Here is a 111,834-nt window from a genome sequence, read left to right as displayed (position 1 = left end):
CGCAACTCGCGTACGAAGCTGGCCGCTCGGCGGGGGTTGTCCCTGGCGATGTAATCACCGATGGCCTCCAAGTCTTCAACCCAGATTGTCCATTAGGACGTGGGATGATGGCGAGGCGGCTGGCGCGGCAGTTTGGTCGCTGGTGAGAAGTCCATGGCAGGTGCCATGGACGCCGAAGCAGCGGCCAAAATGACCGTCAGCCGTCCGCCAGCGCCCGCGTAGGTGCGCAGCACCGCCTAATGGACAATCTGGGTTCAATGGCCCGGGGCAAAAATTCCAGCCGCATCAGACTGCTTTCTCAGCCATCGCGAGATACTTCGCTTCGAGGCGATCAAACACCTCCTCTTCCGAAAGACAAGGCCCGCTCGTCAACCCCACCGCGACGGCCTCGCGCAAGGCCTGCAGCTTGGCGACCTGTTCGGCCTCGCGTTCCTCGAGCAGGCGCAGCCCGGCACGCACCACCTCGCTGACGTTGTTGAAGCGGCCTGATTCGACCTGCTGCCGGACAAAGGCTTCGAAATGGGGGCTGAGCGCCACACTGGTAGGCATCGCTGTTTCTCCTGCAAGTTAATAACCAATATTAAAAACAGTCCCCTGGCCACTTGTCAAGCTGCCGCGCTTCGCCTCGCGTTCGCAGCATCCGCGCTCTGCCACCCTGCGCTGCGCCGTCGTGCCCTCGCCGTGCCCTACAGTGCGCCCCATGCCCGACAAGTCCAAGCCCATTTCCGCGACCACAGGCCAAGTCCCCGCCATGCTGCTCGCCGCTGGCCGCGGTGAGCGCATGCGCCCTCTGACCGACCACACGCCCAAGCCCCTGCTGCGCGTGCAGGGGCGCCCGCTGCTCGAATGGCACCTGCGCGCGCTCGCCGCGGCAGGCGTCACCCAGGCCGTCATCAACACCGCCTGGCTGGAGGAACAGGTCAGTGCACATTTTTCAGATCATTTTGCCATCCAAGGCAATGCTGGCGAGCACAAGCAGCTATCGATTTCATACTCGCACGAGGGCCGCGACTTCGGCGCCGCGCTCGAGACTGCGGGTGCCATCGCGCGCGCGCTGCCGCTTTTGGGGCCGGTGTTCTGGCTCGCAGCGGGCGACGTGTTCGCGCCCGACTTCGCCTTTGCCGCCGCCGAGGTGCAGCGCTTTGCCGCGAGCGGCCACCTGGCGCACCTGTGGCTGGTGCCCAACCCTGCGCACCATCCGCGCGGCGACTTCGGCCTCTCGCCTGCGGGCCTCGCGCTCAACCTGCCGCCGCAAGACCCCGCGCCGCGCTACACCTACAGCACCATCGCGCTGCTGCGCGCCGAGCTTTTCACGCCGCCCTGGTGCGACATCCCGCCCGGCAACCCCGCCGGCGTGGCCGCGCCCCTGGCCCCCCTGCTGCGCCGCGCCATGGACCAGCACCGCGTGAGCGCCGCGCTCTACACCGGCCGCTGGACCGACGTGGGCACGCCCGAGCGGCTCGCGGCGTTGAATGAGCTGGCCGACAGCGGCACCAAAACAGCGGCCCCATAGGCCAGCCCAAAAAATTCACTCCTCGATAGCCCGAGCCCCTCCGCACTTGGTCTGCGCATAACGGCTGCAACCCCAAAACGGTTTGCCTGCATTGGCGCCCCGTTGGGCCAAGCGCCGCACCATGGGACTGCCACACAGCGGGCAAACCGGCGCTGCCGCTGCCGCTGGCGCAGCAGCCACAGCCATAGCCACAGCCGGTGCGCTTGCCGTTTTTTCCTTGTTTGCGACTGCGGGCCGCACGGCATCGATCATCTTCTGCAGCGCAGGGCCGTCGATGAGCTCGATGTTCCGCCCTTGCGCAAAATTGCGCGCCGGTTCTGTGAAAGTGCCGGAAGTGACCACAAAGCCACCGGCTGCCCCCTGCGCCGCCATCACGCCATACAACTCACGCACGACCTCGACGGACACCTGGTATGCCTTCCAGCGCTTGCATTGGACGAGGAAAGTTTCGCCGCCCCTGGTCAATTTCAGGTCCACACCGCCGTCGGCACCATTTCCGCCCAGCTCGGTCACGGCGTAGCCGCGCAGGCGGAAAGCCTCGCCCACGAGAAGCTCGAAGTCGCGCCAGCTCATGGTGCGCAGCGCCGCACCCGTGGCATCGTTCCCCGCCTTGGCAATCAACCCCTGTCGCTTGCGCCGGCCAAGGGCAGAGGCAGCTGCAGCCGCCAACAGGATGAGGGGAACCAGATATTGCCCGCCCGAGGCCAGCCCTTTGATCACCACTGCGGACAGCATGTCTCCGCCCTTCTGCCCTGCCGAAAGCGTGGTTGGAACCTCCATCACCGCATACCGGTGCAACACCGCGTAGGCGATGACGGCCAACACCACGCCCACCCACCATGGCAAGGCTGCCGTCAAGTCGAACAAAGCCTCGGCCAAACCACTGTTCTTTCTTCTCGCCATGTACCTCTCCTTGCTGATCGTTTGATTTTTCCACCTGTCGATAGGGCCGTCCGCCGGCAAACCAGTGCATTTCCGCTGCGTGGGAATGCAGAAGAATCTCCGGGGCCTTCTTGCGTCCCGATATGCTCTCCGGCCACCGATTACATTGTGCTGCCGCAAAGCAAACCACCCCACCATGAACTTCGCCACCCGCCTCCAGCAGCTCCCCTCCATCGCCCACCTCGCCGCCCTGCAGCTGCTGGACGCGCAAGGCCAGGTTGTGGCCACGATAGAAAACAAACCCGGCCAGGCCGGCTCGCTGGCCGTGTACCACGCGCTGGCGCAAAAACACGGCGGCGCCATCACGCCCGCTGCGGCGGCCGAGGGCTTGCAGTGGTACGGCGAGCACCTGGCCGACGCCCAGGCCCACCCCGGCAAGCACCCCAACATAGACCGCCTACTCGCCTGGGCCGCAGGCGGCGCGAGCTATGGGGTGCGGCTGGTGGCAGCCTGAGCGCCTCCAACCGCACCTTGCCAGCCCCCCCCACACACACACACCACGCCACACCACGCCACGCCACGCCACGCCACGCCACGCCACGCCCCCGCCAACCCGCCCCGCCCCGCCCCATGAGCCAGCTCCTCATCCACGACTACCTTGCGCAGCTCGACCTCATCAAGAAAGTCAGCGGCAGCCAGCGCGAAACCATCGTGCGCGAGGCGTTCAAAGACCTGCTCAAGAACTGGGGCCGCCAGCTCGGGCTGGTGTTTCTGGCCGAATACCCGCTCAAGACAGCCACCAAGGCGCACATCAGCGTCGATGGCGCGCTGCTGCACGAGCTGCGCATGCCGCTGGGCTACTGGGAAGCCAAGGACGCGCAGGACGACCTCGACGCCGAAATCGCCAAGAAGTTCAAAAAGGGCTATCCGCAGGACAACATCGTCTTCAGCGACGACGCCACCGTCGTGCTGTGGCAGCACCGGCAGGAGGTGCTGCGCTGCGCCGTCGAAGACACCGCCGCGCTGGAAAAACTGCTCAAGCTCTTTTTTGGCTACGAGCGGCCCGAGATCGCCGACTTTCGCGCCGCCGTCGAGCAGTTCAAGGCCGACCTGCCCGCCGTGCTCGCCGCGCTGCGCAGCATGATCGAGACACAGGAAGCCACCAACCCCGCGTTTGCCGCCGCCGCCGCGCGCTTTCTGGCGCACGCGCAGGAGGCCATCAACCCCGCGCTCGGCCCGGCGGACGTGCGCGAAATGCTCATCCAGCACATCCTGACCGAAGAAATCTTCGCCAAGGTGTTCGACGACAGCGACTTTCACCGCCACAACAACGTCGCACGCGAGCTGTACGCGCTCGAAGGCGTGTTCTTCACCGGCGCGCTCAAAAGGCAAACCCTCAAGGGGCTGGAGCCCTACTACGCCGCCATCCGCGCCGCCGCCGCGCAGATCGGCAGCCACGGCGAAAAGCAGGCCTTCCTCAAGGTCATCTACGAAAACTTCTACAAGGTTTACAACACCAAGGCCGCCGACCGCCTGGGCGTGGTCTATACGCCCAATGAAATCGTGCGCTTCATGATCGACGGCGCCGACTGGCTGTGCGAGCAGCACTTCGGCAAAAACCTCATCGACCGCGAGGTGGACATCCTCGACCCCGCCACCGGCACCGGCACCTACATCTGCGAGCTGCTCGAACACTTTCGCGGCCAGCCCAAGAAGCTCGCGCACAAATACCGCGAAGAGCTGCACGCCAACGAAGTCGCCATCCTGCCCTACTACGTGGCCAACCTGAACATCGAGGCGACGTATGCCGCCATCACCGGCGAATACGCCGAATTTCCCAACCTGTGCTTCGTGGACACGCTGGACAACGTGGGCCTGCACACCGCCGCGCGCGGCACCACGGCCGAGCTGTTCGGCAGCGTGAGCGAAGAAAACGTCGCCCGCATCCGGCGCCAGAACGCGCGGCGCATCAGCGTCGTCATCGGCAACCCGCCCTACAACGCGAACCAGCAAAACGAGAACGACAACAACAAAAACCGCACCTACCCGCAGATCGACGCGCGCATCAAGCAGACTTACATCGCCGCCAGCACCGCACAAAAGACCAAGCTCTACGACATGTACGCGCGCTTTTTCCGCTGGGCCAGCGACCGCCTGGCCGACAACGGCGTGCTCAGCTTCGTGAGCAACCGCAGCTTTCTGGACGCGCGCACCTTCGACGGCTTTCGCAAGATCGTGGTGCAGGAGTTTGCGGAGGTTTGGGTGGTGGACCTGGGCGGCGACGTGCGCGCCAACCCCAGGCTCAGCGGCACGCGGCACAATGTGTTCGGCATCCAGACCGGCGTGGCCATCAGCTTCATGGTCAAGCGCGCCAGCAGCACCAAGGACAAGCGCCCCGCGCGCGTGTTCTACGTCCGCCGCCCCGAGATGGAAACCGCCGAAGAAAAGCTCAGCTTCCTGGCCACGCACCCCATGCGCCGCCTGCAGTTCGACGAAGTGCAGCCCGACCAGGCCGGCCACTGGCTGAACCTGACGCACAACGACTTCGACACCCTGATCCCGCTGGCCAGCAAGGAAACCAAGGCGGCCAAGACTGCGGCGAAGGAGCGGGCGATTTTCAAGCTGTTTTCGCTGGGTGTGGTGACCAACCGCGACGACTGGGTTTACGACTTCGATCCAGACACGCTCGCAACCAAGGTGCGGTTTCTGATCGACACCTACAACACACATGTGGACTGCGCGGACAGCACCAACACCGACACGACGATCAAGTGGACGCGCTCCCTGAAAGCGGCGTTTGACCAAAACCGACAATTGGAATTTTCGCCTGACTGCATCCGCGAAAGCCTGTATCGGCCTTTTTCCAAGAGGCATCTGTACTTCAGTAAGCAACTGAACGAAATGCAATACCTCCAACCGCAGATTTTCCCTGTGGGCACCAAGAACGCGGCAATCATGATTAGCGGTACGCCAGCATCTAAGCCGTTCCAAGCCCTGGCGGTTGGCATACTTCCAACCTTAGACCTGCTAGAGAAAACCCAGACGCTCGCGCTATATCGCTTCGACGCGCAAGGCAACCGCTCCGACAACATCACCGACTGGGCGCTCCAGCAATTTCGCAAGCACTATGCGGCCGAAGCCGGCAAGGGAAAAGCGCAACCAGCTATCGATAAAGAAGCAATCTTTCACTACTGCTACGCCGTGCTGCACGACCCGGTGTACCGCGAAAAATACGCACAAAACCTCAAGCGCGAGTTCCCGCGCATCCCCTTTCATGCCGACTTCTGGCGCTGGGCCGAATGGGGGCGCGAGCTCATGGCGCTGCATATCGGCTATGAGACGGTGGCGCCCTACGCCCTGACGCGCCACGACACGCCCGACACGGCCGCGCGCGCGGCCGGGCTGGCGCCCAAGGTGCTGCTCAAGTCCGACCCGGCGGCTGGCTGCATCGTGCTCGACAGCGAAACCACGCTGCGCGGCGTGCCGCCCGAGGCCTGGGCCTACCGGCTCGGCAACCGCTGCGCGATCGACTGGGTGCTGGACCAGCACAAGGAAAAAAAGCCCAAAGACCCGACCATCCGCGCGCGCTTCGACCATTACCGCTTTGCCGACCACAAAGAGCGCGTGATCGACCTGCTCGCGCGCGTCGCCACGGTGAGCGTGGAGACCGTGCGCATCACCACCGCCATGCAGGCGCTGGCGCGCAAGGATTCATGAAACAATAGCTGCTTGTGCATGTCAGATAAGCGCTAGAGGCACTTTTTGCCATTATTTTTAGGCCACAGGCTAAGGCTCAACGCGCGGCGACGCCTTCTGCCAGCAGCGACACCACCAGGGTGTTCATGCTCACGCCTTCCTGCTCGGCGCGTGCGGCAAGGCGCGTGTGCAGGCTCTTGGGCACCCGGGCCACGAATTTGCCCGACTCGCCGCCCGCGCCAGGTTGCGGGATGGGGTCGCCGTGCTGGGCTGCCACTTCGAGCCACGCTTGCGCAGCGGCATAGCCGTCGGTAATCGCGGCTGCGGGCGTGTCGCCGTCGCCCATGCAGCCGGGCAGATCAGGAAAAGTGGCAAGCCAGCCGCCGCCGTCTTCCTGCGCGAGCGGACGCAGTTCGATGGGGTATTTTTGGGGGTCGATCATTCGTCATCTCCTTTGCCTTCGCGGATCAGGCGCAGCAGCGCTTTGACATAGACAGGCTTGATGGGCCGGTGCGCCGGCACGCTGATCTTCTTGCCCGCCGCGTTGCGCAAGATGTGGTGACTGCCTCCGGGGCAGCTGACCGTCAAGTCGGCATAGCGCGCGACGGTAAGCACTTGGTCGATGCTCCAGTCGCGCGGGTTGCGCGCCATTTGCTCGATCAGCTTTTGTGCTTTGCCCATGTGCAAAATGATACTACATCGAGTATCAATTAGAGGCAAAGACGTTCGCCCGATAACCCTGGCCCACTGCGCCTGGCAAATGCTTCGATACTCGACGCTTTCGCGATCATGGTCGGCAATCGACCTTTATCGATTCAACCCAGATTGTCCATTAGGCGGCCCTTCGGGCCTACGCGGGCGCTGGCGGACGGCTGACGGTCATTTTGGCCGCTGCTTCGGCGTCCATGGCACCGGCCATGGACTCCTCACCCGCGACCAAACTGCCGCGCCAGCCGCCTCGCCATCATCCCGCGTCCTGATGAACAATCTGGGTTCAACTTTGCACTTTTACCATGGCCCCTTCTTCGCTTTACGCCGACCGCCGCGCCCGTCTGGCTGCCCAGCTGGGCGCGGGCGGCATTGCCATCATTCCCACGGCGCCCGAGCGCCCGCGCAACCGCGACAACCAGTACCTGTACCGCCACGACAGCTATTTTTATTACCTGACAGGCTTTGGCGAGCCCAATGCCTGCCTGGTGCTCACGGGCGACGGACACAGCACGCTGTTTTGCCAGCCCAAGGACCAGGAGCGCGAAATCTGGGACGGCTACCGCCTGGGCCCGCAGGCCGCGCCGGCGGCGCTGGGCGTGGATGCGGCGTATTCGTTTGCCGAGCTGGACGTGCGCCTGCCGCGCCTGCTCGAAAACCGTGCTTGCGTCTGGTACCCGTTTGCCACGCACGCGGGCCTGGCGGCGCGCGTGGAAGGCTGGCTCGCTGCGGTGCGCGCGCGTGCACGCTACGGCGCGCTGTGCCCGGCGGCGCAGAACGACCTGTGCACGCTGCTCGATGAAATGCGCCTCGTCAAAGACGCGCACGAGCAGGCCACCATGCGCCGCGCGGCGCAGATCAGCGCGCGCGGCCATGTGCGCGCGATGCAGCGCGCGGCGCGCATGCTGCGTGCGGGCGAGGACGCGCGCGAGTACCACCTCGAGGCCGAGCTGCTGCATGAATTCCGTCAGCAGGGCGCGCAGTACCCGGCCTACGACGCCATCGTCGCCGCCGGCGCGAATGCCTGCGTGCTGCACTATCGCGCGAGCGACGCACCGCTGCGCGCGGGCGAGCTGGTGCTGATTGACGCGGGTTGCGAGCTGGACGGCTACGCGAGCGACATCACGCGCACCTTTCCGGCCGATGGCAAATTCACCGGCCCGCAGCGCGCGCTGTATGACCTGGTGCTGGCGAGTCAGGAAGCCGCCGTGGCCGCCACACGCCCTGGCGCGCGCTTCGACGCGCCGCACGAGGCCACCGTGGCCGTGCTCGCGCAAGGGCTGCTCGACCTCGGCCTGCTCGACAAAAACAAGGTGGGCACGGCGCAGGACGTGATCGCGAGCCGCGCCTACTTTGCGTTTTACATGCACCGCACCAGCCACTGGCTGGGCATGGACGTGCACGACTGCGGCAGCTACGTGGAGCCCGGCGAAGTCGGCCAGACCAGCGTGCGCCAGGACCCGCTGTCGGGCGAGACCATCACCGAACGCCCGAGCCGCATCCTGCGCCCCGGCATGGTGCTGACCATAGAGCCGGGCCTGTACGTGCGCCCCGCGCCCGGCGTGCCCGAGGCCTTCCACCACATCGGCATCCGCATCGAGGACGACGCCCTGGTGACTGCGCAGGGCTGCGAGCTGCTCACGCGCGAGGTGCCCGTGGCGCCGGAGGAGATCGAGGCGCTGATGCAAGGCGCCTGACACGCACGGTTTGCTGCGCACCGCCTGATGTGCGGCATCTGGCGCACGGCATCGCGTGTGCGTTGCCTGACGCACCTTGCCTGCCGCCTGCGCGGGCCGCCGGCGCGTGTGGAACAATGCCCGCATCGCCACTTCGCACTGTCCCTGCCATGCCCGCACTGCGCGCCACCAAGATCGTTGCCACCCTCGGCCCCGCGTCGAACACGCCGCAATTGCTCGAAGCCATGATCCGCGCCGGCGTCAACGTGGTGCGGCTCAATTTCAGCCACGGACAGGCGCAGGACCACATCGAGCGCGCGGCCATGGTGCGCGCCGCGGCCCAGCGCGCGGGCATGGAGGTGGCCATCATGGCCGACCTGCAGGGCCCCAAGATCCGCGTGGGCAAGTTTGCCAATGGTCGCGTGCAGCTGCAGCCGGGCGCGCGCTTCGTGCTCGACGCCGCGCGCACCGAGCCGGGTGACGAGCATGGCGTGGGCCTGGACTACAAAGAGCTGCCGCACGACGTGAAGCCCGGCGACATGCTGCTGCTCAACGACGGGCTGATCGTGCTGCAGGTCGATGGCGTGCACGGCGACGCGGTCGAAACCACGGTGAAAGTGGGCGGCGAGCTCTCGAACAACAAGGGCATCAACAAGCAGGGCGGCGGCCTCACCGCGCCCGCGCTGACCGCCAAGGACATGGAAGACATACGCACCGCGATGGGCTTTCAGGCCGATTACGTGGCGGTGAGCTTTCCCAAGACCGCCACCGACATGGAGATGGCGCGCCAGCTGTGCAACGTGGCCGGGGCCGAGTTCCGCCACAAGCCGAGCCTGATCGCAAAGATCGAGCGCGCCGAGGCGATTCCGCACCTCGAAGAAATCTTGCGCGCGAGCGACGGCATCATGGTGGCGCGCGGCGACCTGGCAGTGGAGGTGGGCAATGCCGCCGTGCCCGCGCTGCAAAAGAAGATGATCCGCATGGCGCGCGCCTTTGACAAAGTGGCGATCACCGCGACGCAGATGATGGAGAGCATGATCCACAACCCCGTGCCCACGCGCGCCGAGGTCAGCGACGTGGCCAACGCCGTGCTCGACGGCACCGACGCCGTGATGCTCAGCGCCGAGACGGCGGCGGGCAAGTACCCGCTCGAAACCGTGCAGGAAATGGCGACCATCTGCGCCGCCGCCGAAGCCTCGGAAGACCCGCTGCAGGACGCCGACTTCAGCGGCCACCGCTTCACACGCATAGACCAGTCGATCGCCATGGGCGCGCTCTTTACCGCGCACCACCTGGGCGCCAAGGCCATCGTGGCGCTGACCGACAGCGGCGCCACGGCGCTATGGATGAGCCGCCACCGCATCCACATCCCGATCTACGCGCTGACCTCCAAGGTGGCCACGCAGCGGCGCCTGGCCATGTACCGCAACGTGCGTCCGCTGCTGCTCGCCGACACCAGCGCCGACCGCGACACCGCGCTCGCGCAGGCCGAGGCGCACCTGAAGGCGCGCGGCATCGTGCAAAGCGGCGACATCTACGCCATCACCTGCGGCGAGCCCATGGGCGCGCCGGGCGGCACCAACATGCTGAAAATCTGCCGCGCGCGGTAGGCGCCTGTCAGACTTTGGGCATGCCGCGCCGCAGCGCGCTGGCGCCCGTCGGCTACGCACCCTCGAAGTGGAACACCGCCGTGCCCGCACGCGCATTGGGCAGAAAGCGCACGATGCGCCCGTCCTGCAGGCCGAAGGCGTCGATGATGCGCAGGCGGTTCTTGCGCGCGAGCACCTCGAAGTCGGCGTAGGTGCCCACGCGAATGTTGGGCGTGTCGTACCACTGGTAGGGCAGGTGGCGCGTCACGGGCATGCGCCCGCGCAGCACCGACAGGCGGTTGGGCCAGTGCGCAAAGTTGGGGAAGGCGACGATGCCCGTGCGCCCCACGCGCGCGGTTTCGCGCAGCATGACCTCGGCGTTGCGCAGGTGCTGCAAGGTGTCGATCTGCAGCACCACGTCGAAAGAGCGGTCGCCGAACATCGACAGCCCTTCGTCGAGGTTGAGCTGGATCACATCGACGCCGCGCTGCACGCAGGCGAGCACGTTGGCGTCGGCGATCTCTACGCCGTAGCCGCTGCAGCCGCGCTCACGCTGCAGGTACGACAGCAACGCGCCGCCGCCGCAGCCCAGGTCGAGCACGCGCGCGCCCTGTGGCACCAGGCGGGCGATCGCTTCCATGGTGGCTTGCGCGCTCATGCGAGCTCCTTCGCGATACTCTCGAAATAAGAGCGCATCACGCTCATGTAGCGGGCGTCATCGAGCAAAAAGGCATCATGTCCGTGGGGCGCGTCGATCTCGGCATAGCTCAGGCTGCGCTTGTTGTCGAGCAGAGCCTTGACGATCTCGCGGCTGCGCGCAGGGGCAAAGCGCCAGTCGGTCTTGAAGCTCACGAGCAAAAACCTGGCCGTCGCGGGCGCGAGCGCCAGGCTCAGGTTGCCGCCGTGGCGGCGCGCCGGGTCGAAGTAGTCGAGCGCGCGCGTGATCAGCAAATAGGTGTTGGCGTCGAAGTATTCGCTGAACTTGTCGGCCTGGTGGCGCAGGTAGCTCTCGATTTGAAACTCTATGTCCTGCGTGCTGTATTTGGGCTCGAGCCGGTCGCGCAGCTGGCGCCCGAACTTGGCGTTCATCACGTCGTCCGAGAGGTAGGTGATGTGGCCGATCATGCGCGCGATGCGCAGGCCGCGCTTGGGCACCACGCCGTATTGGTAAAAGTGGCCTCCGTGAAAGTCCGGGTCGGTGACGATGGCGCGGCGCGCGACCTCGTTGAAAGCGATGTTTTCTGCGGTGAGATTGGGCGCGCTCGCCACCACCACGGCGTGACGCACGCGCTCGGGGTATTGCAGCGACCACGACAGCGCCTGCATGCCGCCCAGACTGCCGCCGAGCACGGCCGCGAGCCGTTCAATGCCCAAACGATCGAGCAGCCGCGCCTGCGCGTTCACCCAGTCCTCCACGGTGACCACGGGAAAGTCCGCGCCGTAGATGCGGCCCGTGTCGGGGTTGCGGTGCATGGGGCCGGTGGAGCCGAAGCACGAGCCCAGGTTGTTCACGCCGATCACGAAAAAGCGGTTCGTATCGACGGGCTTGCCCGGCCCGACCATGTTGTCCCACCAGCCTTCGCTGTGCGGCTGCCCCTCGTACACGCCCGCGACGTGGTGCGAGGCGTTGAGCGCGTGGCACACCAGCACGGCGTTGGAGCGCGCGGCATCAAGCGTGCCGTAGGTCTCGTAGGCGAGGTGGTAGTCGCGGATGGACGCGCCGCTTTGCAAGGGCAGCGCCTCCGGGAAATGCATGGTCTGGGGCGTGGCGATGAACGGCATAAAAAACCCGGCTGCGCTAAAAACAGGGCCGGGTCGGGAAGGTCGGACGAGTCTTTAGCAGCATTTGTAGAGCGCTCGCAAGCTGGGGCAAATCAGCGCTGGCGGCAAATATACCAAAAGCCCTGCGGCACCATGCCTTGCGCGCACCGGCGCGCGGGCCCGGGCGCGGCGGGCATAAAAAAGGGGTTTGGCGCTGCGTGCAGCACCAAAACCACGATTTCGCGGCCTGCAGCGATGATTTTTCTTGCGTTTTCGTCCGACTTGTCAGTCATAATGACGCCGCGAGGTTTTCTTGCATTTGTGTTTGCGATGATCCGTGAGTTGGCGCACAGGTATTTCGTCGGAATAGGCGGCTTGCGTTTCGGGGCTCTATCGCGTTTTTTCAGGTATTTTTGAGGAGTCCTTCGATGGGCAACAAACTTTATGTCGGCAATCTGCCGTATTCCGTGCGCGACAGCGATCTGGAGCAATCCTTCGGTCAGTTCGGCACCGTCACCAGCGCCAAGGTCATGATGGAGCGCGACACTGGTCGCTCCAAGGGCTTTGGCTTCGTCGAAATGGGCAGCGATGCCGAGGCGCAGGCCGCCATCGAAGGCATGCACGGCCAGCCCATGGCCGGGCGCAGCCTGGTGGTCAATGAGGCCCGTCCCATGGAGCCGCGCCCGCCGCGTTCCGGCGGTGGCGGCTACGGCGGTGGTGGTGGCGGCGGCTACGGTGGTGGTGGCGGCGGTGGTGGCTATGGCCGCAGCGGCGGCGGGCGTAGCGAAGGCGGCTTCCGCAGCCCTTACGGCTCGGGCCCGCGCAGTGGCGGTGGCGGCGGCCGCAGTGGCGGCGGCTACGGCGGCGACAGCTACTGATAGCGCACGCTAGCGCACCCATGAAAAAAGCCCCCGCGGGGGCTTTTTTCATGGGCTCACCAAACGCCACTGGGTAAAAAGGGGCTGCAGCCCGGTCTGCGACGGCAGCCCCATCCCCCTCACCGGTTGTAGGCCGTTTCGCCGTGGTACGAAATGTCCAGACCTTCGCGCTCTTCTTCTTCCGACACGCGCAGGCCTATGGTCAGGTCCACGATCTTGTAGGCGATGAAGGACACCACGCCAGACCACACGATGGTCAGCAGCACGGCCTTGGCTTGCGTCCACACTTGTGCGGCAATCGAGTAATCCGCCGCCGTCACAACGCTGGCTGTCACCCAGTCGGCCACGTAGCCGGGGCCGCCCAGGCCGGGTGCATTGAACACGCCCGTGAGCAGCGCGCCCACGATGCCGCCCACGCCATGCACGCCGAATACGTCGAGCGAATCGTCCGCCCCCAGCAGGCGCTTGAGGCCGTTCACGCCCCACAGGCAGGCAAAGCCGCCGACCAGGCCCACCACCAGCGCGCCGCCTATGCCCACGTTGCCCGCAGCCGGGGTGATGGCCACGAGTCCGGCGACGGCGCCCGAGGCCGCACCCAGCATCGAAGCCTTGCCGCGCATCAGCGCCTCACCGACAGACCAGGCCAGCACCGCAGCGGCTGTGGCCACAAGGGTGTTGATGAACGCCAGAGCGGCGAAGCCATTGGCTTCGAGCGCGGAGCCGGCGTTGAAGCCGAACCAGCCCACCCACAGCAACGAGGCGCCCACCATGGTCAGCGTGAGGCTGTGCGGGGCCATGGATTCCTTGCCGAAGCCGATGCGCTTGCCGACCATGAACGCGCCCACCAGGCCCGCCACGGCGGCGTTGATGTGCACCACGGTGCCGCCGGCAAAGTCGAGCGCGCCCCACTGCCAGATCTGGCCGGCCTTGGCCGTCATGGCGTCCGCAACTTCTTTGGTGGCATAGGCGTCGGGGCCCATCCAGAACCACACCATGTGCGCGATGGGCAGGTAGCTGAAGGTGAACCACAGCACCATGAACAGCAGGACCGCGCTGAACTTGATGCGCTCGGCAAACGCCCCCACGATCAGGCAGCAGGTGATGCCGGCAAACGTGGCCTGGAACGCAGCGAAGACGATCTCGGGAATCACCACGCCCTTGCTGAAGGTGGCGGCATTGGCAAAGGTGCCGGCGGCGTTGTCCCAGATGCCCTTCATGAAGAGCCGATCAAAGCCGCCGAAGAACGCGCCACCCTCGGTGAACGCGATGCTGTAGCCATAGATGAACCACAGCACCGTGATCAGCGAGAAGGTGACCATGACCTGCATGAGCACCGACAGCATGTTCTTGCTGCGCACCAGGCCGCCGTAGAACAGCGCCAGGCCGGGCAACACCATCAGGATGACCAGCAGGGTCGAAACCATCATCCAGCTCGTATCGCCCTTGTTGGGCGTGGGAGCAGGTGCGGCGGGTGCTGCGGCGGCGGGTGCGGCGGCCTCTGCAGGTGCGGCGGTGGGCGCGGGCGTGGCAGCAGGTTCCGCGGCTGCAGCCGCCGCCGGTGCACTGGCGGCGGGTTCCGGGGTTTGCGCGCCGGCGGCCGTCATGCCGGCCCACAGGCTCAGGCCCAGCGCCAGGGAAGCGAGTAGTTTTTTCATGGCTTTTCCTCTCTCTGATGCGATGCGCCGCTCACAGGGCCTCTTTGCCGGTTTCGCCGGTACGAATGCGCACCACCTGCTCGAGGTGGCTCACGAAAATTTTGCCGTCGCCGATCTTGCCGGTGCGCGCAGCGGCTTCGATCGACTCGATGACGCGCTCGACGAGCTCGTCCGCGACGGCGGCCTCGATCTTGACCTTGGGCAAGAAATCGACCACGTATTCGGCCCCGCGGTAGAGCTCGGTATGGCCTTTCTGGCGCCCGAAACCCTTGACCTCGGTCACCGTGATGCCCTGCACCCCGATCTCGGAGAGGGCTTCGCGCACCTCGTCGAGCTTGAAGGGCTTGATGATGGCTGTCACCATTTTCATTTGCGACTCCTCGAAAAGCGGGTGCCTACCGACACCCTGGATGGATTACATGGTTTTGGTCAGAGTGACGATCAGGCGCGCCTTGTTGACGTCGCCGTAAAAGTCCTTCTTGTTGGCCCCGGCCACGGCCGCCCCCAGGCTCAGGCCGCTACCGAAGTCGTAGCTGCCACCGACGCTGTAATCGACGTAGTGCGGCACGCCCAGGTCGCGGATGTCGCCCGCAAAATGGGTGTAGCCGACGGACGCCTTGAGCGTGACCTTGGGCATCACCTCTTGCGCAAAGGCCAGGTTCAGGTAGCCCGTGTTGCGGCCCGAGCGGTCGGAGTTCTTGGCGCCAGCGTAGTTGAAATAGTCCTCGGAGACGGTGTGCGAATATTTGGCCGTGAAGGGGCCATAGGTGGCCGCGCCGTAGAGCTCGACGGTGTTGCCCGCGCTGTTGCTCGCATAAAGGTAGGCAATCATGCCCACGTCCAGGTCGAATTCGCCGGCCTTGAATTTGTAGCCGCCATACAGGTCGCTTTCGATCGAGTTGTTCGGCAGCCAGTCCACGCTGGAGTTCCAGTTGCCCAGGTAAAACCCGGTGTCGGCAAAGCTGTAGTCGAAGCCGCCCTGTATGGCCGGCTTGAAGGCTTTCATCTTGCTGATGTCCTGGTCCTGCCCGCGGAACTTGTAATTGCTCGTCAGGCTGACGTTCCCGGTGAGCTGGGCGTGGGCGAGCAGGGGCAGGGCGGCAGCCAGTGCGAGGCCCAGCGATTTGACGGACTTGGGGATCATTCTTCCTCCGATGCGTTGAAAAGTTGCGACGCAAGCCTCAAAGCATGGAACGTGCCATGCGTGGCCCGCCGGCGCCAACCCTTGCGCAAACGCGCGAACCGTTACATTTCCAGCATGTCTTGCGCGTGCCTGCCGCCGCGCTCTGAAAAACAGCGCCGCAAAGTCCCCGCAGCGCACCCTTTGAGGGAGCACTTCGTTCATGAGTCTTGCTTTGGTGCAAAGCCGCGCCCTTTTGGGGCTGCAGGCGCCATCCGTCACCGTGGAGGTGCATCTGGCCAATGGTCTGCCTAGCTTCACGCTGGTCGGACTCGCCGACGTCGAGGTCAAGGAAGCGCGCGAGCGCGTGCGCTCCGCGCTGCTCAACGCCGGGCTGGAGTTTCCGCACAACAAGCGCATCACGGTCAACCTCGCGCCGGCCGACCTGCCCAAGGATTCAGGGCGCTTCGATTTGCCGATCGCGCTGGGCATCCTCGCGGCCAGCGGGCAGATCGACGGCGCGCGCCTTGCGGGGCACGAGTTTGCGGGTGAGCTGTCCCTCTCGGGCGCCTTGCGTCCGGTGCGCGGCGCGCTCGCCACCAGCCTGGCGCTGCAGACGCAGAAGGTCGAAGCCACGCTGGTGCTGCCGCCCGGCAGCGCCGAAGAGGCCGCGCTCGTGCCCGGCGCCCAGGTGGTGCGCGCGCGCCACTTGCTCGACGTGGTGCGTGCCTTCATGCCCACGGACGCCGGCGCACTGGCCGACGGCACGGACGAAGCGGACGAGGACGGCTGGTGCCGCCTGCAGCCCACGCCCATGGCGCAGGGCAGCGACAGCGTCGACATGGCCGACGTGAAGGGCCAGGCCGCGGCCAAGCGTGCACTGGAGATCGCCGCTGCCGGTGGCCACAGCGCCTTGCTGGTGGGGCCGCCGGGCTCGGGCAAGTCCATGCTCGCGCGGCGCTTTGCCGGGCTGCTGCCGGCCATGACGCTGGACGAAGCGCTGCAAAGCGCGGCCATCGCGAGCCTCGCGGGCCACTTCAGCCCCGCGCAATGGGGCCTGCGCCCCACGCGCCAGCCACACCACACGGCGAGCGCCGTGGCGCTCGTGGGTGGCGGCACGCCGCCGCGGCCCGGCGAAATCTCGCTTGCGCACCATGGGGTGCTGTTTCTCGACGAGCTGCCGGAGTTTCCGCGCGCCGCGCTCGAGGCGCTGCGCGAGCCGCTCGAGACCGGGCAGATCACGATCGCACGCGCCGCCATGCGGGCCGAGTACCCGGCGCAGTTCCAGCTCGTCGCGGCCATGAACCCCTGCCCCTGCGGCTACCTGGGCGCTATGCAGCGCGTGTGCCGCTGCACGCCCGACCAGGTGGCGCGCTACCAGGGCAAGCTCAGCGGCCCGCTGCTGGACCGCATAGACCTGCATGTCGAAGTGCCCGCGCTGCCGCCCGAACAGCTGCTGCAGACACCGCCCGGCGAGAGCAGCGCGAGCCTGCGCACGCGCGTGGAGCAGGCGCGCGCACGCATGCTCGCGCGCCAGGGCAAGACCAACCAGGCGCTGCAGGGGCAGGAGCTCGACGCATACCTGCTGCTGGACGCGGCGGCGGCGCCCTTTTTGCAGCAGGCTGCCGCGCGCCTGGGCTGGTCGGCGCGCAGCACACACCGCGTGCTCAAGCTCGCGCGCACCATCGCCGACCTGGCCGGCGCGCGCAGCACGCAGCTCACGCATGTCGCCGAGGCCATGCAGTACCGACGGGCGCTGCGCGGCGTGCATTGATGCGCGGATGAACCGCCCGCTTGGACGCGGCGCGCAACCATAGGCTTGCGCGCCATGAACGCGAGCGTCACATCCTGCCGGCACAATGGCTGCGGACCTGCGGCGTGGGGCTGTGGGTGCAGTAACAGCAAGGAGCACAGCATGTTGAGAGACAAAGTGGCTTTGGTGACGGGCGCGTCCTCTGGCATTGGACGGGCCATCGCGCTCGCCTGGGCGCGCGAAGGCGCGCATGTGGTGGTGTCGGACCTGAACGCCGCGGGGGGCGAAGAAACGGCTGCGCTGGTGCGCGCCTGCGGCCGCGAAGCGCTGTACATCGCGGCCGACGTCTATAAACCCGCGGACTGCCGTTCGCTGGTCGAGCAGACCATGACGTATTTCGACCGCCTCGACGTGGCCTGCAACAACGCCGGCGTGAGCGGCGTCAGCATGCCGCTGGCCGACTACCCGCTGGACGACTGGGTGCGCGTGCTGGGCATCAACCTCTCGGGCGTGTTCTACGGCATGAAGTACCAGATACCCGCGATGCTGCAAAGCGGCGGTGGCTCCATCATCAACATGGCCTCTATCCTGGGCGCGGTGGGCTTTGCGGGCTCTGCGGCCTACACCGCGGCCAAGCACGGCGTGGTGGGGCTCACGCAGACGGCGGCGCTCGAATACGGCGCACAGGGCGTGCGCGTGAACGCCGTCGGGCCGGGCTTCATCCACACGCCCATGATCGGCCGCTTCGAGGAGGACCCGGCCACGAACGCCATGCTCGTCGCGGCGCATCCCATAGGGCGCTTGGGGCGCCCCGAAGAGGTGGCCGAGCTCGTGACCTGGCTCGCGAGCGAGCGCGCCTCGTTCGTCACCGGGGCTTACTACCCCATAGACGGCGGTTATCTGGCGCGCTGAGCGCGGGCCGACCAGGCGGCGCGGTGCGCGATCAGCCGATGCTCAGCGGGCGCTCAGGCGGCGCTGGCGCCCGCACGCAGCGCCCCACCTGCCGCGCTCAGGCGGCGCCTTGTGAGGCTGTGGCCGCGCCGTTCATCTCGTCGCGCACCTGCGCCGCGATGTCGAGCGAGCGCAGGCGCAGCGCCGGGTCGTAGATGTCGCAGGTGAGGATGAACTCGTCGGCCTGCGTGCTTTGCACGAGCTGCGCGAAGCCGCGGCGTACGGTGTCGGGGCTGCCGATCACGGCCGCGGCGAGGAAATCCTGGATCGCCGCGCGCTCCTGCGGGTGCAGACGGGCCGTGAAGTTTTCCTGCGGCGGCTGCAGGCGCAGGCGCTCGCCGCGCAGGATGCCGAGTACGCGCTGGTACATGCTGCTCGCAAGGTACTCGGCCTCGGCGTCGGTGGGCGCGGCGATCAGCGGCACGCCTATCATCACGTAGGGCTTGGCGAGCACGTCCGAGGGGCGGAACTGCTGCCGGTACAAGGCTATGGCCTGGTGCAGCAGGCGCGGCGCGAAGTGCGAGGCGAACGCGTAGGGCAGGCCGCGCTCGGCCGCGAGCTGCGCCGAAAACAGGCTGGAGCCGAGCAGCCAGATAGGCACCTGGGTGCCCGCGCCCGGCGTGGCGACGATGCGCTGGCCCGGTGTGGGCGGCGCGAGCAGGCGCTGCAGCTCGGCCACGTCGCGCGGGAAGTCTTCCACGGTTTCGACGCGGTCGCGGCGCAGTGCGCGCATGGTGGCCGGGTCGGTGCCGGGCGCGCGGCCCAGGCCCAGGTCTATGCGGCCGGGGTAGAGCTCGGCCAGCGTGCCGAAAGCCTCGGCCACGACCAGCGGCGCGTGGTTGGGCAGCATGATGCCGCCCGAGCCCACGCGAATGCGCTCGGTGCCGCCCGCGATGTAGCCCACGAGCACGGCCGTGGCCGAACTGGCGATGCCGTCGATGTTGTGGTGCTCGGCAACCCAGTAACGCAAAAAACCCAGGCGCTCCGTATGCCGCGCCGTCTGCAACGCAACGCGCAGGGCGTCGGCCACAGTGGCATCAGCGCGCACGGGCACCAGGTCGAGCATGGAAAGCGGGGGGCAGTGCAGTGCAGTCATGCGGTGATTGTGCGCGATGCGCCGATTTTTTGCGCATGCAAACGCGCCGCTGGCCAAACCGCCGCAGGCAGGAGTCAATAACTGCGCCCGCCCTTGAACATCGCGTGCTGGCGGCGTTGCAGGGGGGCGGCGCTGCCCAGGCGCGCCATGGCGGCGCCGGCGTGCGCGTGCGTGATCGCGAGGCCCAGCGCGTCGGCGGCGTCGGGGCCGGGCAGGCCGGGCAGTTGCAGCAGGCGGCGCACCATCTCCTGCACCTGGCTCTTGGCGGCGCGGCCGTGGCCGACCACGGCTTTTTTCATCTGCAGCGCGGTGTATTCGGCCACGGGCAAGTCGCGCGCGACGAGCGCGGTGATGCAGGCGCCGCGCGCCTGGCCCAGCAGCAGCGTGGATTGCGGGTTCACGTTGACGAAGATGATTTCCACCGCCGCGGCCTCGGGCTGGTAGCGCTGCGCGACTTCGGCGATGCCGTCGAACAGCAGCTTGAGCCGCCCCGGCAGGTCGCCCAGCGCGAGCGCCGTGGTGCGTATGGTGCCGCTGGCCACGTAGCGCAGCGCCTGGCCTTGCGCCTCGATCACGCCAAAGCCCGTGGTCTGCAGGCCGGGGTCTATGCCGAGGATGCGCATGCGCTACTCGTGTGATAGCTGCTTATGCAGTATGGATAAGTGATAGAGGCCATTTTCATTCATAAAACAGAGGCGTACTCATGGCAATTCTGCACTGCCCATGCGCGCGAGGATGGTGCGCGTGCGGCCTGCGAGGTAGGCCGAGCCGGGGGTTTTCTCGAAGCGCTTGGGCGCTGGCAGCATCACGGCCAGGCGTGCGGCCTCGGCGGGGGCCAGGCGCGCGGCGCTCTTGCGGTAGTAGTGCTGCGCCGCGGCTTCGGCGCCGAACACGCCCTCGCCCCATTCGACGTTGTTGAGGTAGATCTCGAGGATGCGCTGCTTGCTCAGGAACAGCTCCAGCGCCATGGTGAGGATGAATTCCTGCCCCTTGCGCAGCAGCGTGCGCTCGCCCGAGAGCAGCAGGTTTTTCGCGAGCTGCTGCGTGATGGTCGAGCCGCCGCGGATTTTGGGCGGCCGCGCGGGGCGGGCTGCAGGCGCCGCTTTGGCGGCCTTGCCCGCGCGCGCCTGCGCCTGCGCTTCGGCGCGGGCGTTGCGCTCCCAGGCTTTTTCGATGGCGTTCCAATCGACCCCTTCGTGTGCCACGAAGCCGTCGTCCTCGGACGCGATCACGGCGCGCTTGAGATGGTCGGAAATTTGCGCATAAGGCACCCATTGCTGCTGCCAGCGCACGCTGCCGCGGCTGTGCAGCTGCGCCCAGATTTCGGAGCGCTGAAAGCTCGTGGACTGCGGATCGACCACGGCCATGAGCGCGATGCGCAGCACGAAAAACAGCTCCAGCGCCACAGCGGCGAGCAGCACCAGAGTGAGCCAGCGCAGCAGCGGTTTCATCGCGGGGGATCAGGCTTTGGCCCCGGCGCCGGGCGCTTGCGCCGGGGCCTGGGCTTGTGCCTCGGCCGGGGACGCGGTGCGCGATGCGGCTCGTGCCTCGGCCTGCAGCTGCGCCTGCAACTCGGCCAGCACCTGCGCCGCGGGTGGGCGCACGCCGCGCCAGAGCGCAAACGATTCAGCCGCCTGCTCCACGAGCATGCCCAGGCCGTCGCGCGGGCGCGCGCCGTGCTGCTGCGCCCAATGCAAAAAGCCGTGCGCGGCGGGGCCGTACATCATGTCGTAGGCCAGGCTGCCGGGGCGCAGCACGCGCGCGGGCACTGGCACCGCGGCGCCGGCGAGGCTGCTCGCGGTGGCGTTGATGATCACATCGAAATCGGACTCCAGCGCTTGTGGAGTCTGCGCAAGCAGCTCCACCTTCAGGAGTTTTGCGAGGTCGGCATGCGCCTGCACCAGGGCTTGCGCCTTGGTCAGCGTGCGGTTGGCCACGGTGAGGCGGCGCACGCCGGCTTGGAGCAGCGGCCCGAGCACGCCTGCGGCCGCGCCGCCCGCGCCCACGAGCAGCACGTCGCGCCCGGCCAGCGCCACGCCGGCGTTGCGCGTGATGTCGGCCACCAGGCCCAGGCCGTCGGTGTTGTCGGCGTAAATGCCGCCGCCTGCCATGAACATGAGTGTGTTCGCGGCGCCGGCCAGCGCCACGCGCGCGCTGCGCTGCGTGGCGATCTGCGCAGCCTCGTGCTTGAAGGGCACGGTGACGTTGCAGCCGCGCCCGCCGCGTGCGATGAAGTCGCGCACGCCCTGCGCAAAGCCGTCGAGCGGCAGCAGGCAGGCGTCATAGGCAATGTGCTGGCCCGTGAGTTCGGCAAAACGCCGGTGGATCGCGGGCGAGCGGCTGTGCGCCACGGGGTGGCCCATGACGGCATAGAGGTCGGGTGCGGCGGCCGGGGGCGCTGGGGTTTGGGTCGCGGCAGGGGTCATGGCGCGGAACGCAGGTTGGTTTCGAGGGTTTGCTCGCGCGTGAACTTGAAGCGCGCCACCATGGCGATCTGGTCGGCCTGGCGCCGCATTTCGGCGGTGAAGGGGCCGAAGGGCCCGGCGGCGCGTGCGATGGCTTCGGCGCGCCGATCGAGCAGCGCGTTGCCCGAGCTTTGCACGACCTCGGTGGCGAGCACGCGCCCGTCGTGGTTCACGGTGAGGATCATGGTCAGCTCGCCGTAGAGCTTTTGGCCGTGGGATTCAGGGAAGTTTTCCGTGCCCTTGTCTTCGACGCGGCGGCGCAGCGCGTCGTAGTAGATCGCGTAGGCGGCTTCGCGCGTGCTGGGGCTGATGTAGCGCTTGCGCGGGCGGGCGTTTTGCTCGTTGATGCGCTTTTCGATTTCGGCGAGCAGCTTGAGCAGCTGGCGGCGCTTGTCTTCCTGGGCCGTAGCGCCGGGGTTGTCGCTGCTCTGGCGCGGGTCGGGCGGCGGCAGGTTGGCGAGCTGGCGGCGCAGCTGCGCGAGCAGCTGGGTTTGCTGTGCGAGCAGGGCGTCAGCCTGGCGCTGCGCGTCTTCGACGTCGTCGCCTACGGCGGTGAGCGCGGAGTACGGCAGCGGGCTCGTGGCGCGCCCGCGCTCGGCCTCACCCCCGCCGGCGAGCTGCGTCTGCGCGATGGCCTGCGCCTTGTCGGGCCGGTCCTCGGAGCGCGCGTTGACGAGGATGACTTCGAGCGGCGTGTCCTGGAACACGCGCTGCACCGCCACGGGGTTCACGAAGCGCACCGTGAGCACCGCCGCGTGCACGGCCACGGAAAACAGCAGCGCACGCTGGAACAGGTCGAGAGAGCGAAGCGACGCGAGCGGTTTCACAGTGCGGCCTCTATTCGGTGGCTGCGTGAACAGGCGTGATGGGGGCAGTTGCGGCCTGGGTGGGATCGGCCTCGGCGCGCGGCGCGGCCTCCTGCGCTGCGTCAGCCGCATTGGTCACATCAGCCGCATCGCCTGTGTCGTCTGCCACATCGACGGCGATGGTGATCGGGCCCGCGGCTGCCTCCTGGCCTTCTTCGCCGCCCTCGTCGAGGTCGAGCTGCGCGTCGGCGGCAGGCGGCGTGCCGGTGTCCAGGCGTTCGAGCACAGTGCCGCGCACATCGAGCGTGAATTCGTCGATCGCGCCGAGCTGTACGCGCACCTGCGCGCCGCGCGGCAGCCCTTGCGCGCCGAGCACGCCAAAGACCAGCGGCAGGCTGTCGGCGCGCACCAGCGCGTCGCCCTGCGGCCCTTCTTTGAGCACCGTGGCGGTGAGCTCGGTGATGCCGTTTTGCTGCAGATAACGCAGCGTCCAGTAGCGCTCCATGCTGGCCTGGTAGGCGTTGTAGCTACCGTAAGCGGCGTCAAAGCTGCTGAGGATGGCAAACAGCTCGGCGTCCTTGGGCTTGAAGGGTGCGGCGAGCGCGGCGGTGCGGCCGTGGCGCGCGCAAGCGATGATCTGCCACTGGTTCACGAGGTCGGTGTAGCGGCGCAGCGGCGAGGTGCTCCAGGCGTAGCACGGCACGCCAATACCCGCGTGCGGCAGCGCCTTGGTGCCCATGCGCACCTTCACGCCCGGCGCCATGCTGGCCTGGCTGCGGTAGATGCCGGGCACGCCCAGCTCGGCCAGCCACGCGCCCCAGCGGCTGTTGGCGACGATGGCGGCCTCGGCCACGATCAAGTCCAGCGGCGCGCCGCGCCGGCGCACGCTGATCTGCACCTGTTCGCTGCCCGTGGGCTCGGCGCCGTCGTTGCCCACGAGGCGAAAGCTGTAGTCGGGCCGCGTGAAGTTCTCGGGCTTGCCACGCACCACCTCGCGCCGCGCTTTGAGGGCGAGCGCGAGGCGGTATAAAAAGGTGAGCTGCTCGCGCAGTTCTATCAAGGGTTCAGGCGTGTTTTCGTATTGAACTGTGGGGTCACTGAGCCAGGCTTCGGTGACGATGTGGTCGAGCTGGTCGTGGCGCAGGTTGTGCGCCACGGGCACGCGCTCCAGGCGCGTTTCGCTCGCGCGGATTTCGAGCGTGGCTTCGTCGATGGTCACGTACAGCGACACCGCAGGGTTTGCGCGCCCGGCTTCGAGCGTGTACGCCTGCACCACGTCTTCGGGCAGCATGGTGATCTTGTAGCCCGGCATATACACGGTGGACAGGCGCCGGCGCCCCACCTGGTCGAGCGCGCTGCCCGGTGCCAGGCCCAGCCCCGGCGCCGCGATGTGGATGCCCAGCACCACGGTGCCCGTGCCCAGGCCCTGCAGCGAGAGCGCGTCGTCGATCTCGGTGGTGTGCGAGTCGTCGATCGAATACGCCTGCACGGGCGCGAGCGGCAAGTCCTCGGGCGGCGGCGGCACGGGCAGCGGCGGGAAGGCCGTGCCCTGCGGGAAGTCCTCGAACAAAAAGCGCTGCCAGTGGAACTGGTAGGCCGAGTCGATCGCGCCGGCCTTTTGCAGCAGCGCGAGCGCCGCGGTGTGCGTGGCGCGGCTGGCTTCGACCACGGCCTTGTATTCGGGTGCGTTCTTGTCGGGCTTGAACAGGATTTTGTAGAGCTGCGCGCGGATGGGCGCGGGGCAGCGGCCCGCAGCGAGCTCCTGCGCCCAGTCGGCGATTTGCTGCTGCTGCTGCTTTTTCTTCTCGAGCGCGGCGAGCGCCTGCTGCAGTACCTCGGGCGGCGCCTTTTTGAAGCGGCCCTTGCCCGCGCGCCGGAAGTAATGCGGCGCCTCGTGCAGACGCAAGAGCATGCCGACTTGCTCGGCCAGCGGCGCGTTCGCCGAGAAATACTCGCGCGCCAGCTCGGCAAAGCCGAATTCGCCCTCGGGCGCGAACTCCCAGGCCAGGTCCAGCTCTATGCCCTGCGCCACGTCTTGCGCCTGCGCGAGCAGTTGTGCGGGCTCGGGCTGGGCAAAGCGCAGCAGCAGGTTCGCCGCCTTGACCTTCACGCGCTTGCCCGATTCGAGCTCGACCTGCGCGGAGTTTTCGGCTTCGGAAAGGATGCGGCCGGTGAGGAATTTGCCGGCCTCTTCAAACAATGCGTACATCCTGCGGATTGTCCCATGCGCCTATGATCGGCGGCTCACGCTCCATGCGTCTTCCATAGCGCACTTGCCCCCGCCATGCCCCTTGATGCCATCGCCGCGCCGCTCGCCCTGCTCGCCGTGGCCTGGCCTTTCGTGTTTTCGTACACGGCGCCGCCGCTGAGCAACTTCTGGCCGGTGCTGGGCGCGTGGGCCTGCATGTTGTTGCTTGCGGCGCTCGCGGGCGCGCGCGCAGCGGCGCGGCGGCGCGCGGGCCCCGGCATCGGACGCGACGGGACGGAATTTTTTGCCACGCAATTCGCGCTGGGGCTGGTGTTTGCGGCCATCTTGGCCGGCGGCGTCGGGCTGGTGCAGTATTTCTGGGGCGATGTGGGCCTCGCGCCCTGGGTACAGCCTTCCACGCCCGGCCAGGCCATAGGCAACCTGCGCCAACGCAACCAGCAGGCCACGCTGCTCGCGCTGGGCGCGTGGGCGCTGCTGTGGCTCGTCGCGCAGGCGCAGGCGCAGCTGAGGCCAGGCCCTGCGTCGCTGGGAACGCGAAATTGGCTTTTGCCATTCGCTGGCGTGCTGCTCGCGTGGTCGCTTGCCTGGATTGCGCTGGCCAGCGCAGCAACCACTTCGCGCACCGGCGCGCTGCAGTGGCTCGTGATCGTGGCGCTGCTCGTGCTGTGGCGGCGCAGCATGGGGCGGCTGGCGCTCGCTCTGGCGGTGGCGGGGCTGATTTTGTATCTGGCGTGGGCCTGGCTGCTGCCGGGCTTGCTGCTGCAGTGGACGGGTTTTCAGGCCGAAGACCTGTTTTTGCGCTTTGGCGGCGAGGGGCGGGCGTGCGTGAGCCGGCGCGTGCTCTGGTCCAACGTGCTGTACCTGATCGCGCAAAAACCTTGGACGGGCTGGGGCTGGGGCGAGCTCGACTACGCGCACTACATGACGCTGTTCCCCGGCACGCGCTTTTGCCTGCTGCTCGACAACGCGCACGACCTGCCGCTGCACCTTGCCGTGGAGCTGGGTGTGCCCGTGGCGCTGCTGGTCTGCGTGGCCGTGCTGGCCTGGGTCTGGCGCGCGCGCCCCTGGCGCGAGACCACTCCCGCGCGCCAGCTCGCCTGGGGCGTGCTTGCGCTCGTGGGGCTGCACAGCCTGGTGGAGTTTCCGCTGTGGTACGGGCCGTTTCAGCTCGCGACGCTTTTTGCCGTGGCGCTGCTGTGGCGCGGTTTGCCTCTGTTTTGGGAGCGCTTTACGCTCGTGCGATATGGCGTTGCACTGGTTTTGGCGGGTATTTTGGGGCTGGGCGCCTACGTGGGCTGGGACTACTGGCGCGTGAGCCAGATCTACCGCCCCGTGTCCGAGCGCACGCCCGCGCTGCGCGACAACACCATCGCCAAAGTCTCTGACACCCTGTTTTTTGCCGACTCGGTCGATTTCGCGCTGCTCACGAGCATGCCGCTCACGGCGATCACGCCTGCGAACGCGGCGCAGGTGTTCGCGCTCGCGCAAAGCCTGCTGCACTTTTCACCCGAGCCGCGCGTGATCGAGCCCCTGATCGTGAGCGCACGCGTACTCGGACGCAGCGACGTGGCGGCGGCGCAGGAGCTGCGCTACCGCATTGCCTACCCGGCAGACTACGCACGCTGGCAGCGCAGCGAGAACCCCGCGCAGAGCACCGCGCGCTGAGCCGCATGGCATCCGCCGCCATCAGCGCGCGCCGCCTGCGAGGCCCAGAAACTCCAGCACCGCGGGCAAATGCTCGGCAAAGTCGCTGAGCCCGTGGTCGCTGTCTTCGAGCAGCAGCAGCTTGGCCTGTGGATAACGGCCCACCATCTCGCGCCAGTCGAGCAGCTCGTCGCCTTTGGCGATGATGGCGAGCTCGGGCCCCGCGGGCGGCAGGCCGCGCGTGTCGAGCGCGCGCAGCTCCTCGACGTATTCGGGGCGGAAATAAAAATGCTGGCTCGGGTCGTGCCAGGCGCTTTGTTCACCGATGTAGCGGACCAGGTCGCGCGCCGGATCGACGGCCGGGTTCAGCAGCACGCTCGCGCAGCGCGATTGCTGCGCCACCCAGCTTGCGTAGTAACCGCCGAGCGAGGAGCCCACCACGGCCATGCGGGCCTGCGGCCAGTCGGCGATGCCCTGGCGTACCAACTCCATCGCAGCGCGCGGCGAGGGCGGCAGCTGCGGGCACCACCAATGCACCTCGGGGTGGTGGCGCGCAAGGTATGTGGCCAGCAAACTGGCCTTGGCCGATTGCGGCGAGGAGCGAAAGCCGTGCAGGTAGAGCAGGTGCGTGGTTGGCATGGTGTGGGCCCCGAAGTAAAAGCGACAAGGCTTACGCAAATCGGGACGAGGCAAGGCATTCGCCCCATGGCAAAACACCTCGCTGCATCCTTGTTTGCGTAAGTCCAGAGCGAATGCAATGGTCTCAAGCGCCGCGCGGCATCAACGCCGGCTTGGGCACTTATTGTGGGCCGCCGCGGATAATCGCGCCATGGCTGCCGTGATCGACAAACCCTCCCTGGCGCAGCGCGCGCTGATGCTGCTGCGCGGCTTCGACCTGCCCATGCTCTTGCTGGTGGCCGTGCTCGCGGGCCTGGGGTTGCTGGCGATGTATTCCTCGGGTTACGACCATGGCACGCGCTTCATTGACCATGGGCGCAACATGCTGCTCGCGGCGCTGATTTTGTTCGTCGTGGCGCAGGTGCCGCCGCAAAAAATCATGGCGCTGGCGGTGCCGCTGTACGCAATCGGGGTGGCGCTGCTCGTGGCCGTGGCCCTGTTCGGTCTGACCAAGAAAGGGGCGCAGCGCTGGCTGGACCTCGGCGTGGTCGTGATCCAGCCGAGCGAGCTGCTCAAGATCGCCATGCCCATGATGCTCGCCTGGTGGTTCCAAAAGCGCGAGGGCCAGTTGCGCGCGCTCGACTTCGGCGTGGCCGCGCTGCTGCTGGCCGTGCCCGTGGGCCTGATCATGAAGCAGCCCGACCTGGGCACGGCGCTGCTGGTGCTGGCCGCGGGGCTGTCGGTGATTTTCTTTGCCGGCCTGCCTTGGAAGCTGGTGCTGCCGCCGGTGCTGCTGGGCGCCATGGCCGTGGTGCTGATCGTCTGGTACCAGCCCACACTGTGCGCCGAGGGCGTGCGCTGGCCGCTGCTGCACGACTACCAGCAGCAGCGCATCTGCACGCTGCTGGACCCCACGCGCGACCCGCTGGGCAAGGGCTTTCACATCATCCAGGGCATGATCGCCATAGGCTCGGGTGGTTTTTGGGGCAAGGGCTTCATGGCGGGCACGCAGACGCACCTCGAATTCATCCCCGAGCGCACCACGGACTTCATCTTTGCCGCGTTTTCCGAGGAGTTCGGCCTCGCGGGCAACCTGGTGCTGATCACCTGCTTCGTGCTGCTGGTGTGGCGCGGCCTGGCGATCGCGCTGCGCGCCAACACCTTGTTCGGGCGCCTGATGGCCTGCGCCGTGGCGATGATTTTCTTCGCCTACGCCTTCGTCAACACGGGCATGGTCAGCGGCATCCTGCCCGTGGTGGGCGTGCCGCTGCCTTTCATCAGCTACGGCGGCACGGCCATGGTCACGCTGGGGCTGGCGCTGGGCATTCTGATGTCGGTGGCGCGCGCGCAGCAGCAAGCGCCTACGCTCTCTAAAATCAGCGCATGACGTCCCACACTACCTCTGCCGCGCCACGGCGCGCCTCGACCGCCGAACGCCTGGACATCGCGCGCGCCCTGCTGCTCGCGCCTTTCGGCCTCGACGAAAGCCACCTCAGCCACGCGCTGGCCGAAATCCGCGCGCACCGCGTGGACGACGCCGACCTGTATTTCCAATACACGCGCAGCGAGGGCTGGAGCCTCGAAGAAGGCATCGTCAAAACCGGCTCCTTCAGCATAGACCAGGGCGTGGGTGTGCGCGCCGTGAGCGGCGAGAAAACCGCCTTCGCCTACTCCGACGACATCTCCGCGGCGGCGCTGCTCGACGCCGCACACACCGTGCGCACGATTTCGGCCTCTGGCAAGGCAGGGCGTGCGCGCGTAGCTACGCAAAAGATAGCATCCAGCCGCAACCTCTACGCCGCCACCGACCCCATCGCCACGCTGGACAGCACGGCCAAGGTGGCGCTGCTCGAAACCGTGGAGCAGCGCGCACGCGCCAAGGACCCGCGCATCGTGCAGGTCATGGCGGGCCTGGCGAGCGAGTACGACGTGGTGCTGGTGGCGCGCGCCGACGGCACGCTCGCGGCCGACGTGCGCCCGCTCGTGCGCCTGTCGCTCACGGTGATCGCCGAGCAAAAAGGCCGGCGCGAAATGGGCTCGGCCGGCGGCGGCGGGCGCTTCGGGCTCGCGTACTTCGACGATGCCTTGATCTCCGAATACGTCGATCAGGCCGTGCACGGCGCGCTCGTGAACCTGGACGCGCGTCCGGCGCCCGCGGGCGAGATGAGCGTGGTGCTGGGCCCCGGCTGGCCCGGCATCCTGCTGCACGAGGCCGTGGGCCACGGGCTCGAGGGCGACTTCAACCGCAAAGGCGCGAGCGCCTTCAGCGGCCGCATCGGCGAGCGCGTGGCGGCGCCGGGCGTCACCGTGCTCGACGACGGCACCATCGCGGCGCGGCGCGGCTCGCTCAACATCGACGACGAGGGCCACGTGAGCCAGCGCAATGTGCTGATCGAGGACGGCATCCTGCGCGGCTACCTGCAGGACGCGCTCAACGCGCGCCTCATGGGCGTGCCCGCCACGGGCAACGGCCGGCGCGAGAGCTACGCGCACATCCCCATGCCACGCATGACCAACACCTACATGCTCGCCGGCGACAAGGAGCCGGCCGAAATCGTCGCGAGCCTGGAGCGCGGCCTGTACGCGACCAACTTCGGCGGCGGGCAGGTGGACATCACCTCGGGCAAATTCGTGTTCTCGGCCAGCGAAGCCTACTGGGTCGAAAAAGGCAAGGTGCTCTACCCCGTCAAGGGCGCAACCATCATAGGCAGCGGCCCCGAATGCCTGCAGCGCGTGCGCCTGATCGGTAACGACCTGCGCCTGGACACGGGTGTGGGCACCTGCGGCAAAGAGGGCCAGAGCGTGCCTGTGGGCGTGGGCCAGCCCACGCTGCGCATAGATGGGCTGACCGTTGGCGGGACGGTGTGAGGCGGGCGGTAAAAATACTGTGCGTGGCAACGGATGATGTTCCCAACAGCCAATGAGGTTTTCATGGACAGCCATGAACCTTCATCCATCGCCGCACGCTTCGACCCTGGAGCGCGCGCCGTCATTTTCGAAGGGGCATGCGAGCAATTCCTCAGCACCATTCCCAACGAGTCCATGCAGCTCGTCGTCACCTCGCCGCCTTACAACCTTGGCAAGGCCTATGAAAGACAAGTGCATCTGGATCGCTATCTGGAATGGCAAGCGCTCGTCATTGCCGAGTGTGCCCGCGTCCTGGCGCCTGGCGGCAGCATTTGCTGGCAGGTCGGAAATTTTGTTGCGCATGGCGAGGTCGTCCCGCTGGATATCGTGATGTATCCACTTTTTACGCAACATGGTCTTAAATTGCGTAATCGCATCATTTGGCATTTCGAGCATGGGCTGCACTGCAGCAAGCGCCTTTCAGGCCGCCATGAAACCATTCTATGGTTCACCAAAGGCGACAATTACAAATTCAATCTCGACGCCATTCGCGTGCCGCAAAAATACCCTGGGAAAAAGCACTTCAAGGGCCCAAAGGCAGGACAGCTTTCGGGGAATCCCCTCGGAAAAAATCCCGGTGACGTGTGGATTATTCCGAATGTAAAAAATAACCACGTGGAAAAAACCATTCACCCCTGCCAGTTTCCCGTGGAACTCGTCGACCGATTGGTACTTTCTTTGACAGACAAGGGGGACTGGGTGCTGGATCCCTTTCTTGGGGTCGGCACGACGATGGTTTCAGCCATATTGCGAGGTCGCAAGGGTTGTGGGGCCGAGAAAATGCCAGAATACGCCAGTATCGCTCGCACCCGCGTTCTGCAAGCCATGCACGGCACGCTTCCCGTGCGGCCCATGCACACCCCCATCTACGACCCAGCCGACGCCGGCAAAGCGCTCACCACGAATTTCTGGCAGGCGGCCGCGCCAGAAAATTCGCAACAACAATCCCTTCTCGAAGAACCGAGCAAGCGCTTCGAGGAGACCTCATGAAAATTGTGCAAACCTACTCGCACCTCAATGGCCTCGAATATCTGCTCGTCCATAAAGCACATCTTTGGCAGGAAATCAAAGAGGTCATAGAAGACATCGAGGCAGACCTTTGCAAAACCAAAGTAAGCAAAGAGTCACGTATGAAGGGGCAAACGAAATACAGCCCCATCGACATGAACAAAGCGTTTCATGAAAAACTTGGCAGCAAGGAGTGGCAAGAGAGTCGCGTCACTTACTGGGTTACCGATGATGAGAGATTGATCCGGCAGACGCTGACCTTGCCGCCGGAAGAGCAAAAGGCGATTATTGCCAGAACGGGTAAAACGCCCATCATGAGTTACAATCAGACCGACTTCGTCAAGAGTCGTGTTGCCATCGAGGTGCAGTTCGGCAAATATGCCTTCGTCGCCTATGATCTTTTTGTCAAGCACCTGGCTTTTTATGTGCGCGACCAGATTGACGTGGGCATAGAGATTCTTCCGATGAAATCTCTGCAAGCACAAATGTCCTCAGGCCCAGGATATTTCGAGGGGGAGTTATACAACGTCATCCGCAATGGACGCGGCGTGCCTTCTGTGCCTTTGGTCATTGTGGGTATCGCCGCGTAAACAAACCTCTGGCAATACTCATTCAGTCCCCATTCAGCCCCAATTGTCGATGAGGCCCACGGGGCGATATGCCCTCACCCCCGCCACGAAATACTGCTCCACGGCCCGGTCATCCCCCGGCACGATCAACGCGAACAGCAGTTCGTCCAGACTGCCGGCCTGCGCCGTCTTGCGCGTGAGCATGGGCTTGGCGGCGGGGTTGAGTACCAGGAAGTCGGCCTCGCAGCCCGGCTGCAGATTGCCGGCCGTGCCGCTCGCGGCTTAGCAGCCTGTCGGGCTTGTTTGCACCTTCTCAGGCCGCCACTTGCCTGCGCACCACGGGGCGTGGGCGGCCTGCGTCGTCTATGGCCACGTAGGTGAGCCGCGCCTGCGTGACCTTCACATAATTGCCCTGCCTGGCGAGCTGCTCGGCATAGACCTCGACTTCCACGGTGATCGAGGTATGGCCCACGTGCGCGATGCCCGCAAAAAACGAGAGCACGTCGCCCACGCGAACCGGCTGCTTGAAGATGAATTCATTCACCGCCACGGTCGCCATGCGGCCCTGCGCGTAGCGCGCGGGCAGCACCGAGCCGGCCAAGTCCACCTGCGACATCACCCAGCCGCCGAAGATGTCGCCATTGGCGTTGCAGTCGGCCGGCATGGGGATGACCTTGAGCACGAGCTCCTTGTCGGTGGGCAGCGTGACGGGTGGGGGTGTGGTGGCGTCGGTGGTGGTGGACATGGGCACAATCTCCGGTTTTGTCTTTGATTGTCGCCCATGCGCCGCCACGGTGAACCTGTCCCTTCTCTTCCCGCGCCAGCCTCGGCCCACTCCGACTGGGCCACGCTGCGGCGGCTGCTACCGTATCTGTGGCAATACAAGTGGCGCGTGCTCGCGGCTATCGCCTTCATGGTCGGCGCCAAGCTCGCCAACGTGGGCGTGCCGGTGCTGCTCAAGACGCTCGTGGATGCGCTCAACGTGCGCCCTGGCGACCCGGCGGCGCTGCTCGTCGTGCCCGTGGGCCTGCTGCTGGCCTATGGCGGCCTCAGGCTGTGCACCTCGCTCTTCACCGAGCTGCGCGAGCTGGTGTTTGCCAAGGCCACGCAAGGCGCGGCGCGCAGCATCGCGCTGCAGACCTTCCGCCACCTGCACGCGCTGAGCCTGCGCTTTCACCTCGAACGCCAGACGGGCGGCATGTCGCGCGACATCGAGCGCGGCGTGCGTGCGATCGAGTCGCTGGTCTCGTTCACGCTGTTCAATATCTTCGCCACGCTCATCGAGGTGCTGCTCGTGCTCGGCGTGCTGGCCGTGAAGTTCGATGCGGGCTTTGCCTGGATCACGCTCGCGGCGCTGCTGCTCTACATCGTCTTTACGGTGCGCGTGACCGAGTGGCGCACGCAGTTTCGCCGCCAGGCCAATGAGTCCGACTCCGCCGCGCACACCAAGGCCGTCGATGCGCTGCTGAACTACGAGACCGTCAAATATTTCAACAACGAGGAGTTCGAGGCGCGCCGCTACGACGAGAGCCTGGAGCGCCTGCGCCGCGCGCGCCTCAAGAGCCAGAGCACGCTGTCGCTGCTCAACACGGGCCAGCAGCTCATCATCGCCACGGCGCTCGTGGTGATGCTCTGGCGCGCCACCCAGGGCGTGGTCGCGGGGCGCATGACGCTGGGCGACCTGGTGATGGTCAACGGCTTCATGATTCAGCTATACATCCCGTTGAACTTCCTCGGCGTGATCTACCGCGAGATCAAGCAGGGCCTGACCGACGTGGACCGCATGTTCGCGCTCATGGACCGGCCGCAGGAAGTGGCCGACGCGCCCGGCGCGCCGCCGCTGACGGGACTCGAGCACCCGACGGTGCGCTTCGAGGGCGTGCACTTTGCCTACGAACCCGAGCGGCCCATTTTGCGCGGCCTGAGCTTCGAGATCCCGGCGGGCAAGACGGTGGCCGTGGTCGGCCCCTCGGGCGCGGGCAAATCGACGCTCGCGCGGCTGCTGTTTCGCTTTTACGACGTGCAGCAGGGGCGCGTCACCATCGCCGGGCAGGACATCCGCAGCGTCACGCAGGAGAGCCTGCGCCGCGCGCTGGGCATCGTGCCGCAGGACACGGTGCTGTTCAACGACACCATCGCCTACAACATCGCCTACGGCCGCCCGGGCGCGAGCCAGGCCGAGGTCGAGGCGGCCGCGCGCGCCGCGCACATCCACGACTTCATCGCTTCCACGCCCAAGGGCTACGCCACGCTGGTGGGCGAGCGCGGGCTCAAGCTCTCGGGCGGCGAAAAGCAGCGCGTGGCGATCGCGCGCACGCTGCTCAAGAACCCGCCCATTTTGATCTTCGACGAGGCCACCTCGGCGCTCGACTCGGCCAACGAGCGCGCGATCCAGGCCGAGCTGCGCAGCGCCGCGCAGGGCAAGACCACGCTGCTGATCGCGCACCGCCTCTCCACGGTGGTCGATGCGCACGAAATCCTCGTGCTCGAAGCCGGCCGCATCGTCGAGCGCGGCACGCACGCCGCCTTGCTCGCGCACGGCGGCACCTACGCGCGCATGTGGGCGCTGCAGCAAAGCGGCGATGCGGCGCGCGGGGCGTGATGCGCATCCGCCTTGCGATCTAGGAGCCTGTCGGACTTTGGAATCGTCGGCTGCGAATGCGCCGCAGCGGCCCATTTTTTACCGGCTTCTTGCCCCATAGTCCCGCTATGGGGCGGCGAATCCGGCAAGAACTGGTCTCGCTGGGGCACATTCTCGCTTTCGACGCCCAAAGTCCGACAGGCTCCTAGCGCGCGATCCTCTAGACTTGTGCATAAGCAGCACAAGTCAAGGAGCCGTCGCAATGCGGGTGGTGAATTTCTCCGAGGCGCGCAACGGCCTCAAAAACGTGATCGATCAAGTCATAGACGATGCCGACTACACGGTCATCGTGCGCCGCGATGCGCCCGATGCGGTGCTGATGTCGCTCGACACCTTCAATAGCCTCATGGAAACGGTGCACCTGCTGAAGTCGCCGGCCAACGCCGCGCATCTGGCGCGCTCGATCGAGCAGTACCGCCAGGGTCGGGTCACGCAGCGGGACTTGGCTGATGCCGATTGAGCAAACGCTCAGCAAACTGACCTGGACGCTCGCCGCTTGGGAGGGTTACGAATATTGGCAGCTCCAGGATCGCAAAACCTTGAGGCGCATCAACGCCTTGATCAAGGACTGCTTGCGCCATCCCTTCGCAGGCATAGGCAAGCCCGAACCGCTCAAAGAAAACCTCGCAGGCTTTTGGTCGCGCCGCATCGATGACACCCACAGGTTGGTGTATTGCGTGGATGCGCGGCCGCTGGTCGTGATCGCCTGCCACTACCACTAACCACCACCACTATCGATGGATTGTCAATGGCGATGAGTTGGGACGGTGGCCTCGAGCGCTGGGGGCGAGCGCTGTTTCACATGAAAGCCATGAGCATGCCATCGAAGAGCGCAGGAGTGTCGCCACTGCCAACCAATTGTGCAGCCATGGCCGTACCCATTGCTGTCGAATCCGCTATTTGCTGATCGGTAAAAAGGGGTACTGCGGCCGGGTCCCTAAAAACCGAAACCATCAAGGCAATGTATTGGTCGAGCACAGTCTGGTTGCCCGCTTCCAGAGCCGCCGCATTGGCCTGGATGAAATTGCCGATTTGCATCGCTTCATCCATATCAATTGCTTTAAGAGCCTTGATGGCGGTGCCGTAGTAAATAGACTCAAGGTTTTCCGTGGTGGCGACAAAATTTTGAATGTTGGCGCTAGGTGCGCCGATTTCCTCGGCAGCAAAAATCCCATCTTCGTGGCCCCAATAATTAGATGGATTGAAGAGCTCGTAATAATATGCATCATTTGCCAAGTCTTTCAAGGTGGCCTCGCGCAGCGATTCCGTGGATAATATGCCGCCGTTGGTGTTCATGGTGACTAGGCTGGTCAGTTCCTCCATGTCACTGGCCAGAAGTTCACTGCTACCGGAGGAACCGCCAGTATTGCCATCCTGGCTGCCACTACCCAGAATTATTTCGTACAAATCGGTTTTGAAGATATTCAGCTCGCTCAGGATGGCTGCTGACAATTGCATGTCACTGGATCCAGAAGGTATGGTTCCATTGGGAAACAGGTTGAGTGTGGCGCCAGACTTGTCGTAAATGCCCTTGATTGCCGTGGCTACCGATTCAGTCAAATCGTTCACGGACTCAGTCCACTCCTTGAGTAAGCTGGGGTCGAGGCTGATGTTGTTGGTCTGCTGGATCGACACCACGTACTGGCTGAATGCAAGCTTGTTGATGATGTTGTCTTTGCCCAGCGTACCATCTGGTGTGCCGAGGGCGGCCTGCACCATCGTGGATAAAAGGTCTCCTTTGGAGACGCCATTATTGAGCTGACCGGCCCAGTAGCCGTTGTCATCTGGAGTCTTTCCAAATAGGGTGGCATACAAATTGGTCACGTAACCATCTGCGGACTGGGTGAGGGGGTAACCAGCTTCTTGCACTACCGGCAGTTGCAAAAATGTGTTCACCAAGTCGGAAAGAGACCAGCCGTGTTGGGCAGCTTCACTCTTCCAGTAGTCGAACCCTTCCTTTTCTGGCGCTCTGCCGAACATGGTGTAGTAGGCTTTGATGATGTCCAAGTCTTGCAACATTTACTCCTCCCGCAGTGGTGTGCCAAACAATAAAAAAGATGTAACGCCATGATAGCAAAATTCGATTACATCATCGCTAGACTTGTTGCTGGGTGGGCAATTCGGCGCTGGTCGTGATCGCCTGCCGCTACCACTATCAGCAGTGCTGACGGCGCGGCCGCGCTGCTCGCGATAATGCCCCGATGGAAACCAAGTGGCTCGAAGACTTCGTCAGCCTGGCCGAAACGCGCAGCTTCAGCCGCTCGGCGCAGCTGCGGCATGTGACGCAGCCGGCGTTTTCGCGCCGCATCCAGGCGCTCGAGGCCTGGGCCGGTACTGACCTCGTCGATCGCAGCGCGTACCCGCTGCGCCTGACGCCCGCGGGCCAGACGCTGTACGCGCAGGCGCTCGAATGGCTGCAGGCGCTGCAGGGCACGCGCGCCATGCTGCGTGCGCAGGCTGCGGCGGGGCAGGACGTGGTCGCGTTCGCGGTGCCGCACACGCTGGCTTTCACGTTTTTCCCGGCCTGGGTGTCGCGCCTGCATGCCGAATTCGGCCCGTTCAAGAGCCGCCTGGCGGCGCTCAACGTGCACGACGCGGTGTTGCGCCTCGTCGAAGGTGGCTGCGACCTGCTGATCGCCTACCACCATCCGGCGCTGCCCTTTCAGCTCGACACCGAGCGCTACGAAATGGTGCAGCTCGGCGAGGAGCTTCTGGCGCCCTACAGCAAGCCCGACGCCCAAGGACGGCCGCTGTTTCGCTTGCCTGCGCGCGCGCGCCAGGCGGGCCAGTCGTCGCGGCTGCTGCCTTTTCTCGGCTATGCGCCTGGCGCTTACCTCGGGCATTTGGCCGAGCTGCTGCTCAAGCAGGCGGGCATCGCGGGTCAGCTCGAGCGCGTCTATGAAACCGACATGGCCGAGGGCCTCAAGGCCATGGCGCTCGAAGGGCACGGGCTGGCCTTTTTGCCCCACAGTGCGGTGCGCGAAGCATTGCGCGCCCAGCAGCTCGTGAGCGCGCTGCCCGCCGATGCGCAGGCGTGCGAGGCGCTGCAATTGCACCTTTCCGTGCGCGCCTACCGCGCCAGGCCCGCGGGCAAGGACGCCGAGCGAAGCCGCGCGCAGGCGTTGTGGAGCCATTTGCAGGCGCAGCAGGTGAGTGGGCCGGTGTGAAAGCCTGGGAGGCACCGCGAAAACCCGGAGGCGGGAAACGGCCGCACGGCACCGCCACCGCCTTCGTGTGTTCTGCAGGCGTCAGTGGCGCATGAAGCCGCATCGCGGGTGGGTGCTTGTTCAGCGGTACGACCGGTAGATCGTGCTTGTGCCGTCCAGCCCGATCAACAGCACCTCGTAGGCGTCCTTGCGTCCGCCATAGGCCGGGCCATCCATGCCGGGCGAGCCGACCGGCATGCCCGGCGCCGCGAGGCCGATGGCCCGGGGGGCTGCGCGCAGCAGGCGCTGAATGTCCGTGGCGGGCACATGGCCTTCGATGGCGTAGCCACCGATCAGTGCCGTGTGGCACGAGCCATACTTCTGCGGGATGCCCAGCCGTGCGCGCGCTGCCGCGTTGCCGGTGTCTGAGGCCTGCACTTCGAAGCCGGCTGCTTGCAGGTGCGCAATCCAGTCCTTGCAGCATCCGCAGGTCGGATCCTTCCACACCTGGGCCAGTTGCCGGCTCCGCGCGATGCCCGGTGCCGCCAGCGCCAGCGTGAGCGCAGCCGCGAGCAGGGTGCGGCGCCGCGGCAGGTTCGTTTGTTTGTTGTCGTCAGTTTGGTGCATGGCTTGCCTGCCTTTCCATAGCTAAAACCAGAATCGAACACCGGCCAGCCAGCGCGTTTGCTGTGCGCGCGCACCTTCGGTGCGCAGGTAGTCGGCTGTGCGGCCGAAGCTGCCGGCGCGTTCCAATCCGAGGTACGGGGCGAGTTGGCGGCTGAATTCGTAGCGCAGGCGCAGGCCGAGGGTGGCGTGGGACAGGCCGCTGCCGATGGTGCGCGCCGGATCGTTCTTGCCGTAGAACTGCGCCTCGCCGCGCGGCTGCAGGATGAGCTTTTGCGTCAGCAGCAGGTCGTAGCTTGCCGCAAGCCGCAGCGCGCTGCGCCCGCCGTCACCAAGGTAGGCGGTCGCCTCGACTTCGAACCAGTACGGCGCCAGTCCCTGGACGCCAAAGGCCAGCCAGCCGCGGTCGGGGCCGGTGCCTGCGTCGTAGCGCACACCCAGCTGGGCGTCCCAGTACGGCGTGATGGCGTGGCCCCAGAGCAGCTCGGTGCGCGCCTCGTGCAGTGTGCCGCCGGCGGCCTCGCCCTCGGCCTTGAGCACGGCTTTGTCGAAGTCGCGCCCGAACCACGCCTGCAGGTCGTAGGCGGTGGCATTGTCGCCGCCGCGCGTGTGGGCGCGCTCCAGGCGGTCGAGCACCAGCGCACCGAAGCGGTGCTCGTCGGCCAGGCGCAGCGGGGAAACGCCGGGGATTGCATGGATGCCCGCGCCCCGCACCAGCCCATCGGAGTAGGCGTTGGGGTCGCGGACATCGCGCGGGGTCGTGCCGTCTTGACCGCCGGCATCGCCATGCTCCATGGGAGCCATGCCTCCGGGAACTGGCTGGGTGGGGGTGGTGAGGGGGGCGTCATGCCCCGTGTGCAGAGGGGTGTCGGCGGCCGCTGGCGTGGCGGCGGGTGCTTGCGGGGGCGGCGCGGCGTTGTCGTCGCTGCCATGATGGTGCGCCGCATGGTCTTGCGCCTGAGCGCTGAGCGACTGGGCTTGCGCGGGGAGCGCCGCCCAGGCCGCCAGTGCCAGGGTGAGTAGGGGAAGGGGGGTGGTTTTCATGGTCGATGCGCTGTGGGTCGGGCCGTGCTCAGGACACCACGACCTCGCGGAACATGCCCGCGTCCATGTGGAACATCAGGTGGCAGTGCCAGACCCAGCGCCCCAGCGCATCGGCTGTGACGAGCAGGCTGACGCGCTGGGCCGGCTGCACCGGCAGCGTGTGGCGGCGTGCCAGAAAGCGCCCGTCGGGGCTTTCCAGCTCGCTCCACATGCCGTGCAGGTGCATGGGGTGCGTCATCATCGTGTCGTTGTGCAGGATCACGCGCAGGCGCTCGCCATGCCGGAAGTGCACGGGCCGGGAGTCGCCGAAACTGAGCCCGTCGATCGACCAGGTGTAGCGCTCCATGTTGCCGGTCAGGTGCAATTCGATTTCGCGCCCGGGGCCGCGCGGGTCCAACGGGCCGCCCAGAGTGTGCAGGTCGGCCAGTGTGAGCACGCGCCTGCCGTTGTTGCGCAGCCCGACGCCGGGGTCGTCGAGCGCGGTGCGCGGCATGTCCACGCGCATGTCGGTGCTCGGGCCATATTCGGTGCGGGCATGGCGTACCGTGGTGCTGGGCACAGCGAGGGGGGCGGCAGCCGCCGTGCCCGGCATCGCATGATCGTGCTTCGCATGTTGGCCATGCTCCATTCCATGCGTGTGCTGTATGGCGGGCGTAGCGCCGTGGCCCGGCGCACCTGCGGAGCCGTGCTCCATCCCCATCATGTCGGCCATCGACAGCCACTGGGGTTCGTCCAGCGGCGGCACGGGGGCGCTCAGGCCGGCGCACACGGCCAGCGTACCGCGGGCATAGCCCGTGCGGTCCATGGACTGCGCGAACACGGTGTAGGCGTCATCGCGCGGCGCGACCAGCACGTCGCAGGTCTCGCCGGGGCCGAAGCGAAATTCATCCACCGTGACCGGCTCCACATCGACCCCGTCCACCTGCACGACCTTGAGTTTGAGGCCCGGGATGCGCACGTCGTAAAAGGTGTGGCCGGCACCGTTGATGAAGCGCAGCCGCACGCGCTCGCCGGGGCGAAACAGGCCGGTCCAGTTGCCCGCGGGGGTGCTGCCGTTGCACAGGTAGGTCAAGGTTTGCGCAGACAGGTCGGCCAGGTCGGAGGGGCTCATGCGCATCTGGTTCCACATGCGGCGCTTGTCGAGTGCTGCCGAGAAGCCCTCACGCGAGACATCGCGAACAAAGTCCGCCGCGGTGGGCCGGTGGACGTTGTAGTAGTCGCTCTCGGTTTTGAGCTTCATGAAGACGCGCATCGGGTCTTCGTCCGTCCAGTCCGACAGCAGCACCACATGGTCGCGGTCTGCGCGCAGGGTCTGTGGCCCGGCGGGGTCGATGATGATGGCCCCATAAAGCCCCGTCAGTTCCTGGAAGCCGGAATGCGAGTGGTACCAGTAGGTGCCGCTTTGCTGCACCTTGAAGCGGTAGGTAAAGGTCTCGCCCGGAGCTATTCCCCCAAAGCTCACGCCCGGCACGCCGTCCATCTGGTAGGGCAGGATGATGCCGTGCCAGTGGATGGAGCTCGTCTCGCGCAGCTGGTTGGTCACCCGGATGGTGACCGTCTCGCCCTCGCGCCAGCGCAGTGTGGGCCCGGGCAGCATGCCATTGACGGTGGTCGCCACGCCGGGCTTGCCGGTGAAGTTCACGGGCGATTCGGCAATCACCAGGTGGAACTCGTTGCCCTGCAGCACCGCGGCGCTTGCACCCGCTGCGGGGAATGGCTGGGCCGATGCCCGCGTCGCTGGGAGCGCGAAGCCTGCCAGCACCCCGCCCGCGGCCAGCCCCTGGACGAACCGCCGCCGCGATGGGTTTGGCAAGGCAAAGAGAAACGGCGAAGGGCGCGGCATGGCGGTGAAATCTTTCGTGGGGGCGATGCAAAAATGACCCGATGGGCCAGGGGCGGTGCTGCACATCTGTGCGGGCTGGCCCATCGCGGGCAGTGATTTTGGCCGCTGCTTCACCGCCCATGACAGTGCAATGGACTTTCCGGCAGTCACCGAACTCCCTCGCCGTCATCCCGCGTACGCACCATGCATGGGCGCGCGTGCGCCAAAAACGGTGCGAAAATTGCTTGAGTGCTGTTCTGTTACCGTGTTGCTCGGCTGTACCGCCCGGGTATAGCCGCCGAAGGAAATTTCTCACAAGGAGATTGCGATGCAAAAACGTTCTTTTGCCAAAGCTGCCCTCGCGGCGCTGGCGTTTGCAGCCCTGGGTAGCCAGGGCGCCTTGGCGCAGGCCAACGACACGCTGGCCAAGATCAAGGCCACGGGCAGCGTGACCCTGGGCGTGCGCGAGTCCTCGGGCCTTTCGTACACGCTGGGTAACGGCAAGTATGTGGGCTTTCACACCGAGATGGGCGAGCGCATCCTTGCCGACATCCGCAAACAGCTCGGCTTGCAGAAGCTCGAGATCAAATACCAGCCCGTGACCTCGCAAAACCGCATCCCGCTCGTGACCAACGGTACGGTCGATCTGGAGTGCGGCTCGACCACGAACAACCGTGCGCGCCAAAAAGACGTGGCCTTTGCCGTGACCACCTACGTCGAAGAGGTGCGCATGGCCGTCAAGGCGAATTCGGGCATCCAGTCGATCAAGGACTTGAACGGCAAGACCGTGGCCACGACCACGGGCACCACCTCGGTGCAGACGCTGCGCAAGCACGAGCGCGCCGGCGGCATCGACTTCAAGGAGGTCTATGGCAAAGACCACGCCGACAGCTTTTTGCTGCTCGAATCTGGCCGCGCCGACGCCTTCGTGATGGACGGCTCCATCCTCGCGGCCAACATCGCCAAAGCCAAGAACCCGCAGGACTTCAAGATCGTGGGCGAGGTGCTCTCGGTCGAGCCCATCGCGTGCATGATGCGCAAGGACGACCCGGCCTTCAAAAAGGCGGTCGATGACAGCATCAAGCGCCAGATCGCCGACGGCTCGCTCGCCAAGCTCTACGACAAGTGGTTCATGCAACCCATCCCGCCGACCAACACCGTGATCGGCCTGCCTTTGTCCGAAACCACCAAAGAAGCCTGGGCGCATCCGAACGACAAGCCCATGGAAGACTACGCGCTCAAGAAATAAGCGCGTCACCTGCAGCTGCCCCTTGCATGGTGGTGCATGCGAGGGGCTTTTTTGTGCGGCCTGCGTCGCACCCTGCCCGTGAGGAGGGCTTATGCATTGGGAATGGCAGGTGTTTTGCCAGGACACGCTGGATCAGGAGCCTGTGTCCGGCTGCTTCGGCCACGGCGGCAGCGTGACCTATCTGGACTGGATGTTGTCGGCCTGGGGCTGGACGGTGACGGTATCGCTGCTGGCCTTGCTGATCGCGCTGGTGCTGGGCACCGTGATCGGCACGCTGCGCACGCTGCAGGGGCACCCGCTCGTGGTGCGCCTGGGCAACGCCTGGGTCGAGCTGTTTCGCAACATTCCGTTGCTCGTGCAGATTTTCGTCTGGTACCACGTGGTGCCCGCGCTCGTGCCGGCGCTCAAGGGCGTGCCGGGCTTCGTGCTCGTGGTGCTGGGCCTGGGCTTTTTCACCTCGGCACGCGTGGCCGAGCAGGTGCGCGCGGGCATAGAGGCGCTGCCGCGCGGGCAGCGCTACGCGGCGCAGGCGCTGGGCCTGACGCCCTGGCAGGCCTATCGCTACGTGCTGCTGCCGCAGGCGTTTCGCATCGTCATCCCGCCGCTCACGAGCGAGGCGATGAACGTGTTCAAGAACTCGTCGGTGGCCTTTGCCGTGTCGGTGGCCGAGCTCACCATGTTTGCCATGCAGGCGCAGGAGGAAACCTCGCGCGGCGTCGAGATTTATCTGGCCGTGACCGCGCTGTACGTGGTGTCGGCCTTTGCCATCAACCGCGTCATGGCGCTCATCGAAAAGCGCCTGCGCGTGCCCGGCCTCGTGGTGCCTGGTGCCGTGGGTGGCAGTGTGGGTGGCGGCGTGGGCGGGGGGCATTGAGCATGCAGCTCGACTTTTCTTTCTTCAGCTGGGAGCTGGTCTCCAACTTTGTGCTCAAGGGGCTGTATTTCAGCCTGCTGCTCACGCTGGTGGCCACCGTGGGCGGCGTGGTGCTGGGCACCTTGCTCGCGCTCATGCGCCTGTCGGGCCTGCGCTGGCTGGCCTGGCCCGCGACGATCTACGTCAACGGCATGCGCAGCATTCCGCTCGTGATGGTGATTTTGTGGTTCTTCCTGCTCGTGCCCGCGCTCATCGGGCGGCCCATAGGCGCCGAGTGGTCGGCGGTGATCACCTTCGTCGCGTTCGAGGCCGCGTACTTCAGCGAGATCATGCGCGCCGGCATCCAGTCGGTGCCACGCGGCCAGGTGCTCGCGGGGCAGGCGCTGGGCATGCGCTACGCGCAGGTCATGCAGCTCGTGGTGCTGCCGCAGGCTTTTCGCAACATGCTGCCGCTGCTGCTCACGCAGACCATCATCCTGTTTCAGGACACCTCGCTGGTCTATGCGATCGGCGCCTACGACCTGCTCAAGGGCTTCGAGATCGCGGGCAAGAATTTCGGCCGCCCGATCGAGAGCTACCTCGCCGCGGCCGTGGTCTATTTCGTGCTGTGCTATGCGCTGTCGGCGCTGGTCAAGCGCGCGCAGCGAAAAATCGCCATCGTGCGCTGATGAGAAAGAACCCCATGCAAGCCATGATCGAACTCAAAAACGTCTCCAAGTGGTATGGCCCCGTGCAGGTGCTGACCGATTGCTCCACCACCATCCACAAGGGCGAGGTGGTGGTGGTGTGCGGCCCCTCGGGCTCGGGCAAATCGACGCTCATCAAGACCATCAACGCGCTCGAACCCTTCCAGCAGGGCGAAATCTACGTCGATGGCGTGCCCGTACACGGCCCCAAGACCGACCTGCCACGCCTGCGCAGCCGCGTGGGCATGGTGTTCCAGCATTTCGAGCTGTTTCCGCACCTCTCGGTGACGGACAACCTCACGCTCGCGCAGGTCAAGGTGCTCGGGCGCAGTCCTGACGAGGCCCTGAAACGTGGCCTGCAGATGCTCGAGCGTGTGGGCCTGGGCGCGCACAAGGATAAGTTCCCCGGCCAGCTCTCGGGCGGCCAGCAGCAGCGCGTGGCGATTGCGCGCGCGCTCAGCATGGACCCGATCGTCATGCTGTTCGACGAGCCCACTTCGGCGCTGGACCCCGAAATGGTCGGCGAGGTGCTCGACGTGATGGTGGGCCTGGCGCGCGAAGGCATGACCATGATGGTCGTGACGCACGAAATGGGCTTTGCGCGCAAGGTCAGCAGCCGCGTGATCTTCATGGACGTGGGCGGCCGCATTCTGGAGGATTGCAGCAGGGACGAATTTTTCGACCACCCCGAGGCCCGCCAGCCGCGCACCAAGGAATTTCTGGACAAGATCCTGCAGCACTGAGAAGCTGTGAACGAACCCGCCATGCCCGCTCATACCGCCAAAACACGTCCGCCTTTTTTCAAGCAGAATTGCCTATTTGTGCTTATGTGGTCTGCGTAAGTAGCTGCATAAAAAAGAGCAAACCAGCTTCGTTTTAGTCGATCACGTCGGCAAACAGCTGCTCTGGCGGCAGCTCCAGCCCCACGCTCGCGAGCAACACGGTTTCGTCGCGCGCAAACGGGTGCAGCACCCACAGGCCCTCGGCGCTTTTGCGAAAGCAGTCGGTGCTGCGCGTGTCCAGGTCAATGAGCGCGTATTCCTGCAGGCTCTCGAGGCGCCGGTAGTGGCTGAACTTGAGGCCGCGGTCGTACGCGGCGGTGCTCGGCGAGAGCACTTCGACGATCAGCTTGGGCTCGGTCTTGACGAGCGGGCTCGCCAAGTCGCGCGCACTGCAAGTCACCATCACGTCGGGGTAGAAGTAGCAGTTGGCCGCGGCCACGTGCAGGCGCATTTCGCTCATGTAGGTGCGGCAGGGGCTGCCGCGCAGGTGCTGGCGCAGCGCCATGTAGAGGTTGCCCGACACCGTCACGTGCCGATCCTCGGCGCCGGCCATGGCGAACACTTCACCATTGAGGTATTCGTGGCGCTCGGGCTGTTCGGCCTCCCAGGCGAGGTAGTCCTGCGGCGTGAAAACGGGTTTTTCTGCGGCTTGGCCCATGACAAAGTCCTTTGCCGGTGGATGAGAAGATGAGGTGGCTCAATCGATCACGTCGGCAAACAGCTGCTCTGGCGGCAACTCCAGTCCCACGCTCGCGAGCAGCACGGTTTCGTCGCGCGCAAACGGGTGCAGCACCCACAGGCCCTCGGCGCTTTTGCGAAAGCAGTCGGTGCTGCGCGTGTCCAGGTCAATGAGCGCGTATTCCGCGAGGCTCTCGAGGCGCCGGTAGTGGCTGAACTTGAGGCCGCGGTCGTACGCGGCGGTGCTCGGCGAGAGCACTTCGACGATCAGCTTGGGCTCGGTTTTGACGAGCGGGCTCGCGAGGTCGCGCGCGCTGCAGCTCACCATCACGTCGGGGTAAAAGTAGCAGTTGGCCGCGGCCACGTGCAGGCGCATTTCGCTCATGTAGGTGCGGCAGGGGCTGCCGCGCAGGTGCTCGCGCAGCGCAAAAGCGAGGTTCATGCTGACCGTCACGTGCCGGTCTTCGGCGCCGGCCATGGCAAACACTTCACCATTGAGGTATTCGTGGCGCTCGGGCTGTTCGGCCTCCCAGGCGAGGTAGTCCTGCGGCGTGAAAACGATTTTTTCTGCGGCCTGGCCCATGGCGAAGTCCTCGGTTGGCAAGGGGGCATATTACCGGCAAGCGCCAACGCGGGTGCGACGCTGTCCAATGATTTCAAGCGTTTTTGGCCTTTTGATTAGATACATCAAGCGCTAAAAGCTATGAATAGAGAAGCGTCCACGCCGGTGGGACAATCGCCGCCATGAACACCGCAGCCACGACCCTGACCCTGACCCGCCCCGACGACTGGCACCTGCATGTGCGCGATGGCGCGGCGCTGCACACCGTCGTGCCGCACACGGCGGCGCAGTTCGGGCGCGCGATCATCATGCCCAACCTGCGCCCGCCCGTGACCACGACGGCGCAGGCGCTCGCCTACCGGCAGCGCATCCTCGCCGCCGTGCCAGCGGGCCAGCACTTCGAGCCTCTCATGACGCTGTACCTCACCGACCAGCTCGCGCCCGCGGAGGTCGAGCGTGCGCACGCGGCTGGCGTGGTCGCGGTCAAGCTCTACCCGGCCGGCGCCACGACCAACAGTGATGCGGGCGTGACCGATTTGCGCAAGACCTACCCCACGCTCGAAGCCATGCAGCGCCTGGGCATGCCGCTGCTGGTGCACGGCGAGGTCACCGACCCCGCGGTCGATGTGTTCGACCGCGAGGCCGTGTTCATCGACACGCGCCTGATCCCGCTGCGGCGCGACTTCCCGGCGCTCAAGATCGTCTTCGAGCACATCACCACGCGCGAGGCCGCGCAATACGTGGCCGGCAGCGACGCCTATACGGCCGCCACGATCACCGCGCACCACCTGCTGTTCAACCGCAACGCGATCTTTCAGGGCGGCATTCGCCCGCATTACTACTGCCTGCCCGTGCTCAAGCGTGAGGTGCACCGCCAGGCGCTCGTGCAGGCGGCCACGAGCGGCAGCCCCAAGTTCTTCCTGGGCACCGACAGCGCCCCGCACCCCGCGCACCTCAAGGAGCACGCCACGGGCTGCGCGGGCTGCTACACCGCGCACGCCGCGCTCGAGATGTACGCCGAAGCCTTCGACGCGGCCGGCGCGCTCGACCAACTCGAAGCCTTCGCGAGCTTCCATGGCCCGGCCTTTTACGGCCTGCCGCGCAACCAGGGCCAGGTGACGCTGCGCCGCGAAAGCTGGACGCCGCCCGAGCGCTTTGCCTTCGGTGAGGGCGAACTCAAGCCGCTGCGCGCAGGCGAGGCGCTGCCCTGGCGCTTGGTGGGGCAGGGCGGTTGTTGCGCGTAGCCAGCCGAGGCTCCACATTTCGGCCCCGGCATGTGGGCTTTTTATCCGTAGGGAAATTTTGCTTTTTCCCTTTCTTCTTATCATGCGCCGCTGGCTGCGGCACGTCCTAAAAAGAAAAAAGCACAACATCGCGTGGCTGGGCTGCTTATTGAACCGCCATGCGTCGCCCCTATGTGCGGCGCAGTCGCCCTCATACATTGACGAGGAAAATCCATGAAACGCATCTTTCTGTTCCTGCTGACCAACCTCGCCGTGGTGGTCGTGCTGGGCATCGTTGCCAGCTTGCTGGGCGTGAACCGCTACCTCACGGCCCAGGGAATGAACTTTGGCGCCCTGCTGGGCTACGCCTTCGTGATCGGCTTTGGCGGCGCGATCATCTCGCTGCTCATGAGCAAACCCATGGCCAAGTGGAGCGCGGGCGTGCAGGTGATCACGCAGCCGGGCAACGCCGCCGAAGCCTGGTTGCTCGAGACCGTGCGCCAGCTGGCCGACAAGGCCGGCATCGCGATGCCCGAGGTCGGCATCTTCGAGGGTGACCCGAACGCCTTCGCCACGGGCGCGTTCAAGAATTCCGCGCTCGTGGCGGTCTCCACGGGCCTGCTCGAAAACATGACGCACGAGGAGATCGAGGCCGTGCTGGGCCACGAGATCGCGCACATCGCGAATGGCGACATGGTCACCATGACGCTGATCCAGGGCGTGATGAACACCTTCGTGGTGTTTCTCTCGCGCGCCATCGGCTACGTGGTGGACAGCTTTCTGCGCCGCAATGACGAGCGCGACAGCGGCCCGGGCATAGGCTACATGGTTACCACCATCGTGCTCGATATCGTGCTGGGCTTTCTGGCCGCGATCATCGTCGCCTGGTTCAGCCGCCAGCGCGAGTTCCGTGCCGATGCCGGCTCGGTGCAGCTCTTGGGCCGTCGCCAGCCCATGATCAACGCGCTCGCACGCCTGGGGGGCCTGCACCCGGCCGAGCTGCCCAAGAACATGGCGGCGTTCGGGATCGCGGGCGGCATAGGGCAGCTTTTCAGCACGCACCCGCCGATCGAGGAGCGTATCGCGGCGCTGCAGTCGACGGGGGGCTGAAAAGCGCACTGGCGGCTGAGCCTGCGCTGGCTTGGGCGCAGCCTCAGCCTCAGCCTCAGCCGTAGGCCATGTCCAGCCGGTGGGCGCGCTCGGGCGCAGGCGCGGGCACGCCGAACAGGTGGCAGCCCAGCGCTTCGGCCACGCGGATGCCGTCGACGCCGGCAGACAAAATGCCACCTGCGTACCCGGCACCTTCGCCGGCGGGGTACAGGCCGCGCACATTCAGGCTCTGGTAGTCGGCGCCGCGCGTGATGCGCAGCGGCGCCGAGGTGCGCGTTTCCACCCCGGTCATGAGCGCGTCGCTGCGGTCGTAGCCGCGGATTTGCTGCCCCATGGCGGGCAGGGCCTCGCGCAGGGCCTCCACGGCGTAGCGGGGCAGCATCGTGGACAGGTCGCTCAGGGTCACGCCGGGCTGGTACGAGGGTTGTACCGCGCCCAAGGCGGTCGATGGTCGTGCCGCGAGAAAATCGCCCACGAGCTGGGCCGGCGCCAGATAACCTCCGCCCCCGGCGCGGTAGGCGGCGCTTTCCAGCTGGCGCTGCAGTACCACGCCGGCCAGGGGGTGCACGGCGGCTTGGTCCGCCAGCGCTGCGGCCTCGCGGGCGTAGTGTGCGCCGGCCTCTTCGCCGAAGGCCGCGGCCCATGCTGCCGGGTCTGCGCCTGGAAAATCCTCCGGCCCTATGCCCACCACCAGCCCTGCGTTGGCATTGCGTTCGGCGCGCGAATACTGGCTCATGCCGTTCGTCACGACGCGTTCGGGCTCGCTGGTGGCTGCCACCACCGTGCCGCCCGGACACATGCAAAAGCTGTAAACCGCGCGGCCATTGCGTGCGTGGTGTACCAGTTTGTAGGCCGCCGCGCCCAGCAGCGGGTTGCCCGCATGGCGCCCCCAGCGCGCGCGGTCGATCAGGCTTTGCGGGTGTTCGATGCGCACGCCGATGGAAAACGGCTTGGGCTCCAGAAACACGCCGCGCTGGTGCAACTGCGCAAAAGTGTCGCGCGCGCTGTGGCCCAGCGCAAACACTACCCGGCTGGCGTGCAGCACGTAGTCTTGTCCGCGCTCCAGGTCGTGCACTTGCAGGCCGCGCAGCTGGCGCGGGCCGTGCGCGGACGGCTCGATCAGCACATCCGCCACGCGCTGCGCGAAGCGCACTTCGCCGCCCAGCGCCGTGATGCGCGCGCGCAGCGCCTGCACCACCTTGACGAGTTTGAAGGTGCCGATGTGCGGGTGCGCTGCGTAAAGGATTTCGGGCGGCGCACCGGCCTCGACGAAGGCCTGCATGACGCGGCGGCCGAGGTGGCGCGGGTCCTTGATCTGGCTGTAGAGCTTGCCGTCCGAGAACAGGCCGGCGCCGCCCTCGCCGAACTGCACGTTGGATTCGGCCTTGAGCACGCCGCGCCGCCACAGGCCCCAGGTGTCCTGGGTGCGCTCGCGCACCGGGCACCCACGCTCGAGCACCAGCGGGCGCAGGCCCATCTCGGCAAGCGTCAGCGCGGCAAAGATGCCGCAGGGCCCGAAGCCCACGACCACAGGCCGATCGCCATCGGCCGGGGCCCAGTCCAACGGCGCGGTCGCGGGCGCACGCCACACCATGTCCGGCGTGGGCTGCACGTGCGGGTTTGCCGCGTGCCGTGCGAGCACGGCGGCTTCCTGCGCGGGCTCGGTGAGCGCGACATCGACGATATACACCGCACGCAGCGCAGCACCGCGCGCGTCGAAGCTGCGTTTGTGCACGCGCAACTCGGCAAGCGCGGCGTCGGGCAGGCCCAGGGCTTGGCACACGAGGCCGCGCAGCGCGGCAATGGGGTGTGGCGGCGGCGCACGGTCGGCGGCAGTCTCGGCTGGCGCGTCGGTGGCACGGCGCGCCGCGGTGCGCGCCTCTATGGGCAGGGCTTCCAGCGGGAGTTTGAGCTCGGAGATGCGGATCATGCGACAAGGCCCGTGGCAATCGGGCAAGAATGGAACCCAGATTGTCCATGAGGCGGTGCTTCGCACCTATGCGGGCGCTGGCGGACGTCTGACGGCCATTTTGGCCGCTGCTTCGTCGTCCATGGCACCGGCCATGCACTCCTCAGCAGCGGCCAAACAGCCTCGCCAGCCGCCTCGCCATCATCCCGCATCCTCATGGACAATCTGGGTTGAACCCGGATTGTCCATGAGGCGCCGCTGCGCACCTGCGCGGGTGCTGGTGGACGGCTGGCAGCGGGCGGCCATTTTGGCCGCTGCGCGAGCCGGGCATCATCCGGGCAAAAATCCTTCGACCGACAGATAGCGCTCGCCCGTGTCGTAGCAAAAGCCCAGCACCTTGGCGCCTGCGGGCAACTCGGGAAGTTTTTGCGCGATGGCTGCGAGCGTGGCGCCCGAGGAGATGCCCACGAGCATGCCCTCTTCGCGCGCGGCGCGGCGGGCGTATTCGCGTGCGGGCTCGGCGTCGATCTGGATCACGCCGTCGAGCAAGGATGTGTCGAGGTTCCTGGGCACGAAGCCAGCGCCTATGCCCTGGATGGGATGCGGCGCCGGTGCGCCGCCCGAGATCACAGGCGAAGCCGAGGGCTCGACGGCGAACACCTTGAGGTTTGGGAACTGGGCCTTGAGCACGCGCGCCACGCCCGTGAGGTGCCCGCCCGTGCCTACGCCGGTGATGAAGGCGTCCAGCCCGTCGGGAAAGTCGGCCAGAATCTCCTGCGCCGTGGTTTGCATGTGGACGGCCACGTTGGCCGGGTTCTCGAACTGTTGCGGCATCCAGGCGCCGGGGGTGCTGGCGACCAGTTCCTGGGCGCGCTCGATCGCGCCCTTCATGCCTTTTTCGCGCGGCGTGAGGTCGAAGCGCGCGCCGTAGGCCAGCATCAGGCGGCGCCGCTCTATGCTCATGCTCTCGGGCATCACGAGGATGAGCTGGTAGCCCTTGACCGCGGCCACGAGCGCGAGGCCTATGCCGGTGTTGCCCGAGGTCGGCTCGATGATGGTGCCGCCGGGGCGCAGCTGGCCCGTGCGCTCGGCCTCTTCGACCATGGCGAGCGCGATGCGGTCCTTGATCGAGCCGCCGGGGTTGCTGCGCTCGGACTTGATCCACACCTGCGCGCTGGGGCCGAACAGCCGCTGGATGCGCACGTGGGGCGTGTTGCCTATGGTTTGCAGGATGTTTTCGACTTTCATGGCGTCTCCGGGAAAAGCGGGAAGTGAAGAGGGCCATTGTGAAGCAGCCGATGCGCGGTTGGTGCGATATGGATATGCGCTGCGAAGATAAGCGGCGCTTGATGTGCATCAAGCCGTCATGGCGCCAGCGTGCAACGATCGCGCTGACAATCTGCGTTTCACACTCCACAGGCCAGAACCATGAATTTGCTGCACCACAACATCATTTTGCTGACCATAGGCTGCGGGTTGCTGTTGATTGGCTTTTCGGGCCGCAGATACCGCTGGGGGCCAGGGGTGATGCTCGTGGGCATCATTGGCTTGCTGTTCATGATTGCTTACAACATTTATGGGCTGCTTTATCAGCCCTGATTTGGGATAATCCACCCTGTGAAGCACGCCAGACCGCCGCTGGTGCAAGCTGGGAAACCAGGCACTGGAGGAAGGTCCGGACTGCACAGGACGGCGTAGCAGCTAACGGCTGTCCACCGTGAGGTGAGGATCAGAGCAACAGAGACGAGTCTGGGTGCGCAGCACCCGGGGTGAAACGGGCAATCTCTACGCGCAGCAATACCAAGTAGGCCAGTCTGAAGCCCTCGCGGCTTCGCCCTGTGGTTCCGCAGGGAGCGCTGGCGGGTAGGTAGCACCGAGCCGTGGTGGCGACACCCGGCCCAGATGAATGGCGGTCAGCTTCGGGCGACCGAAGCCACAGAATCCGGCCTATCGGCGTGCTTCACTTTTTCTTTTTCGCCAGATCAGTCATTCCCCGGCTGCATGGCCTCGATGCGCTCCACGTGCGCGAGCAGCGAGCGCTGCGCCATGGGCCAGAGCTGCTCGGGCACGTCGTCGTAGGCGCTGCGCACCCAGTCTTCGAGGCTGCCGTCGGGGTGTGCCTGCATTGCGGCGAGCACTTTGGCCTCGCGCGCGAGGCGGTGCGCCTTGAGGTGCGCGATCGCCTGGCGCGCAAAGCCGAGCACGTGGCCGTGTGCGGGCAGGATGAACTCCACGCCGTGCTGCGCGCACAGCGCGTCGAGCTTGTCGAGCGAATCCAGGTAGTCCGTCATGTGCCCGTCGGGCGGGTTGACGATGGTGGTGCTGCCATTGAGGATGTGGTCGCCGCTGAATAGCAAGGCGTCTTCGCGCAGCAGCAGGCACAGATGGTTGGCCGCATGGCCGGGCGTGTGGATGACCTGCAAAGTATGCGTGATTTTGCCGTCTGGTCCTTGTCCTTCAAGCGTAAGCAGCTCATTGTCTTGTAGTGCCCGGTCGGGCGTGAAGGCCCAGGCCGCCTGCGCCGTGGGGGCCGAGGGCAGGCCCAGCACGGGCGGCCGGGGGCGGCCGTATTGCGCGACCAGCGCGGCGAGCGGTGCGGCGCCCGGCGAATGGTCGGGGTGCGAATGCGTGCACACGATCATGCGGATGTCGCCACCCGCGGCGCGCCAGAGTCTTTCGAGGTGCTCGTGGTCGGCCGGACCGGGGTCGATGGCGATGTAGCCCGTAGCCGGGTCGCCCACGAGGTAGCTGTTGGTGCCGGGGCCGGTCATCACGCCGGGGTTGGGCGCCGTGAGGCGCTGCAGGTTCTTCAAAAGCGGCACGGGCTGCTCGCTTTGCCAGTCCAGCGTGTGGTGCAGCTGTCCGTCGGGGCAGACCAGGGCCAGTTCGCCGTAGGGCATTTCGTCTTCCATGTAGTGCGCGGGCCTGCCCGCGAGCAGGCCGCCGCGCGGGCAGCTGGTCCACAGCGGCTGCTCGCTCGCGCAGGCGCGCAGCACGGCTTCGACGCTGTCGAAGCGCGCGAGGCGCTGCAGCGTGCGTATGGTCGGGAAGATCATGAAAAACTGCCCGGCCTCGTGGCGCGCGAGCGCATCGACGGGGCGCACCCAGACGGGCTCGAACTGCTCGGCCTCGTCGGCCACGGGCGTTTGCCCGGGCGGCATGCGCGCGATGAGAAAGGCCACGTCGAAGCGCTTGGGCATGTCGCGGTCGGTGATCCAGCGCGCGAGCGTATAGACGCCCTCGGCCGCCAGGCGCAGGCCGCGCGCCTGGCACTGCGCGAAGAACGGCGCATGCCGATCCAGCGCTGCAAGGTCGGATTCGTCGGCCATGCGGCCGTCGGCGTGGCGCGCGAGCAGCACGCCCAGCTCTTCGTAGCTCTCGCGGATCGCGGCGATGGCCTGCGTGAGCTGCGCGTCGTCTTGCGTCGGTCGGCGGTCGGCGAGCGCATGTGCCTGTGCGTCTTCGGCGTCTATGCTGCCGCCGGGAAAGACGTAGGCGCCGGGCACGAAGCTGGCCTTGGCCGAGCGGCGCGTCATCAGCACTTCGAACTGGTTTTTGCCGTCGGGGTTGGGCGCGTCGCGCAGCAGCAGGACGGTGGCGGCGGGGCGCGGCGTGACGAGCGCGCGCTGGGGGTGCAGGTATTGGCTGGGGCGTGGCATGTGCCGCATTATGGAGACTGTCGCGGCGCTTGTCTAACGATCGTTTGGTTTGATCTGTGCGCGCAAAGAGGGCGCCAAAAAAGGCCAAGGGCGGCGGGCGAGCCGCGATAATCCGCGCCATGCTGATCCGCTTTACCAAGATGCAGGGTGCGGGCAACGATTTCATCGTGCTCGACGAGACGCAGGGGCGCCTGAACCTCTCGCCCGCGCACTACCGTTTGCTGGCCGATCGCCACTTTGGCGTGGGCGCCGACCAAATTTTGAGCGTGCGGCCCGCGCCCACGCCCGAGGTCGATTTCGAATACGTGATCCACAACGCCGACGGCGGCGAGGTGCAGCAATGCGGCAATGGCGCGCGCTGCTTCGCGCGCTACGTGCGCGAGCGCGGCCTCACGCACAAAGACCGCATCCGCGTGCAAACCCGCGCCGGTGTGATCACGCTGCAGCTCACGCCCGATGGCGAGGTGACCGTGAACATGGGCTGCCCGGTGTTCGAGCCGGCGCGCGTGCCCTTCGATACCCACGACCTGCAGCCCGTGCCCCAGGGTTCAGGGCAAAAATGGCCGCTAACGCTTGATGGACAAGCGCAAGCTGCTCCTGTTTTCGTTAGCGTCGTGTCCATGGGCAACCCGCATGCGGTGCTGCTCGTCGAAGACGTGGATGCGGCTCCGGTTGCGCAGCTCGGGCCCTGGATCGAGCGCCACCCGCGCTTTCCCGAGCGCGTGAACGTGGGTTTCCTGCAGGTCGTGGCGCGCGACCACGTGCGCCTGCGCGTGTACGAGCGCGGCGTGGGCGAGACGCTCGCCTGCGGCACGGGCGCGTGCGCCGCCGTGGCCGTGGGCGTGCGCCTGGGCCTGCTCGACCACGCGGTACAGGTGGACACGCGCGGCGGGCGCCTGCGCATCGCCTGGGGCGGGCGCGACACCGACCCCGTTTTCATGACCGGCCCGGCCACCACCGTGTTCGAGGGCCGGATTCAAATTCCCGACACCCCATGACCACTCCTACGCCACCAACCACCCCGCCTATCGCCCCGATCACCGAGGACGACATCGCCGAGTTTCTCATCCAGACGCCGGGCTTTTTCGAGCGCCATGCCGAGGTGCTCGCGAGCGTGCAGCTCACCAGCCCGCACGGCGGCCGCGCCGTGAGCCTGCAAGAGCGCCAGGCCGAGCTGCTGCGTGAAAAAATCAAGGGCCTGGAGCTGCGCATCATGGACATGGTGCGCCACAGCAGCGAAAACGCCGCCATCGCGCACAAGGTGCACCAGTGGGGCCTGGCGCTGCTGCAGACGGCCGACGCGCACGATCTGCCCCAGGCCGTGGTCGATGGCCTGTGCACCTTGTTCGACGTGCCGCAGGTGGCGCTGCGCGTGTGGGACGTGGCCGAGTCTTACGCGCAAGCGCCGTTCGCGCAGGGCGCGAGCGCCGATGTGCAGGCCTTTGCAAGCTCGCTGACCATGCCGTTTTGCGGCCCCAACCTGGGCTTCGAGGCCACGGCCTGGTTGCCCGACGCGGCGCAGGTGGCGTCGGTCGCGCTGCTGCCGCTGCGCGCTGGCGCCCTCGAAAGCGCCACGCCGGCGCTGGGCCTGCTGGTGCTGGGCTCGCCCGACGCGCAGCGTTTTCAGGCCACCATGGGTACGGAATTCCTCACGCGCATCGCCGAGCTCGCGAGCGCGGCGCTCTTGCGCCTGCGCTGAACGCTACGGAGCGCCGCGCCGCGCCGGGCCGCAACCGCTTTCCTTCGCCACCACCGTGTCCGAACCCGCTTCGACCGCGCCTGTCGCAACTGTGACCACGCCTGCGGCCCCGTCCCCGGCTGAATCTGGCGTACCCGACGCGCGCGTAGCGCCCGCGGAGCCCGCCGTGCAGCGCTACCTCGACTACGTGCGCTACGAAAAGCGCCTGGCCGAGCGCACCTGCACGCTGTACGCGCTGGACCTCGAAAAGCTCGCGCGCTGTGCGGCCGAGGCGGGCATGCCGCTGCTGCAGCTGCAAAGCGCGCACATCCGCCGCAGCGTCGCGCAGATGCACGCCGCGGGGCGCAGCGGGCGCGGCATCGCGCTGATCCTGTCGGGCTGGCGCAGCTTTTTTCGCTGGGCCGTGCGCCAGGGGCTGGTGGCGCACAACCCCGTGCAGGGCGTGCGCGCGCCGCGAGCGCCGCGCCCGCTGCCCAAGGCGCTGGGCGTGGACGAGGCCGTGCTGCTGGCCGATTTCGCCCAGCCAGCGGCCGACCCCTGGCTCGAAGCACGCGACGCGGCAATGGTCGAGCTGCTTTACGGCAGCGGCCTGCGCGTGGGCGAGCTCGCGGGGCTCGACGTGGCGGCCAGCCCCGAGGCCGAGCGGCAGGGGCGCGGCTGGATCGACCTACAAGCTGGCGAAGTGCAGGTGTGGGGCAAGGGCGGCAAGCGCCGCAGCGTGCCCATGGGCGCCGCGGCGCAGCAGGCGCTGCAGGCCTGGCTTGCGCTGCGCACCGCGCCATTTGCGCACGGCGCAGTGGACGCCGCGCTCTTCCTCGGGCGGCGCGGCAAGCGCCTCACCACGCAATCGATCTGGGCGCGCGTGCGCCAGCGCAGCCAGCAGGCAGGCCTGCCAAGCGCCGTGCACCCGCACATGCTGCGCCACTCGTTTGCCAGCCACGTCCTGCAGTCCAGCGGCGACCTGCGCGCCGTGCAGGAGCTGCTGGGCCACGCGAGCATCGCGAGCACGCAGGTCTATACGCGGCTCGACTTTCAGCACCTCGCCAAGGTCTATGACGCCGCACACCCGCGCGCGCGGCGCAAGCCCTAGGAGCCTGTCGGGCTTTGGGCGTCGAAAGCGAGAATGCGCCCCGGCGAGGCCAGTTTTTGCCGGATGCGCAGCCCCATAGTGGTGCTATGGGGCAAGAAGTCGGTAAAAAATGGGCCGCTGCGGTGCATTCGCCGCCGACGATTCCAAAGCCCGACAGGCTCCTAGCTCCACACAGTTCTGATTGGGCGCAGCACGCGCCAGCCTCACCATGAAAACCATCCGCCTGCACCCCGGCAAAGAGCGCTCGCTGCTGCGCCGCCACCCCTGGATCTTCGAGTCGGCCATCGCGCGCGGCGGTGGCGACAGCGGCGAGACGGTGCGCGTGGTTGCGCACGAGGGGCAGTTTCTCGCCTGGGCGGCGTTCAGCCCGCACTCGCGCATCCGCGCCCGCGTCTGGAGCTTCGACGAGACGCAGCGCATAGATGCTTCCTTTTTAGAAGCTGCTTGCGCCCGTTCCATAAGCGCTAGAGCCCGATTTGGCATTCAAAGCGAAGGCCTGCGCCTGGTGCATGGCGAATCCGACGGGCTGCCCGGCATGGTCGTCGATCGCTACGCGGACACGCTGGTCGCGCAGTTCACGAGCGCCGGCGCCGAGCGCCACAAGCAGACGCTGGCCGACGCGCTGCTGCGCGCCACGGGCTTGCGCAAACTCTACGAGCGCTCGGACGCGAGCGCGCGCAAGCTCGAAGGGCTGCCGCCCGCGACGGGCTGGCTGCGCGGCGGCCCGGCCAGTGCCGAGGCGCCTGCGCCGCCGCTCGAGCTGCGCATCCGCGAGCACGCCTGGCAGTTCTCGGTGCACATCGCCGAAGGGCACAAGACGGGGTTTTACCTCGACCAGCGCGACAATCGCCGGCGCTTTGCCGACTACGCCGAGCGCCTGCGCTTTGCGCGCGTGCTCAACTGCTACTGCTACACCGGCGGCTTCACCGTGGCCGCGCTCGCGGGCCTGCGCGCGGCAGGCGTGCAGGGGGCGCAGGTCTGGTCCATCGATTCTTCGGCCCCGGCGCTGACGCGGGCGCGCGCGCACGTGGAGCTCAACGGTTTGGACGCGGCCCAGGCGCATTTCCTCGACGCCGACGTGAACGCCGCGCTGCGCGAGTTCCTGCAACGGGGCGAGCGCTTCGACGCCATCGTGCTCGACCCGCCCAAGCTCGCGCCCACCGTTGCCCACGCCGAGCGCGCCGCGCGCGCCTACAAGGACATCAACCGCCTCGCGCTGCAGCTGCTTGCGCCGGGCGGGGTGCTGTTCACCTTTTCGTGCTCGGGCGGCATCAGCGCCGACTTGTTCCACAAGATCGTTGCCTCGGCCGGCGCCGACGCGGGTGTCGATGCCTACATCCTCGAGCGCCTGGGCGGCGCGCCCGACCACCCGATGACGCTGGCCTTCCCCGAGGGCGAGTACCTCAAGGGGCTGGTGGTGATGCGCAAGGCTTGAGCGCACGCAGAGGATTGCGGGACTACACTTGCCCGTTTCGGGCGCAGGCACGGTGGCGCGTGCCGCACCCTGGTTTTTAGAGAAAGCACGCTTTTGGAGAAAGCAAGCCCATGTCCCTCATTCCCGCGACCATCCTGACCGGCTTTCTGGGGTCGGGCAAAACCACCTTGCTCAAGCGCTTGCTCACGGAGGCCCATGGCCAGAAAATCGCCGTGATCGAAAACGAGTTCGGCGAGGAAAACATCGACAACGACATCCTCGTGACCCAGTCCGAGGAGCAGATCGTGCAGATGAGCAACGGCTGCATCTGCTGCACCATCCGGGAAGACCTGCGTGCCTCGTTGCAGCTGCTGGCCGCCAAGAAGCGCAAGGGCCTGCTCGACTTCGACCGCGTCGTGATCGAGACCACGGGCCTGGCCGACCCCGGCCCCGTGGCGCAGACCTTTTTCATGGACGACGAGGTCGCCCAGAGCTACTTGCTCGACTCGATCATCACGCTGGTCGATGCCAAGCACGCCCAGCAGCAGCTCGACGACCGCCAGGAGGCGCGGCGCCAGGTGGGCTTTGCCGATCAGATCTTCCTCTCCAAGACCGACCTCGTGAGCGCCGAGGACACCGAGGCGCTGATCCACCGGCTCAAACACATGAACCCGCGCGCGCCGATCAAGGCGGTGCACTTCGGGCAGGTGCCGATCGACGAGGTGCTGGACCTGCGCGGCTTCAACCTCAGCGCCAAGCTCGACATAGACCCCGACTTCCTCAAGGAAGAGGGCGACGCGCACGCGCACCACGAGCACGAGCACGAGCACGAGCACGGTGCGCATTGCGACCATCCCTCGCACGGGCATGGCGGGCGCCACCACCACCATGACGACGACGTCAAGAGCTTCGTTTACCGTGCCGAGCGGCCGTTCGATCCGGCCAAGCTGGAGGACTTCCTCGGTGCCGTGGTCAACATCTACGGCCCGCGCATGCTGCGCTACAAAGGGGTGCTGCACATGCTGGGGACCGATCGCAAGGTGATATTCCAGGGCGTGCACCAGCTCATGGGCAGCGACTTGGGGCCGCAGTGGGCGCCGGGCGAGCCGCGCACGAGCAAGATGGTGTTCATAGGCATAGACTTGCCGCAGGACATCTTGCGCCAGGGGCTGGAGCAAAGCCTGGCGTGAAATGCGGGTGTTGCGTGGGGGTGTTTCATTCTTGCCAAGGGCATGCCCACAATGCGCGCGCCTCTATACAATCGCGCCCCGTTGAATGCAAGCCCGCATGCAATCTGACTGTCTGGCAGCCCCATGGGTCGGCCCGGCTCGCTCCACCCCACCGACAGCAAGGAGACAGGAGTCCATTTCCTAAGTCCTAAGCGCTGACCTGCCCAAAGTCCGGCAGTATCCTGGGGGGGCATGGCACTTGCCTTGCGCCCCTGCGCCACCCAGCAGAATGACCTCTTAGCCCGCTCCGCCGCCGTCTTTGCCAGTTTTACGACCATGTCCAGTACCGCATCCGTGCAGCCCAAACCCGTTCTCGTGAAGAAAAACCCCAAGCTCGCCGACCATTGGAAAACCAAGTCGGCCGAGGAGTTGAGCGACGCCGAAGTGCTCGCCATGCCCGACAGCGAATACATGAACGAAAAGCAGCGGGCATTCTTCCGCCACAAGCTTTTGCAGCTCAAGCAGGAAATCCTGCAAAGCGCGGGTGAGACCACCGAGCACCTGCGTGAAGACACGGTGGTGGTGCCCGATCCGGCAGACCGCGCCACCATCGAAGAAGAGCACGCGCTCGAGTTGCGCACGCGCGACCGCGAGCGCAAGCTGCTCAAGAAGATCGACCAGTCGCTCGCACGCATCGATTCGGGCGACTACGGTTACTGCGATGAAACCGGCGAACCCATAGGCGTGGCCCGTTTGCTCGCGCGCCCCACGGCCACCTTGTCGCTCGAGGCGCAGCAGCGCCGCGAACTCAAGCAAAAGCTGTTCGGCGACTGAGGGCCAGAGGCGACGAAGCGCACCGCCACGGGCTAGCCAGAATCATGAGCAAGGAAGAATCCTCTCGCGGGGGCCTGCTGTCCAAGGTGGTGCGCTTCGTGCGCAACCCGACCGTAGATTGGTCTGCGCTCGACACCCTGGCAGTTGAACGTGAGAGTCAGTTCAGCAAGGAGGCGCTCAAGGAGCTGATGGAGCGCAAACGGCGCAATGATTTCGTGCGGCGCCGCGAGTTCGCGCAGCTGCGCCAGCTGCGCCAGCGCGGTATGCAGCAGCCGCAGCGCAATGAAGAGCACGCTGCAGACCCCTCCTGTCTGAGCGAGCTGAACTCGCCGGGCGAACGCGCCGCCACGCTGCAAAAGATCGATGAAATCGAAGCGCAGATGTCGCAGCAGTGGTGGAAGGGGTCAGCCCGCGCGGCGCGGCCTGTCCGACCGATGGAGGCCGCCGACTGGAAGACATCGCAGCCGCCCGGCGACACGACGGTGCGTGCCTTTGCGCCCACCGAGGCTGTCAGCCTGCCGCCAGTGCCTGTGGAATCTTCCGGGGTTTCTGGGTCGCCCGTTGTAGCGCTGCAGCCACCTGAGATGCCCGGCGCGCCGGCGGCGCTGGCGCCCGCTGCGCTGGAGGCGGCGCAAGCCGCGTTCGATGGCACCATCCCACACCCACCTGCGGTGCCAGAGCCACGGCCTGCCGAGGTGGAACCGGAGAAATTCGTGCATGCCCCTGAATTGGAAGAGGCGGCGATCCGCTTCGCCCAAGCGGATTTTGCCGGCGCAGAAAAAGCGCTGCAGGAGGCGTTGGCGCTGAGCCAGCAGGCCGAGCCTGCAGTGCAGGAGGAGTTCTGGCTGGCCTTGTTCGACCTGTACCGTGCGACCGGGCAGGCGGAACGCTTCGACGCGCTGGCGATCGACTTCGCGGCCCGCTTCGGGCGCTCCGCGCCGCTGTGGGTCTCCTTGCCTGAGCAGCTGGGCCAGCCCGGCATCGCGGGTGCCGCCGATGGTATCGGTGCGGCCGCGCACCGCAGCTTTGGCTGGAACGCCCCGCCCACGTTCACGGCGGCGTCGCTGGTGGCGCTGCGTGCGGCGCTCGAACGCGCGGCACCACCCTGGACGCTGAATTGGGCGCGCCTGGCCGCGATCGAACCCGAGGCTGTGCCGCAGCTGACGGCGCTGTTCAGCCGCTGGGCCGAAGACCGCACCGTGCAGCTGGTGTTTGCGCACGCGCAGGTGTTGCATGCGCTGCTGGCCGACAAAACGCCTTCGGGCGAGCGCAGCACACCCGCGGACTGGTGGTTGCTGCGCATGGCCTGCCTGCGGCTCATGGGGCGCGTGGACGAGTTCGAGCTCGCGGCGCTCGACTATTGCGTCACCTACGAAGTCTCCCCGCCCGCATGGGAGCCCCCGCACTGCAGCTGTATCGATGGCGAAGAGCCGCACGCAGCAGACGCTGCGGCCCAGCAGCATGAGGCCTTGCTCCCACAGGGCATGCTCGCGGGCGGCGCCGCCACCTTGTCGCCCTCGGCGTCGATGGAGGCGGATACCGTGCCCACGCTCAGTGGCCAGATCGAGGGCGACTGCAGTGCTCTGCTGCCACCACTGGAGGCGCACCTGCGCCCCGGCGAGCCCTTGGTGATCGATTGCGAGCACCTGATCCGCACGGACTTTGCGGCCGCCGGCACGCTGCTCAACTGGGCCGCCGAGCAACAGGCCAGGGGCCAGCAGCTGCAGTTCGACAAGCTGCACCGGCTGGTGGCCATTTTGTTCAACGTGCTCGGCATCAATGAACATGCCTGGGTGGTGGTGCGCAAAAAGTGAGCCATGGGGCGGGGGGGCTGCGATGGCTCCCCGAGGCTTGCATACGGGCGCCACGGCCCCATCTGACGCAGCTATGCAAGCACCGACCGAATTTCCCACCTTTCACGGCACCACCATCTTGTGCGTGCGCCGCCAAACCGCCGATGGCGTGCAGGTTGCCCTGGGCGGCGACGGCCAGGTCACGCTGGGCAACATCGTCGTCAAAGGCACGGCGCGCAAGGTGCGCAAGCTGCACCACGGCAAGGTGCTCGCGGGCTTTGCCGGGGCCACGGCCGATGCCTTTACGCTGTTCGAGCGCTTCGAGGCCAAGCTCGAAAAACACCAGGGCCACCTGGTGCGCGCCGCGATCGAGCTCACCAAAGACTGGCGCACCGACCGCGTGCTGCGCCGCCTCGAAGCCATGCTGGCCGTGGCCGACCGCGAGGCCTCGCTGATCATCACGGGCAACGGCGACGTGCTCGAGCCCGAGCATGGCATCGTCGCGATAGGCTCGGGTGGTGCCTACGCGCAGTCGGCGGCCAAGGCCTTGCTCGACCACACCGAGCTGCCCGCGCACGAGGTCGTAAAAAAATCGCTGGAGATCGCCGGGGAGCTGTGCATCTACACCAACATGCACCACACGATAGAGACGCTGTGAGTCTGTCGGCTTCCTGCAAGCTTTGAATTTGATAGCTGCTAGCGCTTGATACATAAGCACTTGTGGCGCTTTTGATGCAAATACCATGTCGTCCATGACCCCCCAGGAAATCGTCTCCGAGCTTGACCGCCACATCGTCGGCCAGGCGGCGGCCAAGCGCGCCGTGGCGATCGCGCTGCGTAACCGCTGGCGCCGCCAGCAGGTCGATGCGGGCCTGCGCCAGGAGATCACGCCCAAGAACATCCTCATGATCGGCCCCACGGGCGTGGGCAAGACCGAGATCGCGCGGCGCCTCGCGCGCCTGGCCGACGCGCCGTTCATCAAGGTCGAGGCGACCAAGTTCACTGAAGTCGGCTATGTGGGCAAGGACGTGGACAGCATCGTGCGCGACCTCGCCGAGGTCGCCGTCAAGCAGATGCGCGAAGCCGAAATGCGCAAGGTGCGCACGCTGGCCGAAGACGCCGCCGAGGAACGCATACTCGACGTGCTGATTCCGCCCGCGCGCACCGGCGCCGAGCCCGCCGACAGCACCGCGCGCCAGGTGTTTCGCAAGAAGCTGCGCGAGGGCCTGCTCGACGACAAGGACATCGACATCGAGCTGGCCGAGAGCCGGCCCACGCTCGAAATCATGGGCCCGGCCGGCATGGAGGAAATGGCCGAGCAACTGCGCGGCATGTTCAGCCAGCTCGGCCAGGACAAGCGCCGCTCGCGCCGCCTCAAGATCGCCGAAGCGCGCAAGCTGCTGACCGAGGAGGAGGCGGCCAAGCGCGTCAACGAGGAGGAAATCCGCACGCGCGCGCTCGCCAATGCCGAGCAAAACGGCATCGTCTTCATCGACGAGATCGACAAGGTTGCCGCGCGCCAGGAAACGAGCGGCGCCGACGTCTCTCGCCAGGGCGTGCAGCGCGACTTGCTGCCGCTCGTCGAGGGCACTGCGGTGTCCACCAAGTACGGCATGGTCAAGACCGACCACATCCTGTTCATCGCCTCGGGCGCGTTCCACCTGGCCAAGCCGAGCGACTTGATTCCTGAGCTGCAGGGGCGCTTTCCGATCCGCGTCGAGCTCGAATCGCTCTCGGTGCAGGACTTCGAGGCCATCCTCACGCAGACGCATGCCAGTCTGGTCAAGCAGTATCAGGCGCTGCTCGCCACCGAGGGCGTGCGGCTGGAGTTCTTGTCCGAAGGCATCACGCGCCTCGCGCATATCGCCTTCGAGGTCAACGAGCGCACCGAAAACATCGGCGCGCGCCGCCTGGCCACGGTGCTCGAGCGGCTGCTCGACGAAATCAGCTTCGAGGCCACGCGCCTCGCAGGTCAGACCGTGACCATAGACGCCGCCTACGTCGATGCGCGGCTGCAAAGCCTGAGCCAGAACGAAGACCTGTCGCGCTACATCCTCTGAGCAAGCCAACCGCGTGCGCGGCCCAGATGTCCCTGGGCTTGCGCGCCGAGCACGGCGCCGCGGTGCGCTGCCCACCATGCCTGCTAGGAGCCTGTCGGATTTTGGAATCGTCGGCTGCGAATGCGCCGCAGCGGCCCATTTTTTGCCGGCTTCTTGCCCCATAGCACCACTATGGGGCGGCGAATCCGACAAAAACTGGCCTCGCTGGGGCGCATTCTCGCTTTCGACGCCCAAAGCCCGACAGGCTCCTAGCTGGGTCGGCCTCGAGGCCGTTCCCTTCTCTGCATGTGCCACGTTCAAAGCCTGCGCTAAGTGCTTATACAGCAATGGTTTTCCTTTTTCCGTCGTTTGCGTTTGGCGGATAAGTCCTTGATTTCATTACAAAAAAATCCCGCAAGAGCCCTTGCGCGGTTGGCTTTTCCTGCTACAGTGCAAAAAAGTGCAATGAAGTGGTGAAAAGTGCCATAAAACTCCGATTTCCGGGGTGCGGTGGCTTCAACCAAGCTGGGGAATCTTCGTCGTGTTCCAGGGTGCCTCGTCGCTGAGCCTCGATGCCAAGGGGCGGCTGTCCGTGCCGACCCGGCACCGCGACGTCCTGCTCGCGACGGCGGCTGGTCAGCTCACGATCACCAAGCACCCGCATGGCTGCCTGATGGTGTTCCCGCGGCCCGAGTGGGAAAAATTCCGCGAGCGCATCGCCCAGCTGCCCATGTCGGCGCAGTGGTGGAAGCGCATCTTCCTGGGCAACGCGATGGACGTGGAAATGGACGCCACGGGCCGCGTGCTGATTTCGCCCGAGCTGCGTGCGGCGGCCGGCATCAGCAAGGAGTCCATCCTGCTCGGCATGGGCAGCTACTTCGAGCTCTGGGACAAGGCCAGCTACGACGCGCAGGAAGCGCAGGCCATGCAGGGCGAAATGCCCGACGTCTTCAAAGATTTTTCTTTCTGAGAACCTGTTCACGCTCTTTTCATGGGGTACGCATGGCAGCAAACGGTCACGATCTAGGCGCCCGGCGCCGCCCATGCTGGCGGCCTGGGCAAGGCGGGCAACGACGAGCGTGGCCGTTTGCTGTCATGCCCTTCGGGTTGTCCCGCAAAGGCAGCGTCTGCAGCGTTGCCCATCCTCGCCGCACATCAGTGCGGCTTGCGGTGGGCGCCTTGCATCCACTGCCTTTGCGGGACAACGTACCCCATGAAAAGAGCGTGAACAGGTTCTGAGGAACGCGGTGAACCAGCAGCTGCAGCACACCACGGTCCTTCTCGAAGAGGCCGTGCAAGCCCTGTTGGGCGGCGCGGGCCCCGCGCCTGCGGGCCTGTGGGTCGATGCGACCTTCGGCCGCGGCGGGCACGCGCGGCGCATCTTGCAGCGCCTGGGGCCGCAGGCGCGCCTCTTGGCGTTCGACAAAGACCCCGAGGCCGTCGCCGCCGCGGCGCAGATCGACGACGCGCGCTTTGCCATTCGCCACGAGGGTTTTGCGCACCTGGCCGATCTGCCTGCGGGCAGCGTCCGCGGCGTGCTGATGGACCTGGGCGTGAGCTCGCCGCAGCTCGATGCGGCCGAGCGCGGCTTCAGTTTTCGTTTCGATGGGCCGCTGGACATGCGCATGGACCCCACGCGCGGCCAGAGCGTGGCGCAGTGGCTGGCCGAGGCCGACGAGGGGCAGATTGCGGAGGTGGTACGTGATTACGGCGAAGAACGGTTTGCTGGCGCCATTGCAAAGGCGATTGTTGCTCGGCGCGCGCAGCAGGGAGCGCTCACGCGCACCGGCGAGCTCGCCGAACTCGTGGCTGGCGCGGTCAAGACCCGCGAGCCTGGGCAGCACCCTGCCACGCGCACCTTTCAGGCTTTTCGGATTTTCATCAACGCCGAACTGCAGGAGCTGCAACAAGCGCTAGAGGCGAGCCTCAGGGTGCTCGCGCCGGGCGGGCGGCTCGTGGTGATCAGCTTTCACTCGCTCGAAGACCGCATCGTCAAGCAGTTCATCGCGCACCACTCCAAGGAGGCGTTCGACCGGCGCACACCGTTTGCCGCGCCCGCGCCGCTGCGCCTCAAGGCATTGGGGCGCATACGCCCCGGCGCGGATGAGCTGGCCGCGAACCCGCGCGCGCGCAGCGCCATCCTGCGCGTGGCCGAGCGCACGGAGGTGCCCGCATGACGCGCCTGAACCTCGTGCTGCTGCTCGCGGTGTTGGCGAGCGCGTTTTACGTGGTCAACCTGCAGTACGAATCGCGGCGCCTGTTCACCGAGCTCGACCGCGCCAAGGCCGAGGCGCGTCGCCTCGAAACCGAACACCAGCGCCTGCAGGTGGAAAAGCGCGCGCAGGCCACGCCGCTGCGCGTGGAAAAAATCGCGCGCACGCAGCTGCAGATGCGCACCGCCACGCCGGCGATCACGCAGTACGTGACCGATCCGGCGGCGGAGTCTGCGGCTGAATCGGCGCAAGCGGGCCAAGGAGCCCGGCCATGAGACGCAGCGTGCGCTATGCCTCGAGCCCCTTGCTCACCAGCCGCACGCCGCTGTGGCGCAGCAAGCTCATCGTCGCGCTGCTCGCGCTGGGCTTCGTCGGCCTGGCGGCGCGCGCGGCTTACGTGCAGGTGCTCGCAAACGACTTTTTTCTGCGCCAGGGCGAGGTGCGTTTTGCGCGCACGCTCGAACTGCCCGCGCACCGCGGCCGCATCCTGGACCGCAACGGCCTGCTGCTGGCTTCGAGCGTGCCCGCGGCGAGCATCTGGGCCATCCCCGAGGACGTGGAGCAGGACGACCCCGAGGTGCGCGCCAAACTGCCAAAGCTGGCGCAGCTGCTGGGCATGTCGCTCTCGGATTTGCAGCGCAAGCTGGCCGACGAAGACAAGACCTTCGTCTGGATCAAGCGCCAGCTCGACTGGGACGTGGGCCAGCAGATCGTCGCGCTCGACATCAAGGGCATCTACCTGCGCAAGGAATACAAGCGCCAGTACCCCGAGGGCGAGGCGGCCGCGCACATCGTGGGCTTTACCAACGTCGAAGACCGGGGCCAGGAGGGCATGGAGCTGATCTTCAACCAAGACCTCGCGGGCAAGCCCGGCTCGCGCCGCGTGATCAAGGACCGCATGGGACGCATCGTCGAAGGCGTGGGCGAGGACATGCCGCCGGTCGATGGGCGCGACATCCAGCTGTCCATTGACAGCAAGGTGCAGTTCTTTGCCTACCAGAAGCTGCGCGACCAGGTGCAGGAGCACAAGGCCAAGGCCGGCAGCGTGGTGGTGCTGGACGCGCACACGGGCGAGGTGCTGGCGCTTGCCAATTACCCAAGCTACGTGCCCGATGACCGCCGCAACCTCACGGGCGAGCAGCTGCGCAACCGCGCGCTCACGGACGTGTTCGAGCCCGGCTCGACCATGAAGCCCTTCACCATCGGTCTGGCGCTCGAAACCGGGCGCGTGCGCCCCGACACCATCATCGACACCAATCCGGGGCGCATCACCATCACGGGCTCGACGATTTCGGACACGCACAACTACGGCGTGCTCACCGTGCAAGGGGTGATCCAGAAGTCGAGCAACGTGGGCACAACCAAGATCGCGATGCAGATGTCGCCGCGCGAAATGTGGGAAACCTTCTCCGCCGCGGGCTTCGGGCAAAAGCCGCAGCTCGCATTCCCCGGCGTGGTCAGCGGCCGGCTGCGCCCGTACAAGACCTGGCGCCCGATCGAGCAGGCCACCATGTCCTATGGCTACGGCCTCTCGGCCAGCTTGTTCCAGATGGCGCGCTCGTACACCGTGTTTGCCAATGGCGGGCGGGTGATTCCGGCCACCATGCTCAAGAGCAGTACGCCCGCGGTCGGCGTGCCGGTGTTTTCCGAGCGCACGGCCGACGAGGTTCGCAAAATGCTGCAGATGGCCGCTGGCCCGGGTGGCACGGGGCAGAAGGCGCAGACCGTGGGCTACTCGGTGGGCGGCAAGTCCGGCACGGCGCGCAAGCAGCAGGGCAAGGGCTACGCCTCGGGCAAGTACCGCTCGTGGTTCACCGGCATGGCGCCGATCGACAAGCCGCGCATCATCGTCGCGGTGATGATCGACGAGCCGAGCAACGGCCAGGTCTATGGCGGCCTGGTCGCCGCGCCGGTGTTCAGCGTGGTGGTGCAGCAGACGCTGCGCCTCATGGGCGTACCGCCCGACATGGATGTGAAGCCGCAGATCGTCGCCGACGTGGAGGAGCCGCTGTGATGCACCTCTTGCGCGACGCCGCCGAAGCCGTGCAATGGCTGCGCACGCAGCTTGCCGGGCGCGGCACGCTGCAGACCGACAGCCGCCTGATTGCGCCCGGCGACGCCTTCATCGCCTGGCCCGGCGCCGCAACGGACGGGCGCGCGCATGTGGCCGACGCCCTCGCGCGCGGCGCTGCGGCCTGCCTGGTCGAGCAAGATGGTGTGGAAGCGTTTGCGCTCGCTGCGCGCCACCCCGATGCCGCTATCGCGGCGCTGCCCGGGCTCAAGGCCGCGACTGGCGAGATCGCCGCGCAGTGGTTCGGCCACCCCTCGGCGCAGCTCGACGTGCTCGCCATTACGGGTACCAACGGCAAGACCAGCACCGCCTGGTGGCTCGCGCATGCGCTCTCTAAAATAGAGCTGCATGGACATGCTGGATGCGGTCTCATAGGCACTTTGGGCATGGGAACGCCAGGCCGGCTCGAAGGCTCTGGCATGACCACGCCCGACCCCGTGCGGCTGCAGCGCGCGCTGCGCCAGATGGCCGATGAGGGGCTTGCGGCCTGCGCCATCGAGGCGTCCTCGATCGGCCTGGCCGAGCAGCGCCTGGCGGGCACGCGCATTCGCGTCGCGGTGTTCACCAACTTCACGCAAGACCACCTCGACTACCACGGCGACATGGACGCCTACTGGTGCGCCAAGCGCACGCTGTTCGACTGGCCGGGGCTGCAGGCCGCGGTGATCCACCTCGACGACGCCCAAGGTGCGCGCCTGCACGCCGAGCTTGAAGGCGAAGTGCGTGGCTGCGCACTCGACCTCTGGGGCGTATCCGTGCCCGTGGCGCAGCAGCCGCCTGCCGCAGGCGCGCGCCTGTGGGCGCAGGACCTGCACTTCGACGCGCAGGGCATCGCCTGCACGGTGTGCGAAGGCGCGGCGCGTCACCCTTGGCAGCCGCGTGTGATGGGGCGCTACAACCTGCAGAACCTGCTGGGCGTGCTCGCGGTGCTGCGCAGCCTGGGTGTGGCGCTGCCCGAGGCGCTGCGCGCGTGCGAGGCGCTGCCGCCCGTGCCGGGGCGCATGCAGCAGGTGCCGGCCGAGCACGGGCAGCCGCTCGTGGTGGTCGATTACGCGCACACGCCGGACGCGCTCGAACAGGTCTTGCTCGCGCTGCGCCCCATGGCGCAGGCGCGCGGCGGGCAGCTGTGGTGCGTGTTCGGCTGCGGCGGCGAGCGCGACGCGGGCAAGCGCCCGCAGATGGGCGCCGTGGCGCAGCACCGCGCCGATTGGGTGGTGGTAACGAGCGACAACCCGCGCCGCGAAGACCCGGCGGCCATCATCCACCAGATTCTGCTCGGCACGATCGCGGGCGAGACCGTGCGCGCCGAGCCCGACCGCGCCGCCGCGATCGCGCTCGCGCTGGCCGAGGCCGACGCTGCCGACGTGGTGCTGATCGCGGGCAAGGGCCACGAGGACTACCAGGAGATCGCGGGCCGGCGTGTGCCGTTTTCCGACCTGGCGCAGGCGCAGGCCGCGCTCGCTGCGCGTGGGGGTTCGGCATGATGCGGCTGCAGCAGGCTTTCGACTTCATCCGCGCGCGCATGCCCACGGCGCGGCTCGTGGGCGTGGATGCGGCGGGCGCGGCAGCCATCGTGCTGCAGCGCGTACACACCGACACGCGCACGCTGCAGCCGGGCGACCTGTTCGTGGCGCTGCGCGGCGCGCGTTTCGACGCGCACGACTTTGTGCCCCAGGCGCGCGCGCGAGGCGCCGTGGCCGTGGTGGCCGAGCGCGGGCTCGAAGCCGCGGGCCTGCCCGGCATCGAAGTGCCCGACAGCACGGCCGCGCTGGGCGCGCTCGCCGCGGGCTGGCGCGCGCAGTTCACGCTGCCGCTGATCGCCGTCACGGGAAGCAACGGCAAGACCACGGTGACGCAGATGATCGCGTGCATCCTTGCCGCCTACGCGGGTGAGGCGGCCTTTGCCACGCGCGGCAACCTCAACAACGCCATCGGCGTGCCGCAAACCCTGCTGCGCCTCACGGCCGCGCACCGCGTGGGCGTGGTCGAGCTGGGCATGAACCACCCGGGCGAAATCGCCTACCTGGCCGAGCTGGTGCGCCCCACGGTGGCGCTGGTCAACAACGCGCAGCGCGAGCACCTCGAATTCATGCACACCGTGGAGGCCGTGGCGTGCGAAAACGGCGCCGTGCTGGCCGCGCTGCCCGAGAGTGGCGTGGCCGTGTTCCCGGCGCAGGACGCCTACACGCCGCTGTGGCGCAGTCTGGCCGCGGGGCGGCGCTGCCTGAGCTTCGGTGGCGCCGGGGCCGACTTCGAATGCACGCGCGCCGTCTGGGAGCAGGAAGAAACGCAAGGGCAGCCGGGCGCGCGGCAAGCCGCCTGGAGCGTGCAAATGCGCACGCCCGCGGGGCCGCTCGCCTGCCGGCTGCATATCGCGGGGCGCCACAACGTGATGAACGCGCTCGCCGCTGCGGCCTGCGCGTTCGCCGCGGGGGTGCCGCCGGACGCCATCGCGCAGGGGCTCGCGGCCTTTCGGCCCGTGGCGGGGCGTTCGCGTGCGTTCGGCCTGCAGTTTGGCGGGCGCGAGATCACGGTGGTCGATGACAGCTACAACGCCAACCCCGACTCTGTGCGCGCGGCCATCGCCGTGCTTGCCGAGTTGCCCGCGCCACAGCTGCTCGTGCTCGGCGACATGGGCGAAGTGGGCACGCAAGGCCCGCAGTTCCACGCCGAGGCCGGCGCCCAGGCGCGCGCCGCGGGCATCAGCGGGATTTATGCGCTGGGCGAGCTCGCCGCGCACGCGGTGCGCGCCTTCGACCCGGAAGGCTGCGGCGCGGGCCGGCATTTCGACAGCATGGCGGCATTGCAGGGCGCCGTGCGCGCCGCTTTGCCAAACCTTGGCAGTGTGCTCGTGAAAGGATCGCGCTTCATGAAAATGGAACAGGTGGTGCAGGCCCTCGCGGCCAGCGTCGAGGCCGCCGCGCCCACGCCGGTCAGCGCGGCTGCAGTGGCCGCTGCCACTTCATCCCCTTCATCCCCAGCCGGGGCCGCAGGTGCCGCATGCTGATCTGGCTCGCGCAATGGCTGCAGGGCTGGTCGCCCGAGTTCGGGTTCCTGCGCGTGTTCCAGTACCTGAGCTTTCGCGCCGTGATGGCCGCGCTCACGGCGCTGCTCATCGGGCTGGCCGCGGGGCCCAAGGTGATCCGGCTCCTCACTGCGCTCAAGATCGGCCAGCCCGTGCGCGAATACGCGATGCAGTCGCACCTCGTGAAAAGCGGCACGCCCACCATGGGCGGCGTGCTGATCTTGCTCGCACTCACGGCGTCCACGCTGCTGTGGGCCGATCTGTCGAACCGCTTCGTCTGGATCGTGCTCGTGGTTACGCTGGGCTTTGGCGCGATCGGCTGGGTGGACGACTGGCGCAAGGTGGTGCGCAAAGACCCCGAGGGCATGCGCTCGCGCGAGAAGTATTTCTGGCAGTCGCTGATCGGCCTGCTCGCGGCGCTGTACCTGGTGTTCGCGATTTCCGGCAATTCCAACGTGCGCGTGCTGGAGCTGTTCATCACCTGGGTGCAATCGGGCTTTGCGCTCGACCTGCCGCCCAAGGCGGGGCTGCTGCTGCCGTTCTTCAAGGAAGTCAGCTACCCGCTGGGCGTGTGGGGCTTCGTCGTGCTGACCTATCTGGTCATCGTCGGCGCGAGCAACGCCGTGAACCTCACCGACGGGCTCGACGGCCTGGCCATCATGCCGGTGGTCTTGGTGGGCTCGGCGCTCGGGGTGTTTGCCTACGTCGTGGGCAATGCGGTGTATTCCAAATACCTGTTCTTTCCGCACATCCCCGGCGCGGGCGAGCTGCTGGTGTTTTGCTCGGCCACCGCGGGCGCGGGGCTGGCCTTTTTGTGGTTCAACGCCTACCCGGCCAAGGTGTTCATGGGCGACGTGGGCGCGCTCTCGCTCGGCGCGGCGCTGGGCACGGTGGCCGTGATCGTGCGCCAGGAGATCGTGCTTGCCGTGATGGGCGGCATCTTCGTCGTCGAGGCGCTCTCGGTGATGCTGCAGGTGGGCTGGTTCAAGTTCACCAAAAAGCGCTACGGCGCGGGCCGGCGCCTGTTCCAGATGGCGCCGCTGCACCACCACTTCGAGAAAAAAGGCTGGCAGGAAACGCAGGTCGTGGTGCGCTTTTGGATCATCACCATGCTGCTGTGTCTGGTGGGGCTTTCGACCCTGAAACTGCGATGAACAACCCCGCCACCACTTCCTTTGCCAAGTTTGCCCCGGCGCTCGCGCGCTGGCAGGGCGCGCGCGTGCTCGTGCTGGGCCTGGGCGCGTCGGGCCTGGCGATGGCGCGCTGGTGCGCGCGCTTGGGCGCGCAGGTCACGGTGGCCGACACGCGCGCGGCACCGCCGCAGCGCACCACGCTGCGCGCCGAGCTGCCGCAGGTCGCGTTCGTGAGCGGCGCGCTGGACGCGGCGCTGCTGCGCGCTCAGAACTACGCCGCCGTGCTGCGCTCGCCGGGGCTGAGTCCGGCGTCGATAGCTCCTCTATTAGAAGCTGCCAGCGCAGAATCCATCTGCGTTTTGGGCGAATTGGACTTGTTTTCTGAAGGCTTGCAGGCGCTGCGTGCGCAGACCGGCTATGCGCCTGCCGTGCTGGCCATCACGGGCACCAACGGCAAGACCACGGTGACCTCGCTGACCGGCCAGCTCGTCGTGCGCGCGGGCAAAAGCGTGGCCGTCGCGGGCAACATCGGGCCGACGCTGCTCGACACCTTGAGCGCACACATGGATGCGGGCAGCTTGCCCGAAGTCTGGGTGCTCGAACTCTCGAGCTTCCAGCTCGACGGCGTACAGGGCTTCGAGCCCACGGCGGCCGCGGTGCTCAACATCACGCAAGACCATCTTGACTGGCACGGCAGCCTGCAAAGCTACGCGGCGGCCAAGGCGCGCATCTTCGGCCGGCACGCGCTCATGGTGCTGAACCGCGAAGACCCGCTGGTGATGCAGATGCTGCCCGTCGTGGCGCCGGCTGCATCCAACGCTGCCGTGGGCAAGGCGCGGGCGCAAGCGGCGCCGCAGCGCGCCTACCTGACCTTCGGCGGCGACCTGCCGCGCCGCGCGGGCGACTTCGGCATCGAGGTGGTACACGGCATGGCCTGGCTCGTGCGCGCGCAGCCGCAGGAAAACACCGAAAACGCTGCGCCGCGCCGCCGTGCGCGGGCGGGCAGCGACGCCGACGCACAGACGCCGCTGCAGCTGCAGCGCCTCATGCCCGCCGACGCGCTGCGCATCCGTGGGCGCCACAACGCCGTGAACGCGCTCGCCGCGCTCGCGCTTGCTACTGCTGCGGGCTGCGGCCTCGCGCCCATGCTCTATGGCCTGCGCGAGTACCGCGGCGAGCCGCACCGCGTGGAGCCCGTGGCCATCGTCGCCGGGGTCGAGTATTTCGACGACAGCAAGGGCACCAACGTGGGCGCGACCGTGGCCGCGCTCAGTGGCCTAGGAGCCTGTCGGGCTTTGGGCGTCGAAAGCGAGAATGCGCCCCAGCGAGGCCAGTTTTTGCCGGATTCGCAGCCCCATAGTGGTGCTATGGGGCAAGAAGACGGTAAAAAATGGGCCGCTGCGGCGCATTCGCAGCCGACGATTCCAAAGTCCGACAGGCTCCTAGGGGCCGAGCGCCGCATCGTGCTGATTTTGGGCGGCGAAGGCAAGGGGCAAGACTTCACGCCGCTCGCCCAGCCCGTGGCGCGGCACGCGCGCGCCGTGTTTCTGATCGGCCGCGATGCGCCGCGCATCCGCGCCGCGCTGCAGGGCACGGGCGTGCCGCTGCGCGACGCTGCGAGCCTGCCCGAGGCCGTGCAGCAGGCCGCGCAGCACGCGCAAGCGGGCGACGCCGTGCTGCTCTCGCCGGCCTGCGCGAGTCTGGACATGTTCCGCGACTACGCGCACCGCGCCGAGGTGTTCCGCGCGGCGGTGCGCGCGCTCGCACTGGACGCGGGGCAGGATATGGAGGGCATGGCATGAGCCGCGTGCTCGAATCCATGAGCCTCTGGCAGCGTTTTGCCGCCTGGGCTGGCGCGCGCTTCGGCGGTATGCCGGCGCAGGCCGCGGACCGCCTGCCCGTGCGCGTAGGTGGCACCGAGTACCGCCAGACCAGCGCCACACCCGCGCGCGTGCTGGGGTTTGATCAGACCTTGCTGTGGGTGGTGGTGGCGTTGCTCGCCTGGGGACTGGTGATGGTGTATTCGGCCTCGATCGCGCTGCCCGACAACCCGCGCTTCGGCAAGATCGCGCACACGCATTTCGTCATGCGCCACGCGATTGCGCTGGGCCTGGGCTTTGTTGCGGCGCTGCTGGCGTTTCAGGTGTCCATGAACACCTGGGAGCGCGTCGCGCCCTGGCTGTTCATCGCCGCGCTGATGCTGCTCATCCTGGTGCTGATCCCGCACGTGGGCACGGTGGTCAACGGCGCGCGCCGTTGGCTGCCGCTGGGCATCATGAATTTCCAGCCGTCCGAGCTCGCCAAGCTCGCCGTGGTGATCTACGCGAGCGACTACATGGTGCGCAAGATGGAGGTCAAGGAGCGCTTTTTTCGCGCCGTGCTACCCATGGGCGCGGCCGTGGCCGTGGTGGGCATGCTGTTGCTGGCCGAGCCCGACATGGGCGCGTTTTTGGTGATCGCCGTGATCGCCATGGGCATTTTGTTCCTCGGCGGGGTGAATGCGCGCATGTTCTTCGTGATCGCGCTGATCCTCGTCGTCGCCTTCGGGCTCATGATCGGCCTGTCGCCCTGGCGGCGCGAGCGCATCTTCGCCTACCTTGACCCCTGGAGCATGGAGCACGCGCTGGGCAAGGGCTACCAGCTCTCGCACGCGCTGATCGCCATCGGCCGCGGGCGCATTTTTGGCGTGGGCCTGGGCAACAGCGTGGAAAAGCTGAACTGGCTGCCCGAGGCGCACACCGACTTCCTGCTCTCGGTGATCGGGGAAGAGTTTGGCCTCGTCGGCGTGCTGACGCTGATCGTGCTCTTTTTCTGGCTGACGCGCCGCATCATGCACATAGGCCGCCAGGCGATCGCGCTGGACCGCGTGTTCGCGGGGCTGGTCGCGCAGGGCGTAGCGATCTGGATCGGCTTTCAGAGCTTCATCAACATGGGCGTGAACCTCGGCGCCCTGCCCACCAAGGGCCTGACGCTGCCGCTGATGAGCTTCGGCGGCTCGGCCATCCTCATGAACCTCGTCGCGCTCGCGGTGGTTTTGAGGGTGGACTATGAAAACAAACTGCTCATGCGCGGAGGCCGCGTATGAGCAGTTTGTTTCGGCAAAACAAGCTGCGGCAGCGCGCAAGCGCTGCAAGGCGCGCAGCGCCGGTGCGCGGAGGCCGCGTATGACGCGCAAGACGGCCCTCATCATGGCGGGCGGCACGGGCGGGCATATCTTTCCGGGCCTGGCCGTGGCGCAGGCGCTGCGTGCGCGCGGCTTTGCCGTGCACTGGCTGGGCGCGCCCGGCAGCATGGAAGAGCGCCTCGTCGTGCCGCAGGGCTTCGCCTTCGAGGCGGTGGATTTTTCTGGTGTGCGCGGCAAGGGCCTGGGTACGCTGGTGCGCCTGCCGGGGCGCCTGCTGCGTGCGCTCGCGCAAGCGCGCGCGGTGCTGCGCCGCGTGCAGCCCGACGTGGTCGTGGGGCTGGGCGGCTACATCAGCTTTCCGGGCGGGCTCATGGCCGCGCTGGCGCGCAAGCCGCTGGTGCTGCACGAGCAAAACTCCATCGCCGGCATGGCGAACAAGCTGCTCGCGCGCCTGGCGGATCGTGTGTTCACGGCCTTCCCCGAGGCGCTGCCGGGCGCGCAGTGGGTGGGCAACCCGCTGCGGGAGGCGTTTTTGCGCCAACCCGCGCCCGCCGCGCGCTTTGCCGATCGCAATGGCCCGCTGCGCTTGCTCGTGGTGGGCGGCAGCCTGGGGGCGCGCGCGCTCAATGAGATCGTGCCGCAGGCGCTCGCGCTGATGGCGCCCGAAGCCCGTCCGCGGGTCACGCACCAAAGCGGCGCCGCGCAGCTCGAAGCCCTGCGCGCGCACTACGCCGCTGCGGGTGTGCAGGCCGAACTCACGCCCTTCATCGAGGACACGGCGAGCGCCTTTGCCACCGCCGACGTGATCGTCTGCCGCGCGGGCGCGAGCACCGTGACCGAGATCGCCGCCGTGGGCGCGGCCGCGATCTTCGTGCCCTTTCCGTTCGCGGTCGATGACCACCAGACGCGCAATGCGCGCTTTCTGACCGACGCGGGCGGCGGCTGGCTCGTGCCGCAGCAGGAATTGAGCCCTGAAAAACTCGCCACAATGCTATCGAATCTAGATCGCCTCACGCTGATGAACACTGCGCAAAAGGCCAAAATGATGCAAAAAACAGAAGCCACACAGGCCATCGTCGCCGCGTGCGAGGAGTTCGCCGCATGAAGCACGCCATCCGCCACATCCACTTCGTCGGCATCGGCGGCGCCGGCATGAGCGGCATTGCCGAAGTGCTGCATAACCTGGGCTACGCCATTTCGGGCTCGGACCAGGCCGACAGCGCCACGCTGCGCCGCCTCGCGGCCCTGGGCATACGCACTGCGGTGGGGCACGACGCCGCGCACATCGCCGACGCCGACGCCGTGGTCACCTCCACCGCGGTCAAGCCCGACAACCCCGAGGTGGTCGCGGCGCGCGCGCGCAAGATTCCCGTGGTGCCGCGCGCGCTCATGCTGGCCGAGCTCATGCGCCTCAAGCGTGGCATCGCGATCGCGGGCACGCACGGCAAGACCACGACCACCAGCCTCGTGACCAGCGTGCTTGCCGAGGCCGGGCTGGACCCGACCTTCGTGATCGGCGGGCGCCTGAACAGCGCGGGCGCGAACGCGCGCCTGGGTCAGGGCGACTACATCGTGGTCGAGGCCGACGAATCCGACGCGTCCTTCCTCAACCTGCTGCCCGTGATGGCCGTGGTCACCAACATCGACGCCGACCACATGGAAACCTACGGGCACGACTTCGGGCGGCTGAAAAAAGCCTTCGTCGAGTTTCTGCACCGTATGCCGTTTTACGGCGCGGCCATTTTGTGCCTCGAAAGCCCCGCGGTGCGCGAGATCTTGCCCGAAGTGACCTGCCCGGTCACGAGCTACGGCTTTGCCGAGGACGCGCAGGTGCGCGCCGTCGAGGTGCGCGCCGAAGGCGGGCAGATGCGCTTCACGGTGCAGCGGCGCAACGGCGTGCAGCTGCCCGACCTCGACGTGGTGCTCAACCTCGCGGGCGCGCACAACGTGCTCAACGCGCTCGCCGCCATCGCCGTCGCGGTCGAGCTCAACATTCCCGACGAGGCCGTGCTGCGCGCGCTCGCGGGCTTCAAGGGCGTGGGACGGCGCTTTCAGCGCTATGGCGAGCTGCCCGCGCAGGGTGGCGGCAGGTTCACGCTGATCGACGACTACGGCCACCACCCGGCCGAGATGGCGGCCACGCTCGCGGCGGCGCGCGGCGCGTTTCCGGGCCGGCGCCTGGTGCTGGCCTTCCAGCCGCACCGCTACAGCCGCACGCGCGACTGCTTCGAGGACTTCGTGCAGGTCATCGGCAGCGCAGACGCCGTGCTGCTCACCGAGGTCTATGCCGCGGGCGAGGCGCCCGTGGTCGCAGCCGACGGGCGCACGCTCGCGCGCGCGCTGCGCGTGGCCGGCAAGGTGGAGCCCGTGTTCATCGCCGACGTGGCCGAGCTGCCGCAGGCCATCGCCGCAAACGCGCGCGCCGGTGACGTGGTGCTGTGCATGGGCGCGGGCTCGATCGGGGCCGTGCCCGCGAAAGTCGTCGCATTGCTACAACCCAAGGAGCTGCTTGCGCAGGTGGAACAAGCGCTATGAGCCATTTTGACCTCAAACTCCACAGTATCGACGTGGCCGCACTGGGCAAGGTTGCCGTGCTCCTGGGCGGCACCTCGGCCGAGCGCGACATCTCGCTGATGTCGGGCCAGGGCGTGCTGCAGGCGCTGCGCGTGCGCGGCGTCGATGCGCATGCGTTCGACCCGGCCACGCAGGAGCTCGGCGCGCTCAGGCAGCAGGGCTTTGCGCGCTGCTTCATAGCGCTGCACGGCCGCCACGGCGAGGACGGCACGGTGCAGGGCGCGCTCGAGCTGCTGGGCATTCCCTACACCGGCTCGGGCGTGCTCGCTTCGAGCGTGGCCATGGACAAGACCATGACCAAGCGCCTGTGGCGCGCCGACGGCCTGCCCACGCCCGACTGGCGTCAGGTGGCCAGCGCCGACGAAACCGTGCAGGCGCTGCAGGCGCTGGGCGCGCCCATGATCGTCAAGCCCGCGCGCGAAGGCTCGACCATAGGCCTTACCAAGGTGCACCTGCCGCACGAGTGCGCCGCCGCCTACGCGCTCGCCGCGCGCTACGACCCCGAGGTGTTGTGCGAGCAGTTCATCGCAGGCGACGAAACCACCTGCGCTGTGCTCGGCACGGGCGCACAGGCGCGCGCGCTGCCGCTGATCCGCATCCTTGCGCCCGGCGGCAACTACGACTACCAGCACAAATACTTCACCGACGACACGCAGTACCACTGCCCGAGCGGCCTGCCCGAGGCCGAGGAGCATGCGCTGCAGGAGCTGGCGCTCGCGGCCTACCGCAGCCTGGGCTGCCGCGGCTGGGCGCGCGCCGACATCATGGTGCGGGAAGGCGACCGCATGCCCTTTTTGCTCGAAATCAACACCTCGCCGGGCATGACGGGCCACTCGCTCGTGCCCATGGCGGCGCGCGCCGCGGGCCTCAGCTACGAAGACCTGTGCCTGGCCCTGCTCGCCACCGCCACGCTGGACACGCCGCCCGGCGCCACCTGGGGAGGCGCACCGCAATGAATGCCCCGCTGCCCGTGCCGCCGGATGTCAAGCTCATGAACCTGACCGCATCGGTCGTGTTCGTGGGCTGCGCCGCGCTGCTGCTGGCGGCGCTGGTCTGGCGCGTGCTGCACGCGCCGGCATTTGCGCTCACACGCATCGTTGTCGAGGGCGAGCTCGAGCACAACAACCCGGTCACGCTGCGCGCCAACGTCGCGCCACAACTTACGGGCAATTTTTTCACCATGGACTTGCATGCCGTGCGCGCGGCCTTCGAGCAGGTGCCCTGGGTGCGCACGGCCACGGTGCGGCGTGAATTCCCGGCCAGCCTGCGTGTGCACCTGCAGGAATACCGCCCGGTGGCCTATTGGGGCCCCGAAGGCAGCACCACCATGGTGGACCGCGAGGGTGAGGTGTTCGAGGTGAACACAGACATGGTCGATGAAGACCTGCCGCGCCTCATCGCGCCCGAGGGCCACGCGCTCGAAATGTTGCAGGTGCACGCGCTGCTACAGCCGGTGTTCGCGCCGCTCGGGCTGCAGGTGCAGACGCTCGCGCAAAGCGGGCGCGGCGGCTGGCGCGCCACGCTGGACAGCGGCGCCGTGGTCGAGCTCGGCAGCGGCACGCCGCAGGAGCTGGTGCAGCGCGCGCAGCGCTTCGTGCGCACCGTCACGTCGGTGGCCGCGCACTACGGCCGGCGCGTCGATGCACTGGAGTCGGCCGACCTGCGCTACCCGAGCGGCTACGCGCTGCGCCTGCGCGGCGTGAGCACCGTGACCGAGGGCGCGCCGCCAGGCGCGAAGCCAAAAAGTGGCAAGAGTGGGCAGCGCGGGCAAAGCGAAAACATCGACAAAGGCAGGCACTGAGATGGCAAGAGAATACAAAGATGTGGTGGTGGGGCTGGACATAGGCACGGCCAAGATCATGGCCGTGGTGGCCGAGGTGCTGCCCACGGGCGAGCTCAAGCTCGCGGGCCTGGGCGTGGCGCCGAGCAACGGCCTCAAGCGCGGCGTGGTGGTGAACATCGAGGCCACCGTGCAAAGCATCCAGCAGGCGCTCAAAGAGGCCGAGTTCATGGCCGACTGCAAGATCCAGCGCGTCTATACCGGCATCACGGGCAGCCACATCCGCGGCCTGAACTCCAGCGGCATGGTCGCCGTCAAGGACAAAGAGGTCACGCCCGCCGACGTGGCGCGCGTGGTCGAGACGGCCAAGGCCGTGAACATCTCCTCCGACCAGCGTCTGCTGCTCGTCGAGCCGCAGGAGTTCGTGATCGACGGCCAGGACGTGAAAGAGCCCATCGGCATGAGCGGCATCCGCCTCGAAGCCAAGGTGCACATCGTGACCGGCGCGCAGAGCGCGGCCGAAAACATCATCAAGTGCGTGCGCCGCTGCGGCCTCGAGGTCGAGCAGCTGCTGCTCAATCCGCTGGCATCGAGCCAGGCCGTGCTCACCGACGACGAACGCGAGCTCGGCGTGGCCGTGGTGGACATCGGCGCGGGCACCACCGACGTGGCCATTTTCACGGGCGGCGCGATCCGCCACACGGCGGTGATCCCGATCGCGGGCGACCTCATCACGAGCGACATCGCGATGGCGCTGCGCACCCCCACCAAGGACGCCGAAGACATCAAGGTCGAAAGCGGCTGCGCCAAACAGCTGCTCGCCGACCCCGAGGCGCAGGTCGAGGTGCCCGGCCTGGGCGACCGCGGCCCGCGCATGCTCGGCAAGCAGGCGCTGGCCGGCGTGATCGAGCCGCGCGTGGAAGAAATTTTCGCGCTCGTGCAGCAGGTGGTGCGCGAGTCGGGCTACGAGGAGGTGCTCTCCTCGGGCATAGTGCTCACGGGCGGCAGCAGCGTCATGCCCGGCATGGTCGAGCTCGGCGAGGACATCTTCCTCAAGCCCGTGCGCCGCGGCGTGCCCAAGTATGCGAGCGCGCTCGCCGACATGGTCGCGCAGCCGCGCGCCGCCACCGTCATGGGCCTGCTCGAAGAAGCGCGCCTGGCGCGCCTGCGCGGCTTCAAGGTGGCGCAGAAAAGCGGCTCCATGAAGACCATGCTGGGCCGCGTCAAGGACTTCATCGTGGGGAACTTCTGACCATGCAGCCCACCATCTGGCACCCGCGCGGCCCGCGCCGCCGCATTCCGCGCGGCCGCTGGCGCAGCACCGGCCCGCCGCGCACTGCAGCGCCCCCTTGTTGCCACCGTTTTTTGTTTTCCTTTCCTTTTTTCTTCCATCCGCACACACGCGAAACCAGCGCGTCACATCCCAAGGAGCAAGGCCATGAGCATCGAAATGATTGAAGTCGAAGAGTTCAACCAGGGCACCCAGATCAAGGTGATCGGCGTGGGCGGCGGCGGCAGCAATGCCGTCGAGCACATGATCGGCCGCCAGGTACAGGGGGTGGAGTTCATCGCCGCGAACACCGACTCGCAGGCGCTCACGCGCAGCTCGGCGCACCGCGTCATCCAGCTCGGCCAGAGCGGCCTGGGCGCGGGCAGCAAGCCCGACAAGGGGCGCGACGCCGCCGAAGCGGCCGTGGAGGACATCCGCAGCGCCATCAGCGGCGCGCACATGCTGTTCATCACCGCAGGCATGGGCGGTGGCACGGGCACGGGCGCCGCGCCGGTGATCGCGCGCGTGGCCAAGGAAATGGGCATCCTCACCGTGGGCGTGGTCACCAAGCCCTTCGAATGGGAGGGCGGGCGCCGCATGAACAATGCCGACAGCGGCCTGGCCGAACTCGAGGCCAACGTCGATTCGCTCATCGTTGTGCTCAACGAAAAGCTGCTCGAAGTGCTGGGCGACGACATCACACAGGACGAAGCCTTCGCGCACGCCAACGACGTGCTCAAGAATGCCGTGGGCGGCATTGCCGAGATCATCAACGAGTACGGCCAGGTGAACGTGGACTTCGAGGACGTGCGCACCGTCATGGGCGAGCCGGGCAAGGCCATGATGGGCACGGCCACGGCCACCGGGCCCGACCGCGCGCGTATCGCCGCCGAGCAGGCCATCGCCTGCCCGCTGCTCGAAGGCATAGACCTGTCGGGCGCCAAGGGCGTGCTGGTGCTGGTCACGGCAAGCAAGGGCAGCCTCAAGCTGTCCGAGTCGCGCCTGGCCATGAACACCATCAACGCCTATGCCTCGCCCGATGCGCACGTGATCTTCGGTGCGGCCTACGACGACAGCCTGGGCGACGCCATCCGCGTGACCGTGGTGGCCACGGGGCTGTCGCGCCCGAACACGCGCCGCCAGCCGATTTCGGTGGTGCAGGGTGGCCTGCGCACCGGCACGGACAACCTGTCCTTTGCCATGCCCGGCGGCGGCGTTGCCCCCGCAGCGGTCGTGTCCGGCATACCCACCGACTACGGCAACATGAAGACGCCCAGCGTATGGCGCAACAACCGTGCTGCCTCTACGGCGGCAGCGCGCGTGGATGCGCTTTCCATGGGCGGCATGGAGGAGGTCGAAATCCCCGCATATCTGCGCAAACAGGCCGACTGATCTGCCTAAATAGCTATCACGGCGATAGTGGCAGAGCGCAAGTGCGTGCTGTCATGGCGGCGTAAAATTGCGCCATGCTCCAGCAACGCACCCTCAAGACCCTGACCCGCGCCGTGGGCGTAGGCCTGCACAGCGGGCAGCGCGTGGAGCTCACGCTGCGTCCGGCTCCGCCCGATACGGGCATCGTGTTTCGCCGCATCGACCTGCCCGAGCCCGTGGACATTCCGGTCAGCGCCGAGGCCGTCACCGACACGCGCATGGCCTCGACCATAGGCAGCGGCCACGCCAAGGTGCACACCGTGGAGCACCTGATGTCGGCCTGCGCGGGCCTGGGGCTGGACAATCTTTACGTGGACATTACGGCCGAAGAGGTGCCCATCCTCGACGGCTCGGCCGCATCGTTCGTCTTTTTGCTGCAAAGTGCCGGCATCGTGCTGCAAAACGCACCGCGGCGCTTCATTCGTGTGCTGTGCCCCGTCGAAGTGCGCGAAGGCGAGGGCGTGCAGGCCAAATGGGCGCGCCTTGATCCCTACCACGGCTTCAAGCTCAGCTTCGAGATCGATTTCGACCACCCCGCCGTCGATGCCACGGGCCAGCGCGTCGAGTTCGACCTGGGCTCGGGCCGCTACAGCCGCGACATCGCACGCGCGCGCACCTTCGGCTTCACGCGCGACGTCGAGATGATGCGCGCCAACGGCCTCGCGCTGGGCGGCGGCCTGGACAACGCCATCGTCATGGACGACTACAAGGTGCTCAACAGCGAGGGCCTGCGCTACGACGACGAATTCGTCAAGCACAAGATCCTCGACGCCATGGGCGACCTGTATCTGCTGGGCAAGCCGCTGCTCGCGGCCTACAGCGCATTCCGCTCGGGTCATGCGCTCAACAACCAGTTGCTGCGCGCGCTGCTGGCCGAGCGCAGCGCGTGGGAGCTCGTGAGCTTCGATGACGAGCGCGAGGCGCCGCGCGGCTTCGCGCAGCCGGTGCCGGCGTGGTGAGCGGCGCCCGGACTGTTCAGAACAAATGACGCTACATGCTTGAAAGGCAGTCTGCTGCCCCCATGTGGTGTTTTCTTTGCCGTTCGGCCGATGCGTCGCACGGTCTCTAAGGGTTTAGGCGCTGTGGTAAGGTGCCGGTTTACAACAATAGTTGAACACGGAGAATATCGTGAGCAATAAAGGTCAGCTTCTTCAAGACCCCTTCCTCAACGCCTTGCGCCGCGAGCATGTGCCCGTATCGATCTACCTGGTCAACGGCATCAAGTTGCAGGGGCAGATCGAATCCTTCGATCAATACGTGGTGCTGCTGCGCAACACCTTGACCCAGATGGTCTACAAACATGCCATCTCCACCATCGTTCCAAGCCGCCCGGTGAATTTTTCGCTCGCCGAGACTGCCGACGCCGAAGGGGGCGGTCACTGATTGACCGAAGCATCTCTCGCTGAAAAACCGGCCGTGCGCGGCGCTGCTGCGGCGGCGCCAGCAGCCCTTGCGCCGGTACTGCTGGTGGGCGTGGACTTCGGTCTGCCGCATTTCGATCACAAGCTCGAAGAATTGGGCCTGCTCGCAGAAACCGCGGGCATGCAGCCCGTGGCGCGCCTCACCTGCAAACGCAAGGCGCCCGACGCCGCGCTCTTCGTGGGCAGCGGCAAGGCCGAAGAAATCCGCACGCTCGCACACATGTACGGCGCCGCGGAGGTGCTGTTCGACCAGTCGCTGAGCCCGGCGCAGCAGCGCAACCTGGAGCAGCACCTGGGGCTGCCCGTGAACGACCGCACGCTGCTGATCCTCGAAATCTTCGCGCAGCGCGCGCGCAGCCACGAGGGCAAGCTGCAGGTCGAACTCGCGCGCCTGCAGTACCTGAGCACGCGGCTCGTGCGGCGCTGGTCGCACCTGGAGCGCCAGCGCGGCGGCATAGGCGCGCGCGGCGGCCCGGGCGAGACGCAGATCGAGCTCGACCGGCGCATGATCGGCCAGGCCATTTTGCGCACCAAGGAGCGCTTGGCCAAGGTCAAGCGCCAGCGCGCCACGCAGCGGCGCCAGCGCGCACGGCGCGACACCTTCAATATCTCGCTCGTGGGCTACACCAACGCGGGCAAGTCCACGCTGTTCAATGCGCTCGTGAAGGCGCAGGCCTATGCGGCCAACCAGCTGTTCGCGACGCTGGACACCACGACGCGCCAGCTCTACCTTGCGGACGCGCAGCGCTCGGTGTCGCTGTCGGACACGGTGGGCTTCATCCGCGACTTGCCGCACGGCCTGGTCGATGCCTTCGAGGCCACGCTGCAGGAGGCCGTCGATGCCGACCTGCTGCTGCACGTGGTCGATGCCGCAAACCCGCATTTCCCCGAGCAGATCGCGCAGGTGGAGCGCGTGCTCGCCGAAATCGGCGCCGCGCAGGTGCCGCAGCTGCTGGTCTTCAACAAGCTCGACGCCCTGGCTCCAGAGCAGCGGCCCGCCGCGCTGCAGGATGTCTATGAGCGCGTGGGCCAGCCCGTGGAGCGCATTTTCGTGAGCGCGCGCACAGGCGAGGGGTTGGAGCTGCTGCGCGCGCAACTGGCGCGCACGGTGCTTGCTGCCGGCGCGCCGGGCAGCGAAGGGCCAGAGCCCCCAGATACCGCAGGTGAATGCCCCTGATTGGGCACAATGCCGGCCGATGTCATCCAAGAAGCAGAGATTTTGCGCATGAACTTCCGAGACTCAGCCCCGGCTTTGTGGTTCCGGCTGCGGGGTATGTTCAATTTGAATGATCCCCGTTGGGGCCGCGGCGACGACAAGCCGCAGGACGGCAACCGCCCCGACGCCGAGCGCCCGCCCACGCCGCCGGGGCGCGGCCAGGGGCCGGGCCAGCCGCCCGATCTCGACGAGCTCTGGCGCGACCTCAACCGCAAGCTCGGCAACCTGTTCGGCGGGCGCGGCGGCGCCGGCGGCAATGGCAAGGGGCCGGGGCGCCCGGGGGGCGGCCTCAGGCCTGACGGCAAGAGCGCGGGCCTGGGCCTTGGGCTGATTGCGGGCATCGTGTTCGTGATCTGGCTGGGCTCGGGTTTTTTCATCGTGCAAGAGGGCCAGCAGGCCGTCATCACGCGCTTTGGTAAATACCAGAGCACGGTTGGTGCAGGCTTCAACTGGCGTCTGCCCTATCCGATCGAGCGCCACGAAACCGTGTTCGTGACGCAGATGCGTTCCGTCGACGTGGGGCGCGACTCGGTCATCAAGAGCACGGGCCTGCGCGACTCTGCCATGCTGACCGAAGACGAGAACATCGTCGAAATCAAGTTCGCCGTGCAATACCGCCTCAACGATGCCCGTGCCTGGCTGTTCGAGAGCCGCAGCCCGGCTGACGCCGTGGTGCAGGCCGCCGAGACGGCCGTGCGTGAAGTCGTGGGCAAGCTGCGCATGGACGCGGCGCTCTCGGAAGAGCGCGACCAGATCGCGCCGCGTGTGCGCAGTCTGATGCAGACCATTCTCGACCGCTACAAGATCGGCGTGGAAGTGGTAGCGGTGAACCTGCAGCAAGGTGGTGTACGCCCGCCCGAGCAGGTGCAGGCGGCGTTCGACGACGTGCTCAAGGCCGGCCAGGAGCGCGAGCGCACCAAAAACGAGGCCCAGGCCTACGCCAACGACGTGGTGCCGCGCGCCGTCGGCACGGCCTCGCGCCTCAAGGAGGAGGCGCAGGGCTACAAGGCGCGCATCGTCGCCCAGGCGCAGGGCGATGCGCAGCGTTTTTCCTCCGTGCTCACCGAGTACCAGCGTGCGCCCCAGGTCACGCGCGATCGCCTGTATCTCGAAGCGATGCAGCAAATTTACGGCAACGTGACCAAGGTGCTGGTCGATGCGCGCCAGGGCTCGAACCTGCTGTACCTGCCGCTCGACAAGCTGCTGCAAAGCACGACTCAGCCTGCGCAGGCGGCCGAGGCGCCTGCGAGCGCGGCAGCCAATCCCGCTGCGGGTTCAGCGCCCGCCACAGGGCCGGCGCCGGCCGCCAATTTCCCGAATGACAACAGCCGCGCGCGTGACTTCGGCCGCACGCGCGAGCGCGAATCCCGCTAGGAGCCGTCCCCGTGAACAGAGTCGGATTTATCGCTGCGAGCGCCCTGATCGTGCTCGTTTTGCTGAGCTCCATGTTTTTCGTCGTGGACCAGCGCCAGTTCGGCATGGTGTATGCGTTAGGTCAGATCAAGGAGGTGATCACCGAGCCTGGCCTGCATTTCAAGCTGCCGCCGCCTTTCCAGAATGTTTCCTACCTCGACAAGCGCCTGCTCACGCTCGACAGCATGGACACCGAGCCCATGCTCACGGCGGAAAAACAGCGCGTGGTGATCGACTGGTATGTGCGCTGGCGCGTCTCCGAACCCACCGACTACATCCGCAACGTGGGCCTCGACGAAAACGCCGGCGCCCTGCAGCTCAACCGCGTGGTGCGCAACGCCTTTCAGGAAGAGATCAACAAACGCACCGTGAAGGAACTGCTCTCGCTGCAGCGCGAGGCGCTGATGGCCGACGTGAAGAAAGAAGTGCTCGAGGCCGTGCGCGGCGCCAAGCCCTGGGGCATAGACGTGGTCGATGTGCGCATCACACGGGTCGATTACGTGGAGGCGATCACCGAATCGGTGTATCGGCGCATGGAAGCGGAACGCAAGCGCGTGGCGAACGAATTGCGATCCACGGGCGCGGCCGAGGGCGAAAAAATCCGCGCCGACGCCGACCGGCAGCGAGAAATCACCATTGCCGGCGCCTACCGCGACGCGCAGAAAATCAAGGGCGAGGGCGACGCCGAGGCCGCGCGCATCTACGCCGAGGCGTTCGGCCGCGACCCGCAGTTCGCACAGTTCTACCGCAGCCTGGAGGCGTACAAGGCGAGCTTCCACAACAAGAGCGACGTGCTCGTGCTCGACCCTGCCGCGTCCGACTTCTTCAAGGTCATGCGCGGCGGTGCAGGCGCCGTGGCCGCGCCCGCACGCAAGTGAGTGTGGGTTCGGTAGCCTTCGCTGGATCGGTGCAGCATGTCGGATTCGCTCTGGACGGCCTTCGCGCTGGTGTTGGTGATCGAAGGGCTGCTGCCTTTTGTCTCGCCAGCTGCCTGGCGGCGGGTATTTCAGCAGGTGCTGGCCTTGCGCGACGGGCAGATCCGCTTTTTCGGCCTACTCAGCATTTTGCTGGGCCTGGCCTTGCTGGCGCTCTGAAAACCTGTAGCGTACATGCAGCATGGAGACGGCAGTCACACGGCGTTCACATGAGCGCTCCACGTATCGCCTGCCGGTAGAATCCCTTTTTTAACCAAGTCCCCTTCCCATGTCCGCCTGGCTGTTGCCGGATCACATTGCCGACGTCCTGCCCTCCGAAGCCCGGCACATCGAAGAGTTGCGCCGCGACCTGCTCGACACTGCGCGCAGCTACGGCTACGAGCTCGTCATCCCGCCGCTGGTGGAGCACCTCGACTCTTTGCTCACGGGCACGGGCGAGGAGCTCGGCCTGCAAACCTTCAAGCTCGTCGATCAGCTCTCGGGCCGCAGCCTGGGCGTGCGTGCCGACACCACGCCGCAGGTCGCGCGCATCGATGCGCACCTGCTCAACCGCCTTGGCGTCACGCGCCTGTGCTACTGCGGCCCGGTGCTGCACACACGCCCCGACAAGCCGCACGCGACGCGCGAGCCGCTGCAGTTCGGTGCCGAAATCTACGGCCACGCAGGCAAGGAGGCCGACCTCGAGGCGCTGCAACTGGCGCTCGCATGCCTGCGCGTGGCGCAGGTGAAAGCGCTGCAGATCGATTTGGCCGATGTGCGCATCGTGCACAGCCTGCTCGCGGGCGTGCCGCATGATGCCGCGCTGCTGCAAAGAATCCATGCCGCGCTTGCCGCCAAAGATGCCGCTGAACTAGCTGCACTCACGCGCGACTTTCCGCCCCGCTCGCGCGAAGGGCTGCGCGCGCTGCCGCAGCTGTACGGTGATGCCACCGTGCTGATTGAGGCAGAAAAAGCCTTGCAAGGCGCACCAGGGCTGCATAATCTGCTATCAGATTTGCGCTGGCTGGGCGAGCGCCTGCACGGTGTGCGCGTGAGCTACGACCTCGCCGACCTGCGCGGCTACGCCTACTACAGCGGCGTGCGCTTCGGCATCTATGCGCCCGGCGCGAGCGACGCGCTGGTGCGCGGCGGGCGCTACGACGAGGTGGGCGCGGTGTTCGGGCGCAACCGGCCCGCCGTGGGCTTCAGCCTGGATGTGAAGCAACTCGTCGCCGTCGTGCCGCCGCGCGCGCCCAAGGCGGCCATACGCGCGCCCTGGGACGAGTCGCACGACGTGCACGCCGCGATCGCGGCCCTGCGCCAGGCGGGCGAAACCGTGGTTTGCGTGCTGCCCGGGCACGAGAGCGAGGTCGATGAATTCCACTGCGACCGCGAACTGGTGCACGTGGCCGGCGCATGGCGCGTGCAAACCCTGGGCCCGGCAGCGCCGGCTGACAGTGGCTCCCTCAAGAACTGAATCGGGTTGGAAATGAAAGCAAGCAAAGGCCGCAACGTGGTCGTGGTCGGCACCCAGTGGGGTGACGAGGGCAAGGGCAAGCTGGTCGATTGGCTCACCGAGAGCGCGCAGGGTGTGGTGCGCTTTCAGGGCGGGCACAACGCCGGGCACACGCTGGTGATCGGCGGCGTGAAAACAGCGCTGCACCTGATCCCCAGCGGCATCATGCGCCCAGGGGTCCAGTGCTACATCGGCAATGGCGTGGTGCTCTCGGTGGGCAAGCTGCTCGAAGAAATCGTGGGGCTGGAGCGCGCCGGCGTCGAAGTGCGCTCGCGCCTGCGCGTGAGCGAGGCCTGCCCTTTGATTTTGCCTTTCCACGTGGCACTCGACATGGCCCGCGAGGCCGCACGTGAGCAGGGCGGCAGCGAAAAAATCGGCACCACGGGCCGCGGCATAGGCCCTGCGTACGAGGACAAGGTCGCGCGCCGCGCGCTGCGCGTGCAAGACCTGCGCCACCCTGAGCGCTTTGCCGCCCGGCTGCGCGAATTGCTCGCGCTGCACAACCATGTGCTGACGAGCTTCCTCGGTTCGCGCAACTTCGACTTCGGCCCTGGCCTGCAGCCGTACATGCAGGAAGGCGCGGTGCAGTTCGATGCCGTCTATGAAGAGGCCATGCAGCATGCCGCGCTGCTCGCGCCCATGATGGCCGACGTCTCGCGCGAGCTCAACGATGCACATGCAGCCGGTGCCAATCTGCTGTTCGAGGGCGCGCAGGGCACGCTGCTCGACGTCGATCACGGCACCTACCCTTACGTCACCTCGAGCAACTGCGTCGCGGGCAACGCCGCAGCGGGCGCGGGCGTGGGGCCGGGGCTGCTGCATTACGTGCTCGGCATCACCAAGGCATACTGCACGCGCGTGGGTGGCGGCCCCTTCCCGACCGAGCTCGACTGGCAGACCCCCGGCACGCCGGGCTACCACATGAGCACCGTGGGCGCCGAAAAAGGCGTCACCACTGGGCGCAGCCGGCGCTGCGGCTGGTTCGATGCGGCGCTGCTCAAGCGCAGCGCGCAGGTCAACGGCCTCTCGGGCCTGTGCATCACCAAGCTCGACGTGCTCGACGGCCTGCCCGAGCTCATGCTGTGCACCGGCTACGAGCTCGACGGGCAGCAGATCGACATGCTGCCGCTGGGCGCGGACGAGATCGCGCGCTGCATTCCGCGCTACGAGCGCATGCCGGGCTGGAGCGAATCCACCGTGGGCGTGACCGAATACGCCAGGCTGCCTGCGGCGGCGCGGCGCTACCTCGAGCGCATCGTCGAGGTCACGGGCGTGCCGATCGCGATGATTTCCACAAGCCCCGACCGCGACCACACCATCCTCATGCAGCATCCGTTCGCGGCGCGCTGAGCCACATTGCAAGCCTTTCGCCCCGGAGTTTTCACATGCTGACCGAAGACGGCAAGCACCTGTACGTGAGCTACGACGAGTACCACGGTCTCATCGAAAAGCTCGCGCTCAAGATTTACCAGTCGGGCTGGGAGTTCGACACCATCTTGTGCCTCGCACGCGGTGGGCTGCGCCCGGGCGACATCCTGAGCCGCATCTTCGACAGGCCGTTGGCCATCATGTCCACGAGCTCCTACCGTGCCGAGGCCGGCACGGTGCAGGGGCACCTCGACATCGCACGCTACATCACCACGCCGCAGGGCGAAATCGCCGGGCGCGTGCTGCTCGTCGATGATCTGGCCGACTCCGGCCAGACGCTCGCGGCCGTGATGGCGCGGCTCAAGCTGAACTACCAGCCCATCACCGAGCTGCGCAGCGCCGTCATCTGGACCAAGGGCTTGTCCAAATTCACGCCCGATTATTCGGTCGAATTCCTGCCCACCAACCCTTGGATTCACCAGCCTTTCGAGGCCTACGACAGCATGGGGCCCGAAAAGCTGCTCGAAAAATGGCAGGTGTGAGCCCAGCAGGGTTGCGCCCAGCAAGTGTGTCCCATCCTGCGCGCGCCCACACATAAAAATCTGTCGCGGCCTATACTTGCCTTTGCTCCGGGGTGTGCTGACGCGCTGAGATGCGGGCGGTTTGCGCTGCAAGCCGACCTGCGAACCCGACGAACTTGATCCGGTTCATACCGGCGGAAGAAGAGCCCGGTTTTCCGTCCCGCTGCACCTGTGCAAGTTGGATGGCCGCAGGTTCACTCGGAGCAGCCCGTCCCACCGGAACCAGGAGACCTGCCCATGAACGCCCCCGACGCCCTCGCGCGCGAAAAATTCACCGAGCTACTTGCACTCACGCGCGCCCCCTTCCCGGCCTCGTGCAAAGCCTATTTGCCCGGCCAGATGCACCCCGACCTGCGTGTGCCCGTGCGCGACATCACGCTCACCAACGGCGAGCAGGTCAGCGTCTATGACACCTCCGGCCCCTACACCGACCACGATGTGGTGATCGACGTGCGCCGGGGTCTGCCCGGCGTGCGCAGCGCCTGGATCGCCGCACGCGGCGACACGGAGCCCTACGCGGGTCGCCCGCCCGCGGCGCTCGACGACGGGCAAAAGAGCGAGGACGCCGAGCGCCTCGCGCAACTGCGTGCCGAATCGGCCGGCCTGCAGCGCCAGCCGCTGCGCGCGCGCAGCGGGCACAACGTCACGCAGATGCACTACGCGCGCCGCGGCATCGTCACGCCCGAGATGGAATACGTGGCCATCCGCGAAAACGGCCGCCGCGCCTGGATGCAGCAGTACCTGCAAGACGCCGCGCGCGAGCAGCGCCTGCGCGGCAACCCGCTGGGCGCGAGCATCCCCGAGCGCATCACGCCCGAATTCGTGCGCGACGAAGTGGCGCGCGGCCGCGCCATCATCCCGGCCAACATCAACCACCCCGAAATCGAGCCCATGGCGATTGGGCGCAACTTTCTCGTCAAGATCAACGCCAACATCGGCAATTCGGCCGTGACCTCGGGCATAGAAGAAGAGGTCGAAAAGCTCGTCTGGGCGATCCGCTGGGGCGCGGATACGGTGATGGACCTGTCCACGGGCAAAAACATCCACACCACGCGCGACTGGATCATCCGCAACAGCCCCGTGCCTATCGGCACCGTGCCGATTTACCAGGCGCTCGAAAAGGTTGGCGGCGTGGCTGAAGACCTGAGCTGGGAGATCTTCCGCGACACGCTGATCGAGCAGGCCGAGCAAGGGGTCGATTACTTCACCATCCACGCGGGCGTGCGCCTGGCCTACATCCCGCTCACGGCCGGGCGGCGCACCGGCATCGTCTCGCGCGGCGGCTCCATCATGGCCAAGTGGTGCCTCACGCACCACCGTGAGAGCTTTTTGTACGAGCACTTCGAGGACATCTGCGACATCATGAAGCAGTACGACGTGGCCTTCAGCCTGGGCGATGGCCTGCGCCCCGGCTGCGCCTCGGATGCGAACGACGAAGCCCAGTTTGCCGAGCTGCACACCTTGGGCGAGCTCACGCAAATCGCCTGGAAGCACGACGTGCAGACCATGATCGAAGGCCCGGGCCACGTGCCCATGCACATGATCCAGGCGAACATGGCCGAGCAGCTCAAGCACTGCCATGAGGCGCCGTTTTACACCCTGGGCCCGCTGACCATAGACATCGCGCCCGGCTACGACCATATCGCCTCGGCGATAGGCGCGGCCATGATCGGCTGGATGGGCACGGCCATGCTGTGCTACGTCACGCCCAAAGAGCACCTGGGCCTGCCCGACCGCGACGACGTCAAGCAGGGCATCATTGCCTACAAAATCGCCGCACACGCGGCCGACGTGGCCAAGGGCCACCCGGGCGCGCGCGCGCGTGACGACGCACTGAGCCAGGCGCGTTTCGAGTTTCGCTGGCAAGACCAGTTCAACCTCGGGCTTGACCCCGAAACCGCGCGCGAATTCCACGACGAAACCCTGCCCAAGGATGCGTCCAAGGTCGCGCACTTTTGCTCCATGTGCGGCCCCAAGTTCTGCTCGATGAAGATCACGCAGGAAGTGCGCGACTTTGCCGCCAAGGGCTTGCAGGAAAAGGCAGTGGAATTTCGCAGCGCCGGCGGCGAGCTCTACGTGCCGCGCACGCCGGCCCAAGACTGAGGGCCGATACTGAGGTTTTCGTGGCTTCAAGCCCCGGCCAGTCGCAATGCTTGGCGTGGGGCGATTTGCGCCGGCGGTGTATGTTCTTCGAACGGCACCCCCGGCAGCACGAAGCGGCTGATCAGGCCCGCGAGCTCCTGCGCCTGACCGTGCAGGCTGGCGGCGGCAGCGGCGGATTCTTCGACCAGCGCGGAGTTCTGCTGCGTCATGCGGTCCAGCTGCGCCACGGCGCTGTGGATCTGGCCGATGTCGTGGTGCTGGGCCTGCGTGCCGGCGTTGATTTCGGCCATCACCGTTGCGGCCTGCTCGATCGCGCCGACGATGCGCTGCATGGCGCTGCCCGCGGCGGCGGCGAGCTCTGAGCCCGCCTGCACGCGCTCGGTCGAGCTGCCGATCAAGGCTTTGATCTCACGTGCGGCCTCGGCCGAGCGCGTGGCCAGCTGGCGCACTTCCGTTGCCACCACGGCAAAGCCGCGGCCATGCTCGCCGGCGCGCGCGGCTTCCACGGCTGCGTTGAGCGCGAGGATGTTGGTCTGGAAGGCAATGCCGTCGATCACGCCGGTGATTTCTGCGATCTTGCCCGAAGCCTGGTGGATGCCCTGCATCGTGGCCACCATTTGCGTGACCACACCGCCGCCTTGCCGGGCTTCGGCGGCGGCGTGGCTCGCCATTTCCTGCGCGTGCTCGGCGGCGGCCGCCGCCTGCGTGACGCGCGCCGTCAGGTGTTCGAGCGCTGCCGCGGTCTGCTGCAGGCTCGCCGCCGCCGCTTCGGTGCGGCTGGAGAGATCGGCGTTGCCGCTGGCGATTTCCGAAGACGCCGTGCGTATGTTCTGCGCTGACTGGCGCACCTGCGTGACCAGTGCGCGCAAGGCGTCCTGCATCACGGCGAGCGCGCCCAGCATGCGCCCGGCCTCGTCGTGCTCATGGCCGGTGATTTCGTGGCCCAGGTCGAGCCGGGCCACGCGCTCGGCCGTGGCGCCCGCGAGCGCAATGGGGAGCGTGATGCGGCGCACCAGCCACAGTGCGAGCAGGCCGCCGAGCAGCAGCGCGAGCGCGCTGAAGGCGAACAAGGCGGTGCGCGCCAGCGCGCTCAGGCGATCGACCTCTGCGGCGGCGCTGTCGATGGCCTGGCGTTGCGCCTTGCTCAGCGTTTCGAGCGCGCTCAGCAAGGCGTGCGACGCGGGCACAAAGCGCTCGCCATACACCTTGCGTATGCGCTCGGTGAAGTTCGAGTCGCGTGCTGCCACGAGTTCGGCGCGCGCCTGGGCAAAATTCTTGCCCGCGGCTTCGATGCGCGCGAGCAGCGCGCGCTCGTCGGCGCTTTGCAGGCGCTGGCCCAACTGCTTCGTGAGCGCGTCGTACTGCTGCTGCGTGCCGGCGATGTCCGCGCCCAGCACGTCGCTGACCTCGGGCTCGGAGCTCAGGGAGATGGCCTTGTAGCGCTCGGCGTTGATGGCCTGCAAACGGAAGGCATCGGCCACCAGGCGCTCGTTGCCAATGTTGTAGCTCACCATGTGCTCGGTGGCGCTGCGGATCTGCCACAGCGACCAGATGCCTATGGCCGTGCCCATCAGCGCCAGCAGCAGCACCGCGGCAAAGGCCCACAGCAGCCGTCGGGCCAGGCGGCCTCTGGGTTTTGCGGGTGCGGGGGGAGATTCATTTTGCATAGCAGATAGCGCAGGATGGATGCCGATTTTGCGCCAAAAAGGCTTGAAAAATCGGAAAAGCATAGCAACCCGGCGGCAGCTCATCACGCCGAGCGCATGGCCGCGCATTGTGTCGGGCGTTTGTGACAAAGTGTTTACGTGCGTGCGCCGAGGCATTCTCCGCAGCGCCGGCGCTTTAGTCGGGCAGTGGTGCAAGGCCGTGGCGCAGACGCGCCCGGGCGCAGGCGGGGCTGCCAGCCTCGAACTCGTGACACGGCGCGGGGCGCCATTCATAGATGCCGCAGTGCGTTTGCACGCCGACGCTGCCGCAAAGTGCGGCGCAGCGCACGGGGACATGGTCGGTGCCGCGCATGCGGCAGGTGTTGCCGTTGACCTCCACCGCCAGGCCATCGGGTACCGTACCGCCTCGGGATTGCAGTTCGTGCGCGGCAAAATCCACGCGCAAGCTCGCGCAGCAGGCGCCGCAGTGCAGGCAGGGGTTCATGGGGCAGTGATGGATGGGGGCTGAGATTGTGCAACGATTGAGGGCTTGGGCGAAACACGGCCACGACCTACGCAAATCGGGGTTGGGCAAAGAGTTCGCAGCATGGCAACACACCTCGCTGCATCCTTGTTTGCGTAAGTCCAGAGGGCGAAATAGACCGAAACAGACCACTGTCTGTGGTGCTAGAATGAGAATAAATATCATTTGTCGATTGACCGTGCCATGACCTCGCCGAAGCAAAGCCTTGCTGCACCGCTCTCCGTTGCTGCGCGTGACGGTGTCGCCTTGTGCGAGGCCGTGGGCCTGGACGCGCTCGCCCAAGGGGTGTGCGCCGAAGTCGTGGCGCTGCAGCCAGCGCGCGACGATGAGGAACGCGAGGTGCTGCTGCGCCTGATGGAACTCGGTTTCCTGCCCGGCGAGCCCGTGCGTGTGCTGGCGCGGGGTTTTCCGGGGGGTGATCCGCTGGCGGTGCGCGTGGGGCAGGCGACGTTCGCGCTGCGTCGCCCCGAGGCCGCGCTGGTGCGCGTGCGGCCGGAGGCAGCCCTGTGAACAGTGCCGCCACTTCCGCGCATGCCGCCCTGACCCAGGAAGCGCGCGACTTGCGCATCGCGCTGCTGGGCAACCCCAATTGCGGCAAGACGGCGCTGTTCAACCTGCTGACCGGCGCGCGCCAGAAGGTGGCGAATTACGCGGGCGTGACCGTGGAGCGCAAGGAAGGGCTGCTGCGCACGCCGGGTGGGCAGCGCGTGCAGGTGCTCGACCTTCCGGGCACCTACAGCCTCGAAGCGCACAGCCTCGACGAGGCCGTGACCTGCGACATCATCCTCGGGCGCCGCGCCGACGAGCCGCGCCCCGACCTGCTCGTGTGCGTGACCGACGCCACGCACCTGCGCCTGAACCTGCACCTGGTGCTCGAAGTGCGCGCGCTGGGGCTGCCTGCGGTGCTGGTGCTCAACATGAGCGACGTGGCGCAGCGCCAGGGCATAGCCATCGACCGCGAGGTGCTCGCGCGCGAGCTCGGCATGCCCGTGCTCGCGGCGGTGGGCGTGCGCCAGGACGGCGCGCGCGAGCTGCTGCAGTGGCTGGACACGGCTGCGCCACAGGCCATAGCGCCGCAGCCCGTGCCGCCGGTGCTCGCGGCCTTGCCCGCAGACCCGGCGCAGCGCGTGCTCGCCATGCACCAGGAGGTGCGGCGCATCCTCGCGCTGGCCGTGCGCGCGCCCGCGCAGACCTTGCAGATGGACGACCGCATAGACGCCGTGGTGCTGCACCCGCTGTGGGGCATGCTGCTGCTCGCAGTGACGCTGTTTTTGATGTTCCAGGCGGTGTTCAGCTGGGCGCAGTGGCCCATGGACGCGATCGAGGGCGGCGTGGCCTGGCTGGCCGACGCCGTGCGCGCGCACATGGCGCCCGGGCCCTTGCGCAGCCTGCTCGCCGACGGTGTGCTCAGCGGGGCGGGCAGCGTGCTGGTGTTTTTGCCGCAGATATTGATTTTATTCCTGTTCATCCTCGCGCTCGAGGATTCGGGCTACCTGCCGCGCGCGGCCTTTTTGCTGGATCGCCTGATGGGCAAGGTGGGGCTTTCGGGGCGCTCGTTCATTCCGCTGCTGTCGAGCTTTGCCTGCGCCGTGCCCGGCGTGATGGCGACGCGCTCGATCACGCACTGGCGCGACCGGCTCGTGACCATCATGATCGCGCCGCTCATGACCTGTTCGGCCCGGCTGCCGGTGTACGCGCTATTGATCGGCGCCTTCATCCCTGCGCGCAGTGTGGGCGGCATCTTCAACCTGCAGGGGCTGGTGCTGTTTGCGCTCTACGCGGGCGGCATCGTGAGCGCCATGGCCGTGGCGGCGCTCGCGCAGTGGGCTCGGCGCAACCCGCGGCCTACGCCTTTGCTGATGGAGCTGCCGGCCTACCGCTGGCCCAGCCTGCGCAGCCTGGCGTTCGGGCTGTACGAGCGCGCGCTGATCTTTCTGCGCCGCGTGGGCGGCATCATCCTGGCCGTGTCCATCCTGTTGTGGTTTCTCTCCTCGTACCCGGCGCCGCCCGCAGGGGCTGCCGGTGCGGCGATCGAATACAGCATCGCCGGGCGCATAGGCCGGCTGCTCGAGCCGCTCGTCGCGCCTATCGGTTTCAATTGGCAGATCGCCGTGGCGCTGGTGCCCGGCATGGCCGCGCGCGAGGTGGCGGTGAGCGCGCTCGGCACGGTGTACGCGCTCTCGGCCACGGGCGACGACGTGGCCGAGCAGCTGGGCCCGGTGCTCGCGCAGGATTGGTCGCTCGCCACGGCGCTCGCGCTGCTCGTGTGGTACGTGTTTGCGCCGCAGTGCATCTCCACGCTCGCGGCGGTGCGCCGCGAGACCAACGGCTGGCGCTATCCCTTGATCATGGCGGGCTACCTGTTTGCGCTCGCCTACGTGGCGAGCTTCCTCACGTACCGCATGGCGCTGGCCTTGGGAGGGTAGAGCATGTGGCAGCAAGTCTTGAGCATCGCTCTCGTCGCGCTGGCGCTGGCCTATGTGCTGTGGCGCTGGCTGCCGGCCCGCTGGCGCGCGCGGCTGGCGCGCCTGCACCCGCGCCTTGCGCGTGCGCTGCCGGCGCCGTCCGGCTGCGGCGGGTGCAGCAGCTGCGCGCCGGGCTGCGCCAGCACGCGCGTCGGCGCCGCCCAACCGCCCGCTGGCGTGGCGCAGGAAGCCGTGGTGCAGATGCCGCGCTCGCGCCGGGCGGAGACGGACATGGACATGGGCCCCTCGGCGGGGGCATGAGCGGCGCCAAACGCGTGCAATCCTCGGCTGCCGCGCACGGCGCAGGGCTGCGTCGCCATCCGTGCCACACTCTCGCCCATGTCTTCCAGTGAATGGGCCGCTGCGGCCCTGCAGTCGTTCGATGCGGTGGTGCAGGCCACCGAGGGTTTTCGCAGCCGCGCGGGGCAGCGGCGCATGGCCGAGGAGGTGGCGCACGTGTTCAGCGTGGCCACGCTGGGCAAGGGCCCGGGCGCCGAATCCGAGGCTGCGCCCGATCAGGTGCCAGCCAATGAATCTGCCGCCGTGGAATCTGCGGCCGGGAGCGGTGCCAACCCAGGTCGTTCGATCGCCGTGATCCAGGCGGGCACGGGCGTGGGCAAGTCGCTCGCGTATGGCGCGCCTGCGGTGGCGCTGGCGCTGGCGCGCAACACGCGCGTGCTGATCTCCACGGCCACGGTGGCGCTGCAGGAGCAGCTCGTGCACAAGGACTTGCCGGCGCTGGCCGCGCGCCTGCCGCAGCCCTTCAAGTTCGCGCTCGCCAAGGGGCGCGGGCGCTATGTGTGCCAGCTCAAGCTCGACCGGCTCGCGGCGCCGATGGGGGCTGCGGGCGTGGCGGAGGACGACTTCTTTCCCGACGAGGAGGCCGCCGCGCGTGCGGCCGAGCCCCACCACGCGGCCGAGGCGCGCCAGCAGTTCTACGCCACGCTGGCGCAATCGCTCGCGCGCGGCAGCTGGGACGGCGACCGCGACGCCCTCGATCCGCCGCCCGAGGCCGAGCTCTGGGCGCCCGTGGCGGCCGAGGCGGCCTCGTGCACGGGCAAATACTGTCCGGCGTTCGCGCACTGCAGCTATTTCGAAAAGCGCAAGGAGCTCGTGGGCGCGCAGGTGATCGTGGTGAACCACGACTTGCTGCTGTCGTCGCTGGGCTCGCGCACGCTGCCCGAGCTGCACAACTGCTTGCTGGTGCTCGACGAGGCGCACCACCTGCCCGCCACGGCGCTGAGCCAGTTCGCGAGCAGCATGGACTTGAGCCGGCTGGGCTGGATAGAGCGGCTCACGAGCCGCGCGCTGCGCGTGGCCACGCTGGTGGAGGTGCCGCAGCTCGCCGAGCTGCCGCGCCACGCAGCGCAGCTGCGCCAGGGTGCGCAGGACTTCGGGCGCTGCGTGCTCGACCACTACGGCGCGGCGCTGCGCCCGGCCACTCAGGGCGCATCCGCCGGGCCGGGCCGGGCTTGGGGCGAGGGCTGGAGCAGCGCGCGCGTGCGCGTGCCGCGCGGCGTGCTGCCCGAGGCGCTCATCGAGCCCTTGAACCGCCTGGCCACCAGCGCGGCGCAGTACCTGGATTGCCTGAGCGCCGTCGCGCAGGCGCTGCGCGAGGCCATACGCGAACGTCCAAAGGAGGCGCGCACGCTGTCGCTGCTGTACGCGCAGGTTGGCACGCTGGCGCCGCGGCTCGAAGGGCTGCATGCCTGCGCGCAGGCGCTGCTGCTGGAAACGCCGGCGCAGCGGGTGCAGCGGACGCAAGGCATGGAGAGGGCGCAGGGCACCTCAGCCAATGCCGGGCCCGACGCTGCCGCGGGCGGCGAACCTGCGGCGGCCCCTTGCGCCAAATGGTTCACGCTCGAAGGCGCGGGCGACTTTGCCGTGCTGCGCGCGCACGCCAGCCCCATCCTGCCGGGGCCCATGCTCAAGGCGCGGCTGTGGAGCGAGGTGCGCGCCGCGGTGCTCACCTCGGCCACGCTCACGAGCTGCGGACAGTTCGACTTCTTTCTGCGCGAAGCAGGCCTGCACGGCGACGTGGCGGTGCGCACGCTCGAAGTGCCCAGCCCGTTCGACTACAGCACGCAGGGCACGCTGATCGCCGCCGAAACGCGCGCCGACCCGCGCGACGCGCGCGCCTACGGTGCCGAGATGGTCGATGCGCTGCTGCACGACCTCGTGCACGTGCAGGCCGGCGCACTCGTGCTGTTCACCTCGCGCGAGCAAATGCGCCTTGCCGTGGAGGCGCTGCCCACCGCCTTGCGCGGCGTGGTGCTTGTGCAAAACACGCTGCCGCGCGCGCAGCTGCTCGTGCGCCACCGCACGCGCGTGGCCGCGGGCGAGCCGTCCATCATCTTCGGCATGCAGTCCTTCGGCGAAGGGCTGGACTTGCCGGGGCGGCTGTGCGAATCGGTGTTCATCGCCAAGCTGCCCTTCGCCCCGCCCGATGACCCCGTGGGCGAAGCGCGCGCCGAGTGGCTGCGCGCCGTGGGGCGCGACCCCTTCAGCGAACTCGTGGTACCCGCCACGGCCATCCGCCTCGCGCAGTGGGTGGGCCGCGCGATCCGCACCGAGCAAGACCAGGCGCATGTCTATTGCTACGACCGCCGCCTCACCCGCACCGCCTACGGCCAGCGCTTGCTCCAGGGCCTGCCGCCCTTTGCGCTGGAGCAGCGCGCGGCGGGGTGAGGGCGGGGGGCGGTGCGTGCTCTTTGTGTGATAGCTGCTTGCGCTTGATGGTTCTGCATGAAAGGCATATTTGGCCGTGATTTTCAGCCGAGGCATGTTTCGTTTTCATGCCGACGCAAGCCTCTCAGGAAATTGGAATCTGACCCCAATTTATCGCCGCACCATACTCTGGGCCAGATAATTCGAATCTGACCCCAATTTCCGAGCTAAAAAGGCCGAGCGCAGCGAAGGCCCGTGCGGTATCCCCACCCTTCTGTATGCGCCGAGGAGCGCAGCGCCCGGCGGGAAAAGGGCGCGCGATGTTTGAGCGCAGCGAGTTTCGCGCGACCCCGCCGGGTGCGAGCACCGCAGGTTGCCCTGACCGCCGCGAGGCGGGCAGGGACGCAGACAGCAGGGTCGCCTTCTTTTGCCTTCTTTTCTTGGCGAGACAAGAAAAGAAGGTGCGCCGCCGGGCGCAACTCCCGGCACCCGCCCTTTGCCCCTTCACCTTCGCAAATAATTGGAATCTGACCCCAATTACCAATCGCTTCATCACCCGCCGCCAGAAATTAGAATCTGACCCCAATTTCCTCATTAACACCATGCCACACCGTATCGCCGTCCTCGACTTCGAAACCACGGGCATGGCGCCCGGCGAAGGGGCGCGGGCGACCGAGCTGGGGCTGGTGTTGCTCGAAGGCGGGCGCGTGGTGGAGCGCTTTCAGAGCCTGATGCGCAGCGGCGCCTGGGTGTCGCCGTTCATCACGCAGCTCACGGGCATCACGCAGGCCATGGTCGATGCAGCGCCACCGGCGGCCGAGGTGATGCGCGAGGCGGCGCGGCTCGTGCAGGGCGTGCCCCTGGTCGCGCACAATGCCGCGTTCGACCGCAAGTTCTGGCAGCACGAGCTCGCGCTGGCCGGGCTCGCGGCGCCGCAGCCCTTCGTGTGCACGGTGCTGCTCGCGCGGCGCCTGTACCCGCAAGCGGGCAGCCACAGCCTGGGCAACTTGGCTACGTATCTGCAGCTGCCGGCCACGGGCCGGGCGCACCGCGCGCTTGCCGACGCCGAAATGGCCGCCGCGCTGCTCACGCGCATACAGCACGACTTGCGCACGCGCTGGAGCGTGGCGCAGCCGGACTTTGGCACGCTGCAGCAATTGCAGCGCCTCGCGCGGCCTGCGGTGCAGCGCTGGCTCCTGCGCCAGGCGGCGGGGGAGGGTGCAGGTGCTGGTGCGGACGAGGCTGTGGATGCTGCTGAGAAAATGAGCAAAAGTCGCACCTGATTCAATAGCTGCTTGCGCATGCTAATCAAGCGCTAGAGGTAATTTTCTTTCGTAAAAATCAATCCTGAATTCATAGCAACCACCATGAGCCCCCACGTCCTCCCCAGCGCCGCCCCGCTTTCCACGCACGACCACACGCGCACCGACGACACGCGCATCAAGGCCGTGCGCCCCTTGATCACGCCGGCGCTGCTGCAGGAGTGGCTGCCCGCGCCCGAGGCCGCGCAGCAGCGCGTGGAGCAAAGCCGCGCCGCGATCTCGCGCGTGTTGCATGGGCAGGACGATCGGCTCGTGGTCGTGGTCGGGCCCTGCTCCATCCACGACCACGACCAGGCGCTTGACTACGCACGCGCGCTGCAGGGCGAGGCCCAGGCGCTGCAGGATGCGCTGCTCGTCGTGATGCGCGTGTATTTCGAAAAGCCGCGCACCACGGTGGGTTGGAAGGGCTACATCAACGACCCGCACCTCGACGGCAGCTTTGCCATCAACGAGGGGCTGGAGATGGCGCGCCGGCTGCTGCTCGACGTGCTCGCGCTGGGCCTGCCCGTGGGCACGGAGTTTCTCGACCTGCTGAGCCCGCAGTTCATCAGCGATCTGGTGAGCTGGGGCGCGATCGGCGCGCGCACGACCGAAAGCCAGAGCCATCGCCAGCTCGCGAGCGGCCTCTCGTGCCCCGTGGGCTTCAAGAACGGCACCGACGGCGGCGTGAAGGTGGCCGTCGATGCCATTCTCGCCGCGCAGGCGCCGCACGCGTTCATGGGCATGACCAAGATGGGGCAGGCCGCGATTTTCGAGACGCGCGGCAATGCAGATTGCCACGTGATCCTGCGCGGCGGCAGGCAGCCCAACTACGGCCCCGCCGACGTGGACGTCGCGTGCCAGCTGCTGCAGGCCGCAGGGCTGCGCCCGCAGGTGATGATAGATGTCTCGCACGCCAACAGCCTCAAGCAGCACCAGCGCCAGATCGCGGTCGCGGCCGAGGTGGCGCAGCAAATCGCCGGGGGCGACGCGCGCATCATGGGCGTGATGATAGAAAGCCACCTGCACGAAGGCCGCCAGGACATCGTGCCCGGCGAGCCGCTGCGCCACGGCGTGTCGGTGACCGACGCCTGCATAGGCTGGGCGCAGACCGTGCCCGTGCTGCGCGGGCTGGCCGATGCCGTGCGCGCGCGCCGTGCGCACAAAACAACGGGTGGGAGCCGGGGATAAGCCCGCATCTGCAAGGGGCGGCGCTGCGCCGTGCGCTGGACGCACGCGCGCAGGCGCCCCGGCGCAGGAGCCGCGTCAAAACTGCTTGCGGATCGCGAGAAAGCTCACCAGCGGGTCCAGGCGTACCGAGGCCGTGACCGGTGCGCCGCCCATGGCGGGTACGGTGCCGGTGGCGTTGGTCTTGAGGTACACCTTCTGCAGCGTCAAGGTGAGGCTGTAGCCGTCACGCAAGGGCCAGTCGGCGCCGACGATGAAAGCGCCGCCAAAGGCGTTGTCCACCTTGAGATTTTGCAGTGCACCCGTGCTGGTGCTGAATACCTTGAGGTAGCTCATGCCACCGCCGAAGAATGGGCGGATCGGCCCCCACATGCCAGGTGAATAGTTGAGGGTGAGAATTGCCGGCCCGCCCTTGACGCCACCGAGGCGCCCCAGCGGCCCGAGATTGCCTGTGCCAGAGAGGTCCGTCTTGACGGGGGTGCCGATGTCCAGGCGCGCCGTCCAGTTGGGGGTGAAAGAATAGGTGATTTCCAGGCCCAATACGTTGTCGCTGCTGGCGTGCACCCCGGCACCGGGCCCGGGCCCGCCGGCGTAGAGGTCGGCCTTGGTGCTGAAGCCCATATGCACCATGCCCAGCGCCAGCGACCAGGGCGAAGTCTGGGCGTCAGGCGCGGTTTGCGCGTGCGCGTTTCCAAGCAGTGCGGCGCAGGCCAATGGGAGCAGTGTGCGGGAAAAGGTTTGATCGAAGTCTCCTTGCGTTCTTGTGAGAAATGGCCCAAAGGGCCGGTTTTCATGGCAAAGCAGCAGCCCGCCTCCCCCGAGGGAGGGCGTGGTCTACAGCTTTCGCTCTGAGGAAAAAAGGGAAACGGCGCTCAGCCGTTGGCCAGGAAGTCAAGCGTCAGCCGGTTGAAGGCGTCCGCATGCTCCCACTGCGCCCAGTGGCCACAGCGCGGGAAGACGTGCAGCTGCGCGTCCTGCATGTTCGCGAGCAGCTTGAGGCCATGGTCCAGCGGCACGAAGCGGTCATCGCGCCCCCAGGTGACCAGGGTCTTGGCCTTGATCTCGCCCAGGCGCGGCGACACGTCCGAGGCCGAGAGCGGCACTTTTTGCGCGCTCAGGATGAAGTTCTTCAGGTGCTCGGGGTTGCGCTGGATGTTGGCCCAGCGCCCTTGCAGCAGTTCGTCGGTGATCAGGCTCTGGTCGAACACCAACACGTTGAGCATCTGCTTGAGCGTTTCGAGCGAGGGCTCGGCGTAGAGCTTGAACAGCAGCTTGATGCCCTCCATAGGCATGGGGTTGAACAGGCTGGCGCCCAGGCCGCCCGGCCCCATGAGGATCAATTTGCCGGTGCGCTCGGGGTATTCGAGCGCAAAGTTCAGTGCGCCCGTGCCGCCCATGGAGTTGCCCACGAGGTGCGCTTTATCAATACCCAGCGCGTCCATCATGCCCTTGACCGCGCGCGCGTTGACCAGGCCGCGCTGCTCGTCCATCACGACAGCATCGGACTTGTTGAAGCCCGGCGCGTCCGGCAGGATCACGCGGTAGCCGGCCGCGACGAAGGGGCCGATGTTGCGGTAGTAGTTGCTCCACCCCCCCGCTCCCGGTCCGCCTCCGTGCAGCATGATTACCGCTTCGCCCTGGCCTGCATCGTTGAGGTGAATGCGGAAGTTGGAGAGGCCTTTTTCGTTGATGGTGACGAATTTGCTCGTCGTGCTTTCGCTCAGTTCTGTCATGGGTATTTCCTAAAAAATTGAATGACGCGGTTCAGCGCTGGCCGCGTACCGACTTGTGACCCCACATGGAGGTGCGGTTGTGGCGCACCACCGTCCAGGAGGAATCCACCGTGCGCGGTCCCCAGCCGAACTCGACTTCGATCATGGGCGACGGCGTTTCGGCATAGAAGGAGATCGTATGGTCGTTGGTGTGGCGCCCGAGCAGGGAAGTGATGCGCCCGGCCGCGTCCAGCCGATCGAAGGCATAGCCCACGTCGTCTATGGTGTTGGCTTGCAGCATGAAATGGAGGATGCGCTTGGGGATTGGGAGGGCAGCCAGGGCGATCGTGTGGTGGCGCCCATTGCAGTGCAGGAAGTGCGCGGGCACGCTCATTTCCGGCCCCATCTTGATGTCGATGATGTCGGACAGCACAAAGCCCAGCACTTCGGTGTAGAACGCCATCGCCTTGGCGGTGTCGGGGACGCAGCGCACGAAATGCCCGATACCCTGGTCGCCTGTGACGAAGCCCGAAACGGGTGCGCTGGGCAGGAAGGGCTGGTCGAAGGTTTCTGCCGGGCCGTAGTAAATCTCGAGTGGCAGGCCGAAGGGGTCTTGCAGGCACAACAGGCCCATGACTTTGCGCTGCTGCATGAGCGCTTCGTCACCGCGGGTGAAGGCTACCCCTGCCTGGCGCAGCTTGTCGGCCATGCGCTCGAGCGCAGCGGCGTCATCCACTTCCAAGCCTGCGTAGGCTAGGTCGTCGAGTTCGCCCGGCTGCACGGCGATGCGCCAGGCACGCTGATCGGCACGGTACAGCGCAGCGTCGCCGGCAGCACCCGCCGCCATCAAACCCACGTTTTGCGTCAAAAAGTAGTCCCAGGCGGGTACGTCCTTGACGGCGAAGCCGAGGTAACCCAAACGTTCGATGTCATGTCTTCTCCTTGGTTATGAAAGCTGCAGTTTCTGCGGCAGGTCTTTGCCCCCGGCAGCCTCGAAAAAGCCGCGCACGCCCATGCCACCGTCATGGTTCAGCAGAGCGCCCGTGGTGGGGAAGGTGTCGCCGCGCGTGGCAAAGAACACATAGGCCCCGGTGTATTCCGCGGCCACGGGCATGCGGCCCACCGGCAGCACCGAGGCCAGCATGTCACCCAGCGGCACGCTGGAGATGGCCTGGTTGGCCATGCCCAGAGACGCCGGGCCGCGCAGGTCGGTGTTCATGCCGCCCGGCGCCACGCCATTGACGCGCACGTGCGGCGCCAGCTCGAAAGCGAGCTGACGCACCATACCGACGACGGCGTGTTTGGTGGCCGTGTAGAGCGGGCCGCCGCCGTTGGGATAAAAGCCGGCGTTCGAGATCGTGAAGACCACGCTGCCGCGGCTTTGCACCAAGGCGGGCAGGCAGGCCTTGACGGCGAGCAGGTAACCCTTGACGTTGATATGAAAGACCTCGTCGAAGGCGGCGTCGATCTTGTCGTCGGGGATGTCGACGAGCGGCATCGAATAGTCCCAGATACCCGCGTTGGGGATCAGGCAGTCGATCTTGCCGAAGGCCGCAAGGCATTCGCGCGCGGCCTTCTGGTGGTCGGCCAGCACGCGCACGTCGCCCTCTATGCCCAGCACTTTGGCGCCGTGCGCGGCCTGGAGCTCCTGGAGCCTGGCAGCCGACTTGTCGAGCACGGCCACGCGCGCGCCTTCGGCCACGAAGCGGTCCACGATGGCCCGGCCCAGGCCGGAGCCACCGCCCGTGACCAGGGCTACTTCATTGTTGAGTTTCATCTTGTTCTCGCTTTCGGTTCAGGCATGCAGCGCGGCTGCAGAAAAATCGACCAGCACGTCCCGCCCTTCGATGCGAATCGGATAAACCTTCAAGGGCTCGCAGGGCGGGGGCGACTTGACCTTGCCTGTGCGTACACAAAACTTTCCCATATGCAGGGAGCATTCCACGACATCGCCGTCGAGGTAGCCACCTTCGGACAGTGACCATTCACCATGGGTGCACTGGTCCTGCGTGGCAAAGAACTCACCATCGACATTGAAAATCGCCACCTTTTGCTCGTCATGGCTGACTTGCAAGGCTTCTCCGGGTGGAACCTCGTCCACGCTGCAGGCTTTGGTAAACGCCATCGTGCCGGTTCCTTTGTTCAGAAGAACATACTGAGGTTGTTCGCCGTGATCGTGCTCTGGTCGATCAGGATGGTGCGGCGCGCGATCTTGAATCCCAGGCCATCGCTGACACGGCGCAACACATCCCGGCGCTCGCCGACATAGGTGTCGGTCATGCGCTCCAAACGGTTGCGGTAGCAAAGAAACGCTGAACTCACCTCCAGCGTATTGGCATCTTCGGTTTGACGGACAATCACGTTGTTGATGATGTGACGGCTGCGTGATGGCGGATCTTCCGTCCAGTTCATTCCCGAAAGCCTTCCACGAATACGCGCGCGCAGGCGCTCATACGTCTCGTCAAAATGGGCATTGCCACCAGCGGGCACATATTCCAGCGCCTTGTCCCTGGATTGATGGGTAGTGCGGATCGGCATCCAGTAGTGGATATCCTTTTCCAGCAAGGCAAGCCATTCTTCGTAAGCCTGGTGATCCAGCAGTTGCGCTTCGCGGTAGTAAAACTGTTCAACAGCGTTTTGCAACTCAAGACTGACGGCCTTTGCCGGCCATTCAAAGGGTTTGAGCAAATCGGTGGATGTCATGGTTAGAGTCTCCTGAATTCATGTGTTGGGTAACTGGCATTCGCTGCTCTCACAGACAACCAGTCTCCAGTAAATTGTGGTCAATGGACGACGTTTATTCCAATTAAGGCTTGAGCGTGTCCCAGCTCGGTTCGGACATCATGCGAGCCCAGTGGTGGTAGAACCCGCGCGCGGCTTCTTCGCCATAGACATAACCGGTTTTTCCGGGGAAGTCCGGGTTGTTTTTGTTCGGCACACCGGCACCCATCTGGGCGCACAGAGGCGCGCTCTTGGCCATGTGGCCGCGCAGCACGCGCTGAACCTCGACCCAGTTTTCGCCATCGTCCTGCTCGAAGGTACCGCCCTGGTTGAAGGTGAAAATGTTCATCCGGCGGAATTCATCCTTGATGTCCTCGGGCGCGTCGGCATCCACCACGATGAAAGACCAGACTTCGATCTCATTGGGGCCGCGCGGGTGCCAGGTGCGAACCGTATTGACCCCGGGCAAGAAAGAGCAGGTCGGGAAAATGGTCATGTGCTGTAGCACCATGCGATGTGCAGGGAGCATTTTTCCCAGACGTTCTTTCGCACGCTCAGCGGCTGGCCCTTTGGTCCAGTAGTCAACAATCTTGGGACCTATGATGGCTTGCAAAAGTGCGAAATCGTCATTGAACCAGCCGGTCCCATGCCCGCCCCATTTGGCCCGGAACTGATTTCCGGTGACTGGCATCTTCACTTCGGACAATTCCATATCGGGCGGCAGGCTGGACACAACGCCCGCCACATGCGACATTGTGCCGGCGTGATACATGTCGCTGCAGAACTGCTCGGCGGCAAACTTCCAGTTGCAGGGGATCACCGTCTTTTGCATGCCGGTGATGACCTCGGTGCCCGCCTCGGTGCGGTCGAGCATCACGTCCATGTAGGGCATGGCGTCGCTCAGGTAGGTCTTGAGGTCGGGGGCTTGCGCGTCCCAGTTCGCGAAGATCAGGCCCTTGTAGGTTTCCACGCGCGCTTGCAGCGGGCCCCAGTCGGCCTTGTCGAAGCCGCAATCGCCTTCTTTCTGGTCGCAGAAAGCCTCTTTTTCGTAGGGCACGTTGACCAGATTACCGGCGATGTCATACGCCCAGCCGTGGTAGGTGCAGGTGAAGGCCTTGGCATTGCCTGCATCGGAGCGGCAAATGCGCATGCTACGGTGGCGGCATTGGTTCAGGAAGACTTTGATGCTGCCGTCCTTTTGCCGCACCATGATCACCGGGTCTTCGCCCATGTAGGTGGTCAGGTAGTCCCCAGTCTTGGGGATGTGGGCTTCATGCCCGAGCAGCAGCCAGGAGCGCGCAAAGACGCGCTCGAGCTCGATCTCGTAGAGATCCTGGTCTGCGTAGATGCGCGGGTCGATCAAGCCCTTGTCTTGATCGACCAGTGCGCGGATGGCTTCGTCCGTCCAGCGACGCTTGAACGTCATCGGCACGGCTTGCACTTCGCGTTCCGAATGTATTCCCATGATGCAGGTCTCCTTAAAAATACCCAAAACACCCAACGTTAAAAAACCCGGCGCATGCGCGCGCTCACCGGGCCGCCTTCACCACTGCACGCCTGGCGTACAGCGCCCAAACGATCCACAAGGGGTGGATCACCAAAGTCGTCAACCCGAAAGCCGTGGCCAGGTGGCTCCAGGTGATGCTGTAAAAATCCCACAAACCATCGACCAGCTCGGTGGCTATGACGATGTCGAACACGGCCAGGTAGCGCAGCGGGTCGCGCGTGCCCCACAAGGCCACGATGCCGATGGCGCCGAGCTGCAGACCCACGACGGCCCAGGCGTCACTGAGCAGCTGGAACGCCGGCGTGGCGGCATCGGGCGCAAAGCCCGGGTACATCTGGGCGAACAGCGAGGCCGAGGCAAACGGCAGCGTGCCCACCAGGTTGGCCAGATAGAAAAGACCCAGCGCCCACAGAAAAATGCGTCCTTGCTTCATGCGTGCTCCAGTGGTGATGATGGCTGGCGGGTGGTCTTCTGAACATCCGTTCGATGGTTGGTAATTATGATGAAAAATGTTTGTCTTGGAATTGGTGGAAACCCTAAGCAAATCTCGATATTTTTATTGTTACCATCAAAAACATTTTTCTTGGTGCTCGCTCTCTTCCCCGGTTGCAGGGGCGGGTGTTTTTCCACGCTGTGATCTCCTAAACCCATGCTCCACGACATAGCCTTTTCCGTTGCGTCCTCTGGGGCAGAGGACGCGCCGCGCACGCTGATAGAGACGGCCTACCACGGCCTGCGCCGCGCCATCATCGACGGCAAGCACGCGCCCAACGAGCCCTTGCGCGTCGAGCACTTGAAAAAGACTTACCAGGTCAGCGCCGGCACCTTGCGCGAGGCTTTGGCCTTGCTGGTGTCGGATGCGCTGGTGGTCACGCAGGGCTACCGCGGTTTCAAGGTGGCGCCGATGTTGCTGCAGGAGCTGGCCGACTTGTGCCGGGTGCGCACCTTGATCGAGTGCGAGGCCGTGCGCGAGAGCATGCAGCAGGGCAGGGACGACTGGGAGGCCGCGGTGGTGGCGGCTTACCACAAGCTCTCGCGTGCCGAGGAGCGGTTGGCCGTGGATGCGGTCGGCGCTTTCGACGAGTGGGAGGCGCGCAACCGTGAGTTTCATGAGGCCTTGATTTCCGCCTGCACGTCCGCATGGCTGTTGCGTCTTCGGGCCGTGCTGTATCAGCTTGCGGAGCGCTACCGGCGCCTGTCGGCCTTCGAAGGGGCGCGGATAGATGCTTTGCACAAAGAGCATGCCGAGATTTACGACGCCGTGCTGGGGCGCGACCTGGAGCGCACGACGGCGCTGCTGGGTCGGCATATCCGCCACGCATTCACGGTCATACGCGAGAGCAATCTGCTGAAATAGTCCGTTGTCAGGCTCCTAGTCACCTCCATCCATTCCTATCGAACGATCGCACCATGTCCCAAGAAGCATTGAAGTCCCCCATCGTGATCCTCGGCGCCGGCCTGGCTGCCGTCTCTTTTGCCAGCGAACTGCGCCAGGCCGGCTACGCAGGCCCGCTCACCGTGGTCGGCGACGAGGCCGAGCCGCCCTACGACCGTCCGCCCTTGTCCAAGGACTTCATGGGCCACGGCGACGCCGAAAAAATCCGCCTCGACTGCAAGCGCGCGCCCGAGGTCGAATGGCTGCTCGGCGTATCTGCGCTGTCGTTCGACCCGCAGGCGCACACGGTGGCGCTGGCGGACGGGCGCACGCTGCCCTACGGCACGCTGGTGCTGGCCACGGGCGCTGCGCCGCGCACGCTGCCCGCCTTGCAGGGCGCGCCCATGCCCGTGCACACGCTGCGCACGCTCGAGGATGCGCGCCGCATCCAGGCGGGGCTGCGCGCGCAGGCGCGGCTTTTGATCGTGGGCGGGGGCGTCATCGGGCTTGAACTCGCGGCCACGGCGCGCGCTGCGGGCGCCAGCGTGACGCTGGTCGAAACCCAGCCACGCCTGATGGGCCGCGCGGCCTCGCCCACGCTCTCGGACTTCGTTGCGCGCTACCACGCCGCGCAAGGGGTGGACTTGCGCTTTGGCCGCAGCGTCGCGGGCCTGGCCGAGGGCGCGGTGTTGCTCGACGACGGCACGCGCATCGCGGCCGACATGGTGGTCGTGGGCATAGGCGTGGTGCCCAACGACGCGCTCGCGCGCGCGGCCGGGCTGGCCTGTGACGACGGCATCTTCGTCGATGCCTTCGGGCGCACGACCTGCCCCGATGTCTATGCCGTAGGCGACGTGACGCGCCAGCGCAATCCCTTGAGTGGGCGCTTCGAGCGCATCGAAACCTGGTCGAACGCGCAAAACCAGGCCATCGCGGTGGCGCGCCACCTCGTCGATCCGGCCGCGCCCGCGTATGCGGAATTGCCGTGGTATTGGTCCGACCAGGGCGCGTTGCGCATCCAGGTGGCGGGGCTGGCGAGCGGCGACGAGGAAATTGTGCGCGGCGAGCTCTCCATCGATGCGCCCAAGTTCACGCTGATCGAGCTGCAAAAGGGCCGCATCGTGGGCGCCACCTGCGTGAACAATGCGCGCGACTTCGCGCCGCTGCGGCGCCTGCTCGCGGCCGGCGCACAGCCCGATCGCGCCGCGCTGGCCGACCCGGCCACCGATTTGCGCAAGCTCGCAGCCGCCGCGGGCGCTTGAGCGCCGCAGCGCCTGAGCGCGAGCGGCACGTAACTCAGGGAAAACCCGGGCGCCGGTGTGGCACGGCGTTTCTAGAATGAGAAAGCCCCCGTTTCTCGCGGGGCCATGCTCTATCTAGGAGACACATTCATGGATCGTCGTTCGCTCATCAAAAATGCCGGCATCGCCGGCATCCTCGCCGCGGGCGCGGCGCCTGCGGTGCATGCGCAGCCGGTCGTGCGCTGGCGCCTCGCGTCGAGCTTTCCGCGCTCGCTGGACATCGTGTACGGCTGCTCGGAGCTTTTTTCCAAAATGGTCAAGAGCATGTCGGGCGGCAAGTTCGAGATCAGCATCCACAGCCCCGGCGAGCTGATGCCGGCCTTTGGCGTGTTCGACGGCGTGCAAAGCGGCTCGGTCGAAATCTGCCACACCATGGGCTACTATTTTTATGGCAAGAACCCGGCGTTCGCGCTGAGCTCTTGCGTTCCTTTCGGCCTCAATTCGCGGCAGATGACGGCCTGGCTCATGCACGGCAACGGGCGCAAGCTCGTGAACGAGTTTTACGCGCAGTACGGCGTCACGAGCTTTTTCGGCGGCAACACGGGCACGCAGATGGGCGGCTGGTTTCGCAAGGAGATCAAGACGCCGGCCGACTTCAAGGGTCTGAAGATGCGCATGGGCGGCGGTCTGGTCGGCGAGGTGGTGCAAAAACTTGGTGCCGTGCCGCAGAACATCCCGGGCGGCGAGGTCTATACCGCGCTCG

General features: G+C 66.8%; 105 protein-coding genes, 1 other RNA gene, 2 pseudogenes and 1 riboswitch (2 of these 109 only partly in view). Of the genes and pseudogenes, 69 read left to right on the top strand and 39 right to left on the bottom strand.

Annotated features, from left to right (window positions below):
* Both FK527_RS04735 and FK527_RS04730 read right to left on the bottom strand, forming a co-directional pair.
* On the bottom strand, positions 1 to 71 hold the start of the coding sequence (locus tag FK527_RS04735; protein WP_246072673.1) for a type II toxin-antitoxin system RelE/ParE family toxin. It extends 202 nt beyond the left edge of the window; only the first 71 of its 273 coding nucleotides appear in the window; it begins with the start codon at positions 69 to 71; its stop codon lies beyond the left edge, outside the window.
* 214 nt (positions 72 to 285) lie between these two features.
* Positions 286 to 549, bottom strand: coding sequence for a type II toxin-antitoxin system ParD family antitoxin (locus FK527_RS04730; protein WP_144730486.1), 264 nt, complete (start codon positions 547 to 549; stop codon positions 286 to 288).
* 151 nt (positions 550 to 700) lie between these two features.
* Here FK527_RS04730 and FK527_RS04725 point away from each other — a divergent pair, with 151 nt between their 5' ends.
* Positions 701 to 1,513, top strand: a complete 813-nt coding sequence (locus FK527_RS04725; RefSeq protein WP_144730483.1) for a nucleotidyltransferase family protein — start codon at positions 701 to 703, stop codon at positions 1,511 to 1,513.
* A 15-nt stretch (positions 1,514 to 1,528) separates the two neighbouring features.
* On the opposite strand, the gene FK527_RS04720 is transcribed toward FK527_RS04725, so the two are convergent.
* Positions 1,529 to 2,416 carry a restriction endonuclease gene (locus FK527_RS04720; protein ID WP_144730720.1) on the bottom strand — a complete coding sequence of 296 codons (888 nt, stop codon included), beginning with the start codon at positions 2,414 to 2,416 and terminating at the stop codon, positions 1,529 to 1,531.
* Positions 2,417 to 2,591: 175 nt separating this feature from the next.
* Here FK527_RS04720 and FK527_RS04715 point away from each other — a divergent pair, with 175 nt between their 5' ends.
* Together FK527_RS04715 and FK527_RS04710 are read left to right on the top strand one after the other, a co-directional pair.
* A complete protein-coding gene (locus FK527_RS04715) occupies positions 2,592 to 2,909 on the top strand; it encodes a DUF2322 family protein (protein ID WP_144730480.1) in 318 nt (105 codons plus the stop codon).
* Between the two features lie 116 nt (positions 2,910 to 3,025).
* Positions 3,026 to 6,112 (top strand): type ISP restriction/modification enzyme, encoded by a 3,087-nt coding sequence (locus FK527_RS04710; protein WP_144730477.1) that lies wholly within the window; start codon positions 3,026 to 3,028, stop codon positions 6,110 to 6,112.
* A 76-nt stretch (positions 6,113 to 6,188) separates the two neighbouring features.
* Here FK527_RS04710 and FK527_RS04705 read toward each other — a convergent pair whose 3' ends face one another.
* A complete protein-coding gene (locus tag FK527_RS04705) occupies positions 6,189 to 6,533 on the bottom strand; it encodes a type II toxin-antitoxin system HicB family antitoxin (protein ID WP_144730474.1) in 345 nt (114 codons plus the stop codon).
* Entirely contained in the window at positions 6,530 to 6,772 is a 243-nt protein-coding gene (locus tag FK527_RS04700; RefSeq protein WP_144730471.1) for a type II toxin-antitoxin system HicA family toxin, read from the bottom strand. The genes FK527_RS04705 and FK527_RS04700 overlap by 4 nt, the downstream gene beginning before the upstream one ends.
* A 332-nt stretch (positions 6,773 to 7,104) precedes the next feature.
* Between FK527_RS04700 and FK527_RS04695 the strand changes: the two genes are divergently transcribed.
* Positions 7,105 to 8,496, top strand: coding sequence for an aminopeptidase P N-terminal domain-containing protein (locus FK527_RS04695; protein WP_144730468.1), 1,392 nt, complete (start codon positions 7,105 to 7,107; stop codon positions 8,494 to 8,496).
* 149 nt (positions 8,497 to 8,645) lie between these two features.
* Positions 8,646 to 10,085 carry a pyruvate kinase gene (gene pyk / locus FK527_RS04690; RefSeq protein ID WP_144730465.1) on the top strand — a complete coding sequence of 480 codons (1,440 nt, stop codon included), beginning with the start codon at positions 8,646 to 8,648 and terminating at the stop codon, positions 10,083 to 10,085.
* 52 nt (positions 10,086 to 10,137) lie between these two features.
* On the opposite strand, the gene metW is transcribed toward pyk, so the two are convergent.
* Both metW and metX read right to left on the bottom strand, forming a co-directional pair.
* On the bottom strand, positions 10,138 to 10,722 hold the full coding sequence (gene metW / locus FK527_RS04685) for a methionine biosynthesis protein MetW (RefSeq protein WP_144730462.1): 585 nt from the start codon (positions 10,720 to 10,722) through the stop codon (positions 10,138 to 10,140).
* Positions 10,719 to 11,846, bottom strand: a complete 1,128-nt coding sequence (metX, locus tag FK527_RS04680; RefSeq protein ID WP_144730459.1) for a homoserine O-succinyltransferase MetX — start codon at positions 11,844 to 11,846, stop codon at positions 10,719 to 10,721. Before metX ends, metW begins: the two co-directional genes overlap by 4 nt.
* 407 nt (positions 11,847 to 12,253) lie before the next feature.
* Between metX and FK527_RS04675 the strand changes: the two genes are divergently transcribed.
* A complete protein-coding gene (locus FK527_RS04675) occupies positions 12,254 to 12,703 on the top strand; it encodes an RNA recognition motif domain-containing protein (RefSeq protein ID WP_144730456.1) in 450 nt (149 codons plus the stop codon).
* 119 nt (positions 12,704 to 12,822) lie between these two features.
* Here FK527_RS04675 and amt read toward each other — a convergent pair whose 3' ends face one another.
* From amt to FK527_RS04660, 3 genes are read right to left on the bottom strand one after another with little or no spacing between them, the layout of a single operon-like run.
* On the bottom strand, positions 12,823 to 14,358 hold the full coding sequence (gene amt / locus FK527_RS04670; RefSeq protein ID WP_144730451.1) for an ammonium transporter: 1,536 nt from the start codon (positions 14,356 to 14,358) through the stop codon (positions 12,823 to 12,825).
* A gap of 31 nt (positions 14,359 to 14,389) precedes the next feature.
* The gene (gene glnK, locus FK527_RS04665; RefSeq protein WP_144730448.1) at positions 14,390 to 14,728 is read right to left on the bottom strand and encodes a P-II family nitrogen regulator; all 339 of its coding nucleotides are present in this window, start codon (positions 14,726 to 14,728) and stop codon (positions 14,390 to 14,392) included.
* Between the two features lie 45 nt (positions 14,729 to 14,773).
* Positions 14,774 to 15,502 (bottom strand): TorF family putative porin, encoded by a 729-nt coding sequence (locus tag FK527_RS04660; RefSeq protein ID WP_144730445.1) that lies wholly within the window; start codon positions 15,500 to 15,502, stop codon positions 14,774 to 14,776.
* 199 nt (positions 15,503 to 15,701) lie between these two features.
* On the opposite strand from FK527_RS04660, the gene FK527_RS04655 reads away from it, so the two are divergent.
* Positions 15,702 to 17,252 (top strand): YifB family Mg chelatase-like AAA ATPase, encoded by a 1,551-nt coding sequence (locus FK527_RS04655; protein ID WP_144730442.1) that lies wholly within the window; start codon positions 15,702 to 15,704, stop codon positions 17,250 to 17,252.
* 141 nt (positions 17,253 to 17,393) lie between these two features.
* Positions 17,394 to 18,143 (top strand): SDR family NAD(P)-dependent oxidoreductase, encoded by a 750-nt coding sequence (locus FK527_RS04650; protein WP_144730439.1) that lies wholly within the window; start codon positions 17,394 to 17,396, stop codon positions 18,141 to 18,143.
* Positions 18,144 to 18,240: 97 nt separating this feature from the next.
* Here the strand turns inward: FK527_RS04650 and FK527_RS04645 are convergent, their stop codons facing one another.
* From FK527_RS04645 to FK527_RS04620, 6 genes and pseudogenes are all read right to left on the bottom strand, one after another.
* Positions 18,241 to 19,278 (bottom strand): LLM class flavin-dependent oxidoreductase, encoded by a 1,038-nt coding sequence (locus FK527_RS04645; protein WP_144730436.1) that lies wholly within the window; start codon positions 19,276 to 19,278, stop codon positions 18,241 to 18,243.
* A gap of 74 nt (positions 19,279 to 19,352) precedes the next feature.
* Positions 19,353 to 19,901 (bottom strand): crossover junction endodeoxyribonuclease RuvC, encoded by a 549-nt coding sequence (gene ruvC, locus FK527_RS04640; RefSeq protein WP_144730433.1) that lies wholly within the window; start codon positions 19,899 to 19,901, stop codon positions 19,353 to 19,355.
* A 78-nt stretch (positions 19,902 to 19,979) separates the two neighbouring features.
* A complete protein-coding gene (locus FK527_RS04635) occupies positions 19,980 to 20,729 on the bottom strand; it encodes a transglycosylase domain-containing protein (protein ID WP_144730430.1) in 750 nt (249 codons plus the stop codon).
* A 93-nt stretch (positions 20,730 to 20,822) separates the two neighbouring features.
* Positions 20,823 to 21,704 (bottom strand): annotated as a pseudogene (aroE, locus tag FK527_RS04630) (shikimate dehydrogenase); the annotation flags it as partial.
* Positions 21,701 to 22,570, bottom strand: a complete 870-nt coding sequence (locus FK527_RS04625; RefSeq protein WP_246072672.1) for a TonB family protein — start codon at positions 22,568 to 22,570, stop codon at positions 21,701 to 21,703. The pseudogene aroE and the gene FK527_RS04625, both read right to left, overlap by 4 nt.
* 10 nt (positions 22,571 to 22,580) lie before the next feature.
* On the bottom strand, positions 22,581 to 24,758 hold the full coding sequence (locus tag FK527_RS04620; protein WP_144730421.1) for a ribonuclease catalytic domain-containing protein: 2,178 nt from the start codon (positions 24,756 to 24,758) through the stop codon (positions 22,581 to 22,583).
* Positions 24,759 to 24,833: 75 nt separating this feature from the next.
* Here FK527_RS04620 and FK527_RS04615 point away from each other — a divergent pair, with 75 nt between their 5' ends.
* Positions 24,834 to 26,423, top strand: coding sequence for a PglL family O-oligosaccharyltransferase (locus FK527_RS04615; RefSeq protein WP_144730418.1), 1,590 nt, complete (start codon positions 24,834 to 24,836; stop codon positions 26,421 to 26,423).
* Positions 26,424 to 26,444: 21 nt separating this feature from the next.
* Here FK527_RS04615 and FK527_RS04610 read toward each other — a convergent pair whose 3' ends face one another.
* Entirely contained in the window at positions 26,445 to 27,041 is a 597-nt protein-coding gene (locus FK527_RS04610) for a YqiA/YcfP family alpha/beta fold hydrolase (RefSeq protein ID WP_144730415.1), read from the bottom strand.
* 190 nt (positions 27,042 to 27,231) lie between these two features.
* On the opposite strand from FK527_RS04610, the gene rodA reads away from it, so the two are divergent.
* The 4 genes from rodA (at position 27,232) to FK527_RS04590 (ending at position 31,525) form a co-directional block, all read left to right on the top strand.
* Positions 27,232 to 28,407 (top strand): rod shape-determining protein RodA, encoded by a 1,176-nt coding sequence (gene rodA, locus FK527_RS04605; RefSeq protein WP_144730412.1) that lies wholly within the window; start codon positions 27,232 to 27,234, stop codon positions 28,405 to 28,407.
* On the top strand, positions 28,404 to 29,888 hold the full coding sequence (gene tldD, locus FK527_RS04600) for a metalloprotease TldD (RefSeq protein ID WP_144730409.1): 1,485 nt from the start codon (positions 28,404 to 28,406) through the stop codon (positions 29,886 to 29,888). The genes rodA and tldD overlap by 4 nt, the downstream gene beginning before the upstream one ends.
* A 63-nt stretch (positions 29,889 to 29,951) precedes the next feature.
* Complete coding sequence (locus FK527_RS04595; protein WP_144730406.1) at positions 29,952 to 30,917, top strand: DNA-methyltransferase; 966 nt, start codon at positions 29,952 to 29,954, stop codon at positions 30,915 to 30,917.
* A complete protein-coding gene (locus FK527_RS04590; RefSeq protein ID WP_144730403.1) occupies positions 30,914 to 31,525 on the top strand; it encodes a BglII/BstYI family type II restriction endonuclease in 612 nt (203 codons plus the stop codon). The genes FK527_RS04595 and FK527_RS04590 overlap by 4 nt, the downstream gene beginning before the upstream one ends.
* Positions 31,526 to 31,558: 33 nt before the next feature.
* Here FK527_RS04590 and FK527_RS04585 read toward each other — a convergent pair.
* Together FK527_RS04585 and FK527_RS04580 are read right to left on the bottom strand one after the other, a co-directional pair.
* A pseudogene (locus FK527_RS04585) lies at positions 31,559 to 31,777 on the bottom strand (hypothetical protein); the annotation flags it as partial.
* A gap of 40 nt (positions 31,778 to 31,817) precedes the next feature.
* A complete protein-coding gene (locus tag FK527_RS04580) occupies positions 31,818 to 32,249 on the bottom strand; it encodes an acyl-CoA thioesterase (RefSeq protein ID WP_144730399.1) in 432 nt (143 codons plus the stop codon).
* Positions 32,250 to 32,285: 36 nt separating this feature from the next.
* Here FK527_RS04580 and FK527_RS04575 point away from each other — a divergent pair, with 36 nt between their 5' ends.
* From FK527_RS04575 to FK527_RS04565, 3 genes are all read left to right on the top strand, one after another.
* Positions 32,286 to 34,106: an ABCB family ABC transporter ATP-binding protein/permease gene (locus FK527_RS04575; protein WP_144730396.1), complete on the top strand. Its 1,821-nt coding sequence runs from the start codon at positions 32,286 to 32,288 to the stop codon at positions 34,104 to 34,106.
* A 241-nt stretch (positions 34,107 to 34,347) separates the two neighbouring features.
* Positions 34,348 to 34,605, top strand: a complete 258-nt coding sequence (locus FK527_RS04570; protein ID WP_144730393.1) for a type II toxin-antitoxin system Phd/YefM family antitoxin — start codon at positions 34,348 to 34,350, stop codon at positions 34,603 to 34,605.
* A complete protein-coding gene (locus tag FK527_RS04565) occupies positions 34,595 to 34,867 on the top strand; it encodes a Txe/YoeB family addiction module toxin (protein WP_144730389.1) in 273 nt (90 codons plus the stop codon). Before FK527_RS04570 ends, FK527_RS04565 begins: the two co-directional genes overlap by 11 nt.
* A 76-nt stretch (positions 34,868 to 34,943) precedes the next feature.
* Here the strand turns inward: FK527_RS04565 and FK527_RS04560 are convergent, their stop codons facing one another.
* Complete coding sequence (locus tag FK527_RS04560; RefSeq protein ID WP_186298382.1) at positions 34,944 to 36,152, bottom strand: DUF4214 domain-containing protein; 1,209 nt, start codon at positions 36,150 to 36,152, stop codon at positions 34,944 to 34,946.
* Between the two features lie 194 nt (positions 36,153 to 36,346).
* Here FK527_RS04560 and FK527_RS04555 point away from each other — a divergent pair, with 194 nt between their 5' ends.
* Entirely contained in the window at positions 36,347 to 37,312 is a 966-nt protein-coding gene (locus FK527_RS04555; protein ID WP_144730383.1) for a LysR family transcriptional regulator, read from the top strand.
* 120 nt (positions 37,313 to 37,432) lie between these two features.
* Here the strand turns inward: FK527_RS04555 and FK527_RS04550 are convergent, their stop codons facing one another.
* From FK527_RS04550 to FK527_RS04540, 3 genes are read right to left on the bottom strand one after another with little or no spacing between them, the layout of a single operon-like run.
* Positions 37,433 to 37,918, bottom strand: coding sequence for a DUF411 domain-containing protein (locus FK527_RS04550; RefSeq protein WP_144730380.1), 486 nt, complete (start codon positions 37,916 to 37,918; stop codon positions 37,433 to 37,435).
* 21 nt (positions 37,919 to 37,939) lie between these two features.
* On the bottom strand, positions 37,940 to 38,959 hold the full coding sequence (locus tag FK527_RS04545; RefSeq protein WP_144730377.1) for a copper resistance protein B: 1,020 nt from the start codon (positions 38,957 to 38,959) through the stop codon (positions 37,940 to 37,942).
* 28 nt (positions 38,960 to 38,987) lie between these two features.
* Positions 38,988 to 40,802 (bottom strand): copper resistance system multicopper oxidase, encoded by a 1,815-nt coding sequence (locus FK527_RS04540; RefSeq protein ID WP_144730374.1) that lies wholly within the window; start codon positions 40,800 to 40,802, stop codon positions 38,988 to 38,990.
* 307 nt (positions 40,803 to 41,109) lie between these two features.
* On the opposite strand from FK527_RS04540, the gene FK527_RS04535 reads away from it, so the two are divergent.
* The 4 genes from FK527_RS04535 (at position 41,110) to FK527_RS04520 (ending at position 44,333) form a co-directional block, all read left to right on the top strand.
* The gene (locus FK527_RS04535; RefSeq protein ID WP_144730371.1) at positions 41,110 to 42,030 is read left to right on the top strand and encodes an amino acid ABC transporter substrate-binding protein; all 921 of its coding nucleotides are present in this window, start codon (positions 41,110 to 41,112) and stop codon (positions 42,028 to 42,030) included.
* Positions 42,031 to 42,121: 91 nt separating this feature from the next.
* Positions 42,122 to 42,904: an amino acid ABC transporter permease gene (locus FK527_RS04530; protein ID WP_144730368.1), complete on the top strand. Its 783-nt coding sequence runs from the start codon at positions 42,122 to 42,124 to the stop codon at positions 42,902 to 42,904.
* A 2-nt stretch (positions 42,905 to 42,906) separates the two neighbouring features.
* On the top strand, positions 42,907 to 43,572 hold the full coding sequence (locus FK527_RS04525; RefSeq protein ID WP_144730365.1) for an amino acid ABC transporter permease: 666 nt from the start codon (positions 42,907 to 42,909) through the stop codon (positions 43,570 to 43,572).
* A gap of 23 nt (positions 43,573 to 43,595) precedes the next feature.
* Positions 43,596 to 44,333: an amino acid ABC transporter ATP-binding protein gene (locus FK527_RS04520; RefSeq protein WP_144730717.1), complete on the top strand. Its 738-nt coding sequence runs from the start codon at positions 43,596 to 43,598 to the stop codon at positions 44,331 to 44,333.
* 133 nt (positions 44,334 to 44,466) lie between these two features.
* Here FK527_RS04520 and FK527_RS04515 read toward each other — a convergent pair whose 3' ends face one another.
* Positions 44,467 to 45,030 (bottom strand): Uma2 family endonuclease, encoded by a 564-nt coding sequence (locus tag FK527_RS04515; RefSeq protein ID WP_144730362.1) that lies wholly within the window; start codon positions 45,028 to 45,030, stop codon positions 44,467 to 44,469.
* A 39-nt stretch (positions 45,031 to 45,069) separates the two neighbouring features.
* A complete protein-coding gene (locus FK527_RS04510; protein WP_144730359.1) occupies positions 45,070 to 45,633 on the bottom strand; it encodes a Uma2 family endonuclease in 564 nt (187 codons plus the stop codon).
* Between the two features lie 161 nt (positions 45,634 to 45,794).
* On the opposite strand from FK527_RS04510, the gene pyrC reads away from it, so the two are divergent.
* Together pyrC and htpX are read left to right on the top strand one after the other, a co-directional pair.
* Positions 45,795 to 46,856: a dihydroorotase gene (gene pyrC, locus FK527_RS04505; protein ID WP_144730356.1), complete on the top strand. Its 1,062-nt coding sequence runs from the start codon at positions 45,795 to 45,797 to the stop codon at positions 46,854 to 46,856.
* Positions 46,857 to 47,069: 213 nt separating this feature from the next.
* Positions 47,070 to 47,945, top strand: a complete 876-nt coding sequence (gene htpX, locus FK527_RS04500; protein ID WP_144730352.1) for a protease HtpX — start codon at positions 47,070 to 47,072, stop codon at positions 47,943 to 47,945.
* Between the two features lie 55 nt (positions 47,946 to 48,000).
* On the opposite strand, the gene FK527_RS04495 is transcribed toward htpX, so the two are convergent.
* Positions 48,001 to 49,875, bottom strand: coding sequence for an NAD(P)/FAD-dependent oxidoreductase (locus tag FK527_RS04495; RefSeq protein WP_144730349.1), 1,875 nt, complete (start codon positions 49,873 to 49,875; stop codon positions 48,001 to 48,003).
* 309 nt (positions 49,876 to 50,184) lie between these two features.
* A complete protein-coding gene (gene cysK / locus FK527_RS04490; RefSeq protein WP_144730346.1) occupies positions 50,185 to 51,102 on the bottom strand; it encodes a cysteine synthase A in 918 nt (305 codons plus the stop codon).
* 180 nt (positions 51,103 to 51,282) lie between these two features.
* Between cysK and FK527_RS17210 the strand changes: the two genes are divergently transcribed.
* Both FK527_RS17210 and rnpB read left to right on the top strand, forming a co-directional pair.
* Positions 51,283 to 51,453 (top strand): hypothetical protein, encoded by a 171-nt coding sequence (locus FK527_RS17210; RefSeq protein ID WP_186298381.1) that lies wholly within the window; start codon positions 51,283 to 51,285, stop codon positions 51,451 to 51,453.
* A 20-nt stretch (positions 51,454 to 51,473) separates the two neighbouring features.
* An RNA gene (gene rnpB / locus FK527_RS04485) (RNase P RNA component class A) lies at positions 51,474 to 51,820 on the top strand.
* Between the two features lie 16 nt (positions 51,821 to 51,836).
* Here the strand turns inward: rnpB and FK527_RS04480 are convergent.
* Complete coding sequence (locus tag FK527_RS04480; protein ID WP_144730343.1) at positions 51,837 to 53,513, bottom strand: MBL fold metallo-hydrolase; 1,677 nt, start codon at positions 53,511 to 53,513, stop codon at positions 51,837 to 51,839.
* A 119-nt stretch (positions 53,514 to 53,632) separates the two neighbouring features.
* Here FK527_RS04480 and dapF point away from each other — a divergent pair, with 119 nt between their 5' ends.
* The 35 genes from dapF (at position 53,633) to thiC (ending at position 92,704) form a co-directional block, all read left to right on the top strand.
* Positions 53,633 to 54,511: a diaminopimelate epimerase gene (gene dapF, locus FK527_RS04475; protein WP_144730340.1), complete on the top strand. Its 879-nt coding sequence runs from the start codon at positions 53,633 to 53,635 to the stop codon at positions 54,509 to 54,511.
* Positions 54,508 to 55,212, top strand: a complete 705-nt coding sequence (locus tag FK527_RS04470) for a DUF484 family protein (RefSeq protein WP_144730337.1) — start codon at positions 54,508 to 54,510, stop codon at positions 55,210 to 55,212. Before dapF ends, FK527_RS04470 begins: the two co-directional genes overlap by 4 nt.
* Before the next feature lie 166 nt (positions 55,213 to 55,378).
* Complete coding sequence (locus tag FK527_RS04465; protein ID WP_246072677.1) at positions 55,379 to 56,302, top strand: tyrosine recombinase XerC; 924 nt, start codon at positions 55,379 to 55,381, stop codon at positions 56,300 to 56,302.
* Positions 56,303 to 56,316: 14 nt separating this feature from the next.
* On the top strand, positions 56,317 to 56,514 hold the full coding sequence (locus FK527_RS04460) for a hypothetical protein (RefSeq protein ID WP_144730334.1): 198 nt from the start codon (positions 56,317 to 56,319) through the stop codon (positions 56,512 to 56,514).
* Positions 56,511 to 57,737, top strand: a complete 1,227-nt coding sequence (locus tag FK527_RS04455; RefSeq protein ID WP_144730331.1) for a class I SAM-dependent rRNA methyltransferase — start codon at positions 56,511 to 56,513, stop codon at positions 57,735 to 57,737. The genes FK527_RS04460 and FK527_RS04455 overlap by 4 nt, the downstream gene beginning before the upstream one ends.
* Positions 57,738 to 57,847: 110 nt before the next feature.
* Positions 57,848 to 58,906, top strand: a complete 1,059-nt coding sequence (locus FK527_RS04450; RefSeq protein WP_144730328.1) for a CobW family GTP-binding protein — start codon at positions 57,848 to 57,850, stop codon at positions 58,904 to 58,906.
* Positions 58,907 to 59,221: 315 nt separating this feature from the next.
* A complete protein-coding gene (gene dksA / locus FK527_RS04445) occupies positions 59,222 to 59,719 on the top strand; it encodes an RNA polymerase-binding protein DksA (RefSeq protein WP_246072671.1) in 498 nt (165 codons plus the stop codon).
* 44 nt (positions 59,720 to 59,763) lie between these two features.
* Entirely contained in the window at positions 59,764 to 61,533 is a 1,770-nt protein-coding gene (locus FK527_RS04440; RefSeq protein ID WP_144730322.1) for an STAS domain-containing protein, read from the top strand.
* A gap of 73 nt (positions 61,534 to 61,606) precedes the next feature.
* Entirely contained in the window at positions 61,607 to 62,170 is a 564-nt protein-coding gene (hslV, locus tag FK527_RS04435) for an ATP-dependent protease subunit HslV (protein WP_144730319.1), read from the top strand.
* A gap of 85 nt (positions 62,171 to 62,255) precedes the next feature.
* Complete coding sequence (gene hslU, locus FK527_RS04430) at positions 62,256 to 63,572, top strand: ATP-dependent protease ATPase subunit HslU (protein ID WP_144730316.1); 1,317 nt, start codon at positions 62,256 to 62,258, stop codon at positions 63,570 to 63,572.
* A 520-nt stretch (positions 63,573 to 64,092) separates the two neighbouring features.
* Positions 64,093 to 64,521: a division/cell wall cluster transcriptional repressor MraZ gene (gene mraZ, locus FK527_RS04425; protein WP_114482362.1), complete on the top strand. Its 429-nt coding sequence runs from the start codon at positions 64,093 to 64,095 to the stop codon at positions 64,519 to 64,521.
* A 277-nt stretch (positions 64,522 to 64,798) separates the two neighbouring features.
* Positions 64,799 to 65,728: a 16S rRNA (cytosine(1402)-N(4))-methyltransferase RsmH gene (rsmH, locus tag FK527_RS04420; protein ID WP_144730313.1), complete on the top strand. Its 930-nt coding sequence runs from the start codon at positions 64,799 to 64,801 to the stop codon at positions 65,726 to 65,728.
* Positions 65,725 to 66,039 carry a cell division protein FtsL gene (gene ftsL, locus FK527_RS04415; protein ID WP_144730310.1) on the top strand — a complete coding sequence of 105 codons (315 nt, stop codon included), beginning with the start codon at positions 65,725 to 65,727 and terminating at the stop codon, positions 66,037 to 66,039. Before rsmH ends, ftsL begins: the two co-directional genes overlap by 4 nt.
* Positions 66,036 to 67,778: a peptidoglycan D,D-transpeptidase FtsI family protein gene (locus tag FK527_RS04410; protein ID WP_144730307.1), complete on the top strand. Its 1,743-nt coding sequence runs from the start codon at positions 66,036 to 66,038 to the stop codon at positions 67,776 to 67,778. Before ftsL ends, FK527_RS04410 begins: the two co-directional genes overlap by 4 nt.
* Positions 67,778 to 69,319 carry a UDP-N-acetylmuramoyl-L-alanyl-D-glutamate--2,6-diaminopimelate ligase gene (locus FK527_RS04405; RefSeq protein WP_144730304.1) on the top strand — a complete coding sequence of 514 codons (1,542 nt, stop codon included), beginning with the start codon at positions 67,778 to 67,780 and terminating at the stop codon, positions 69,317 to 69,319. The genes FK527_RS04410 and FK527_RS04405 overlap by 1 nt, the downstream gene beginning before the upstream one ends.
* Positions 69,316 to 70,842 (top strand): UDP-N-acetylmuramoyl-tripeptide--D-alanyl-D-alanine ligase, encoded by a 1,527-nt coding sequence (locus FK527_RS04400; protein WP_144730301.1) that lies wholly within the window; start codon positions 69,316 to 69,318, stop codon positions 70,840 to 70,842. The genes FK527_RS04405 and FK527_RS04400 overlap by 4 nt, the downstream gene beginning before the upstream one ends.
* Entirely contained in the window at positions 70,836 to 72,014 is a 1,179-nt protein-coding gene (gene mraY / locus FK527_RS04395; RefSeq protein ID WP_144730298.1) for a phospho-N-acetylmuramoyl-pentapeptide-transferase, read from the top strand. Before FK527_RS04400 ends, mraY begins: the two co-directional genes overlap by 7 nt.
* Complete coding sequence (locus FK527_RS04390) at positions 72,011 to 73,795, top strand: Mur ligase family protein (protein WP_246072670.1); 1,785 nt, start codon at positions 72,011 to 72,013, stop codon at positions 73,793 to 73,795. Before mraY ends, FK527_RS04390 begins: the two co-directional genes overlap by 4 nt.
* 17 nt (positions 73,796 to 73,812) lie before the next feature.
* The gene (gene ftsW / locus FK527_RS04380; RefSeq protein WP_246072676.1) at positions 73,813 to 75,078 is read left to right on the top strand and encodes a putative lipid II flippase FtsW; all 1,266 of its coding nucleotides are present in this window, start codon (positions 73,813 to 73,815) and stop codon (positions 75,076 to 75,078) included.
* Positions 75,079 to 75,157: 79 nt separating this feature from the next.
* Positions 75,158 to 76,222, top strand: a complete 1,065-nt coding sequence (gene murG, locus FK527_RS04375) for an undecaprenyldiphospho-muramoylpentapeptide beta-N-acetylglucosaminyltransferase (protein ID WP_144730292.1) — start codon at positions 75,158 to 75,160, stop codon at positions 76,220 to 76,222.
* Positions 76,219 to 77,652: a UDP-N-acetylmuramate--L-alanine ligase gene (gene murC, locus FK527_RS04370; RefSeq protein WP_144730289.1), complete on the top strand. Its 1,434-nt coding sequence runs from the start codon at positions 76,219 to 76,221 to the stop codon at positions 77,650 to 77,652. The genes murG and murC overlap by 4 nt, the downstream gene beginning before the upstream one ends.
* On the top strand, positions 77,649 to 78,647 hold the full coding sequence (locus FK527_RS04365; RefSeq protein ID WP_144730286.1) for a D-alanine--D-alanine ligase: 999 nt from the start codon (positions 77,649 to 77,651) through the stop codon (positions 78,645 to 78,647). The genes murC and FK527_RS04365 overlap by 4 nt, the downstream gene beginning before the upstream one ends.
* Entirely contained in the window at positions 78,644 to 79,492 is an 849-nt protein-coding gene (locus FK527_RS04360) for a cell division protein FtsQ/DivIB (RefSeq protein ID WP_144730283.1), read from the top strand. The genes FK527_RS04365 and FK527_RS04360 overlap by 4 nt, the downstream gene beginning before the upstream one ends.
* A 1-nt stretch (position 79,493) precedes the next feature.
* Complete coding sequence (ftsA, locus tag FK527_RS04355; RefSeq protein ID WP_144730280.1) at positions 79,494 to 80,723, top strand: cell division protein FtsA; 1,230 nt, start codon at positions 79,494 to 79,496, stop codon at positions 80,721 to 80,723.
* A 186-nt stretch (positions 80,724 to 80,909) separates the two neighbouring features.
* The gene (ftsZ, locus tag FK527_RS04350; protein ID WP_144730277.1) at positions 80,910 to 82,133 is read left to right on the top strand and encodes a cell division protein FtsZ; all 1,224 of its coding nucleotides are present in this window, start codon (positions 80,910 to 80,912) and stop codon (positions 82,131 to 82,133) included.
* A 74-nt stretch (positions 82,134 to 82,207) separates the two neighbouring features.
* Positions 82,208 to 83,131: a UDP-3-O-acyl-N-acetylglucosamine deacetylase gene (gene lpxC / locus FK527_RS04345; RefSeq protein ID WP_144730273.1), complete on the top strand. Its 924-nt coding sequence runs from the start codon at positions 82,208 to 82,210 to the stop codon at positions 83,129 to 83,131.
* A gap of 169 nt (positions 83,132 to 83,300) precedes the next feature.
* The gene (gene hfq / locus FK527_RS04340) at positions 83,301 to 83,555 is read left to right on the top strand and encodes an RNA chaperone Hfq (protein WP_144730270.1); all 255 of its coding nucleotides are present in this window, start codon (positions 83,301 to 83,303) and stop codon (positions 83,553 to 83,555) included.
* A 33-nt stretch (positions 83,556 to 83,588) separates the two neighbouring features.
* A complete protein-coding gene (gene hflX / locus FK527_RS04335) occupies positions 83,589 to 84,770 on the top strand; it encodes a GTPase HflX (protein WP_144730711.1) in 1,182 nt (393 codons plus the stop codon).
* A gap of 48 nt (positions 84,771 to 84,818) precedes the next feature.
* Positions 84,819 to 86,183 carry an FtsH protease activity modulator HflK gene (gene hflK, locus FK527_RS04330; RefSeq protein ID WP_144730267.1) on the top strand — a complete coding sequence of 455 codons (1,365 nt, stop codon included), beginning with the start codon at positions 84,819 to 84,821 and terminating at the stop codon, positions 86,181 to 86,183.
* An 11-nt stretch (positions 86,184 to 86,194) separates the two neighbouring features.
* Entirely contained in the window at positions 86,195 to 87,100 is a 906-nt protein-coding gene (gene hflC, locus FK527_RS04325) for a protease modulator HflC (protein ID WP_144730263.1), read from the top strand.
* Between the two features lie 36 nt (positions 87,101 to 87,136).
* The gene (locus tag FK527_RS04320) at positions 87,137 to 87,316 is read left to right on the top strand and encodes a DUF2065 domain-containing protein (protein WP_144730260.1); all 180 of its coding nucleotides are present in this window, start codon (positions 87,137 to 87,139) and stop codon (positions 87,314 to 87,316) included.
* A 109-nt stretch (positions 87,317 to 87,425) separates the two neighbouring features.
* Positions 87,426 to 88,613, top strand: a complete 1,188-nt coding sequence (locus FK527_RS04315) for an ATP phosphoribosyltransferase regulatory subunit (RefSeq protein ID WP_144730257.1) — start codon at positions 87,426 to 87,428, stop codon at positions 88,611 to 88,613.
* 12 nt (positions 88,614 to 88,625) lie between these two features.
* Entirely contained in the window at positions 88,626 to 90,002 is a 1,377-nt protein-coding gene (locus tag FK527_RS04310) for an adenylosuccinate synthase (protein ID WP_144730254.1), read from the top strand.
* 35 nt (positions 90,003 to 90,037) lie between these two features.
* A complete protein-coding gene (locus FK527_RS04305; RefSeq protein ID WP_144730250.1) occupies positions 90,038 to 90,562 on the top strand; it encodes a phosphoribosyltransferase in 525 nt (174 codons plus the stop codon).
* A gap of 78 nt (positions 90,563 to 90,640) precedes the next feature.
* Positions 90,641 to 90,761: riboswitch (TPP riboswitch) on the top strand.
* A gap of 77 nt (positions 90,762 to 90,838) precedes the next feature.
* A complete protein-coding gene (gene thiC / locus FK527_RS04300; RefSeq protein WP_144730247.1) occupies positions 90,839 to 92,704 on the top strand; it encodes a phosphomethylpyrimidine synthase ThiC in 1,866 nt (621 codons plus the stop codon).
* Between the two features lie 26 nt (positions 92,705 to 92,730).
* Here the strand turns inward: thiC and FK527_RS04295 are convergent, their stop codons facing one another.
* Together FK527_RS04295 and FK527_RS04290 are read right to left on the bottom strand one after the other, a co-directional pair.
* A complete protein-coding gene (locus FK527_RS04295) occupies positions 92,731 to 94,371 on the bottom strand; it encodes a methyl-accepting chemotaxis protein (protein ID WP_144730244.1) in 1,641 nt (546 codons plus the stop codon).
* A gap of 175 nt (positions 94,372 to 94,546) precedes the next feature.
* Positions 94,547 to 94,855, bottom strand: a complete 309-nt coding sequence (locus FK527_RS04290) for a YkgJ family cysteine cluster protein (protein ID WP_144730241.1) — start codon at positions 94,853 to 94,855, stop codon at positions 94,547 to 94,549.
* Positions 94,856 to 95,077: 222 nt separating this feature from the next.
* Here FK527_RS04290 and FK527_RS04285 point away from each other — a divergent pair, with 222 nt between their 5' ends.
* The 6 genes from FK527_RS04285 (at position 95,078) to FK527_RS04260 (ending at position 102,518) form a co-directional block, all read left to right on the top strand.
* The gene (locus FK527_RS04285; protein ID WP_144730238.1) at positions 95,078 to 95,404 is read left to right on the top strand and encodes a FeoA family protein; all 327 of its coding nucleotides are present in this window, start codon (positions 95,078 to 95,080) and stop codon (positions 95,402 to 95,404) included.
* Positions 95,401 to 97,320, top strand: a complete 1,920-nt coding sequence (gene feoB, locus FK527_RS04280; protein ID WP_246072669.1) for a ferrous iron transport protein B — start codon at positions 95,401 to 95,403, stop codon at positions 97,318 to 97,320. Before FK527_RS04285 ends, feoB begins: the two co-directional genes overlap by 4 nt.
* A gap of 18 nt (positions 97,321 to 97,338) precedes the next feature.
* A complete protein-coding gene (locus FK527_RS04275) occupies positions 97,339 to 97,620 on the top strand; it encodes a hypothetical protein (RefSeq protein ID WP_186298388.1) in 282 nt (93 codons plus the stop codon).
* A 78-nt stretch (positions 97,621 to 97,698) separates the two neighbouring features.
* Complete coding sequence (gene dinG, locus FK527_RS04270; RefSeq protein WP_144730232.1) at positions 97,699 to 100,047, top strand: ATP-dependent DNA helicase DinG; 2,349 nt, start codon at positions 97,699 to 97,701, stop codon at positions 100,045 to 100,047.
* 581 nt (positions 100,048 to 100,628) lie between these two features.
* Positions 100,629 to 101,309, top strand: coding sequence for a 3'-5' exonuclease (locus FK527_RS04265; protein WP_144730229.1), 681 nt, complete (start codon positions 100,629 to 100,631; stop codon positions 101,307 to 101,309).
* 84 nt (positions 101,310 to 101,393) lie between these two features.
* Positions 101,394 to 102,518, top strand: coding sequence for a 3-deoxy-7-phosphoheptulonate synthase (locus FK527_RS04260; protein WP_144730226.1), 1,125 nt, complete (start codon positions 101,394 to 101,396; stop codon positions 102,516 to 102,518).
* Positions 102,519 to 102,593: 75 nt separating this feature from the next.
* Here the strand turns inward: FK527_RS04260 and FK527_RS04255 are convergent, their stop codons facing one another.
* The 9 genes from FK527_RS04255 to FK527_RS04215 all read right to left on the bottom strand — a co-directional run bounded on the left by FK527_RS04255 (position 102,594) and on the right by FK527_RS04215 (position 109,085).
* The gene (locus FK527_RS04255) at positions 102,594 to 103,145 is read right to left on the bottom strand and encodes an OmpW/AlkL family protein (RefSeq protein ID WP_144730223.1); all 552 of its coding nucleotides are present in this window, start codon (positions 103,143 to 103,145) and stop codon (positions 102,594 to 102,596) included.
* Between the two features lie 242 nt (positions 103,146 to 103,387).
* A complete protein-coding gene (bphD, locus tag FK527_RS04250) occupies positions 103,388 to 104,248 on the bottom strand; it encodes a 2-hydroxy-6-oxo-6-phenylhexa-2,4-dienoate hydrolase (protein ID WP_144730220.1) in 861 nt (286 codons plus the stop codon).
* Between the two features lie 31 nt (positions 104,249 to 104,279).
* Entirely contained in the window at positions 104,280 to 105,146 is an 867-nt protein-coding gene (bphC, locus tag FK527_RS04245) for a biphenyl-2,3-diol 1,2-dioxygenase (protein WP_246072668.1), read from the bottom strand.
* 27 nt (positions 105,147 to 105,173) lie between these two features.
* Positions 105,174 to 106,004 (bottom strand): cis-2,3-dihydrobiphenyl-2,3-diol dehydrogenase, encoded by an 831-nt coding sequence (gene bphB, locus FK527_RS04240; protein WP_144730214.1) that lies wholly within the window; start codon positions 106,002 to 106,004, stop codon positions 105,174 to 105,176.
* Between the two features lie 18 nt (positions 106,005 to 106,022).
* Entirely contained in the window at positions 106,023 to 106,352 is a 330-nt protein-coding gene (locus FK527_RS04235; RefSeq protein ID WP_144730211.1) for a non-heme iron oxygenase ferredoxin subunit, read from the bottom strand.
* A gap of 17 nt (positions 106,353 to 106,369) precedes the next feature.
* Positions 106,370 to 106,930 (bottom strand): 3-phenylpropionate/cinnamic acid dioxygenase subunit beta, encoded by a 561-nt coding sequence (locus FK527_RS04230; protein WP_144730208.1) that lies wholly within the window; start codon positions 106,928 to 106,930, stop codon positions 106,370 to 106,372.
* 103 nt (positions 106,931 to 107,033) lie between these two features.
* Complete coding sequence (locus FK527_RS04225; RefSeq protein WP_144730205.1) at positions 107,034 to 108,413, bottom strand: aromatic ring-hydroxylating dioxygenase subunit alpha; 1,380 nt, start codon at positions 108,411 to 108,413, stop codon at positions 107,034 to 107,036.
* Between the two features lie 64 nt (positions 108,414 to 108,477).
* Positions 108,478 to 108,888: a BphX family protein gene (locus FK527_RS04220; RefSeq protein WP_144730202.1), complete on the bottom strand. Its 411-nt coding sequence runs from the start codon at positions 108,886 to 108,888 to the stop codon at positions 108,478 to 108,480.
* Positions 108,885 to 109,085 carry a hypothetical protein gene (locus tag FK527_RS04215; protein WP_144730199.1) on the bottom strand — a complete coding sequence of 67 codons (201 nt, stop codon included), beginning with the start codon at positions 109,083 to 109,085 and terminating at the stop codon, positions 108,885 to 108,887. The genes FK527_RS04220 and FK527_RS04215 overlap by 4 nt, the downstream gene beginning before the upstream one ends.
* 19 nt (positions 109,086 to 109,104) lie before the next feature.
* Here FK527_RS04215 and FK527_RS04210 point away from each other — a divergent pair, with 19 nt between their 5' ends.
* The 3 genes from FK527_RS04210 to FK527_RS04200 all read left to right on the top strand — a co-directional run.
* A complete protein-coding gene (locus tag FK527_RS04210; protein WP_144730195.1) occupies positions 109,105 to 109,812 on the top strand; it encodes a GntR family transcriptional regulator in 708 nt (235 codons plus the stop codon).
* 53 nt (positions 109,813 to 109,865) lie between these two features.
* Positions 109,866 to 111,092 carry an NAD(P)/FAD-dependent oxidoreductase gene (locus tag FK527_RS04205; RefSeq protein ID WP_144730192.1) on the top strand — a complete coding sequence of 409 codons (1,227 nt, stop codon included), beginning with the start codon at positions 109,866 to 109,868 and terminating at the stop codon, positions 111,090 to 111,092.
* A gap of 129 nt (positions 111,093 to 111,221) precedes the next feature.
* Positions 111,222 to 111,834 carry the 5' portion of a TRAP transporter substrate-binding protein gene (locus FK527_RS04200; protein WP_144730189.1) on the top strand. Its footprint extends 470 nt past the window's final position, so 613 of the gene's 1,083 nt are visible here — the first part of the coding sequence; it begins with the start codon at positions 111,222 to 111,224; the stop codon falls past the right edge of the window.

The organism is Extensimonas perlucida (assembly GCF_007655255.1).
Classification (GTDB): Bacteria; Pseudomonadota; Gammaproteobacteria; order Burkholderiales; family Burkholderiaceae_C; genus Extensimonas; species Extensimonas perlucida.
The sequence above is the reverse complement of the archived record's forward strand: the minus strand, read 5'-3'. Positions and strand labels throughout refer to the sequence as shown.

Excerpts from the sequence above, each read along its gene's own strand:
- murC (WP_144730289.1), top strand. The coding sequence starts at position 76,219 with ATGAAGCACGCCATCCGCCACATCCACTTCGTCGGCATCGGCGGCGCC.
- FK527_RS04695 (WP_144730468.1), top strand. The coding sequence starts at position 7,105 with ATGGCCCCTTCTTCGCTTTACGCCGACCGCCGCGCCCGTCTGGCTGCC.
- FK527_RS04550 (WP_144730380.1), bottom strand. The coding sequence starts at position 37,918 with ATGCACCAAACTGACGACAACAAACAAACGAACCTGCCGCGGCGCCGC.
- FK527_RS04285 (WP_144730238.1), top strand. The coding sequence starts at position 95,078 with ATGACCTCGCCGAAGCAAAGCCTTGCTGCACCGCTCTCCGTTGCTGCG.
- FK527_RS04450 (WP_144730328.1), top strand. The coding sequence starts at position 57,848 with ATGTCCCTCATTCCCGCGACCATCCTGACCGGCTTTCTGGGGTCGGGC.
- hslU (WP_144730316.1), top strand. The coding sequence starts at position 62,256 with ATGTCGTCCATGACCCCCCAGGAAATCGTCTCCGAGCTTGACCGCCAC.
- FK527_RS04230 (WP_144730208.1), bottom strand. The coding sequence starts at position 106,930 with ATGACATCCACCGATTTGCTCAAACCCTTTGAATGGCCGGCAAAGGCC.
- FK527_RS04305 (WP_144730250.1), top strand. The coding sequence starts at position 90,038 with ATGCTGACCGAAGACGGCAAGCACCTGTACGTGAGCTACGACGAGTAC.
- FK527_RS04470 (WP_144730337.1), top strand. The coding sequence starts at position 54,508 with ATGACCACTCCTACGCCACCAACCACCCCGCCTATCGCCCCGATCACC.
- FK527_RS04255 (WP_144730223.1), bottom strand. The coding sequence starts at position 103,145 with ATGGTGCATATGGGCTTCAGCACCAAGGCCGACCTCTACGCCGGCGGG.
- metW (WP_144730462.1), bottom strand. The coding sequence starts at position 10,722 with ATGAGCGCGCAAGCCACCATGGAAGCGATCGCCCGCCTGGTGCCACAG.
- murG (WP_144730292.1), top strand. The coding sequence starts at position 75,158 with ATGACGCGCAAGACGGCCCTCATCATGGCGGGCGGCACGGGCGGGCAT.
- FK527_RS04520 (WP_144730717.1), top strand. The coding sequence starts at position 43,596 with ATGATCGAACTCAAAAACGTCTCCAAGTGGTATGGCCCCGTGCAGGTG.
- amt (WP_144730451.1), bottom strand. The coding sequence starts at position 14,358 with ATGAAAAAACTACTCGCTTCCCTGGCGCTGGGCCTGAGCCTGTGGGCC.
- FK527_RS04710 (WP_144730477.1), top strand. The coding sequence starts at position 3,026 with ATGAGCCAGCTCCTCATCCACGACTACCTTGCGCAGCTCGACCTCATC.
- FK527_RS04610 (WP_144730415.1), bottom strand. The coding sequence starts at position 27,041 with ATGCCAACCACGCACCTGCTCTACCTGCACGGCTTTCGCTCCTCGCCG.
- FK527_RS04455 (WP_144730331.1), top strand. The coding sequence starts at position 56,511 with ATGAAAACCATCCGCCTGCACCCCGGCAAAGAGCGCTCGCTGCTGCGC.
- FK527_RS17210 (WP_186298381.1), top strand. The coding sequence starts at position 51,283 with ATGAATTTGCTGCACCACAACATCATTTTGCTGACCATAGGCTGCGGG.
- FK527_RS04440 (WP_144730322.1), top strand. The coding sequence starts at position 59,764 with ATGAGCAAGGAAGAATCCTCTCGCGGGGGCCTGCTGTCCAAGGTGGTG.
- FK527_RS04410 (WP_144730307.1), top strand. The coding sequence starts at position 66,036 with ATGAGACGCAGCGTGCGCTATGCCTCGAGCCCCTTGCTCACCAGCCGC.
- htpX (WP_144730352.1), top strand. The coding sequence starts at position 47,070 with ATGAAACGCATCTTTCTGTTCCTGCTGACCAACCTCGCCGTGGTGGTC.
- pyk (WP_144730465.1), top strand. The coding sequence starts at position 8,646 with ATGCCCGCACTGCGCGCCACCAAGATCGTTGCCACCCTCGGCCCCGCG.
- glnK (WP_144730448.1), bottom strand. The coding sequence starts at position 14,728 with ATGAAAATGGTGACAGCCATCATCAAGCCCTTCAAGCTCGACGAGGTG.
- ruvC (WP_144730433.1), bottom strand. The coding sequence starts at position 19,901 with ATGCGCATCCTCGGCATAGACCCCGGCCTGCAGACCACGGGCTTTGGC.
- FK527_RS04725 (WP_144730483.1), top strand. The coding sequence starts at position 701 with ATGCCCGACAAGTCCAAGCCCATTTCCGCGACCACAGGCCAAGTCCCC.
- pyrC (WP_144730356.1), top strand. The coding sequence starts at position 45,795 with ATGAACACCGCAGCCACGACCCTGACCCTGACCCGCCCCGACGACTGG.
- FK527_RS04220 (WP_144730202.1), bottom strand. The coding sequence starts at position 108,888 with ATGAAGCAAGGACGCATTTTTCTGTGGGCGCTGGGTCTTTTCTATCTG.
- FK527_RS04595 (WP_144730406.1), top strand. The coding sequence starts at position 29,952 with ATGGACAGCCATGAACCTTCATCCATCGCCGCACGCTTCGACCCTGGA.
- FK527_RS04540 (WP_144730374.1), bottom strand. The coding sequence starts at position 40,802 with ATGCCGCGCCCTTCGCCGTTTCTCTTTGCCTTGCCAAACCCATCGCGG.
- dksA (WP_246072671.1), top strand. The coding sequence starts at position 59,222 with ATGTCCAGTACCGCATCCGTGCAGCCCAAACCCGTTCTCGTGAAGAAA.
- FK527_RS04295 (WP_144730244.1), bottom strand. The coding sequence starts at position 94,371 with ATGCAAAATGAATCTCCCCCCGCACCCGCAAAACCCAGAGGCCGCCTG.
- FK527_RS04675 (WP_144730456.1), top strand. The coding sequence starts at position 12,254 with ATGGGCAACAAACTTTATGTCGGCAATCTGCCGTATTCCGTGCGCGAC.
- cysK (WP_144730346.1), bottom strand. The coding sequence starts at position 51,102 with ATGAAAGTCGAAAACATCCTGCAAACCATAGGCAACACGCCCCACGTG.
- bphB (WP_144730214.1), bottom strand. The coding sequence starts at position 106,004 with ATGAAACTCAACAATGAAGTAGCCCTGGTCACGGGCGGTGGCTCCGGC.
- FK527_RS04315 (WP_144730257.1), top strand. The coding sequence starts at position 87,426 with ATGTCCGCCTGGCTGTTGCCGGATCACATTGCCGACGTCCTGCCCTCC.
- FK527_RS04400 (WP_144730301.1), top strand. The coding sequence starts at position 69,316 with ATGATGCGGCTGCAGCAGGCTTTCGACTTCATCCGCGCGCGCATGCCC.
- FK527_RS04360 (WP_144730283.1), top strand. The coding sequence starts at position 78,644 with ATGAATGCCCCGCTGCCCGTGCCGCCGGATGTCAAGCTCATGAACCTG.
- FK527_RS04290 (WP_144730241.1), bottom strand. The coding sequence starts at position 94,855 with ATGAACCCCTGCCTGCACTGCGGCGCCTGCTGCGCGAGCTTGCGCGTG.
- FK527_RS04590 (WP_144730403.1), top strand. The coding sequence starts at position 30,914 with ATGAAAATTGTGCAAACCTACTCGCACCTCAATGGCCTCGAATATCTG.
- FK527_RS04495 (WP_144730349.1), bottom strand. The coding sequence starts at position 49,875 with ATGATCCGCATCTCCGAGCTCAAACTCCCGCTGGAAGCCCTGCCCATA.
- FK527_RS04575 (WP_144730396.1), top strand. The coding sequence starts at position 32,286 with ATGCGCCGCCACGGTGAACCTGTCCCTTCTCTTCCCGCGCCAGCCTCG.
- FK527_RS04525 (WP_144730365.1), top strand. The coding sequence starts at position 42,907 with ATGCAGCTCGACTTTTCTTTCTTCAGCTGGGAGCTGGTCTCCAACTTT.
- FK527_RS04700 (WP_144730471.1), bottom strand. The coding sequence starts at position 6,772 with ATGGGCAAAGCACAAAAGCTGATCGAGCAAATGGCGCGCAACCCGCGC.
- ftsZ (WP_144730277.1), top strand. The coding sequence starts at position 80,910 with ATGAGCATCGAAATGATTGAAGTCGAAGAGTTCAACCAGGGCACCCAG.
- ftsW (WP_246072676.1), top strand. The coding sequence starts at position 73,813 with ATGAGCCTCTGGCAGCGTTTTGCCGCCTGGGCTGGCGCGCGCTTCGGC.
- FK527_RS04390 (WP_246072670.1), top strand. The coding sequence starts at position 72,011 with ATGAACAACCCCGCCACCACTTCCTTTGCCAAGTTTGCCCCGGCGCTC.
- hflK (WP_144730267.1), top strand. The coding sequence starts at position 84,819 with ATGAACTTCCGAGACTCAGCCCCGGCTTTGTGGTTCCGGCTGCGGGGT.
- tldD (WP_144730409.1), top strand. The coding sequence starts at position 28,404 with ATGACGTCCCACACTACCTCTGCCGCGCCACGGCGCGCCTCGACCGCC.
- ftsL (WP_144730310.1), top strand. The coding sequence starts at position 65,725 with ATGACGCGCCTGAACCTCGTGCTGCTGCTCGCGGTGTTGGCGAGCGCG.
- FK527_RS04225 (WP_144730205.1), bottom strand. The coding sequence starts at position 108,413 with ATGGGAATACATTCGGAACGCGAAGTGCAAGCCGTGCCGATGACGTTC.
- lpxC (WP_144730273.1), top strand. The coding sequence starts at position 82,208 with ATGCTCCAGCAACGCACCCTCAAGACCCTGACCCGCGCCGTGGGCGTA.
- FK527_RS04660 (WP_144730445.1), bottom strand. The coding sequence starts at position 15,502 with ATGATCCCCAAGTCCGTCAAATCGCTGGGCCTCGCACTGGCTGCCGCC.
- FK527_RS04365 (WP_144730286.1), top strand. The coding sequence starts at position 77,649 with ATGAGCCATTTTGACCTCAAACTCCACAGTATCGACGTGGCCGCACTG.
- bphD (WP_144730220.1), bottom strand. The coding sequence starts at position 104,248 with ATGACAGAACTGAGCGAAAGCACGACGAGCAAATTCGTCACCATCAAC.
- FK527_RS04650 (WP_144730439.1), top strand. The coding sequence starts at position 17,394 with ATGTTGAGAGACAAAGTGGCTTTGGTGACGGGCGCGTCCTCTGGCATT.
- FK527_RS04730 (WP_144730486.1), bottom strand. The coding sequence starts at position 549 with ATGCCTACCAGTGTGGCGCTCAGCCCCCATTTCGAAGCCTTTGTCCGG.
- FK527_RS04205 (WP_144730192.1), top strand. The coding sequence starts at position 109,866 with ATGTCCCAAGAAGCATTGAAGTCCCCCATCGTGATCCTCGGCGCCGGC.
- dinG (WP_144730232.1), top strand. The coding sequence starts at position 97,699 with ATGTCTTCCAGTGAATGGGCCGCTGCGGCCCTGCAGTCGTTCGATGCG.
- FK527_RS04320 (WP_144730260.1), top strand. The coding sequence starts at position 87,137 with ATGTCGGATTCGCTCTGGACGGCCTTCGCGCTGGTGTTGGTGATCGAA.
- FK527_RS04480 (WP_144730343.1), bottom strand. The coding sequence starts at position 53,513 with ATGCCACGCCCCAGCCAATACCTGCACCCCCAGCGCGCGCTCGTCACG.
- FK527_RS04235 (WP_144730211.1), bottom strand. The coding sequence starts at position 106,352 with ATGGCGTTTACCAAAGCCTGCAGCGTGGACGAGGTTCCACCCGGAGAA.
- FK527_RS04580 (WP_144730399.1), bottom strand. The coding sequence starts at position 32,249 with ATGTCCACCACCACCGACGCCACCACACCCCCACCCGTCACGCTGCCC.
- thiC (WP_144730247.1), top strand. The coding sequence starts at position 90,839 with ATGAACGCCCCCGACGCCCTCGCGCGCGAAAAATTCACCGAGCTACTT.
- FK527_RS04655 (WP_144730442.1), top strand. The coding sequence starts at position 15,702 with ATGAGTCTTGCTTTGGTGCAAAGCCGCGCCCTTTTGGGGCTGCAGGCG.
- FK527_RS04265 (WP_144730229.1), top strand. The coding sequence starts at position 100,629 with ATGCCACACCGTATCGCCGTCCTCGACTTCGAAACCACGGGCATGGCG.
- FK527_RS04405 (WP_144730304.1), top strand. The coding sequence starts at position 67,778 with ATGCACCTCTTGCGCGACGCCGCCGAAGCCGTGCAATGGCTGCGCACG.
- dapF (WP_144730340.1), top strand. The coding sequence starts at position 53,633 with ATGCTGATCCGCTTTACCAAGATGCAGGGTGCGGGCAACGATTTCATC.
- FK527_RS04510 (WP_144730359.1), bottom strand. The coding sequence starts at position 45,633 with ATGGGCCAGGCCGCAGAAAAAATCGTTTTCACGCCGCAGGACTACCTC.
- FK527_RS04570 (WP_144730393.1), top strand. The coding sequence starts at position 34,348 with ATGCGGGTGGTGAATTTCTCCGAGGCGCGCAACGGCCTCAAAAACGTG.
- FK527_RS04620 (WP_144730421.1), bottom strand. The coding sequence starts at position 24,758 with ATGTACGCATTGTTTGAAGAGGCCGGCAAATTCCTCACCGGCCGCATC.
- FK527_RS04565 (WP_144730389.1), top strand. The coding sequence starts at position 34,595 with ATGCCGATTGAGCAAACGCTCAGCAAACTGACCTGGACGCTCGCCGCT.
- FK527_RS04705 (WP_144730474.1), bottom strand. The coding sequence starts at position 6,533 with ATGATCGACCCCCAAAAATACCCCATCGAACTGCGTCCGCTCGCGCAG.
- FK527_RS04530 (WP_144730368.1), top strand. The coding sequence starts at position 42,122 with ATGCATTGGGAATGGCAGGTGTTTTGCCAGGACACGCTGGATCAGGAG.
- metX (WP_144730459.1), bottom strand. The coding sequence starts at position 11,846 with ATGCCGTTCATCGCCACGCCCCAGACCATGCATTTCCCGGAGGCGCTG.
- FK527_RS04260 (WP_144730226.1), top strand. The coding sequence starts at position 101,394 with ATGAGCCCCCACGTCCTCCCCAGCGCCGCCCCGCTTTCCACGCACGAC.
- FK527_RS04210 (WP_144730195.1), top strand. The coding sequence starts at position 109,105 with ATGCTCCACGACATAGCCTTTTCCGTTGCGTCCTCTGGGGCAGAGGAC.
- rodA (WP_144730412.1), top strand. The coding sequence starts at position 27,232 with ATGGCTGCCGTGATCGACAAACCCTCCCTGGCGCAGCGCGCGCTGATG.
- FK527_RS04715 (WP_144730480.1), top strand. The coding sequence starts at position 2,592 with ATGAACTTCGCCACCCGCCTCCAGCAGCTCCCCTCCATCGCCCACCTC.
- FK527_RS04545 (WP_144730377.1), bottom strand. The coding sequence starts at position 38,959 with ATGAAAACCACCCCCCTTCCCCTACTCACCCTGGCACTGGCGGCCTGG.
- FK527_RS04515 (WP_144730362.1), bottom strand. The coding sequence starts at position 45,030 with ATGGGCCAAGCCGCAGAAAAACCCGTTTTCACGCCGCAGGACTACCTC.
- FK527_RS04635 (WP_144730430.1), bottom strand. The coding sequence starts at position 20,729 with ATGAAACCGCTGCTGCGCTGGCTCACTCTGGTGCTGCTCGCCGCTGTG.
- FK527_RS04310 (WP_144730254.1), top strand. The coding sequence starts at position 88,626 with ATGAAAGCAAGCAAAGGCCGCAACGTGGTCGTGGTCGGCACCCAGTGG.
- ftsA (WP_144730280.1), top strand. The coding sequence starts at position 79,494 with ATGGCAAGAGAATACAAAGATGTGGTGGTGGGGCTGGACATAGGCACG.
- FK527_RS04615 (WP_144730418.1), top strand. The coding sequence starts at position 24,834 with ATGCCCCTTGATGCCATCGCCGCGCCGCTCGCCCTGCTCGCCGTGGCC.
- hslV (WP_144730319.1), top strand. The coding sequence starts at position 61,607 with ATGCAAGCACCGACCGAATTTCCCACCTTTCACGGCACCACCATCTTG.
- mraY (WP_144730298.1), top strand. The coding sequence starts at position 70,836 with ATGCTGATCTGGCTCGCGCAATGGCTGCAGGGCTGGTCGCCCGAGTTC.
- FK527_RS04535 (WP_144730371.1), top strand. The coding sequence starts at position 41,110 with ATGCAAAAACGTTCTTTTGCCAAAGCTGCCCTCGCGGCGCTGGCGTTT.
- FK527_RS04555 (WP_144730383.1), top strand. The coding sequence starts at position 36,347 with ATGGAAACCAAGTGGCTCGAAGACTTCGTCAGCCTGGCCGAAACGCGC.
- FK527_RS04720 (WP_144730720.1), bottom strand. The coding sequence starts at position 2,416 with ATGGCGAGAAGAAAGAACAGTGGTTTGGCCGAGGCTTTGTTCGACTTG.
- FK527_RS04645 (WP_144730436.1), bottom strand. The coding sequence starts at position 19,278 with ATGACTGCACTGCACTGCCCCCCGCTTTCCATGCTCGACCTGGTGCCC.